Raw genomic sequence first — 111796 nt, 5'->3', positions numbered from 1 at the left:
CCGCGCTGGTGATGGCCACGAGGGCCGGGTTCTTCACGACCGCGTTGCCGAGCTTCACCTGGTCCTCGGCGGTGGAGACCGTGGTCTCCTTCAGCCCCGAGGGGTCGGTGTACGTGGTGTGCGTCATGCCGAGCTTCTTGGCGGTGGCGTTCATCTTCTTGACGAACGCCGCCTCGGAGCCCGCGTCCCAACGGGCCAGCAGGCGCGCGATGTTGTTGGCGGACGGAATCATGACGGCCGAGAGCGCCTGCTTCTCGGTGAGCTTGTTGCCCTCCTTCACCGTGTCGAGGGTGGACTCGCCCTGCTTGTTGTAGCCGCCCTCCTTCTCGGCGGTGGCGTCGACCCTGATGGAGGGGCCCTCGGCGCCCGGCTTCAGCGGGTGCTCCTTGAGGATGATGTACGAGGTCATCGTCTTGGCGACGGAGCCGATGGCGACGGGCGTCTGCTTGCCGAAGCCGCCCATCGTGCCGATGCCGTCGACGTCCATCCAGCCCTGTCCCTCGGACGGCCAGGGCAGGGCGAGCTTGCCGCCCTTGAACTGGTACGAGTCCTCGGCCGTCAGGGCCAGGGTGGGGGCGGGCAGCGGGCGCATGGCCTGTACGACCGCAAACACGATCGCCAGGAGCAGGACCAGCGGGGTCCAGATCTTGACCCGGCGCACGAGCGCGCGGACCGGGGTCTCCGGCGGCGGGGGCGTGTTCGTCAGCTCGGCCAGCAGGTCCAGCGGCGGCTTGGGCGGGAGCGGCTGCTGGGTGGTGCGCTCGGGGCCGAGCTGGGGGACGGGGGTGGTGGCGTCCGCGGGGGCCGTCTCGGCGGTGGGCTTGCCGGTGGGCTTGGCGGCGGGTTTGCCGGTGGGCTTCCGGGTGGACGGGTCGTCGAGGGGCTTGAGCGCGACGAACTTGCTGGTGCGCTCGGCCTCCGGCACGGGGGTCTCGGACGCGGTGGGCTTGCCGCCCAGCTTCAGCATGGTCGTGGGCTGGTCGACCCGCGGCTTGGGCTTGGGGGCCTTGAAGACGGCGGTGGGCTGGTCCACGGCCTCGGCTTCGCCTTCGGCCTTCTTGTTCCCACCCGCACCACCCGTGCGGCTTTCGTCGTCGGCTGCGGGTGGCCCATCCGGGGCTGAATCGCCGTCGGCGGCAGACGGCTCGGCCGTGGCGCCCGGCTCCGCCTTCGCGTCCGGCTTCGGCTTCGCGTCCGCGCTCGGCTTCGGCTCGGCGTCCGGCTTCGCGTCTGTGTCCGGCTTCGCGTCTGCGTTCGCGTCCGCGTCCGGTTTTGCGTCCGCGTCCGGCTTCGCCTCGGCTTCCGGCTTCGGCTTCGCGTCCGCTTTGTTCGCGTCCGCTTTGGCCGCTGCGTCAGTCTTCGTGCCGGTCTTCGTGTCGGCATCCGGGGTGGTCTCGTCGCCCGGCTTCGCGTCGGCCTTCGGGGCCGCCTCCGCCTTCCGCTCGGTGTCGGCGGCCTTCGGCTCCTTCGGGGCAGGGACGGCGTCCTGGGGCTCGTCGGCGGCCTTCGGCTCGTCCGCGTCCGTGGAGACGTCCTTGGGCTCGGCGTCGGGGCGCTTGTCGGCGGCCTCGGGCTCGTCCAGGGCTGGGACGGCGTCCTTGGGCTCCTCAGCGTCCGGGACGGCGTCCTGGGGCTCGTCGGCGGCCTCGGGCTCGTCCGGGGCAGGGACGGCGTCCCGGGGCTCGTCCGCGTCCGTGGAGACGTCCTTGGGCTCGGCGTCGGGGCGCTTGTCGGCGGCCTCGGGCTCGTCCAGGGCTGGGACGGCGTCCTTGGGCTCCTCAGCGTCCGGGACGGCGTCCTTGGGCTCCTCAGCGTCCGGGACGGCGTCCTTGGGCTCCTCGGTGTCCGGGACCGCGTCCTCCGGCTCCTCCGTCGCGTCGCTCGCGGCACCCTCGCTCGCGGTGCCCTCGGCCGCGGCGTCCGCCGGCGGGGTGTCGTCGGCGTTCTCCGCCTCCGGGGAGTCCCCGGTCGCCTGCTCCTTGCCGGACGAGTCTCCCGACCGTACCCACGCGGCCACGGCCTCACGCAGGCGGGAGTCGTCCTGGGGGGCGGAGTCCTTGGCGTCGTCCTCGGAGTCGTCCTTGGCGGAGCCCTCGGCGTCGGGAGTCAGGTCCCGGGTCGACAGGACCCTGGTGGCCGTGTCCACGCCGCCGCGCTCCTCGGACTTCCGGGACACCGCGAGCCGCGGATCGCGGGCCTCGGGAACCGGGCCCCCGCTCCCCGACGTCGATTCGACCGACGACTCGCGCTGCTTCGACCTGTCGGGGGACTCGCCCGCCACCGATGCCTCCTCATGTGCCGCACTTTCGTTGTGCGCCTTCATAACCGACCGCCGTACGACGATCGGCCACCGACCCGGACAACGCCTCCCCCGCCACTGTCCGAACCATGTACCAGTGTCCTGTGTGTGGGCTTGTCCCCTGCGGTAGACGAGAACGACATACCTACCGGTTCCCTCACGAACCGGTCACGCGCTCTCGACAGACCAATGTGAGAGGGGTCACCCTGTCATTCATCCACGCGGGGAGGCATGGATGGGCAGGAGCCGCAGAACACTTCCGGAGGAGCTTCTGTTGCTGGCACTGGACCCGACCACGGGTACCACTGCACAGCCGCAGTCGCTCGATCTCGGTCTGGCCGGAGCACAGCTAGTGGAGCTGGCGCTGGCCGGACGGATAGCCCCAGACGGGGATCGTATCGCCGTGGTGGTACCACGGCCGACAGGAGATCCAACACTGGACTGCGCGTTGGAGTTGCTGCGAAGGCGCGGCGCTCCGGTACGGGCCGTCCACTGGATCGGCGGACCCCGTCTGGGGCTCCGCCAGGTCTACCTCTCGCATCTGGAGCGGTGCGGCATGGTCGCCGCCGTGCCGGGTCAGATGTGCGGGGTGCTGCCGACGACTCGCTACCAGGCGACGGACAACGACATCAGCCGGGAGATCCGTGCCCGGCTGGACTCCGCGATCCGCACCGGCGTACCGCCGGACCCGCGGACCGCGGCGCTCGCCGCACTGGCGCACGCGGTCGGCCTCGGCAAGCACCTGTACCCGGGCAACGAGGGACGTTCCTCGAGGTCCCGGCTCAGGGATCTGATCAGGCACGACCCGATGGGCGGTCTCGTCGCGCACGCCGTGATGGACGTCCAGAACGGCGCCGTGGCACAGCCGCGCCGCAGCCCGGCCCCGGCCGGCCGCCAGGCCGGGCCAGGAGCCAGGTCCGCGCCGGAACCCGCCCGTGGCGTTCCGATGCAGCCGCACCGCGGATCCATGGCACGCGTCGTGGCCCACTGAGCCGCGGTCACGGCGCACACGCACCACAGCACAGCCACAGCACAGCCGCACCGCCGTCCCCAGACCCGGTTCGGGAGCCGCTGGTTCGAGCGGGGTGGTGAGACCTCTGGAGGCCTCACCACCCCGCTCGACCGCTTGTCCGCCCGTTTCTTTGCCCGAACTGACGCGTACGCGCCGCATATCCACCGTTTCCCAGCGGTAGGAAGCCCCTTGGTGGCAATCTGCTCAACAGCAGATACGCAAAGTGGTAGGTAAAGGCAGTCAGCCGGAGGTGCACGTCTCGTGGCGTCCAATGTCAATCCCACCGTCAGGCGGCGCCGGCTGGGCCAGGAGCTGCGCAGGCTCCGCGAGCTCAAGGGCATGACGGCCGAGGAGGTGGCGGAGAGACTGCTGGTGTCGCAGTCGAAGATCAGCCGCCTGGAGAACGGCCGGCGCAGCATCAGCCAGCGCGACGTCCGTGACCTGTGCGGGGTGTACGAGGTCGAGGACCAGCGGATCGTCGACTCCCTGATGGAGATGGCCCGCGACTCCCGGCAGCAGGGCTGGTGGCACGCGTTCGGTGACATCCCGTACAGCGTCTACATCGGTCTGGAGACCGACGCCGAGTCGCTGCGCGTGTACGAACCCCAGTTGGTGACCGGTCTGTTGCAGACCCGGGCGTACGCCGAGGCGCTGGTGCAGGGGGCGTTGCCGGAGACCTCGACGGCGGACATCGACAAACGCGTACAGGTGCGGCTGCGGCGACAGGAACGTATCACCGCCGAGAACAACCCGCTCCGGCTGTGGGTGGTGCTCGACGAGGCCGCGCTGCGCAGGGTCGTGGGCAGCAGGCTGGTGATGCGGGAGCAGTTGGAGTACCTCATCGAGATGTCCCAGCTGCCGCACGTCACCGTGCAGGTGCTGCCGTTCGAGGTGGGCGCGCATCCCGGGCTCAACGGGCAGTACGCGATCCTGGAGTTCGCCGACGCGGCCGACTCCAGCGTGGTGTATCTCGAGGGCGTCACCAGCGACCTGTATCTGGAGAAGGCGCAGGACGTGCAGAAGTACGCCGTGATGTACGAGCATTTGCGGGCGCAGTCCCTGAATGTGGAGCAATCCCGCCAGTTCATCGCCGATGCGGCGAAAGACTACGCTCGCTGACCCCCCGGACACAGAGGGCGCGGATTTTAGACCGATGTGACATCTCAATGTAAGTCTCTATTGCAATATGCCATCCGGATGAGTGAACGAGTACGCCGGGAGGACCTGTTGCCGAGTAGCGTCGATCACGCCAACCGGTCGACACGGTTGGCGTGAATCGCACTACAGAGCAATTGCAACAGGAGTGGACATGGCACTGCTTCAGGGCGCCACGGAGACGTGGACGAAGTCCTCCTATTCCGCAGGGAACGGGGCGTGCGTCGAGGTCAAGTCGCCCGCGACCGTGGAACTGGTCGTTCGCGACTCCAAGGTCCACGAGGGCCCCACCCTGGCCTTCCCCGCCCTCGCCTGGAACGCCTTCGTGGCCTCGGTCAAGGCGTAGGGGGATTCCCTGACCCACACCGCCCGCCAGGCCCCGACGACCACAACTCCACAAGCACGAACCCAGAGCCCTCTCGACCAGCCCGCCGTCCTTGCCGAGGGGGCTCTCCCTTGCCGAGGGGGCTCGCCCTCGCCGTCACCTCACCGGGAACGCCACATCACACACCGCGTCCCCCGGCCCCGCCGCGTCCCAGTCGGCGAAGTACACCTCACGGCAGGGGCCCGCGGGTTCGAGGCCCCGCCCCGCCATCCACTCCTCCACCGCCTCGAACGCGGCGAGGATCTGAGGGTGCGCCACCTGCGCCTTGGTGATCCGGGTGAACGCCAGCCGCCGGGCCGGCTCCACCCGTACCGCCGTCTCCCACGCCCGGCCCCGCCGCGCGGCCCACTCCCGGGCCGCCGCCGCGTCCGCCACGGGAACACAGGACTCCGCGGGACCGTCGCTCTCCATGGACACCTCGGAGTGGTACACCACGAACGGTGCCGCCACGACGCCCCCGCACTCCCGGGCCGCCTCCTCCAGCCGCCCCAGCGACGCCCCGATCCACGCCGGCAACTCGTCCGCCAGCGTGTGCCGCTTCTCGGTGATCACCACCTGCTCGGGCACGTCGACCGTCTCGACCACGAACCTGCCGTACATCTCGGAGCTCCTCCCCGACAGCCGTCCACGGAGGTACTCGGCGAGCGTCCGCTGCCCCGCCACCCGCGCCTCGACGCCCGCCCAGTACACGGCGAGCAGCCCGGCCGCCTCGGCCCGGTCCGCCTCGACCACCTCGGCGATCCGGGCGAGCGGCATGTCCAGCTGCCGCAACAGCGCCACCAGCCGGGCCCGCTCGGTCTGCTCGGCCCGGTAGTAGCGGTAGCCGCTGGCCTCGTCGACGTGCGCCGGGGACAGCAGCCCGAGGCGGTCGTAGAGCCGCAGCGCCTTGGCCGACAGCCGCGCCCGCGCCGCGAACGCGCCGATGGTGAGCAGTTCGTCGTCCACGCGAGCATCCTCCGTCACCGGGCGGGTCCTTTCCGCCCGGTGACAGGACGCTCACCCTTGCCCCAGGGGCAAGGTCAACCCGCGACCTGGGCCAGCTGGCCCTCGATCGCCGACACGACCTCGGCCGCCTCCGGCTCGGTCTGCGGCGAGAACCGGGCGACGACCCGGCCGTCCCGCCCGACGAGGAACTTCTCGAAGTTCCAGCGGATGTCCCCGCTGTGCCCCTCGGCGTCGGCGAAGCCGGTCAGACGGTCGTACAGCGGGTGCCGTCCCTCGCCGTTCACCTCGACCTTCTCGGTCAGCGGGAAGGTGACGCCGTACGTCGCGGAGCAGAACTCGGCGATCTCCTCGGCGCTGCCGGGCTCCTGCCCGAGGAACTGGTTGCACGGCACCCCGAGCACGGTGAAGCCCCGCTCGGCGTACCGCTCCTGGAGGCGCTCGAGCCCGGAGTACTGCGGGGTCAGCCCGCACTTGGAGGCCACGTTCACGATGAGCACGGCCTTGCCCGCGTACTGCGAGAGGTCCGCGGAACCGCCCTGGAGGGCGCCGATCTCGGTGTCCAGTACGGAACCGGTGTGGTCAGTAGTCGTCATGGGCGAAGGCTAGCCCCGCCGGCCTCCCGCGGATCCCGCGCCCCCGCGGCATCCATCAGCACCTCCCCGGCGGCCGTCCGCGCGTACAGCACCGAGCGTCCCGCCCGCCGCCGCCGCACCAGCCCCGCCTCCAGCAGCACCTTCAGATGCCGGCCCACCGACCCGAGCCCCTGCCCGGTCACGGCGGTGAGCTGGGTCGTCGACATGGGGGAGTCGAGCAGCACCAGCACCCCGGCCCGGGCGGCCCCCAGCAGGGCGCCCAGCGCCGTGGGCACGGCCCGGCCGTCCCGGTCGGCGAGCACACCGTCACACGGGTAGACCAGGGCGTACCGGTCGGGCTCCTCCCAGGACACCCAGCCGGCCCTCGGGGTCACCGGTACGAAGAACAGCGCCCCGGATATCTCTCGGGGCGGGTACTCGTGGAGGTTGATCTGGAGGCGGTTGGCACCCAGCCAGCGGGTCCGGCCCGGCCGCAGCGAGTCCAGCACCTCCGCCCAGCCGCCCCGGCTCACCCGGTCCGTGCGGGCGACCACGTCGGCCTCCAGCACCCGTCGGCGCCGCTCCCAGTACGGCCGTACGGTCTCGGTCCAGACGTACTCCAGCAGCCCGGCCGCGCGGGCGGGCAGGTCGTCGCGGTCCAGGGCGTCGGGCAGCGGCCCGGCGAGCGAGACCCGCAGATGGGCGCGGGCCTCCTCCGGCCGGACGGCCCCCACCCGGGCGATGCCCTCCTCGGCGCTCTCGCCGTCCCGGGGCGTGGGGGTGAGGAAGTCGGCGATCCAGTCCCGGCCGAGCCCGGCCCGCACCAGCAGCGCGGTCACCGGGTCGGCGGCCAGCCGCTCCCGGTAGCCGGGCAGGTGGTCGCACAGCCACCGCTGCTCGCCGGGGTGCCCGCCGGTCCCTGCGTGCAGCAGTTTCAGGCTCGCGAAGGTCTCGGCGAGCGGGGAGATGACGAACCGGCTGCGGGCGAGCGTGTCCGCGTTGACCTGCCACCAGCCCATGGCACCTCCAGAGGTTTCGCGCAGGCGCGAAACAATAACGCCCATCGGCAGGCCCTCGCAGACTCCCCGCATGACTTCCCGCAGCTATCGAGACCTCTTTCGCACGCCCGAGTTCACCCCGCTCTTCCTGTCCTGCGCCGCGCAGACGGCCGCCCAGACGGTGGGCGGTCTGGCGCTCGGGACGCTGGTGTTACGGAGCACGGGTTCGCCGCTGCTGTCCGCCGTCAGCATGTTCGGGCCCTCCCTGGCCCAGGTGCTCGGCGCGTCCCTCTTCCTGTCGGGCGCGGACCGGCTGCCCCCGCGGGCAGCGCTGACGGGTATCCCCCTGCTCTTCGCGGCCTGCACGGCGCTCCTGGCGCTGCCCGGGCTGCCGGTGGCGGCGGTCTTCGCCGTCCTCCTCGTGCAGGGGCTGGTCGCCTCGCCCGGCGGGGGAGTGCGCTGGGGCCTGCTGAACGAGATCCTGGCCAAGGACGGCTATCTGCTGGGGCGTTCGGTGTTCAACATGATGAGCGGCTTCGCGCAGATCACCGGGTACGCGAGCGGTGGCGTCCTCGTGGCCGCGCTGTCCCCGCGCGTGACCCTGCTGACGTCGGCGGCCCTGTACACGGCGGCGGCCCTCGGCGCCCGCCTGGGCCTGACCCGGCGCCCGCCGCGGACCGCCGGCCGCCCCTCCGTCGCGCAGACCTGGCGCACCAACGCCCTGCTGTGGTCGTCCCGTCCGCGCCGGCTGGTCTATCTGGGCCTGTGGATCCCGAACGGCCTGGTGGTTGGCTGCGAGTCCCTGTTCGTCTCCTACGATCCCGGTGCCGCCGGCACGCTGTTCGCCTGCGCCGCGCTGGGGATGCTGGTGGGGGACGTGACCGTGGGCCGGCTGCTGCCGCCCGGGGTGCGGGCGCGGCTGGCCGTACCGCTGCTCCTGCTGCTGGCGGCGCCGTACCTGGTCTTCTTCGGCCGGCCGCCCCTGCCGCTCGCCGCGCCCCTCGCCGCCGTCGCCTCCGTCGGCTTCGGGGCGGGCCTGGTGCAGCAGGAGCGACTGGTGGCCCTGACCCCGGACGAGCTCAGCGGGCACGCCCTCGGGCTGCACTCGGCGGGCATGCTGACCATGCAGGGCGTGAGCGCGTCGCTGGCGGGCTCGGTGGCGCAACTCACCTCACCCGCCACGGCGATGACGGTCATGGCCCTCGCCTCGACCGGGGTGACGCTGACCCTGGCTACGGCTGCTCGGCGGCCGGCACGGGAGCGGCTCCGGCCGGCGGGAGCACGGGCGTGACGGGAGCCGCGGCGACCTCGGCCGCGGGGGCCTGCGGAGCCTTGGGCGCCTCGGCTGCGGGGGCCTGCGGAGTCTCGGGAGCCGCCTGGCCGGCCGGGGCCGCCGGAGCCGCGAACTGCTGGGCCGCCTTGTCGAAGTAGCGCAGCAGCTCCACCGGGAAGGGCATCACCAGCGTCGAGTTCTTCTCGGCGGCGACCTCCACGACCGTCTGCAGCAGACGCAACTGCATGGCCTCCGGGGTGTCGGACATGATCCGGGACGCGTTGGCGAGCTGCTGCGCCGCCTGGAACTCACCGTCCGCGGTGATGACCCGCGCCCGCCGCTCCCGCTCGGCCTCGGCCTGCCGGGACATGGACCGCTTCAGCGACTCCGGCAGCTGTACGTCCTTGATCTCTACGCGGTCGATGTGGACGCCCCAGCCGGCGGCCGGGCTGTCGATCATGAGCGCGAGGCCCTCGTGCAGCCGCTCCCGGTCGGAGAGCAGGTCGTCCAGGTCGCTCTTGCCGATGATGGACCGCAGGGAGGACTGGGCGACCTGCCCGACGGCGAAGACGTAGTCCTGCACCTCGATGGCGGCCCGCAGCGGGTCCGCGACCCGGAAGTAGACGACGGCGTCCACCTTCACCGACACGTTGTCCTTGGTGATGCCCTCCTGCGTGGGCACCGGCATGGCCACCACCTGCGTGTTCACCTTGCGCATCCGGTCCACGAACGGGATCAGGAACGTGACGCCCGGCTGCCGGTACTCCGGCAGCGCCTTGCCCATGCGGAACACCACGCCGCGCTCCACCTGGTTGACCACCCGCATCCCACTGCGCAGCACGGTCAGGACCAGCAGGACCACGAACACGACTGCGACGACGGTGCCTTCCATGGCACTCCATTCCTTCTGCTGACTCGGTAGTACGAGACACGGATGAGGACATCCGCAGAAGGCCGGTGGATGCGGTGCGGGGCGTCAGAAATGCGTAAAGGAATCGCGGCGGCCCCACCGCCCGCACCGCAAGCGGCGCCGCACGCAAGGCGTTCGTGAACGGCCGGGCGCGGACGGCGGTCAGCCGAGGCACACCACCAGCAGGCAGAGCTGCGGCGAGGAGGGGGTCGCGGTCGTCGGGCTCGTCCGGGGGGACGTTCCCTGGTTCGTACCGTTCACGGGGGCGGGCGCGGGCGTCTGCGGCGGGGCCGGGTCGCTGGTGCCGGTGGTCGTTCCGCTCGAGGACGAGGAGTCGTTGCCCTGCGCCGGTGCCGGAGCCGGTGCCGCCGCCGTACGGCTCGTGCGAGCCGTGTGCACCGTATAGGCGGTGGCGGGCCGGTGCGCGGAGGGCGGCGCGGCGTCCACCTGCGTGCTCGGCGGAGTGGTGCCGGGCTGGGCGGGGACGGACCGGGTCCGCGGGAGGTCGGTCCGCGGCGTGGAGTGGTGGGTGCCGGGCCGGGGGGTGGCCGGGCGGATGTGCTGCGACGTCGGTTCCTCGACGGCCGGCGGGGTGGGGACCTCCGGCGCGGTCGAGGCCTGGGCCCGGTGGGCGGACTGCCGGTCCATCGCGGAGACGGTGAGGCCGCCTCCGACGAGGGCGACGGCGGTCGCGACCACGGCCCGGCGCTGGTTCTTCTTCCAGCGGGCCAGTTGGCGACGCCGTGCCGCCCGACCTCGCGGAGCGGGCGGTACGTCCTCAAGACCTTCGGACGGGCCGGACCGCGGCGCCTCGTCCACGGCTTCCCACGCCGCGGTGCCGGTCGCCGTCTGCGCGGCCAGGCCGGGGACCGGGTAGCCGTCGGTTGCCGTGGGCGGGATGACCGGGGCGATGTCCGGAGCGTAGGCGCCGCATCCGGGGCACATCAGGGCGCCGTTCAGATGCCGGCGGCACGACGAGCAGTAGTCCATCTGTCCACGGTCTTCCTGGGTTGACGTGCTGTCGTCCCACCGGGACGCGAATCGGTCACGTTCGCACGTGGGATCGGATGAAGAGCACGCTAACGAGTCATTCGAAAGACTGTGTGCAGTCTGTGTGATGCTCCTGCGAGGATCCCCCGGGGGTCGTCCGGCGCCTCCGCCGCCGCGGGTGAACGGTTCGGAAAGCGTTCCGGCGAGTTGCCGTGTCCTGGATCACACGCTGTGGGTTGAGTGTGGTTGCCCGTGGCTTTCCGTACCCCCGTGTGACGACCGGAGTCCGGATGCCAGGATGAGGCGCCATGACAGCTGGGTGGTGTGCCCGTACGCTACGCGCCGCGGTGTTCGCGGCGGTGTGCGTGCTGCTCGCCGCCCTGGGCCATGTGCTGATGTCCGGCCGTGACGTGCCCGTGTGGGCGCTGGTCGGCGGAGCCGCCGTGACCGGCGCCGCGGGCTGGTGTCTGGCGGGGCGTGAACGGGGGCTGCCGTCGGTCGTGGCGGTCGTGGTCGCCGCCCAGGCGGTGCTCCACGAGGCCTTCTCCCGCGCCGGGTCGGTGTCCGGCGGTTCGGGTGCCGTGGACATGAGCGGCATGGGCTCCATGGACATGGGCTCCATGGGCATGGGGTCCGCGGGCATGGGCTCCATGGACATGGCGCACATGGGCGCGAGCGGCATGGACGGGACCGGCTACTCCGACGGCGGCTCGCCGTCGCTCGGCATGCTCGCCGCCCACCTGCTCGCCGCGCTGCTGTGCGGACTGTGGTTGGCCCACGGGGAGAAGGCCGCCTTCCGGATCCTGCGGGCCGTGGCCGGACGGCTGGCGGCGCCGCTGCGTCTGCTGCTGGCGCTGCCCGCCACCCCGGACCGCCCGCGCGTCCCCCCGCGGCGCCGCCGCTCGGACCGGGCGCCGCGCGGCCTTCTCCTCGTCCATGCGATCACTTCTCGGGGGCCACCCGTGGGCCCGGCTGTCGTCTGAGACAGCTGGTTTCCCGGGGCCGTCCGTACGCGCCCCGGGCCACGGCCGTACGACCGCACCGGCGTCAGGGCGCCGCACCGGCGTAGGCCGCCTCCCCATCTCACCGGACCGTGCGCTGCGGCGCGCCCTCCGGATCACGGTCGACCCGAGAAGGACACCAGGTGATGACCTCTGCCCTGCCCGCCGCCCGCGCGAAAAGCGACAGAACGGCGGCACTCGACGAATCGATCACCGCATGGGCGCTGGCCGCCCGAGGCGGTGACGCCGACGCGGTCGAGCGGTTCGTGCGCGCCCTCGACCGGGACGTCCGGCGTTATGTCGCCCACCTCTGCGGCGACCCCCAGGCCGTGGACGATCTGGCCCAGGACACGTTCCTGCGGGCGCTCGGCAGCCTGCACCGCTTCGAGGGGCGTTCCTCGGCCCGGTCCTGGCTGCTGTCCATCGCGCGCCGCGCGGTCGTCGACAGCCACCGGCACGCCGCCGCCCGGCCGCGCCGGGCGGACACCCCCGACTGGCAACTGGCCGTCGAGCTGGCCCAGCCGTGTGACCTGCCGGGCTTCGACGACGGCATCGTCCTGCTGGACCTGCTGACCGCGCTCCCCGACGACCGGCGCAAGGCGTTCGTCCTCACCCAGCTGCTCGGCCTGCCCTACGTGGAGGCCGCCGAGGTCAGCGACTGCCCGGTCGGCACGGTCCGCTCCCGAGTGGCCCGGGCTCGCGCCACCCTGATGGACCTGCTGGACGACTCGGAGGAACCCGCCGCCCTGGCGGCCTGATCATCCGGCCGGCCCGTCCCGCGGGTGCCGCACCGAGCGACGTGCGGCACCCGCGGGGCCTGCATACGCTGAGGGCGTGAAGCGCGTCGTCGTCGATCGCTCGGCGGCCCCGAGATCGCTCGTGCCGTAGGACGCCCATGCCGTAGGACGCCCACGCCGTAAGCCGCCGCGCCGTAGGACGCGCGCGCCGTGGGCCGTTTGCCACTGGGAACGGAGGGCATTCACCGACCATGGAGTCCCGACCCGTGCCGGTCCGGACCATCCTCACGGCGATCGGCCTGGTACTGGCCACCTACCTCGCGCTCGAGCTGGTGGTGCAGGTCCGGCGGGTACTGGTGTGGACCGTGATCGCGCTGTTCTTCGCCGTCACCCTCCACCCCGCGGTCGGCAAGGTCGAGCGGCGCCTGCCCCGCTGCCGCCGGGCGGTGGCGACCCTGCTGGTGTTCCTCGTCACGGCCGTCGTCCTCGCGGGACTGGTCGCCCTGTTCGTGACCCCGCTCGCCCAGGAGGCCGGCCGGCTGGCGGCCCGACTGCCCGGCCTGATCGAGGACGCCCGCGCCGGCCGCGGACCGATCGGGGACCTGCTCGAACGCACCCACGCCCTGAAGTACGTCCGGGAACACCGCGGGCAGATCCGCAACTTCGCCACCGGCCTCGGCACTCCCGCCCTGGCCTTCGTCCGCGGCGCCGCGACCACCGCGGCGGGCTCCCTCACGATCTTCGTACTGGCCTACCTCATGGCGCTGGAAGGGCCCAAGATCATCGACGGCACCCTCGCCCTGGTGGACGAGCCCCGTGCGGCCCGCATCCGCCGGGTGGGCGCCGCCTGCGCCCGGTCGGTCACCGGCTATCTCACCGGCAACCTGCTGATCAGCCTCATCTGCGGGCTGCTGACCTACGCCGCGCTACGCGTGGCCGGGGTGCCGTTCGCCGGCCTGATCGCCCTCTTCGTCGCGATCACCGACCTCATCCCCATGGTCGGCGCCACCCTCGGCGCCGTCGTCTCCGGGCTCGCCGCCTTCGTCCACTCGGTGCCGGCCGGCATCGGCATCGTCGTCTTCTCCATCGTCTACCAGCAGGTCGAGAACCATCTCCTGCAGCCGGTCATCCTGTCCCGCACGGTGCAGCTCAACCCGCTCACCGTGCTGCTGTCCATCCTGATCGCCGCCGAACTCGCCGGCATCCTCGGCGCCCTCCTCGCCATTCCCGTCGCCGGCATGATCAAAGTGGTCCTCAAGGACATCTGGGAGCACCGCGGCGGCCGTCCCCTGGAAGTGCCCATGCGCGGCGACGACACCGCGTCCGGCCGCGCCGCCCACAAGGAGTGAGGACCGGGTCGTGCCGGAGGTGCCCGTCCGGACGTGCCCCTCATGCGGATTCCGCCTGACACGACCAGGATTGTCCTCGGGATGTATTTCTCTCGTGAAGGCGGAAGAACATGCCGACGTTCATCGCGTTGCTGAACTGGACCGACCAAGGGGTCCGGAACTACAAGGACACCGCGAAGCGCGCCGAGGCCTTCGGCGCGGCGGTGCAGAAGCTCGGTGCGGAGCTCGTGGACATCTACTGGACCGTCGGTGCCTACGACCTCGTCGCCGTCGTCGAGGCACCCGACGACGAGACCGCCACCGCGGCACTCCTGCAGCTCGGCGGTGTGGGCAACGTCCGCACCTCGACCCTGCGGGCCTTCGACCGGGAGGAAATGGAGGGCATCATCGCCAAGGCCGCCGGCTGACGGCCGCTCATGCTCCGGGCGCGCGGAAGTCCACCTGCCGGCGGGTGGCCTCGTCGATCTCGTCGACGCCGAGGAGGGGGGTGGCCCGCGTCTGGAGGCCTCCACTGGCCTTGACGGTGAGGCTGACAGCCGCCATGGACACCGCGTCGGGGAGGTCGATGATGAGCACGATGTCGTCCTGCCCGAAGGCGTAGTAGACGGCCTCGACCTTCCCGCCGAGACCGGTGACGACCTGCTCCACGGCGGCGCGGCGGCCACTCGCGCCTTCCCTGAGCAGCCCCTTGGTGCCCTCGGGCGTGTAGGTGGCCTGGATGAGGAACTTCGGCATGGGGACGCTCCCGCCCATCGCTGTCCGGTGTTCCGAATGGCCCTTCCCGCTCTCACCCCGGCCGCCACTCACCGCCCGCCTGGATTCACCCGTCCGGCCCGGAGACCGGACGCCGCTCACTCACGTGTGGCGGTCCCGCATCCGGCGTCGCCGTTCTCCCGCATCCGCGTGTCCATCGACTTGCTGCGGTCGTAGGGGTCGATCTCGGCGCCGTCTCCCGGGCTCGAGGTGGCGCGATCGGCGGCGAACTTGGGGGTGAGGTAGCCGGTGAACGTGTCGCAACCGCCGTTGGTGGTGTCCACCTTGTAGGAGACGAGCGAGAACGTCCCCGGCTCGGTGACGATCTTCCCCGGGTCGTCCCAGCTCATCACGACCTCGCGGCGCACGATGGTGCGCACGACCTCGTCGCTGCCCACCGCGGCGCGCACCACCGGATAGACGTAGGTGACATCCGTGGTCACTTCCAGCGCACCGCGCCGGCCTTCCCGGTACGTGACGCGTCCCCGGGTCTTGACCACGTCACCGACGAGCCGCACCTTCGCCTTCTCGAACCGGCTGAACAGCAGCAGGGGATCGTTCTTGCGGCTGGGTGTGCCGAACGCGGTCGCCAGGTAGTCCTGGACGTCCCGCTGATGCGGATTGATCAACGCGATCGCCTTCCGCGGCCGCTCCCCGCGCAGCACACCGCGATCCAGACTGGACTCGGCGAGGAAGTCCCGGGTCCGGTCGAGTGCCTGCGCGACCTGAGCCTTCGTCATCCAGCCGGTCGCCCGTGCCGCGGGCAGGCTGATGCCCGCCGTCCCGTCGGCCCATCGCGCCGCGGGAGAACCCCTGAACGGCTGGTCGAGTGTGGCCAGTTGGGTGGCCGCCTCGGTCGCCGGCGGCTTGTCCGGACGCTTCGACTCCGCGGCGAGCGGCGCGTTCCCGCCGTCCTCGCCCCCGACTCCGAACCAGCCGGCCACCCGCCCCGGCGCCAGTGCCGCGACCAGCAGTGCCACCGCGACCAGGACACCCGCCACGTACCAGCCCGTGCGCCGCGCCCGCCGGACCGGACGGTGAGTCCGCCACCCGTCCGTCGGGCCGGTCTCCTCCCGCAGTCGCCGCGCCACCGTCCGGGCCCTCGCGGACGGCTCCTTGGGCGCCCCCTCGATCCCGGCCTCGGCCTCCCTCAGGAAGCGCTCCCACTCCTCGTCCGGTATGGACGCCCCACCCTTGCCCATGCGCGCTGCCGCCCCTTCCCCACCTGACCCTCCCCAGGGCCGGCCGTTGTCCGTGCATCATCACACGGGGAAGGGGGGCGCGGCCGTGGCTCAGGCCTGTCGCAGACCCGGGAACAGCGCGCGGACGCGATCGAGGTCCGGGGCGACGAAGACCCCTTCGGCGGTGACGAGGTCCGTGCCGGGGGCCGCCCTGGCGGTGATCGAACCGCTCACGAAGACCTTGCGGTCGTCCGTGCCGGTGACGCGCGCGACGATCCGCAGCGGTGTCTCCAGCGGGACCGGGCGGTGATAGCCCATCCGCAGGGAGACCGTCAGCCCGGCGCCGACATGATCAGCCGGCGTGGCCTGAGCGCCACGAGCATCCGGGAGATGGCCAAGCACGCCAAGGCGCCGCTCGGTTCGACGTACCACTACTTCCCCGAGGGCAACCAGCAGTTGGCCACCGAAGCGGTCCGCTACACGGGTGAGTGGGTCGCCCGCACCCTGCGCAGGGAGCTGGAGGCGGGACCGGCCGAGGGGCTGCGGGCCTTTCTCGCGCTGTGGCGCACCATCGTCGTCGAGAGCGACTTCCACGCCGGTTGCCCCGTGCTGGCCGTGGCCATCGAGGAACCCCCGGCCGAGGAGATCCCGGCCGCCCTGGCCGCCGCCGAGGTGTTCGGCCAGTGGGAGAGCCTGCTGGCCGAGTCGCTGCGGACGCACGGCGCCGGCGCCGAGCAGGCCGAGCAGTTCGCGACGCTCGTCGTCGCGGCCGCCGAGGGCACGGTCGCCCTGTGCCGCGCCAAGCGGAGTACGCAGCCGCTCGACCGCACCGCCGAGCAGTTGCAGGCACTCATCGCCGGAGCGGTCGGGAGCTGACGCGAGGCCGGCGAGGTCCTCCTCGGTGACCGTGATCAGGCAACGGCGTCGCTCTGCACATCGCGCCGCACATCGCCCTGCGCATCGCGCTGTGAGACCGCCAGGAAGCCGACGAAGCCGATGATCGCGACCGTCCACGCGAGGGTGACGGGCCCCAGACCGAGGCCGAGCCCGCCACGGGTGTGGCCGACCGCCATCCAGTCGGCGAGGGAGGCGCCGAGCGGGCGGGTGATGACGTACGCGGTCCAGAAGGACGTCACCGCGTTCAGGGCACCGAAGCGGTGGGCCAGGGCGGGCACGCAGATGGCGGCCGCGAAGAGGACGACCGACCCCAGATAGCCGAAGCCGACCGTGGCGGTGAGGTCGCCCGCGGCCGTGCCGAGGGCGAAGGTGGCGAGGACGGCCGCCCAGTAGAACATCTCCCGGCGGCGGGTGCGGATGCTGTGGATGGACAGCGTCCCCTCGCTCACGTACCAGAGGACGAAGACCGCGGCCAGTACGACGAGGAAGGCCGGGGTCGACACGGCGTAGGGCACGCCGAGGCCGACGTGCAGCACGTCGGCGGCCATCGTGCCGAACACGCTGACCATGACGATGGCGGTCCAGTAGGCCCAGGCGACGTACCGGCGGAGCGTGAACTGCACGGCCAGGGAGGCCACGAGAGCGAGACCGCCGAGCGCGACCGCCGGCACCGGGCCGAGCAGACGGGCGAGCAGGTCCGACGCCGTCTCGCCCATGCCGGTGGTCAGCACCTTGATCATCCAGAAGTAGACGGTCACTTCCGGCACCTTGCTCGCCATCTGCCGTACGGAGACGAGGGGCCGGTCATCAAGGGCGTGCTTCGCGGTCATGATCCGCACGATGACACGGTGAACGCCGCGCGGCCCAGGCCCCTTTGCCATTGCTTTGGTGCTTCTGTGGCATCAGTTGCCGAAGTCGGCCCGAGCCTGAAAGCAACCTGAACAGCGCCGGGACGAGCCGCCCGTCCCCAGGCGGTCAGGAAGCTTTCAGGAAGTCGCTGGCACGGTCGGGCTCCATGACCCGCGAAATGGCCGAAACCCCCGAAGTCGCCCTGGCCGGCAGTGCCCCCGCGCGGCACGCCCGCCGCCCGTACTGGAACAAGGTGCCCGAGGTCACCGTCTACTTCTGGATCATCAAGGTGCTGTGCACCACGGTCGGCGAGACCGCGGCCGACCTGCTCAACGAGAAGGCAGGGCTGGGCCTGACCGGCGTGTCGGTGCTGATGAGCGTGCTGCTCGCCGTCGTCCTCGTCGTGCAGTTCAGGACGAGCACCTACCGGGCGGGCGTGTACTGGCTCGCCGTCGCCCTGATCAGTGTGGTCGGCACGCTGATCAGCGACAACCTCACCGACAACATGGGCGTCCCGCTGGAGACGACCACCACGGTCTTCGCGATCGTCCTCGCGGTCGTCTTCGTGGTCTGGTACCGGCGTGAGCGCACCCTGTCCATCCACAGCATCGACACCACGAGCCGGGAGACCTTCTACTGGCTCGCCGTGCTGTTCACCTTCGCCCTGGGAACGGCTGCAGGTGACCTGTTCTCCGAGCGCATGGACCTCGGCTACTGGCTCTCCGCGCTCCTGTTCGCACTCGCCATCGCGGCGGTGGCGGTGGCCCACTTCACCCTGGGGCTGGACGCCGTGGGGAGCTTCTGGATCGCCTACGTCCTCACCCGCCCCCTCGGCGCCTCGATCGGCGACTACCTCGCCCAGCCGGCGGGCGACGGCGGCCTGGGCTTCGGCACCGTCGTCACCAGCGTGCTGTTCCTGGCGGTCATCCTCGGCCTGGTGGTGTACCTGACGGTGACGCGCAAGGACGTGGCCGAGCCGGAGGGTGCCGCGGCCCTCTGACGGCCCTCTGACGCTCTGACCAGCGTCGAAGACGTTCAGGATGCGTTCAGGATCTGACTGGCAGAGTCAGTTGGCCATGGCCGTCGCTCACGGTCGGTTCATGTCACAGGGCGCCCGTTCCCCTCGGGGGGAACGGGCGCCCTGCCGTACCCCCCACGGAAACAGGAGTACCCAGCCTTGGAGAATCCGGAAATCGTCACCGATCTCGACGTCGCCAGTACGCACCGGTCGGCGCCGAGCGGAACGAAGTCGGTGATGAAGAAGCTGCCCGAGGTCACCCTGGCGTTCTGGATCATGAAGATCGCCGCGACCACCCTGGGAGAGACCGCGGGTGACCTGTTCGCGCAGACACTGAAGATCGGCTACTTCCTCACCACGATCGCCCTGTTCCTGGTCTTCGTGGTGACCCTGGTCGTCCAGCTCCGCTCCTCGCACTACAACCCGTTCTTCTACTGGACCGTGATCCTGTCGACCAGCATGGCCGGCACCACGATGTCCGACTTCATGAACCGCGACGCCAGCGCCAAGTTCCTGTCGAACGGCGCCAAGTCGCTCGGCTGGGGCCCGCAGGGACTGGGCCTGGGCTACCCGACCGGCGCCGCGATCCTGATCTCGATCCTGCTGGTCATCTTCGCGGTGTGGAAGGTGTCCGGGATGACGTTCCAGATCCGGGACATCGTCACCTTCCGCGGTGAGGCCCTGTTCTGGGCGGCGATCCTCGTCTCGAACACTCTCGGCACCTCCATGGGCGACTTCCTGTCCGACAGCTCCGGACTCGGCTACCTGGGGGGCGCGGCCCTGGTGACCGGCGTGCTGCTGGTGCTCCTCGCCCTGATGAAGGTGCCCGCGGTCCCCAACGTGCTGCTGTTCTGGATCGCCTTCGTCCTCACCCGCCCGCTCGGCGCCACCGCCGGCGACTTCCTCACCAAGCCGGTCGCCAAGGGCGGCCTGGACCTCGGCACCGCGGGCTCGTCCGCCGTCCTGCTCGCCGTCCTGTTCGGCCTGATGGCCTACGCCCAGGTGCGGGAACGCCGGACCACCGTCCCGCGGGCCGCCGCGGAGGAGACGGTCACCCGGCAGGCAGGCTGACCGTGAACCGGGCCCCTGGCGTGTGCCCGGGGTCGTACGACACATCACCGCCGACGGCGCGGGCCAGGCGTCGCGCGAGTGGCAGCCCGAGGCCCGCGCCGTCGTGTCCGTCGTCCGGTTCGGCCCGCCGGCCCGGCTGGAACAGCTCGCCGGTGAACGACTTGGGCACCCCGGGCCCGTCGTCGACGACGTCGATCAGCACGGCGCCCGACCCGCGCCGCGCCGACACGGTCACACGGGAGCGGGCGTAGCGGGCGGCGTTGGCGAGCAGGGGGCTGACGATGCGTTCGAGGAGCGCGGGGGCGACCCCCGCCTCCAGCACCGGGGCCCCGGCCTCCACGCGGGCCCTCACCCGGTCCGCCGCGTCGACGTGCCGGACCAGGCGGCTCAGCACGGGGACGATGTCGGTCGTCCCGGGGGCCGTGGGCGCGTTCAGGGCGTTCTCGCGGGCGTCGTCCAGGAGCGTGTCGCATATCGTGCGCATGGACTGGGCGGCGTCGGCGATCGTCTCGTGGGTGGCGCGGGTCTCGGCGGCCGTCCGGGGGCGGGCACGCCACCAGTCGAGTTCCATGATGATCCGGGTGAGCGGGGTGCGCAGTTCGTGGGACAGCTCACCGGTCAGTTGCTGCTCGTGGCGCAGCACGGTGCGGATGCGGTCCAGAAGCGCGTCCAGTGACGCCCCCAGGCGGGCCAGTTCGGCCGGGTGCTCGGCCGCGCCGAAGCGGTCGTCGGAGCCCACGGCGCTCCACTGGGTGGCCTGGTCGGTCATCGTCCGCACGGGGCGAAGCGCCCGGCCGACGGCCAGCCGGGTCAGCGCGTAGGTGCAGGCGAGCATGATCGCGTCCAGGACCAGTGACCCCAGCAGCAGGGTGTCGGCCGAACTGCGGTAGGGGCCGAGGTCCAGGGCGGTGACGACCGTCGCGGTGGCACGGGGGCCGGGCACGGGCCGGGAACACAGCCGGACGGGCCGCAGACCGTGGGGGCGGACGGTCTCGCAGACCGGCGCGCGCTGTACGGCCAGCCGGTCGACGGCTGGGGTCAACGGGCTGTCGGCCATGGTCGACGGAGGCTTCTCGAGCAGTCGCCGTCCGGCGTAGATCCACACGTTGGCGTCGAGGAGGCGGTCGTTGACGGTCTCCAGGACGCGCACCCGGGGGCCGCTGGTGTCGACGGTCGTGGCCACGGCGGCGGCCCGGCTGCGCAGTTCGTCGTCCGCCTGGTGCTGCAGGTGACGGTCCATCACGGCGTTGAACACCACGGTCAGGACGGTCATCAGCAGAGCGGCGGTGGTCAGTGCCACGAGAGACAGCCGGCCGCGCAGCGTGCGGGGCGCCAGGCGGCGCAGGGCACGGTCGGGATTCATGACAGGTGGTGTCCGACCCCGCGGGCCGTACGGAGCGTCAGCGTGCTGCCCGCCTCGCGCAGCTTGCGGCGCAGCCGGGTCAGATACTGGTCCAGCGTGTTGTCACTCACCTGTGCGCCCTCGGGCCAGCCGGCCCGGACCAGCTCTCGACGGCGTACGGTGCTGCCGGCCGCGGCGACGAGCGTGGCGAGCAGCCGGAACTCCGTCGGGGTCAGGGCGACGCGCACACCGTGCACGGTGACGCTGTGCCCGACCGCGTCCAGGACCAGGTCCCCGGTGGTGGCCGCCGGGGCCGGTGCGGTCCGTCTGAGGGCCGCGCGCAGCCGGGCGGCGAGCTCGGCGAGGTGGAAGGGCTTGGGCAGGTAGTCGTCGCCGCCGGCGGAGAAGCCGGACAGCCGGTCGGTGAGCTGGTGCCGTGCGGTCAGGAAGAGCACGGGGGCGAGGAATCCGTTGGCCCGCATCGCCTGGCAGACGTCCCGCCCGTCGGCGTCGGGCAGCCCGACGTCCAGGACGGCCGCCGCGACGTCGGCGGTGGCCAGCCGCAGGGCGGTCGCGCCGTCGGAGGCGAGGACGGAGTCGTACCCTTCGTCGTCCAGGCCGCGGCGCAGCACGTCCCGCAGTGCGTGATCGTCCTCGACGACCAGGATCTTGTGGCGCATGGCTCTCCAACGGCTCTTCCGGATTCGATCACCCGCGCTCCTCCCGCGCCCCGGCAGCCCGGCGGGAACGCAGAACCTCGGCCGCCAGAGGGAGCACCGAAACGACGACGATCAAGGCGACCAGCGGCAGCAGGTAATGGTCCACGTTCGGGATCGAGGAACCCAGTGCATACCCCGCCAGGGTGAGGCCGACGCTCCACACCAGACCGCCGGCCACCTGCCACACGGTGAAGGTCCGCACCGGCACGCCCAGCGCGCCCGCCAGCGGATTGAGCACCGTCCGCACCACCGGCACGAAGCGGGCCAGCACCACCGCCTTGGCGTACCCGTACCGCTCCAGCAGCTCCTCGGCCCGCCGCGCTCCTTCCCGCAGCCGCTGCGAGCGGTTGCGGGCGAGCAGGGCCCCGCCGGCCTTCCGGCCGATGAGATAGCCGCACTGCGCGCCGGCCAGCGCGCCGGTGGCCGCCGCGAGAAGCAGCGGCCCCAGGGTGAACTGCACGGTCCGGTCGGCCGTACCGGTGCACAGCAGGCCCGCGGTGAACAGCAGTGAGTCCCCGGGGAGGAAGAAGCCGACCAGCAGCCCCGTCTCGGCGAACATCACCACGCCGACGCCCAGGACGCCGAAAGCGGCCAGCAGCGACCGCGCGTCCAGCAGGTTGACGGCCGACTGCGAGGCGAGGAGCAGCGGTGTGGTCATCGGCCTGGAGCCTCCCTTCGAATGACTACAGTCGTGTAGACGTTCCGTTCACTGTAGACGAGCGGTGGGCGGGGAACGTTCCCGCCGACGATGAAGCCGTCACAAGTGATATGAATGCGTAAAAATGCAAATAACCAAGAGCATTCAATTGCATTTTCGGACTCGACCGCCTGTGTGTGCCTCTGGATTGGTATTTTTCCGACAGGGAGGGTGGATGGGTGGGAGTGAAATGACCGCGTCTTCGGAGGGCGATACCGATCCCGGAGGCCGAGTCGACGGAAGCGGCGGCCGTGTCTCGGCATGGGTGCAGGATCATACGCCGCTGGCCATTGCCATCGCGGGACTGCTGTCCGCCCTCTTCACGCTGCTCGCCGCCAACCCGGCGATCACCAAAGCCATCGGCTTCGGAGAGGACGCGAAAGAAGCGTCCTACCCTCAGAAAGTGACGGCAGAGGTGGTGACACCCGCCGACGGTGAGATCTCGCAGGACCCGACCTTGGCCGTCTCGGGGAGGTACGACGGCGCTCTGCAGGGAAGATCTATCTGGGCTTTCGTGAGGAACGTGAAAGACGACACGCTGTGGCCGTCGCACGAGCCCTGTTCTGTCGCCAAAGAAGGGCAGTGGAGCTGCAGGATCACCCCACTGCCCGATGTCTCCGAGCTCCAGTTGCGCCTGGTGGATTCTCGCGGCGTGAATGAGATCCTGCAATGGGTCGTCGAAGAAAACGCCGGCAGTGCCCCGGCCTTGAGCAAGGTAAACGGTTCTGAACTCCTGGCCCAGAAAACCTTGTCCCGGCAGGGTGCGCGAGGCGGTGCCGCAGCGGCGAGCGGTGAAGACCGGCCGGGCTGAGGACATGTACGTGCCTCCCGCCGAGGAGCCGGCGCCGATGTCCTTCGCCGAACTGAACGAGCTGGCCCACGACCGGATGAGGCATCTGATCCTCACCTACGACAAGAGCAAGGCAGCCGACCTCGACGACGACATGAAGAGCTCCGCTTGGGCGCCGAAGGCATGGGACGCGCTGCTGGCGCTGGATTCCTACGGCGCCTGCAGCGCGGGCGGCGAAAGGTTCGGCGGGACCTTCCGGGACTTCTGCGAGGCCGCCCCCCACGGTATGCGCACCTATCCGGTGACCCGTGTGGCCATGGTGGAGTCCGACTCCGTGCGCAACGACAAGAAGTTCCGGCAGCACAGAATGTTCTCCGTGCCACCGGAAGTCGACGCCTCGCGCAAGGTGTTCATGGAAGCGCACATAAAGATCGACAACAAGGGGCGGATCGCGCCGCGCATACACTTCTACGACGACACGTCCGGCGCCACCGGTAAAGTGATCGTCGGCTATATCGGGCCGCACCTGCCGAACACCCGAACGAACTGACCCCGTGGGCACCAGGCGCGCAATTCCCGCGTCGGCCTCACGGACGCCGTGGCACGTCCGCGCCGGGAGGATCACCCGTTCGTCCGTCGTGCCGCCACAGCGACACGCTGAGCGCGACGAACCGGACGAAGCCGAGGAAGCGGCCGATCGGGATGAACACCGAGCCGCCGGCCGCAACGAGCGAGCTCACCGCCTTCCGGACCTGGGCCCTGGCGAACCCCCAGGGCTTCCGGCTCATCTACGGCGACCCCGTCCCCGGATACCGCGCCCCCGAAGGCGGCCCCGCCCCGGATGCCGCACGCCGGGTCTGTACCGGGCTCACCGCACTCGCGACAGCCGCATGGCCGCACGCCCGGCACCGTTACGAGGACAGCGCATTCGACTGGTCCGACTTCGACCCGGGGCTCCTCGAGAAGGTGCGCCCCGCCTTCCCCGACGTGCCGCCCGCAGCGGTCGCCCTCGCCCTGCGTATCCGGGGACACCTGCACGGCCTGGTCTCACTGGAGGTCTACGGCCACATGCACTCCCAGACCACCAGCCCGGACAAGCTCTTCCAGGAGGAACTCGCCCAGCTCGTACAAACGCTGGGCGTCCCGCGCCAGAGCTGAACCCACTACGGAACCGGTCCTGCCCCGCCGTGCGCACGGGACAGGACCTACGGAGGCCTACGGAGGCCTACGGAGGCGTCATTTCTTGCCGCTGTCGACGATGACCGGCGTGCCGCCCGAGTCCGTACCGCACGGCACCGCGTACACCGGGTTGGCCTTCGCTGCTTCCTTGTAGGCATCGAGGCACTGGTTGTACAGCACCTTGTCACTCAGCGACCGTTCGATGATCTTGTTGGCGCGGGCGATGCCCTCCGCCTCGATCCGCTTGCGCTCCGCCTGCGCTTTGGCCGTACGCGCCGCCTCGGTGGCCCGCTCGGTGGCCTGCTCCTGCTGGATCTTCTTGTCGATCTGGTCCTGCAGCTTCTCCGACGGCCTCACATTGCGCAGGTTGACGGAGGTGACGTCGATGCCGCGCGGTGCCAGGCGCTTCCTGACCAGGTCGGCGATCTCCGACCCGATCTGCTCGCGGGCGGACGCGTAACCTTCCTCGCTGGTGTGCTTCGCGAAGACGTTGCGGATGATCTCGCGGCTGTCCGGCACCACCAGCCGTTCCTGGACGGCTTCCTCGCTGCCCGCGAGCCGGTACAGCGCGACCGCCTTGGCCGGCACCACGGCCCACTTGATGGTGACGTCCGCGTAGAGCACGCCGCCCTGCGAGGAGCGGACCTCGACCACGTCCTTGTCGTTGAGGTCGAGGTCCACCGGGCGGGTGGAGAAGGACGTGACGTCGGTGAACGGTGACTTGAAGTGGATACCCGAGGTCAGCGGCGTTCCGATCCTGCCGAAGGTCACCGGCACGCCGACCTCGTAGGCGCTCACGACATGGACACAGGCGAAGGCGGCTGCCAGCACGCCCGCCACGGCGCTGAGCGCCGCCCCGAGCTTCCAGCGGCCCGCGGCGGTGCGGCCGCGGCCGACGAGAAGGAGCACCACCGCGGCTATGAACAGCAGGATGGACAGCACGAACACAGGAATCCCCCTCCGGAAACGATTCCGCGCCCCCCGGGCGCGGCCCGGCGCATCGTAGCGATCCGAGGTGTCGGGCTGTACACATCCCGGATCCAGGGCCAACAGGGCTCCTGTGCCGGTGGGTTGGGACCTCGGGCACCTCCGCCGACGGCGGGGGAGCCCTGCGCGTCGAAGCTCAGTGATCCGCAGGCCTCAATGATCCGCGGCGCTTGGCCGCCTCCAGCCGCATCCGCTCCCGCAACTGCGTGCCCGGATGGGCGTCAGCTCCCCTCCCCCCTTGCACGTACTGCGCACGGTCGTACCCTGAAAAAACACCGTGGTTTTCTTTTCCGGCGGCCACTGTTCAGGCTGCCGCTGCGGTCCGGGGAAGTGTTGCGCGCAAGCAATATTGTCGATCTAGTCGGCCGGATCAGACCGTTGAGCAAGGCCAGTCAAATCCGCCACGGTCAAGGTGGGTGATCACTTGACTCTGTTCCGGCACCGGCTCCCATAGCAGTCCGTGCAAGCGCGTGGACCCTGTCCATTCAGTTCAGCGCGCCTGCATCGACAACTCTCATTATGCAAGGGACCCAGCTAATGGGAAACTCTCACGAAGTCCTTACCGCTGACCCGGCCGGCGATCTGATCACGCAGGCCAAATGCGAGCAACGCTTCGCCGAGGTGCTGGCGGATATCCTGGGCACCGGGCAGGTGTCGGTTGACAGCAACTTCTTCGATGACCTCGGTGCCGATTCGATGCTGATGGCCCGTTTTTGTGCGCGGGTGCGCAAGCAGGCTGACCTGCCGTCGGTGTCGATGCCGGACGTGTACAAGCATCCGACGGTTCGAAGGCTTGCGGCCGCCCTCGCCGACGATGTCTCGGCCGTTGCTCCGGCCGGCAATGGGATCGCTTTGGCCACGTGTGAGCAGCGTTTCGCGGAGGTGCTGGCCGATGTCGTGGGTGACGGGCAGGTGTCGGTTGACAGCAACTTCTTCGATGACCTCGGTGCCGATTCGATGCTGATGGCCCGTTTTTGTGCGCGGGTGCGCAAGCAGGCCGATCTGCCGTCGGTGTCGATGCCGGACGTGTACAAGCATCCGACGGTTCGAAGGCTTGCAGCCGCCCTCGCCGACGATGTCTCGGCCGTTGCTCCGGTCGGCAATGGGATCGCTTTGGCCACGTGTGAGCAGCGTTTCGCGGAGGTGCTGGCCGATGTCGTGGGTGACGGGCAGGTGTCGGTTGACAGCAACTTCTTCGATGACCTCGGTGCCGATTCGATGTTGATGGCCCGTTTTTGTGCGCGGGTGCGCAAGCAGGCCGATCTGCCGTCGGTGTCGATGCCGGACGTGTACAAGCATCCGACGGTTCGAAGGCTTGCAGCCGCTCTCACCAAAACCGACACCCAAGCCAGGCCCGTCGCGCAGCCGGCACCTCCGCCGACTCCCGGTGAGCCGCCGAGGCGGGCGCGCAATGGTGAGTACGTCCTCTGCGGGGCCTTGCAGCTCCTGTTCCTCCTCGGCTACCCCGCCCTTACGGTGATCGTCGCGGTGAAGGGCTACGAATGGGTCTCGGCCGGCCCGGCCCCGCTCGACATCTACCTGCGGGCGGTCGCGTACGGCGCCGCGATGTTCCTCGGTCTCTGCGCCCTCCCGATCCTGCTCAAGTGGCTGCTCATCGGCCGGTGGAAGCAGCAGCAGATCCGTGTCTGGAGCATGGCGTACTTCCGCTTCTGGCTCGTCAAGACCCTGGTCCAGCGGAACCCGATGGCGCTGTTCGTCGGTTCACCGCTCTACATGCTCTACCTGAGGGCACTGGGCGCAAAGGTCGGGCGCGGCGCCGTCATCTTCTCCAGGAACGTGCCCGTGTGCACCGACCTGCTCAGCATCGGCGACGGCGCGGTGATCCGGAAGGATTCGTTCTTCAACGGCTACCGGGCCTATGACGGCATCATCCAGACGGGCGCGGTCAGCCTCGGCAAGGACGCGCTCGTCGGCGAGATGACGGTGCTCGACATCTGTACCTCGCTGGGTGACGGGTCCCAACTGGGGCACTCCTCCTCGCTGCACGCCGGACAGACCGTGCCCGACGGGGAGCACTGGCGCGGCTCCCCCGCGCAGCGGACCGACGCCGACCGCCAGCGGATCCCCACGATGGACGTCAGCACCCGGCGACGGGTCCTCTTCGCGACCGTGCAGCTGATGAACCTGCTTCTGGTGGGCACGCCGCTGGCGTTCGTCATCGCCGTCCTCGCGCTCAGGAACATCCCGCAGCTCGTCACGCTGTCGGCCGCGGGGCCGGTCTCCTTCACGAGCTGGGCGTTCTACCGCGACGACGCGCTGGTCGTATCCGCCGTGCCCTTCTTCGGCGCCGTACTCGTCGGCCTCGTGTTCGTGGGAACCTTCCCGCGCGTGCTGAACCGATTCATCAAGCCGGACAAGGTCTACCCGCTGTACGGATTCCACTACTGGGTCCACCGCGCGATCGCCCGCACGAGCAACAGCAAGTTCTACCTCAACCTCTTCGGTGGCACCTCCTACGTCATCCACTACCTGCGTTGGCTGGGCTACGACCTTCGCGGGGTGCGGCAGACCGGTTCGAACTTCGGCGAAATGGTCAAGCACGACACTCCGTTCCTCAGCGCGGTCGGCAGCGGAACGATGGTCGCGGACGGGCTGTCCATCATCAATGCCGATTTCTCGAACACGTCGTTCCGGCTGTCCCGCGTGTCGATCGGGGCGGAGAACTTCCTTGGGAACCTGATCGCCTATACCGCGCACGGCAGGACGGGCGACAACTGTCTCCTCGCGACGAAGGTCATGGTCCCCGTCGAGGGACAGGTGCGGGAAGGCGTGGGCCTGCTGGGCGCGCCCAGCTTCGAGATCCCGCGGTCGGTCAGGCGTGACAAGCATCTCGACGTGGCGAGCAAGGACGAGGTGCGCCGGCGCCTGCGGGCCAAGAACGTCTACAACACCATGAGCATGGCGCTGTTCCTGCTGACGCGCTGGCTCCTCATCTTCCTCGTCACCGTGTTCTACCTGGCCGCCCTCGACCTCTGGGCCTCCCTGGGCGCGTTCGCGTTCGCACTGGCCACCACAGGGATCTTCGTCTTCACCGTCGTCTACAACGTCCTGGTCGACCGGATGATCATCCCATTGCAGGCCTTGCGGCCGCAGGGCTGCTCGATCTACGACCGCGCCTTCTGGCGGCACGAACGCTTCTGGAAGGTGACCACCATCGGCTATGCCTTCCTCTTCAACGGCACCCCGCTCAAGAACGTGATCTGGCGGATGCTGGGTGTGCGGATCGGCCACCGGGTCTTCGACGACGGCCTCCGCGTGCCCGAGCGGACGTTCACCACCATCGGGGACGACTGCACCTTCAATGTGGACACCGTCATCCAGTGCCACTCGCAGGAGGACGGAGGATTCAAGTCGGACCACATCGTGATCGGCGCCGGCTGCACGCTCGGTGTCGGCACACTCGTCCACTACGGCGTGACGATGGGCGACGGCGCGGTGCTCGCCACCGGATCCTTCCTCATGAAGGGCGAGGAAATGCCACCGCACGCCCTGTGGGGCGGGAACCCGGCCAAGAGGATGCGGGAGCAGCAGCCGGCTGACCTTCAGGTGCGCAGGGCCGGCCTCGACGACCGCGCCGCCGTGCTCGCCCGCGACGACTGACACGAGACGGCACCGGGCGTGCCGTGTGTCACCGCATCGGTGGCTCCTTCCCGAGTGGACATCGAGGAAGCAAGGAGAAACGAGATGTCGGCCTCTTCCCAGGCGGCGCTGCTCGCGGTGGACCTGCAACCCGGCAAACCGCCGATCCTGCACACCAGGCCTCCCGGCGACGCGGCGCGCTGGGCAGCCGAGCACCGCGTGGCGTTGCGCACGGTGGTAGCCGAGCACGGATCGGTCCTGGTCCGCGGCCTCGGGCCGCACGACACGGCCGAGACCGTCGCCGTCTTCCAGCAACTTGCCCGCACCGGCCTGATGACCGAGAGAGAGGCCTTCGCCTCCCGGCGGACCTACGCGGAGGGGGTGTACTCCTCCTCGAAGTGGCCGCCGAACCAGCCGATGTGCATGCACCACGAACTGAGCTACCGGCTCGAGTTCCCCGGCCTGATGCTCTTCTCGTGCCTGTCCGCGCCCACCAGGGGCGGGGAGACCGGTGTGGCGGACTCGACGGCCGTGCTCGACGCGGTGCCCGGTGACCTCGTCGAACGGTTCGAGCGGGAGGGCTGGATTCTCGTCCGTAACTACAACGAGGAGATCGGCACGTCGGTCGCCGAGGCGTTCGGCACCGAGGACCGTGGCGCGGTCGAGGAATACTGCCACGCCAACGCCATCGAGTTCGAGTGGCGACCCGATGGAGGGCTGTGCACCCGGCAGCGCCGCAGCGCGGTGGTGCGGCACCCGGTCACCGGGCGGCGCTGCTGGTTCAACCAGATCGCCTTCCTCAACGAGTGGACGCTCGACCCCGAGGTGCACGAGTTCCTGGTCGACACCTACGGCGCCGAGGGGCTGCCGTTCACCACCCGCTTCGGGGGCGGCGACCCGATAGGCGAGGACGTCGTGCGGCTGCTCAACGAGGTGTACAAGGCCAAGACCCGGTGGGAGCCCTGGCAGGCGGGCGATCTGATGCTCGTCGACAACATCCGCAGTGCACACAGCAGGGAGCCCTTCACCGGACCGCGTGAAGTCCTGGTCGGGATGGCCGACCCGGTGCGCCTGGCCGACTGCTCGCCGACCGTCGAGGTGAACGGACCGGCGAGGTGAACGCCGGATGACCACGTCCCTCGTGCGACCGTTCCCGGGCATCTCCGGTGCCCGGGGCCGCCGCGCGAGACCCCGCGTGCAGTGCCCGGGCGATCCCGGCCCCGCGCTCGGAGACGAGCCGGCGCAGGGCAGAGCGCCGGGATGCGCCGGCTGCCAGGCGAAAGCGGCAGAAAGGAATCCGCCGAAATGATCATCGGATTGCCGGACCTCGTTGCGAGGTCCGCCCAGCGCAACCCCGGCGCGCCCGCTCTGACCGCACGGACGACCACGATCTCCTACGCCGATCTGCACGAGCGGACGGAGCGCGCGGCCGCCGGCCTGCGCGACCTCGGCCTCGACGGTGGCGAGCGCGTCGCGGTCTACCTCGACAAGAGGATCGAGACCGTCGTGGCGCTGTTCGCCTGCTCGCGGGCCGGTGGCGTGTTCGTCCCGGTGAATCCCGTGCTGCGGGCCGGGCAAGTGAGGCACATCATCGACGACTGCGCCGTGCGGGTACTGGTGACCTCCCCGGACCGGCTGCGGACCCTGCGCGCCGAGCTCGCCGCCTGCAAGTCACTCTCCCACGTCCTCGTGCTGGGCGACTCGCCCGTGCAGGGCGAGGAAGCCCCTTACCGCGTGCTCCCCTGGTCGAAGGTCGCCGAGCCCGCGTGCCAGGCCGTGTGCCCTCCGACGGGCGCCGTCGACACCGATGTGGCCGCGATCCTCTACACGTCGGGGAGCACCGGGGCCCCGAAGGGCGTCGTGCTGTCGCACCGCAACCTCGTCGTCGGCGCGGAGAGCGTCAGCACGTACCTGAACAACACGGCAGAGGACCGAATCCTGGCCGTTCTCCCGCTGAGCTTCGACGCCGGACTGAGCCAACTGACGACCGGCTTCTGCGTCGGCGCCCATGTGGTGCTCGCCAACTACCTGCTGCCGGGGGACGTCGTCCGGCTGTGCGCCGAGCACCGCATCACCGGGATGGTCGGCGTACCGCCGCTGTGGATCCAGCTCGCGGCCCAGACGTGGCCGTCCGAGGCCGTGGCGGAGGTGCGCTACTTCGCGAACACCGGGGGGCGACTCCCGCGCGTCACTCTGCAACAACTGCGAGCGATCTTCCCGACCGCAACGCCCTACCTGATGTACGGCCTCACAGAGGCGTTCCGCTCCACCTACCTCGATCCCCGTGAGGTCGACCGGCGGCCCGATTCCATCGGCAAGGCCATCCCGAACGCCGAGATCCTCGTGGTCCGGGAGGACGGCGGCCTGTGCGGTCCGGGGGAGCCGGGTGAGCTGGTGCACCGGGGTCCGCTGGTCGCCCTGGGCTATTGGAACGACGCGGAGCGCACCGCCGAGCGGTTCCGGCCGCCGCCGAACCGTCCGGTCGAGCTGTGCGCGCCCGAGCTGGCGGTCTGGTCCGGCGATGTCGTCGTCAGCGACGAGGAGGGCTTCCTGTACTTCGTCGGACGGCGTGACGACATGATCAAGACATCGGGATACCGGGTCAGCCCGCAGGAGATCGAGGAAGTGGCGTACGAGACCGGCCTGGTCCACGACGCCGTCGCGCTCGGCCTCGAGGACGAGGCACTCGGCCAACGGATCGTCCTCGTGGTGACACCCGGCGATCCCGCCGGCTTCGACCCGGCCGCGGTGACCGCACACCTGCGGCAGGAACTGCCCGGTTACATGGTGCCCGCCGAGGTGGTGGTCCTCGGTGTCCTGCCCCGATCGCCGAACGGCAAGTTCGACCGGGCATTCCTTGGCCACGAGCTCACCGCCTCCCGCCCTCAGGAGCCCGCATGACCGAGAGGCGCCTCCGCGCACCCCACGATCAGCCGGTCCGCGATCGCCGACGGCAGTGCTCGCTGAGCGCGCCGGTGCCACCCCGTTCTTCACCTACCGATGAGGAGAAGCCGTTGACTCGCTCGCCAGAGATCTCGCAGGCGATTTTCGAGGATGTCAAGGCCGTCGTGGTGGTCACGCTGGACATCGCGGACCGGGCCGACGACCTCGGGCCGGAGACGGCACTGTACGGCAACCTTCCCGAGCTCGACTCGCTCACCGTCGTCAAGCTCATCGTCGCACTGCAGAAACGGTTCGGGATCGAGATCGGGATCGGGATCGTCGGTGACACCTTCGACACCCTCGGGCGGCTGGCGGCCTTCGTGGAGTCCAAGGTGCGCTGAGAACCGCTCCGCGGGGTCGAGTACGCCGAATGTGGAACGGCGGTTCGGTCTCCTGGGAGGTTGAACCCGTACCCTTCGTGGTGTCCTACGGCGTCACATAGCGGGCGCCAAACACTGGAGGTACCACCTCGTGCTGATTGCTCAGCGTCCGTCCCTGACCGAAGAGGTCGTCGACGAGTTCCGCTCCCGGTTCGTGATCGAGCCGCTGGAGCCGGGCTTCGGCTACACCCTCGGCAACTCCCTCCGCCGCACGCTCCTCTCCTCGATCCCGGGTGCGGCGGTCACGTCCATCCGTATCGACGGTGTCCTGCACGAGTTCACCACCGTGCCGGGCGTCAAGGAGGACGTCACCGACCTGATCCTCAACATCAAGCAGCTGGTCGTCTCCTCGGAGCACGACGAGCCGGTCGTGATGTACCTGCGCAAGCAGGGCCCGGGTCTGGTCACCGCCGCCGACATCGCGCCCCCGGCCGGTGTCGAGGTGCACAACCCCGACCTGGTCCTCGCCACGCTCAACGGCAAGGGCAAGCTGGAGATGGAACTCACGGTCGAGCGTGGCCGCGGTTACGTCTCCGCCGTGCAGAACAAGCAGGTGGGTCAGGAGATCGGCCGTGTCCCGGTCGACTCGATCTACTCGCCGGTGCTGAAGGTCACGTACAAGGTCGAGGCCACGCGTGTCGAGCAGCGCACCGACTTCGACAAGCTGATCGTCGACGTCGAGACCAAGCAGGCGATGCGTCCGCGTGACGCCATGGCGTCGGCCGGTAAGACCCTGGTCGAGCTGTTCGGTCTCGCCCGCGAGCTGAACATCGACGCCGAGGGCATCGACATGGGTCCGTCCCCGACGGACGCCGCCCTCGCCGCCGATCTGGCGCTGCCGATCGAGGAGCTGGAGCTCACCGTCCGTTCGTACAACTGCCTCAAGCGCGAGGGCGTCCATTCCGTGGGTGAGCTCTTGGCGCGCTCCGAGGCCGACCTGCTCGACATCCGCAACTTCGGTGCGAAGTCCATCGACGAGGTCAAGGCGAAGCTGGCCGGCATGGGCCTGGCCCTCAAGGACAGCCCGCCCGGATTCGACCCGACCGCCGCCGCCTTCGACGCGGATGACAACGCGGACGCCGGGTTCGTGGAGACCGAGCAGTACTGAACGCTGCGCGGGGTTGCGGGGTTGCAGGGGAGCCGGGATGGCAGAGCAGTCGGCGATGAACACCGCCCGACTGCACCCGGCTCACCGGCGGAACGCCTCCGGCGGCGCGGCATGCGGACAGGGCCGCTGCGTGAGCCGTTACTCCGGGGCGTCTGCAGGGGGTTGTAGGTCGGCGGCGGTTGCTGGGGCGGCTGTATCCGGTTGCCATACAGCTGCTGCGGCTGCCACAGCGTCAAGGGCACGGGCGAGGTTGGCACGGGCGGTGCGCGTGTCGGGGTGCTCGTCGCCCAGCAGCCGCTCCAGGTCGGCCACCACTTGCTCCAGCAGCTCGATCGCCTCGCCGATCCGACCCGCCTGCCAGTAGGAGGAGGCGAGGTTGCCGCGCGCGGTGAGGGTGGAGGGGTGCTCGTCGCCCAGCAGCCGTTCCCGGTCGGTCACCACCCGCTCCAGCAGCTCGATCGCCTCGCTGATTCGACCCGCCTGCTGGTAGGAGGTGGCGAGGTTGGCACGGGCGGTGAGGGTGGAGGGGTGCTCGTCGCCCAGCAGCCGTTCCCGGTCGGTCACCACCCGCTTCAGCAGCTCGATCGCCTCGTCGGTTCGACCCGCCTGCTGGTAGGAGGTGGCGAGGTTGGCACGGGCGGTGAGGGTGTCGGGGTGCTCGTCGCCCAGCAGCCGCTCCAGGCCGGCCACCGCCCCCTTCAGCAGCTCGATCGCCTCGTCGATCCGACCCGCGTGCCAGTAGGAGGTGGCGAGGTTGGCACGGGCGGTGAGGCTGTCGGGGTGTTCCCCGCCGTGCAGGCGCTCCCGGTCGGTCACCGCTTGCTCCAGCAGCTCGATCGCCTCGCCGGTCCGACCCGCCTGCCGGTAGGAGGTGGCGAGGTTGGCACGGGCGGTGAGGGTGTCGGGGTGCTCGCCGCCCTGCAGCCGTTCCAGGTCGGCCACCAGCCCCTCCTCGATCGCGATAGCCTCGCCGGTCCGACCCGCGTGCCAGTAGGAGGAGGCGAGGTTGCCGCGCGCGGTGAGGGTGGAGGGGTGCTCGTCGCCCTGCAACCGTTCCCGGTCTGCCACCACCCGCTCCAGCAGCTCGATCGCCTCGTCGGTCCGACCCGCCTGCCGGTAGGAGGTGGCGAGGTTGGCACGGGCGGTGAGGGTGGAGGGGTGTTCGCCGCCCTGCAGCCGCTCCAGGTCGGCCGCCACCCCCTCCTCGATCGCGATAGCCTCGCCGGTCCGACCTGCCTGCCGGTAGGAGGTGGCGAGGTTGGCACGGGCGGTGAGTGTGTCGGGGTGTTCGCCGCCCTGCAGTCGCTCCAGGTCTGCCACCACCCGCTCCAGCAGCTCGATCGCCTCGCCGGTCCGACCCGCTTGCCAGTAGGAGGAGGCGAGGTTGCCGCGCGCGGTGAGGGTGTAGGGGTGCTCGCCGCCCTGCAGCCGTTCCCGGTCCGCCACTACCCCCTCCTCGATCGCGATAGCCTCGCCGGTCCGACCCGCCTGCCGGTAGGAGCCGGCGAGGTTGGCACGGGCGGTGAGGGTGTCGGGGTGCTCGCCGCCGTGCAGTCGCTCCCGGTCGGCCACCACTTGCTCCAGCAGCTCGATCGCCTCGCGGGTGTGACCCGCCTGCTGGTACGAGGCGGCGAGATTGGCGCGCGCGGTGAGGGTGTCGGGGTGCTCGCCGCCGTGCAGCCGCTCCAGGTCGGCCACCACTCGCTCCAGCAGCTCGACCGCCTCGCCGGTCCGACCCGCGTGCCAGTAGGAGTTGGCGAGGTTGGCGCGCGCGGTGAGCGTGTCGGGGTGCTGGCCGCCCAGCAGCCGCTCGCTCTTCGTCGTCATGGACTGCCAGTAGGCGGTGGCGGAGGCGGCCAGCCCGGCGTTGATAAGGCTGTTGCCCGCGCGGTAGAGGACCGGGTGCCCGTCCGGGCTCCAGAGGCAGTCGTTGGTGTGGTCGGAGAGCGCACTGGTGTTGGCACGTAGGACGGCGGCGTGCTCGGCGTGGTGCTGGTCGAGGTCGGGCCAGAGCTTGAGGATGCCGTCGGCCGCCGCGGTCGCGAGGGCCGGTATTTCGTCGGCAGGGATGGTTTCGCGGGTGGCGCGGGCGGTGAGGGCGTGGATGCTGACAGCGCGGGGTTCGGCCCGGGTGTCGCAGGTAAGTAGTGCGTAGCGGTGCAGAAGGCGGAGGGCCGAGTGCGCCTGCTCGGCTGTGGCCGGCGCGTGTGACGTGGAGGGGTCCCCGTGTGGGGCTGGGGTGTGGTGGGCGGTGAGGTGGTCAAGGAGGGCGGGGGTGTTCCACAAGGCGTGGGGGTGGCCGGCGGGGTCGAGAAGGGCGGTCAGGCGCAGGGCTGTGGTGGCCAGGCCGGTGGTGTCGTTGGCCTGTACAGCGTCGAGGGAGAGCAGGAGGGCGGCGGTGACCTGCGTGGGCTGTTTCGGCTTGTGGTAGCCCTCCGTGTCCGCGGTCGGCGGCATGAGCTCCTCAAGCAGGGCATGCCGATCGTTGTACCGGTTGAGGTACTGGGTGGAGGTGAGCTCTTCGTTGATCATATGGGCGGCGGCCATGCTCAGGCCGAGGGGATGGTGCCCCAGGGCGTGGGTGAGCTGCGTGGCGTGGTCGCCGAGAAGGTGGCCCATTTCCTCGACATCGAGGCGTTGGCGCAGGTAGGTGTCGGATTCGGCGGGCGTGTACACGTCGATGTCGATGCGGATGCGGCCGTTGCCGGTCAGGGAGGCGTCCCTGCTGCGCGTGGTGGCCAGCACACGGCCGCTGCCGGTCTGGCTGGCGGGCCACAGGGGTTGGATGCTGTGCGGATCGGTGATGTCGTCCAGAACGACGAGCCATCGACGGTGCGTGGTGCGCAGCCAGTCCAGCAGCAGGCGGGCGTCCGCTTCCGGGTCCTCGCCGCCGGCGCCGGGCAGCTCCAGGCCGACGGCGGTCTGCGCGTACCGGGTGATCACCTGTTGCACGTCGGCGGCGGCCACCCACAGGACCAGGTAGGTGCGATTTTTGACGGCGTTCATGGCGTAGGCGGCGGCGAGTTGGGTCTTTCCGACCCCGCCCCCGCCGGACAGCACGCGCGGCCGTTCCTGCGTCAGCACGACCGACCGGTTGTCAGACCACGCCGCGTCGATCCGGTCCCGCAGAACGCTGCGGGGTTGGAACGCCGTCGCCAGCGGGGGGATCGGCACGGGCACCACCGGCCGTGTCCCGACGTCTTCGCCCCGCTCCGTGTCCGCCTGGGCGGCGGTGACCTCCTCCAGGGACACGGTGGTGCCGGGATGGCCGTGCCTGGTGACCAGGTCGGCGAAGCCGGGCAGGCTGAGCGCTTCATGGACGGGTGCGGCCTGCAGGCGACGACCGCCCATCGGCCGGTTGTCCTCCACCGCCACTCCGACCAGCCGGTCACGGCAGAAGATCGCTGTCCCCGACGCGCCCGCCCACGGGCGTTCGCCGCCGTGTTCGAGGTTCGGCCATACCCGGCAGTCCAGGACCCAGTCGGACGACGACGTGGACACCACCGGCAGTTCGCCCCGCAGGTGCTCGACGTCCCCGCGGGCGGCTTCGTCAGCGAAGGCGGGGAAACCGGCTCCTTCGAACGGCAGCGGAACGCCCCCTCCGGGCCGCCCCCACCTCACCGGACCACCCTCCACAGGGACAGGCTCCTCCAGCCACAACAGCGCCATGTCCAAAGCGTCCTTGGCCGGAACACCCTCAAGCGGATCCGGCCAGCACACCTCGGCCTGCCGATGCACGACACCACCGAAACGAGGATGCCCCACCCGCGCCTGCACCCGCAGCGCCCACCGCCGGCCGGACAGCACCACATGCAGAGCCGTCAGCACGAGTTGTGGCCCGATCAGATAGCCGGAGCCAAAACCCTTCGGATCCCCGGTACGCACCCACACGAGGCGCCGTGCGTCCATCTCACCGCTCCCACGGCCGCTTCGACCCGACCCCGGAACCTGACGCACCGGTTTCCGCACTGCCGGCTGGCCCGGATACTTGACCATCGCTGGGCTGCGAGGCGCCGGCGCCGTCCTCCGCGGACAGCCGACGGATTCTGGCACGGCTGCCGCCCAGGGCCTCGTCATGAACCTGCAGGCTGAGCGTCAGTGTCTGACGGCGCGTGACCTCGAACCCGCCGCCCGCCTCCGCACCGGCCTTGACACCGGGAAACCCGACCTCGACCTTCACCTTGCCGTCAGCATCGCGGCGGAACTCCACATCCAACGTCAGCTGTGCCTGCTCCACCTCGAACCGCAACTGCTGGCCGGCCCCGTCGTCCTGCGCGGCATACAACTCACGCCGCAGCTCCTTCAACGCTTCCGCCAACGTGACCTTTGCGTCCACGGCAACCCCCACGTACCGCGCCGAAACGGCGCCCCCGAAAACAATCAGCATGTCCCATTCGCGGTGCTGCCCGCAGCACTTTCCCACGGATCCACGGACGCCCCGGGAGGGGCAGTTGGCCTGCTGCCCCCGGCAGGATTCGAACCTGCGACACCCGCTTCAGGAGTTCGATCAACTGTGCGTCACTGCATGCCGCGGTAGGGGATGCGAGGGCAGGACGATCTGCAGGAGACCGTGGGCGTTCACCGTCGTTGATGTCAGATGTGGATGTCAGGCCGGCCGGGGCACGATGCTCACCGCACGGTAGTCGTACCCGTCCTGCTTGAAGCCGGGTGCCTCCCACGCGAGGTCCACCTGTTGCCCGGGTGACAGCGTGCGGAAGCCGGTCGCTTGGATGTGGGAGTAGTGGCCGAAACAGCCGCCAGGGGTCTCGGGGCAGTCGAGCACGCCCCACCCTTCCTCGTCGTTCCACTCACGGACAGTCGCAGTCACCATGGACGGCACCCTACGGGCATGGCCTACGCCGGGGCACTTGGTGTCTCAGCTTGGAAAGCTCATGGCGCGGGTTCGATTCCCGCCATCCGCTCTTCGGACGAAGCCTCAGGTCGAAAACCTGAGGCTTCGTCGTTCGCGTGCCGCCGACCCGAGCGCACGCGTACGGCACGTCCCTGCGGCTCAGCTCACCGCCTGCTTCACGAGTGCGGCGATTCGCTCCTCCGCCTCGGGTGTCACCTCGGTCAGCGCGAAGCCGGCCGCCCACATCGTGCCCTCGTCCAGCTGCGCCTGGTCGCTGAACCCGAGCGTCGCGTACCGCGCCTTGAACTTCTCCGCGCTCTGGAAGAAGCAGACCACCTTGCCGTTCAACGCGTAGGAGGGCATCCCGTACCAGAGCTTCGGTGCGAGGGCCGGGGCGTTGGCCGTGACGACGGCATGGACGCGTTCGGCCATGACGCGGTCCGAGTCCTGCATTTCGGCGATCTTCGCAAGCACGTCCCGCTCCGCCTCCGCCGCCTTCTCCGCAGCCGTGGCGCGGCGCGCGGCCTTCTTGAGCTCCTGTGCGTGGTCCTTCATCGCGGCCCGCTCCTCGGCCGAGAACCCCTCGTGCCTGCCGCTTTCGGTGTTGCTCATGGTCACCCCCTGCTGTTATCGGCACGGTCCGTGCCGATCGAGACGGAATCCTGCGCCAAACCCTCGACCCTGTCAACGGCACGCTGCGTGCCGATATGCTGGGACCATGTCCAACACTCCCGTCTCACCGCGACGCCGAGGCGCCGCCCGCACCGAGGAGCTGCTGCGGGTGACCCTCGATCTGGCCGCGGAGTCCGGCTACGCGGGCCTGAGCATCGAGGCGGTCAGCCGACGGGCAGGGGTGGGAAAACACACGATCTACCGGCGCTGGCCGTCCAAGGCGGCGCTGCTGCTCGACGCGCTCAACCATGTGTGGGCCAACGACCTGGACTACCGCGACACCGGGGACATCCGCGCGGATCTGCGCGAACAGTTCATCCGTTCCGGCTCGGCCCTCTCCCAACCGCCGATCGGCCCCATCTATCGCGCCGTCATCGCCGAGGCCCAAGCCGATTCCGCGCTGCGGGCGACCCTGCACGAGCGCTTCCTCGCCACCGTCGAGCGGAGCACCCTCGACCGGATCACCCGCGCCCAGGTGACCGGTGAACTGGTCGCGGACGCGAACCTGGAATTCGCCGCCGAGGTGCTGTGCGGCACCTTGTACTACCGCAGTCTGCTGTCGACCCGCCCCATCGACGAGACCGCGATCGACAGCTTGCTGGGCATGTTCATGGCCGCCTACGGAACCACCGGCAGGTGACCGGTCAGGATTCGAGAAGCGCCGACCGCCGCACCGTCCCTAGCGTGAGGGCATGGCATCCATCGCATCCCTGACCCTCGAGGTGGCCGACGTCGAGGCCGCCGAACGCTTCTACACGGCCTTCGGCCTGCACGGTCGGCTCCGCCTGCGGGCCTCCGAGGCACCCACCACCGGCTTCCGCGGCTACACACTGGCGCTCACGGTGTCCCAGCCCGCCGACGTCGACCAGCTGGTCGACGCCGCTCTCGACGCCGGCGCCACGCCGCTCAAGCGTCCGGCGAAGTCCCTGTGGGGCTACGGCGGCGTCGTCCAGGCGCCGGACGGGACGATCTGGAAGATCGCGACCTCGGCGAAGAAGAACACCGGCCCGGCCACCAGCCGGATCGACGAACTCGTACTGCTGCTCGGAGTCGCCGACATGGCCGAGAGCAAGCGGTTCTACGTCGACCACGGCCTGACCGTGACGAAGAGCTTCGGCCGCATGTACGCCGAGTTCGCCTCCGGGCCGGGCCCCGTCAAGCTGGCCCTGTACCGGCGCCGCGCCCTCGCCAAGGACCTGGGTGTCGCCCCCGCCGGCACCGGATCGCACCGCCTCGTCATCGGCGGCAGCACCACCGGAGACCTCACCGACCCGGACGGATTCACCTGGGAAGCCGCCGTGGCGGCACCCGCACGCTGAACCGACCGACACCCGTGCCGACTTACCGAAGGAACCATGATGACCGCGCCCTCGCGTGAGCTCGACGGGAGACTGCGGGTCACCCGCTGACCCCTGGAAGACGACATCGACCGGTGGCTCGCGACCTCGGCACGCCGGACGGCGCCCACCTCGTCTCCCTGTCGTTACTGTGGGGCGTACAGGCCTCCTGCGTACCCACGAGCCAGCACGGCCCCGGGGCCGTGCCACTCTCGTACGCGGTGAGCAGTGCCGACCGGAACACCATGGGCCGGGGCGATGTCGCCGACGGTGGGGACGTCGTCCTCGCCGGGCAGCATCGTGCCGTCCTTGGTGGCGTTGGCGAGGTCCTTCGTGATCGCTTATCAGCGAGCGAGCTCGCGTGGTTGGGTCGCTTCCACCTTGATGGTTCGGATGATGGGGCCCACGGCTGTGCCCGCCGGGCCTGTGGCCTCGCATTGACCGCACAGGGCCTCCGCTCCGGCCTCGGTGGCCACGAGGACCGCCCGCTCGCGCAGTTCATCGGCTTCACTGGTCGTGCGGCTCAGCCCTGCACGTGCCGACGCGTCCGTTCGAAGGGCCTGACCTTTCACGGCTGCGGCTGCAGTTGCTGGCCACGCAGCCGACGATTCCGCCCACCCATAGCTTGATCATTTATCAGACGAGCTCTTGTCGGGATCTTGTTGCAGCATCCTGGTCGGAGACGACTCATGCGACTGTGCGGTGGGGACGTTGCACCTGTGCCGCATCACAGCCTTCCATGAATTCCCCTACTGAGGCCTGCAGTTGGGTGCTGGATCGGTTGTTCCGCGCCCGCGTTCGGCCTCGGCACCTCCCACCGCTTCTCGACCAGCCTGCGCGCCCCCGGACCGGGTCCCGCATCAGATCGGGCGCCTTGCTTTCGGGCCTCGCAGCCTGAGCGGTGTGCGGCTGAGCGGCTGCCATGTCCACCGAGTCCTCGTGCGGTCACCGCCCCGGTGACCTGTACGACGACTGTGACGTGTCTCACCGGAACTCACCCGCACCGCACGTCAGTTCAAGACGTGACCACAGATATGCGAACCCGGGTGCGAAACGGAGATCCGGAGGCCTTCGCGGAACTCTTCGACGAGTGCGCCCGCGCGGTGTACAACCACGCCTTCCGGCTGACCGCCGACTGGTCGCTGGCCGAGGACGTGATGTCGACGACCTTCATGGAGGCGTGGCGGCGCCGGGCCTCGGTCGAGGCCGAAGGTGGCTCCCTGCGGCCGTGGCTGCTGGGTATCGCCACCAACGTCGCCCGCTCCCACCACCGCAGCAACCGCCGCTACCGCAACGCGGCGAGCGCCGCGGCCGCCGCGCACGCCGCCGAGGAACGGGTCGAGGACCACGCCGAGGAGACCGCCGGACGCCTGGACGACCGGCGCCGTATCAACGCCACGGTTACCGCCCTCAGCCTGCTCAAGCGCCCCGAGCGTGAGGTCCTGACGCTGTGCCTGTGGGAGGGGATGGAGTACGCCGAGGCGGCCCGCGCCCTCGGTATTGCGGTCGGCACCGTCCGCTCCCGCCTCTCCCGCGCCCGCACCAAGCTGCGCAAGCTCGCCGATGCGCAACTGCTCGGAGAAAAACGGGAACCCACCCGCACGAACCGGCAGATAACAGGTGATCGCGGATACGCGGTCCGGTCCGCACAGGAAGGAAACCGATGAACGCCAGCCCCTCCCACCGGCCCCACCCGGCCGAGTGGACGGAGACGCAGAGTCTGCTGCCCTCCGCCGAGCGGGATCTGCCGGCGGGCCGCCACCAGTTCCACAAGGAGCAGATGATGGCCCGGATCCACGAAGACCTCCGCACCTCCTCCCGTACGTCCGCCACCTCTCCGGTCGCGCCCGTGCAGCGCTCCAACCCGTTCCTGCGCCGTACGATCCTCCTGCCCGCCGCGGCCTTCGCCCTGGCCGGCGCGGTCGCGGGCGGCCTCGTCCTCACCGGCGGCGGAACCGACGGCGGCAGGACCGCCCTGGCCACCGGCCCCGCACTGACCACCAGGATCGGAGTCGCCGACGCCAAGGGCGCCCCCCAGCTCCTCGACCGCATCTCCCTGGCCGCCGCCGACACCTCCGCACCCACCCCGCGCAAGGGCCAGTACATCTACATCGCCTCGAAGGTGGCCGACAGCTACATCAAGACCGACGGCGACAAGAGCAAGGCGGTCAGCGACGAGCTGCACTCCCGCCAGGTCTGGAACTCCCTCGACGGCAGGGACGGCTGGCTGATCGAGGCCGGCAAGACGGGCGACAAGGGCATCACCCTGAAGAGCGACACCCCGTTCAGCGGCGCCTACGACGCCCTGGCCGGGCTGCCGACCGACCCCGAGGCGCTGCTGCGGCGGATCTACCGCGCGTCGGACGCCGTCCGGGACCCCGAAGTCCCGCGCGACCAGGCCGCCTTCGTCGCGATCGGCGATCTGCTGTTCGAGAGCTACCCGCCCGCCGAGGTCGGCGCCGCCCTCTACAAGGCAGCGGCCAAGATTCCCGGCGTCGTCGCGGTGAACGACGCGGTCGACGCCACGGGCCGGCACGGGGTCGCGATCGCGCGGGAGAACGCCGGCGAGCGCACCGAGTGGATCTTCGACAAGAAGACGCTGCGGTTCCTCGGCGAGCGCGTCGTGGTGGTCAAGGCCACGGCGGGCAATCCCCTCAAGGTCGGTACCGTCACGCACACCAGCGCGATCACCGAGCGCGCGGTCGTCGACGGCAGCAAGCAGGTCCCCGGGCAGGCGAGCTGAATGCGCGACAGAACCACAAGCGCCTCGCTGGCCGCCCTGCTGGTGGCGGGGCTGATGACGGGCGTCTCGGTGGCGGCCACGGGCTCCGGCCTCGGCCTACGGACGCAGGACACCGCCACGGTCGCGGCGCCCGGCGGCTCCGCCCTCGGCGCGCGGACCGCGGGCTCCGCCTCCGCGGCCGGCCGGTACGTCACCCTCCTCACCGGCGACCGGGTCCGGCTGGACGCCCGGGGCCGGGTGACGGGCGTACGGCGGGCACCGGGCCGTGAGCACGTCCCGGTGTCCGTGCGCGGCGTCGGGGGCGATCAGTACGTCGTTCCCGCCGACGCCGCCGCCCTGATCGGCCAAGGCCGCCTGGACAAACGGCTGTTCGATGTCAGCGGCCTGATACGCGCCGGCTACGACGACACCCGGCGCGGCACGCTCCCGCTGATCGTGTCGTACGAGGGCAAGTCCGCCCAGCGCAGGAGCACCCAGAGGTCGCTGGTCGCGGACGCGGACGCCACAGTGCGCCGGGAGCTGCCCAGCGTGGCGGGCGCCGCGCTCACCGTGCCCAAGGCCGGGGCCGACGACATGTGGCAGGCCCTCACCGAGGGGAAGGGAGTCGCGCGGGTCTGGCTGGACGGCCGGTTCAAGGCGCCGGCGGACGAAGACGGCGCGAAGGCCGGGGAGGCGGGCGGCGGCGTCGCGCAGATCGGCGCCCCGGCCGCCTGGGCGGCCGGATACGACGGCAAGGGCGTCAAGGTCGCCGTCCTGGACACCGGCGTCGACACCACACACCCGGACCTCGCCTCGGCGGTGAAGGCGTCGAAGGACTTCACCGACACCGGCAGCACCGACGACATGGCCGGCCACGGCACCCATGTGGCCGCGACGCTGGCGGGCTCGGGCGCACGGTCCGGCGGCCGGTACAAGGGTGTCGCGCCCGGTGCCGGGATCCTCAACGCCAAGGTGCTGGACGACAGCGGCGAGGGCAGCGACTCCAGCGTCATCGCCGGCCTGGAGTGGGCCGCCGGGCAGGGCGCCAAGGTGGCCAACCTCAGCCTGGGCCAGGAGGACACCCCGGGGGAGGACCCGGTCGAGGCGGCGGTGAACGCCCTCTCGAAGAGCACCGGCATGCTCACCGTCGCCGCGGCCGGCAACGAGGGCCCCGACGCGGGAACCGTCGACTCCCCGGGGGCCGCGGAGTCGGCGCTCACCGTGGGCGCCGTCGACGGCGAGGACCGGCTCGCCGACTTCTCCAGCACCGGCCCGACCGCCGACAGCGCGCTGAAACCGGACCTCACGGCGCCGGGCGTGGACATCGTCTCGGCGAGGGCGGCGCACGGCCACATGGGCGACCCGGCCGCCGACGGCTATGTCTCCATGTCCGGTACGTCGATGGCGACGCCGCATGTCGCGGGGGCGGCCGCGATCCTCGCCCAGCGGCACCTCGACTGGACCGGCGCACGGATCAAGCAGGCGCTCACCGCGTCCACCACCCCGACCACCGGCGCGACCGGCTACCAGCAGGGGACGGGCCGGGTCGACGTGTCCCGGGCACTGAAGGGGGCGGTGGCGAGCGAACAGACCTCCGTGTCCTTCGGCAAGCAGCTGTGGCCCCACACCGACGACCGGCCGGTCACCCAGCACATCACCTACCGCAACGACGGCGACCAGCCCGTCACCCTGGACCTGACGGCCACCGCGACCGGCCCCGGAGGCAGCACGGCCCCGGAAGGCATGTTCACGCTGAGCACCCCACAGCTCACCGTCCCGGCGGGCGGCACCGCCGGCGTCGACCTCACCGCGGACACCCGCGTCGAGGCGGCGGACGGCGCCTACTCGGGCACGCTGGTCGCCACCGCGCGGAACGGCGCAGACCCCGTGGCCGTACGGACCGCCTTCGGCGTCGTACGGGAGGCCGAGGCACACGACCTCACCCTGAAGTTCCTCGACCGCGGCGGCAAGCCCGTGAGCGCGCCGCTGACCGAGATCCTCGGGTACTCGGGCACGTACTGGACCACGAACCTCGAGGACTCCGAGCAGATCTCCAAGGGCGTGTACCGGGTGCGGGTCCCGCGCGGCGACTACGTCGTGGACACCCTGATGGAAGACGCCAGGGGCACCTCCGCGCTGGTCCGGCCGCGGCTCTCGCTGACCGGGGACACCACGGTCGTCTTCGACGCACGCAAGGCGAAGCCGGTCCAGATCACCGCGCCGCAGGGCGCGAAGATGTCCGACGGCCAGCTCAACCTCGCCGTGGGCACAGGGGACACCGGGAGCGAGCCGCACAACACCACCCTTTTCCTGGGGGCGTTCAAGAACCTGCGCACCGCGACCCTGGGTCCGGCCTCCCCGGCCGGGAGGCTCAGTACGCAGCTCGGCGGCCTGTGGCAGAAGGGCAGCACCACCTACCACCTGCTCTACAACCTGCCCGACCGCTTCCCCACCGGCTATCGACACACCACGCGCATGAACGAACTGGCCCTGCTGAAGCGGAACTTCGGCTCGTCCGTCGCACACCGCAAGGGCATCGTCAACGTCCTGTGGAGCGGCCCCACCCTGTCACTCGGCACGGTGAGCGCCCCCTTCCCGCTGCCGACGACCGCGAAGATCTACGTCACCACGCCCAAGGGCTTCAAGTGGACGGCCAACCTGGGCCAGCGAAACGCCTCCGGAGACGACGATGACGTCTTCTACGGCACGGAGAGCGCGAAGTCGTACCAAGCGGGCCGGACCTACGCGGCCACGTACAACGTCGGTGTCTTCAGCCCGATCACCGGCGGCCCGTACGGCGCACGGCGCGACGGCGACACCCTCGACCTGTGCGTCCCCGACCTGGCCGACGGGACCGGACACCCCGCCTACTCCACAGCGAAACGCCACACCACGGTCACCGCGGACGGCAGCACCCTGCTCGACAACGACGGCGACCTCTGCCAGACCGTGGAGAAGCTCCCGTCCGCCCCGGCCCAATACACGATCCGAACGAACCTCACCCGCCCGACGAGCGTGGCCACGACCACGAGCCGCCTGACAGCGGCCTGGACCTTCACCTCCAGCCCGTCCGACTCCGGCTCCCTGCCCCTCTCCACGGTCCGCTTCCACCCGAAGCTGACCCCGACCGGCACGGCCCCCGCAAACCGCCGCATCACGATCCCCCTCTCCCTCCAGGGCCCGGCGGCCACCGACCTGAAATCCCTGACGGTGAAGGTCTCCTACGACGCCGGCAAGACCTGGTCCCCCGCCCCGGTGACCACCACCCACGGCAAAAGGACCCTCACCCTGACCCACCCGGAAAACGCCCGCTCGGTCTCCCTCGAATCCACCCTGACCGACACCGCCGGCAACACCTACGCGGTGACGATCCTGAAGGCATACCTCCTGACTTGACATGGTTTAGACAAAAATGGGGGATTGGCCTCCGAGTCCACCGAGAAGGACCCGGCGGGCCGGCAGTGGCACGCGTGTGGCAAGGTGCCCGAAACGGCCAAGGGCCAGCCTGGGAGGGAAACCCTCCTGAGCTGGCCCTTCTGTCTGTGCCCCGGCAGGATTCGAACCTGCGACACCCGCTTTAGGAGTTCGATCCGAGCGCGCTCTGTACGCAGCCGTCGGCTGGTGCGACGGCCGGACAGAGACGCTGGTGTACGCCTCCGTCCGGCGGCGTTGGCTCAGAGATCGTCCGGCCACAGACGGAACGCCGTGTGGCCGGTCAATGGGCGCACCATGCGGAAGTGTCGGCGATCCAGGGTCAGGATCGAATCCGTGAGGTACTCGGACGCCATGATCACGTTCATGGTGTCGGTGATGCCGATCTGCGGATACCGCAGCATGGTCACCAAAGCGGTGGAAAGGTGCGGCTCGATCTCGGGCACCGCATACCGCCGTGCGGCGACGCGGTCGCGAATGTGGGCCAGTGCCCCGTGCGCGGCCTCAGGCCCGATCCGCGAACTCAGCAGATAGTCGAGCTCCGCCAGCACCAGCGGCGACACCACCACATGGGCGGCGGCGGCCACTGCTTCGCGGCACCGCCGATGCTCCGAGTCGCTTCCGTCGTAGTACGCGTACAACCCCGATGTGTCGGCGATCAGAACGGTCACGCGCCGAAACCCTTCAGGTAGTCGCCGCGTCCCGCATCCCAGTCCACGGCCGAACCGCTGTGGAACACCGGAGCCTCATCGTCCGGGCCCATGGGGTCCGTCGGGTACGGGGCGACACCCTGGTCCCCCACCGGAGCCAGTATGGCCACAGGCCGCCCGTTCTTGGTGACCGTGATGCGCTCGCCGCGTTCGGCGGCGGCGAGGATCCTTGAGGCGTTCTGATTGAACTCACGCGCGGTCGTCTCCATGTAGTACACGGTACTACTTCTCAGTGGTGAGCGCTGCGGCGAAGCCCGGGGTGGGTGACGGGTGGGAGGGTGCGGCGGCCGGTCGGCCTTTCGTCGGCAGGACGTACTCCGCCCAGACCGTCTTGCCGGGGCCGCCCTGGCGCGGGTGTCAGTCCCAGCGGTCGGCGAGGTGCTCCACCAGAAGCAGGCCGCGGCCGGTGTCGTGGAGATCCGGGCGCGTTGCTACGACTGGTACGCCTTCGGTGCGGGTGTCGGTGACCTCGTTCCGTACGGTCGCGGCGTCGTGGGTCATCGAGAGGTGGAAGTCGCGGCCGGGGACCCGGCCGTGCCGGATGGCGTTGGCGGCGAGCTCGGCGACGATCAGCGTCAGCGCGTGGTGCGTGTCGCAGTCGTAGGGGATGCCCCAGGCGTCGAGCCGCTGCCCGGCGAGACGCCGGGCGAGCCGCGCACCGCGCGGGGTGGAGCTGAAACGCATCTCGAAGTGGCCGGCGGGGCTGGTCGGCCTGGCGCTGCGGCCGTGGGGAGCGGTCTCGCTGTTCATGGCACAACGGTCTCGACGGTGGCGTAGCGTGACCAGTGGTGACTCGCCGTCGCGTAGCGGTTGTACGCGACGGAGCGGAAGGCGTACGCGGCTCGCTGCGTGACCGGTTCCGGGCGGGCGAGTTGGGCCGCGGAACGGGGCCAGGGAGGCGGTGGAGCCGGTGGAGCGGGGCGAGGGCGAGCGGGAGGACGTCGGTCCGAGGCCGGAGGACGAGCCGGGATCGGGCGTGGTCACGGCGTTCGGTCGGCAGTTGCAACTGCTGCGGGTACGGGCGGGCCTGGAAAGGCCGGAGCCCCGGCAAGCTGGTGGGTTACGCGGGGCAGTCGATCGCCTCCTTCGAGCAGGGGTGGCGGATTCCCCCGCCGCGGTTCATCGACCGCGCGGACGAGGTGCTGGACGCCGGGGGCGTTCTGAAGGCGCTGAAGGCTCTGCGCCGGCCACTCCACCTACGCCGATCTCCGCGTGGGAGCCACCCGCCTCCTGGAGATCAACCGCACCCTGCCCGCTCCTGCCGACCGCCTCTATCTGGTGCTCTGCGAACCGCCCACCGAGGACTGGTCGGCCGACACCTTGTACGGCGTCTTCGGGGTTCACGTCCTGTGGCGCACGCCCGACAGCTGGGGCGGCCAGGAGGCGGAAACGGCCCTGGGCTCCGGCCAGGCGTAGCACAACGAGTACCAACGGCGTCAAAGATCGCTGGGTCGTGAGTTGCGGACGGTGGCGCGCGTGACGCGGGCAGGCCGTTGGAGGAGTCAGGGACAGCAGCCTGCAGGGCTCATGCGCCTGTGGACCGTCGGTCTGTGGCAGACGCTTGCGAAGTCCCTGATGGCGGAAGGGGACGGTCAGTAGTTGCTCGGCGGCTTCGTTCGTTACCTGGTGGGCGTACGGCCGACTGTCTTCCCACTGGTCTCGAAGTGCCGGCCCGGCCCCGGGTATAAGTAGATCGTCCAACGGCCCGACGTAGTGATTGCGTCGGGCTTCGCCCACGGCAGGACGGATGGCGCCGGGGGAGTTCTCGCCATGGTCTGCTCCTGCAGTCGTTCGAAGCTGACCAGGTGGGGCATCGCCAGGTACGCGTCCTCTCTCACCGGCAGGTGCCTGCGTATGTCAGTTCCGACGGGCACTTCACGTGCGTCCGCCACACCGCAGCCCCCCCCAGGGGGCCTCACTTGCTCAGAGGTGACAAGGGTCACGGCCATCCTCGGGTCTTTACTCGGCCTTTGCGAAGCCTGCGGTCGCGAACTGGTGACTGCTAACTAGGCTCGGACGTCCGGGCAGTCAACGGAGGGGGAAACGCCAAGTCATGAGTGACAGCGGCGAGATACTCGACATCAAGATCGCCGATCTCAAGGCGACAGCACCTCACTTCAACCATCAGAGCGTTGCTCTCGCACACGCCCTCACCAAGCTGAAGCAGGGGCTGGCTGCGGCGGGGTCGCCGTGGGGTGATGACGAGCAGGGCGAGAAGTTCCACAAGGTGTACGGCCCGCACGTCCAGCAGATCGAGCACTCCACCCAGATCTTGGTGAGCGGCTTGGCCAGCATTCACGAAGCCATGGTCGACATGGCGGACGGCCATATCGACAATGAGGAACTGGTCCGCGGCATGTTCAGCCGGATCCATGTCGGTCATGACACCAAGGGCGACGCCAAGTGAGCGTGGCCGACAAGGCCCGCAAGGTCGTCCAGGACCTGACGGGCATGTGGTGGCCGGACGCCGACGAGGACGGGTTGCGGGACGCCGCGAAGGTATGGAGAGACTTCGCCGACGACGTCGACGATGTCACCTCCGGTGCCAACAAGGCGGCTCGCTCGATCATCGAGCACAACAACGGCGAGGCCATCTCCGCCTTCGACGACCCCTTCTGGCGTCGCTACTACTACGACGGGCACGGCTGGCTGAAGGATCTGGCCGATGCCGCCCGTGACATGGCCAAGGCCCTGGACGCGTATGCGGACGCCGTGCACGGGGCGAAGAAGAAGCTCGAGCACGAGTTGGAGATCGTTGGTGCCACCCTGGTCGCGGGTACGGCTCTGGCCATCTTCACCGCGGGTATCTCGGAGGGCGCGGCAGCCGCGGCCGCGGCCACGGTCGCGGACTTGGCCGCCGGCCTGGGTGTCGCGGTGACCGAGGAGGTCGCCACCATCGCGGGCACCACGCTGGCCACGGCAGCCTTCGCCGGTGTCGAGTCCATCACCGTGGATCTCGCCGTCACCCAGCCCGCCTCCATCATCTTGGGTGAGCAGAAGGGCGGGCTCAGCCTCGACGAGGCACGTGAGGCCGGACTTTACGGGGCCTTCCTGGGCGGTGCCTTCGGCGGTGGTGGTGCAACTGTCCGGACCGCGCGTAACGCAGGTGGCTTCACGGAACTGCTCGGTGGCGTCCGACTGCCCGCGCTCAGCCCCGCGTTGGCCATGCCCGATGGTGCGGGCCCCGCTCTCGACGACCTCGGCCTGCTGATCAAGGGGGACGGTGAACCGAACGCCTGGCCGCGCAGCAAGCGTAGGGGGGCGGTCAATCCGAAGTACCGGTCCGACCTGGCGGGCGACGAAGGTAAGGGCACGGCAAAGTCGAAGCCCCACACGCTGGCGAAGCATGTCGACGTGACCACTCAAGATCTACGGGCCCGACTTCGTGCCAACCCCAGGCTCAAAACGGCCTCCCGCTACATCGACGACTGCGGTCGTGGGTGCACAGCTGATCTACATCGTTGGCGACCACGGATTGCCCGCGCTCGTGACCGAGGTGTGGGAGCCGTGCGGCGCCGCGGGCGCCTCGCTGTTCGTCCTGGCGCGCTGGCTTCGCCGCGTGCGTGGCGTTGAACTGGCTCCGCCGGAAGCTGAACAGTCGGACGAGTAGCCCCACAGGGAAGGTGACGTCCGAGCGACTGCCGTCAAATAGTGCCGTCAAAACGGCCCGGACCATGATCGGTCCGGGCCATTTCGCCTGGTGCCCCCGGCAGGATTCGAACCTGCGACACCCGCTTTAGGAGTTCGATCCGAACCCGCTCCCGAGGCCGTCGTTGACGGGTGCGACAGCCGGACAGGGGTGCTGGTGTACACCGTCGCCCGGCGTCGTTGATGTCAGCCGTGGATGTCAGAAGCCTTCTGATCCGTAGCTCTGTGCACAGCGCTTGTTGCTGGTCATACCGGTCCTGATACGGCTGTTCGAGGGTGCTACCGGTCGGGCTCGGTTGCTGGGGTTGCTGTACAACACTGCTGTACTCGCTACAGTTGATCAGTCTCGGGTGGGCGCCTGGACACTCGTACGCCTACGAACGATCTGGACGCCAGGGGCAGCGTCTGCTCGGCTCCGGACACCGATCGAGCCGGGGAATCTCACCCGCATGTTCGCCCTGGGGGCGGCGGCTAGCAGGCTGCCGAGGACGACGGCGGACATGACACCACCGTCCGGGGGCGACGAATCTCTTGTGGAGCACGGAAACCTTGCGCGCTGCACGGGCGGAACGTACGGCCTGGAGACCAGTGTGCTGGGAGGAAGGTTGTAGCCGTCGGCCGTCGCCGCCCGCTCCGTGCCACGGCCCGTCGCCATACGGGCTCGAGGAAAAAGCCGAGGCCCTGCGGGTCACTCCACAGGGCCTCTGGTCTGCCGTGCGCTCGGCTACTGCGGATCGAGCCGTGCGCTCAGTTCCGTCACGAGGTGGTAGCCCCCGGCGAGATCGACGTCGGTTCGCTCTCTGAGCAGCTTGATCGCGGAGTCGCGGTTGCCGCTGGTGAGCAGGTCTGTCATCTCAGCGACCAGGGGGGCGTCGAGTTGCCGCAGGGCATCCAGCGCCTCCCCGTACGTGGTGGGCAGGGACCGGCCCTGGGTCAGCAGCTCCAGTGCCACGGAAGCCGTGGCCAGGCCAAGGCCGGAGTCCTTGCGCAACCGGCGGACGGCCTTGGCCGTGCGCCCTTCACCGGCCAGCGCCATCGCCTCGTCCTGGGCCGCGCGCTCCACTGGTGTGATCAACGCGGTTGTGCGTGCCTTGGGGCTCGCCATGATGTGTCGCCCTCCCTCAGCGGCAGTTCTTCATGATCCCGTCGATGCCGAGTATCACCGAAGCGAGACCGCCAAGAGTGGCGCCCAGTTCGCTGATCTTCTCCTCGCCCTTCGCAATGCGGATGAGGAGATAGGCGGCTTCCTTGACGGAGCCGGCCTTCTTGATGAACGCCTTGAGCTTGAGGATCTTCGCCACCGGCACCGCGCCTCCTGCGACTGCGGCCGTGATGGACGCCACGCACTTGGCGGTCTGCCACCAACCGAAGGCCCTCACCCCGGTCTTCGCATCGGCAAGGTGTGCGTCGAGATACGCCTGCACCGCGGCGTCGCCCTGCTGCGCCACACTGTCGGGCATCTCGTCGATCACCTTCAGCACGTCGAGGAACTTCTGCCCGTCAGCGGTGTTCAGTTCCTCAGCGGCGGTCATGGACCGATCCGCGGCCACCACCGCCGGGCGGGTCGTGGCGCCCTTGTCGGCGGCGACAGCAGCTTGGCTGAGCCCGGTACCGAGGATGGCGGCTGCGGTCAGCACGGCGGTGGCAGCGGTCAGCTTCGTGATCTTCACGCGTTTCCCCTCTTGTTGCCTGCATCCAGCTGGTCAGGCCGGATCGATCGCGGCGTCTCCCCTGGTCGGGTGGGAGGCGCACACTGAACGCGATGATCATCGAATGGGCCGTCGCGTCCCCGCAACGGATCTGAGCAGTTACTGAGGGAAGGGAGCCCGGGCTACGGTTGTCGGCCCTCGCCGTCGTGAACGCGCCACTGCTGTTGCCGTGAGCGGCGCAGGGTGATGCCGTCGCTGTACTCCGCGGCCGTACGGTCCCGCAACGCCGGAGGCCCCGGAGCCGAGTGCGCACAGGTTGAAGGCCCCGGATCACCCGGGTCGACGGCGGACGGGATGGGAGCTCCCCGCGCACGCCACTACGGACCCGCAGTCGCAAACGGCGCCCCACCCGTGCCGACCCGTTCGGCCAAGCTCTCCGAGTGGCTGCCGTACTGGCTGGACAACGTCATCAAGCCCCGGCGGAAGCTGAGCACGTACGACAAGTACGAGGCGCACGTCCGGCTCTACCTGGTGCCGCTCCTCGGAGCGAAGCGGCTTGAATCGCTGGGCGTCGCCGACGTGCGCCGCTTCCTCGTCCGCCTGGAGAACGAGGCGACCGCAGCCACGGCCAAGGAGGCTCACCGCGTACTGCGGTCGGCGTTGTCCTCGGCTTGCCGAGAGGAACTGATCACCCGCAACGTCGCGAAGCTCGTCGCGCCGCCCCGGATCAGGGAGCGGGAGCTGAGCCCCTGGACCCTGGACGAATGAGATGTCAAAGGCCCCGGACCATGATCGGTCCGGGGCCTTTGCGCTGGTGCCCCCGGCAGGATTCGAACCTGCGACACCCGCTGGGAGTTCGATCACTGGCCGGCGTTGTGAGGGAGCCGCAAGGCCACACCGGCTATCCCGGACCGTGCAAGGACGCTGGCGTCCGGCGCTGTTGATGTCACCCATGGATGTCAGTTTGGGAGTGGCGCACAAGGCTTCTCCTGTCTCGGGGCCCTGCCGCATGCCCTCTCAAGCCGACCTGTCAGCTCCTGCGCCCGACAGCCTTCGCTTTGCTGTGGGCCCAGCCCGCGACAACCGCGCCGATGGCGACGGCGACAACGTAGGCGGTGATGCTGACCGCGAATCCGCCTGGCAGCCAGTTGAGTAGGCCGGCGTTGCTGTGGTCGACGAGCTGGCGGATCGCTCCCTGTCCTCCAAGGACGAGGAGAGCCACACCGAGGATCTGTAAAGCGTCGTACTTCATGTGATGCCCTCCGGAGTTCAAGACGTCGCTGCCGTTGCAGAGGCATCGCGAAGGGCGGTGGTGAACCAGGTGTAAACGGGAGCGAGTGTTGGTGATGCAGGCCATCCGTTGATCGTCGCCAGGAGCTGCCAGTAGCGCTCGGCTTGGGGGTCGGCGGTTGTCCGCAGGCGGGCGAGGATCCAGCGGCGCAGGTCGCCGTCGCCGGCACTCTCGAATGCGTAGCCGTAGAGGCCGCCCAGTGAGTCGGCAAGGGGCGCGGCTGTGGCGGAGGCCGGGAGGATGCCAGCGGATACGGCTTCGTCGATTCGATCACGCATCGCTTGGTTGAGACCGGCGTGCAGACCGTTGACGTCCTGCTGGGAAGGCTCTTCCGCCTGGTCCTCGGCTATGCGGCGTACTGCGGTACGGAAGTCCGCGTTCTGGCAGAGTTCGGCGAGATCCACCCAGGCCCCGACTTGTTCGGGCGTCGGATCGTCGGGGAACTCCGGCAGAACGGATCGCATTAGGGTCACGAACTCGGGGTTGGTGTCAAAGCCCCTAAAGGCGTCGTCGATGAAGTCGGTCACCAGTCTGCGTTGTTCGGTCTGGGACAGCGTGGCAAGTCGGTGCATGAGATCCATCTCCATGGTGGTGGGGCAGTTCCTGGCGACCGCTCGTAGCACTGCCCGGCGCAGGCGGAGGGTCCGGATCTGTACGTCCAGGGCGTCGGCGTGTGCATCGGCGACTTCCGGTATGGACGCCTCCTGGGCCAGCACCTTCCGCACGGTCGCCAGGTCGAGCCCGAGATCGCGCAGCGTGCGGGCCAGGCTCAGGCGTGCGAGTGCGTCGAGGCCGTACAGCCTGTAGCCCGCTGGGCTACGGCCGGTTGGCGGGACGATGCCCTGGTCGGAGTAGTACCGGATGGTCTTCACCGTCAGTCCGGTCCGGCGGGATAGTTCTCCGATGGAGTAGAGCGTGTCGCTGTCCATGCCCCCAGCTTGCTGTCTCCCCCCAGGGGAGACTCAATCTCTGACCCGGGCCTTCTTCGTGGAGCGGGTGACGTGAATCGAACTCGCGCTCTCAGCTTGGGAAGCTGCGGGCATTTACGGCCAGTTCACACTCTGACCTGGGCGAACGGCAGGGGCTCGGCCCCGTCGGGCTCGGCTGCATTCACCGTGAGTCCCCGCTGTTCTCCGCTCGACCTGGTGCGGTTGTGGTGCGGCCGTTAAGGCATGGCGACTACGTCACCTGCCGCCAAACACCGTAACCACGGTGACCGACTGGAACTCAACGCGGCTGCTTCATGGCATGTGGCCTTCGTCGGCACCCTGTGGCGGCATCGACCGAAAGTCACCATGTTGAGAGACCGTTGTACTGATCACCACTTACGCGTAACTTTGGAGTGCTTCACCCCGTCGGGGGGTGGGCTGGCCGTCCGATCGGAGGACAACATGGCCCTGAGCAAGCTTGCTCAACAGTTCGCTGACGAGATCAGTCTGCAAGACTGGTCCGATGCTCACATTCGGCTCGATCGTGCAGGTCATGACCGCGCGAGTGACACCAAGAGCCACCCCAACGACCCTGTTCTGAGTGCCGAACAAGCACAGAAGGTCAAGATCAACGTCATGTGGGTCACCGCTCAGGTACTCGGCTACAACGACCCGAACTTTGATGTCTACGAGTTCGCTGAGGCATGCGGCATCAACGTCCTCACCAGCCGCGGAGCCAAGAACGGCATGATCGATGCGGGTCTTCGTAGCTGGCGCGGCCAGTATCAGCGGCCCGGCACATGGAAGTTCGACCCGCTGACCGAGGTCGTGACCACGGACACCAGCGACGCCTACCACACCAGCACTAGCTGCTCACTGTTCCGCCGCGGCTACCAGAACACGCCGATCCGGAAGTTTTCTCCCGACGCCGTGCCTAGCAAGTGGAAGCCGTGCGAGTGTGTCACCGTCCTACAGGACTGACTCGCACGCCCCGCCCTCACCTGATGGCGGGGCCCGGCCCTGCTCGGCCTCTTCGACACGGTTTTGGCACGAACCTCAGCCGACGACAGTCAGCCACGATGGCGGGTACGCCGACCGACCAGGCGCGCGTGTGTCTCGCTGCACCCCCACTCGCCCGCACCACCCTGCCAGCGCCGTCAACTAGAGCAAGTCACGATGGCCGGCACGTCCTGCTGGCGCCCGAGCTCTCCTCTCGGGAAGCTGAACTTCCGCACAACAGACCATTGCTGACGTCGTATCACCTATGCTAACCTGGTCCAGGGACCGGGTATCCGACACGCAATGGTGGCAGAACGCTTCCGTTGGTGATGTCAGAGGCTCTAGGGCGTGAACATTGTCAATCTAATATCTGAGTTCGAAATCGCAGCCTGATTTCTTTTTGCGCAATATTTTTTCGCGCAAATTGAGGTCGGGCTTTTTTATTTCCCGCTACCAGGAAGGGTAGAGGCTCCGTCCGGTGTCTCTACAGATTGGAGGCAATCAAAAATATGAGAGACATGTTCAAGGAGATGGGGCAGACGGTTCGGTTTGCCATTGCCGATGAGCGCCGAACCACCCGCCTTAAGTCCCTGGTCGTGACGACGGCAATCGTCGTGACCGGGTGCTACCACATCCTCTCCGTCAAGTAACAGCGACCGGAGGACCTGGCAACAGTACGGTGGGCTGTGGCTTCCGCGCTACAGCCCACCGTGTGTGTCTGGAGACAACCAAGCCAGACAGCGGCGGGCTAACCTACGAGCCGATGGGCAACTCCCGTGCTCGCTGGCGGGCTTGGGCCCGCAACTCCTTCAGACGGCCGTGGAACGCGTTGTGACGGTTCTGATCGAGGTTCAGTGGGAGGTCGAGTTGGGAGATGAGCTGTGACTCCAAGGTCCACGGTTCGTCATGCTCGATCCAGCAGACTCGCGCGTTGTCCGCCATCCACTGGCTCAGTGTGGCTTCGCCGGCCTTGCCGAAGGTCATCCGCTTGCCGCTGCCCACGCGGCGCAGCTCAAGCCTGAGCAAGCAACCGAGGGTGAACCGCAGCGTCGAGCCGGCAGCGTTGCCTCGATAGTGATAGCGGACCCGCTTACGGAGGTTCTGGGTGCTGGTCCGGTTCGCCATGTACCGCGGGGCTATGCCCACATAGAGAAGTCGGTTGGAAGGGAGGTCAGGGTGGGGTGCTTCCTTGAAGTGCCAACCGTAGACCCCCGCTGCCGAGGGCACTGGGCCGTACCGGACCAAGACTTCTCGGGCCGTCCACAACCGCTCAGGACGGGTAAGGGTGCTAGCGTCCACGAGTACCTCCATAGCTGGCAAGCGAGCGGGGGAGGGGCAGGCTACTTGGCTCCACTGACAGGAGCTATGCCAGAGCTGCCAAGCACAGGTCCATGACTGACGCCGTGTACAGGCACTTTGTTACTCCTCGCCCAGTAGTCGTTTCCTGGATGCCTCTCAAACGTTGAAGATGAGAGACAATAAGGAGCAAGCCCAGGCACTAGGGGAGTGGAGCCAATGGCAGATCGAAGCACCATCGAGTGGACAGAAGCCACCTGGAACCCCACTACGGGTTGCGATCGAATCTCCAAGGGGTGTGACAATTGTTACGCCCTTGTGCTGGCGAAGCGCCTGAAGGCAATGGGCTCGCCGAAGTACCAAAATGACGGAGATCCACGCACATCTGGACCTGGGTTCGACCTTACGATTCACCGCCAGGCACTGGGGCTTCCATACGCATGGAAAGCGCCGAGGACTGTTTTCGTTAACTCGATGTCTGATCTATTCCATGCCAGGGTCCCTATTTCCTATGTCAAGGATATATTCGATGTGATGCGGGAGACTCCGCAGCACACCTACCAAATCCTGACCAAGCGCTCTCGGCGAATGCGCAATTTGGGGGAACAACTTGACTGGCCTCAGAACGTTTGGATGGGCGTGACAGTTGAGAGTGTCGACTTCAAATCGCGTGTCAAAGATCTTCGTGACACCCCCGCGCACCTCCGATTTCTATCCTGCGAGCCCTTGCTGGGCCCTCTTGGCGTTATAGATCTGGAGGGGATTGGATGGGTCATCGCCGGGGGGGAGTCTGGAAAGGGGCATCGGCCAATCGATGAGCGTTGGGTCACGGATCTACGTGATCAATGTATTGATGCCCACGTTCCATTCTTCTTCAAGCAGTGGGGCGGGGTAACGCCCAAGTCTGGGGGTCGAGTCCTGCAAGGACGAACCTGGGACGAGTACCCGGACGTTAAGCCTCGCGTCACTGTGTGAGGGTCAGGGGAACGTCACCCAGGTGCCGGCGGGGAAGCCACTCCGGCCTGGACGTTCGACCTGGATGATCCCCTCCCTCTCTAGGGGAGTTAGCACAGGTTTACGAAGATGCGTTTTCCTGTATGGTGTGTTGATCAGTGTGAATTGCTCAAGCGCCGCTATAGATACGCGCCTGCCTTTGTAGCGTTCCAGCAAAGCTTGACGCAGTGGCTCAGTGTCGATGGCTTCCTCGGTGAAAAGCACGTCCTGACCAGCCAGCCTGTCCGAGAATTGGAACCCGCCGCCAGGATCTACCTTCCACATGGCGTCTTTCATCAGCTCGACGCCCTTGACGTCCCGCGTGCCGTGAAACAAGTAGTACGCAATATGGCCTGTTTTGTTGATCATTGCGAATGGCTGGACGAAGCGGAACTTGCAAACCTCGGAAAGCTGCCGCTCGTACAGGTCGTGCAAGAACTGCTGCCGACTCTGTCCGGCTGCCGCTCTGACGTTCTTGTACTCGGAGGTGCCGAAAAGGTCATCCAAGTGATGGTCCACGTTTCCGGCGGTAGCGAATCGGTTCACGTGGTCAACCATGTAGTTCACGAACAGTTCACAGCTCGCGAACGACAGTAGGTCTGCCAGTAGTCGCATGGGTAGACCCGAAAAGCCGAATGGGTCCACGAAGGCGAAAGTGGGGGCCAGTCGCTTCTTTTGTCCACGCAAGTGCTCAATGAGGCTCGTAGCCGTATCTGAAAACTCCGAGTGAACTAGCTGTATCTTTACGTTCTCCGGCCAAGGCTGATGGGCTTCTTTAAATCCGGCAATCTGTTCGGTAAGGCTTTCGAAGCGATCCTTCTTTGCCTCACAGAAAAAGAAGAGGAATTCGCACTTCATCTTGCTGAAATAGCTGTGACTCAAAAGGGTTTCCAGGGCGATCAAAGGGGAACCCGGCTCTCCCGATTGATAGCGTCCCGGCCCGGCGAAGCCGTCCAGGAATACGATCCTGCCGTTGTAAGAGGACAGGACGGGGAACCATCCACCCAAGTAGTGCTTCAGCAGGTCGTGCTTCGCCTTAGTGTGCGGGTCAAGCTTCCATACAGTAGTCCTTGGCGCTGCCACGTATCCCCCCTCGGTACAGGCGTCAGCTCGGCAGCATTATGGTTCCCAGTCGTGTTCAATTGCACGCCTCGTGCCAAAAAAAGAGTGATCGGTTGCAAAACCGGCCGAGTGTTCGAGTCGAGGTCGGCGGAGTGGCTTTGGCCGGTGGCCTGCCCGGTCCGGGGTCGAGCATGACCAAGGGGCCGTACGCTGGTTGGCAACTCGGGCAGGCTTTGGGCCTGACCGCAATGTGTACGAGTGGTCCCCTGGTCTTGCTCGACCCGGGAAGGTGGCTAAAGCCGGGGAGCCGACCGCCCCAGCCACGACGTACCTCTTCTCTGGCGTCAGGTGGCTGATTGCTGTGCGCGCGGCGCGGGCGCCGGCCGGGCTGGAGCGGGGCGGAGACAGGAGCGCAGGCCCGGCCGGGGGCCGGGCCGCGTGCGGTGAGCGGAGCGAGCCGCCTTGAATCAGTAGAGAAAGTTGTAACTCACTCTGCCGGGCCAGGCTGTGTCTTGTCTCGGTAGATGCTTGACGTTGTGGCCTCACCTGATGCTTGACACCGCTTCTCCTCGGCTCTGCTGTCCGTCAGATCGGCGCCAGCGCAGGAAGGCAGCTTGCGGTGGAAGGGGGAGGTCTTTCGTCGTGCTCGGCCTAGCTCGGCTTCTCGCCCAGGGCGGTGCGCAGCCAGTCCAGAGAGCCTGTCGCCAGGACTGCGTCGGCGAGTGCTTGGCCGCTCTTGGTGACGATCCGGCCGCGGCTGTTGTCGATCCACCGCTGGGCGTTCTCATGGCCCTGTGCCTTGTATTCGATGCCCTGGATCATGCATTCCAGTTTGTCGGCGTCTCGGGCGCAGAGGGCTTCTGGGGTCTCTTTTGCCTCGTACTCCGCCACCAGCTCCCGTACGGCCTGGGCGAGCCCTTCGGGGAAGTTCGCGATCTGGTCGGCCGTGACGTCGCGGGGGTCGGTCTCGCCGGTGACGTACTTCTTGCCGAGGTGGTTGACGTCGCCGGTGCGGGATTCCTGCGAGTCGTGCCAGACCGCGAGGTAGGCGGCCTGGGCCGGGTCGGCGCCTTCGAGCTTGGCGATGATCGATGCGATGAGCGCGGTGCGCCAGGAGTGTTCGGCGACCGTCTCGGGGGTGCGTACGCCTGCCATCCACCATCCGGTGCGCGCGGTGTGCTTCAGCGTGCCCGCCTCGTACAGGAAGTTCGCTACGGGGGTCAGGTCGTCGGACACCGTCGGGCTCCTCTCACGCCTCGGCGAGGCGGATCGCGTACCGGATGCTCTCCAGTTCCCGCCGCGCGCGCGACGAGAGTTCACCGCTATCCAACATGATCGGGAGCTGCTCTCGCAGGGCGTGTGCGGCCGTGTGCGATCGCAGTAGGCCGGGGCGTACCTGGAGCAGTGACCACACGCTGTGGATGTTGAGTTCCGCATAGCCGTGGTGGGGTGCGAGTCCGTCGACAAGGTGGTTGAGGAGCTTGTGGCCGGGCCATGGACCGAGGGAGCCGTCGGCGATGAAGTCGTCCGAGAGCTGGGGGACGGGTGTCTCACCGATCCAGTAGGCCCAGTACGCGAGGTTGGCCGCCTCGCCTGCATCCTGGTCCAGGAGCTCGGACTCGATGAAGTGGGACATGCGGTCCCGGTCCCACTGTCGGGCGGCGACGGCGGCCACGGAGCGGTTGTTGAGCCAGCCGGCAAGCCAGTCGTCAGGCCGTTCGGTGCGCTGCTGGTGGGCCAGCCAGTCCGCTGTATCGGCCTGGCGGTCGTACCCGCACAGGTAGAGGGCCTGGCGGCGGAGGAGGAACTGTCCTCGGCCTCGCGCCTGCTCAGCGGTGCGGCGCATCTTCCCGAAGAACGAGCGCCGTTCGGTGGCGGACAGCTCGGGTCCGGCAGGGGCGGGTCCACGACGTGGCCGAGGCGGTGCCGGTAGGTGCCGGACCGGCCCAGGCGGGACGCTGTTGAGCGGCCACGCCAGGACCTCCGCGAACTCTCGCTGCATCACCATGGCGCCGAGCGGGCTGCCCTCGATCGTGGTCTCCGCATCGAGGGCGCTCGCGAGCAGGACGTCCGCCTCCAACGCCCGATGGAGTACTTGGAGAAGGGCGGGTGGGGTGCCGATCTGCATCAGGCGGTGCCGCTGCGCGAGCATCTGCCCGACGGGTACCGCTGTGAGCGGACGGCGTCCGGACTCCCACCCTGCGATCGTGTCCGGCGACACCTGTAGCCGCTCGGCGAAGGTCTCCTGTGTGTGCCCCAGTTGTTCGCGGAGGACCCGGAAGACGTAGCCCGAGATGATCCCGCCCCGCGGCCTCGGAGGCCGTCCCTGACGACTGGTCAGGGTTGGTCCTGGATCTGACGGCATGCAACCCCACTTCCCGCTCAGTACGTGGCGACTACCTGTACTGACAGTCACTTCAGCCGGTGAACGCGGCTATCTACCGTTCTTGTAGTCACTTGGATACATAGCGTATAGGGAAGGTGTTGTAGTGGACGCCGAGATGCAGACCAGTGCCCGCGCGGCCGACGGAACACTGTTCACGACCGGCGAGCTCCGCCCTGTGGACGGAGGTCCAGGAGTGCTCGTCCACTCCCGGGCCGACCACCGCTTGACCGTTGAGCACTGGTTGTTGTCGGCTCTCCCGGAGAGTTCCCGGCGTCGGGCCATCGAGGACTGGGAGCGGGACAAGCTCGCCGTGCTGCCCTTGGGGACGCTGTTCTCGGCCGTACGGCTTCCTGGGCGCCTCGTGCTCGCCTTGTCCGGCGGAACGATGCTCTCGGGAGAGGCCGACCAGTTCCTCAGCGAGGCACTCGGCGGTGGTCCCGTCATCTGCGACCCGCGAGGTCACCGCTACTACGCGCTCGTACCCGCCGGCATGCCCCGGACCTGGCACCAGGCAGCTGAGGAGTGGCGGACGCAGGAAGTCGACTGCCTGGGGCGTTGCGCATACCTAGGTGTGCCGAGAGTGGACGTCGAACAGCCCGCGGTAACCGCGGTCTCGTACTGGTCGGTTCCCATGGCCCCGGCAGCCAAGCTGTGTGCCCCGCTCACCGTTGCGCGGCTGATCGCCGCCGGATGGCACGAGCTCAACAAGAGGACCGACGCTGAGGCGGAGGACGACCGTTGACCGCCACAGTGGCGCCCTCAAGCCAGGCGTTCAACGACCTCGCCGAGCACTGCATGCGATGCCCGAGCTGCCGCCCCGACCCTGATCACCCGCAGGATGACCGCCCCGACTGCCCGACGGCCTGGCAGCTGTACGCGGTTTGGCGGCAAATGTGGATCGAGACACGTCGCCGCGCAGGTACTTGAGGACGGGAGTGCCCCCGCAAGCTCCCTCAGAGCGGCGCACGTTCCGATGACTCCCGCCCCCGCGCGTTCCCTGGTTCCTCCAGCGCGGGGCGGGTCCACATATGACCGCTGAAGCACACCCGCCGCTCTGCGGCGCAGTCCTGCCCACCTATCGAGGAGAAGACGCGGTGACCACCTACCCCGTATCGCCGAACACCGTGCTCGCCAACGCGCTCACCGGTGCGGAAGACGTGCTCAGGCCGCACATCGTCAACGCGGAACCCGAGCGGATCGTGTTCGTGGTGGGAACGCAGATCAACGGAGCCCCGCACATCGGAACGTCCCTGGTCCAGTCGCTCACCTTCGCCACGGCGGCCCGCATCCGGGACCGGTTCGGCCTCCCGGCCGTCGTGCAGTTCGGCGCTCTCGACAACGCTCCGTACGCCATCGTCACCGACAAGGAGAGCGGTCACCGCTACCAACGGGCCTACGCTCACGCCCTCGGCGCGGCCGGCATCGCCGAGCAGATCGACAAGCTCTACCGACCGCTGTTCACTGCGCTCTCCGAGCGGCTGAAGGTGCCGTTCTCGGTCGAGACGTACACCCAGCAGCAAGCGTCCCAGCATTTCCGGCGCACCTGGCTGCGCGTGCTGCCCCGCATGGACGCTGCCCGCTGGCACCTGTCCCCGTCGTCAGGCGTGCCGCATGTCCGACTCCCCTGTCCGCGTCCCGGCTGCGGGTGGGCGGAGAAACACGCCGAGCGCACCCGCGTGCGTGACGACGGCTTCGAGCGGGCGACGGTTTCGGCTGTGTGTCTGCACCATGGCGAGTACCAGGTCGTCATCGAACCCGCCGATGGCGGATACCTGGACCTGGCCACGCTGTACCGGAACCTGGTCAAGGAACTCATGACCAGCGGGGCAATCGGCACGCTGCATGTCATGGTGAAGGGCAGCGACTGGATGCCGGGCTGCATCCTCGTCGACGGGGCCCTACAGGCGGTCGGCCTCACCCGCGGGCAGTTGCCCGCCCGCCTGTTCTGTCCCCAGGTGGTCACGGACACGGGCGCGAAGCTGTCCAAGTCCCTCATCCGCGAGGGCCACGCACCCTTGCCCGAGGGTGCGGCCCCGTGGATGCTCGACACCCGAGAGTGGCCCGGCTCGTTGGATGAGTACGTTGACCGCTTGCTCGGTCTGACGGACGTGTTACTCGCCGACCCCCGCCACTTCTTCCGCTCGTACTCGGCCGGTGAACTCGGTCGGCTCATGTCCACTGCAACTGCTAGGAGCATTCCCGCCCGATGACGGAAACTGCCGCCGCACGCATCCACGAACTGAACCTCTACCGCCGGTACTTCGACCTCGTCGCCGCTGGTCAGAAGACGATCGAGGTACGGGTGAAGTACCCCCACCTCGAAGACCTTGCCGCCGGAGACGTCATCCGCTTCCGCATCAAGGGCACGGACGAGACCTGTGACGTCCTGGTGAAGCGGGTCACGGAATACAAGACGTTCGAGGAACTGCTCGACCAGGAGGGGCAGGTGAACGTCAACCCGGCCTCCTCCCGCGAGCAGCAACTCGCCAATATCCGTGAAATCTACCCGGCGGAGAAGGAAGCGCTCGGCGTGCTCGCCATCGAAATCGAGCTCCTGCGGCAGTAAGCCCTGCCCCGCCGCCCTCGCTCCCCCCGAGAGGGCGTACGGCTTCCCCGCCGCCCGCCGCCCGCCGCCCGCCGCCCATGCCGTGATCGACGAGCGCCACAACAAAGAGACCGGAGCACCTCTCAGCCTGAACAGCGATCGTGGGTGATCCGGTCGGGGGATCCCTGCTCAGGGCCCCAGGGCCGATAGTGCCGGGGGCGCTGGGAGTGGTCTCCGAGCACTCTGAGAAGAACCCGACGGATCCGTAGTGGGACGCGTGTGGCACGACCCCTGAAACGGCCAAGGGCCAGCCTGGGAGGAAACCCCTCCTGAGCTGGCCCTTCTGTCTGTGCCCCCGGCAGGATTCGAACCTGCGACACCCGCTTTAGGAGAGCGGTGCTCTATCCCCTGAGCTACGAAGGCGGGGCGTGGTCGTGTTGGCCACTGGCGTCAGCGTACCGGATCTCGTCGGTGGGGGTGGGGAGTCAGGTCGGGGGGACGTGGGTGAAGCGGGAGGCGGTGTGGAGGTCGGTCTGGATGTGGGTGGCTGTGGCGGTCAGGGCGGGGAGGAGGTGGGTGACGCAGTCGTCCAGCGTGCGGCGGGCCGCGTGGGTGGAGATGTTGATGGCGGCCACGACCTGGCCTGTGCGGTCTCGGATGGGGACCGCGATGGAGCGCAGGCCCGATTCGAGTTCCTCGTCGGCCAGGGCGTAGGGGCGGGAGGGGCCCGGGGCCAGGAGTGCGCGGCCGAGGGAGGTCGCCCGGGCCGGGAAGCGGGCGCCCACCGTGATGTCGGGGGAGAGGACTCGGGGCGTGGTGGCTCTGGCCGTTAGTTGGATCATGGGTTCCCTCGTGCCCGCTGACGGTTCCGGGGGCACCAGTACCGCCATGGCCGTCGACTCGCCCACCTGGTTCGCCAGCGCTCTGAGGTGCCAAGTGGCCAGCTGGGGCAGGGTCGTGCGGGAGAGGGGCGGGAAGCCGAGGGAGAGGACGCGGGGGGTGAGGGTGAAGGTGCGGTGGTCGGGGGACGTGGTCATCAGGCCGAGGTGTTCGTAGGTGATCAGGGCCCGCCGGGCCGTTGCCCGTGCCAGGCCCGTCGCCTTCGCCACTTCCGCCAGGGTCAGGTGGGCGCGGCCCTCGCCGAAGGCGGTCAGGACCGTGAGGCCGCGGGCCAGCGATTCGACGAAGCCGCGGCCGAGTTCGGTCTTGGACGCCGTCGTCCAGGTGGCCAGGCCGGACGGGGGTGGGCCGGGAGACGCCGGCTGCGCGTCGCGCAGGTCCGCTTCCATCGCCGTCACCGCGTCGCGCAGGCGGGGGAGCAGGGTGTCGCGCAGGCCGGTCGCGGTGTGGCGGCTGGTGTGGCTGACCACGTTCGCGGCGCAGGAAATTCGGCCCGTCGCCGGGTCCCGTACCGGTACGGAGACGGCCACCAGGCCCGGTTCGATCAGTTGGTCGTCCAGGGCGTAGCCGTCGGTTGCCGCCTGTGCGGAGCGCTGGGGGAAGTCCCCGTCGGCAACGGGGGCGGCGCCTGACGCGTGCCTTGTCCTGGGGACCGCCGGGAAGCCGGTGTCCTCCGGGTCCGCTGCCCTGCGCGCGTGCCACCGCGTCCAGTCCGCCTCCGTCCATTCCGCCGCGAACAGCGGGCCCGGCGCGGTGCGTTCGGCGGGGAGGAGGTCGCCGATGCGGAAGCTGAGGGACATCGCGCGGCGGCGGGTGGCCTGGTGGATGAAGCGGATGCCGTCGCCGTCGGCGACCGCCAGGGACACCGACTCGTCGAGCTCGTCGGCCAGGGCGTCGGCGCGGGCGTCCAGCAGCGCGGGCAGGCGGAGGGCGGCGAGATAGGCGTTGCCGAGTTCCATCACGGGGGGCGCCAGTACGACTTCCCGGCCGTCGAGACGTACGTACCCCATGTGCTCGAGCGTCGCCGTGATCCGGTCCACCGTGGAACGGGCGAGGCCGGTGGCCCTCTCCAGCGCGCTCGGGCTGAGGGTGCCGCCGGCCTCGGTGAGCTCGCGCAGTACGGCGATCCCGCGGATCAGCGGGGTGACCGCCTCGGCCGGTGGCTCGCCGGTGCCCGCGGCGCCCACGGCTCCTGCGGACCCTGCGGACCCTGCGGCTTCCGCAGTGCCCCGCGGGGCGTCGGCGTCCAGTGCGGTGTTCGCGGGCATCGGCTCCGGCTCTCCGGTACGGCGGTCTCCGTGCGACCGTCGCGGTACGGCGGCCACGTTGCGACCGTCGCGGTACGGCGGTCTCGGCACGCCTACCGTAATCCCCAGCAGTCCGGCGACCACGTGGCGTGGCTAGCTCCGTGTCACCCGCACCCGGTAGTCCCCGGCCGAGTTCCCCTCGGTCACCTTCACGGTGATCCCCCGCAGCGGGTCCTTGAAGGTCTCCCCGGGACCGAAGGGGGCGTCGGAGAGTTCGGCGTGGACGTTGGGGCTGCTGGTGCAGCCGCCGGAGTGGCGGTGGGCGTCGTAGACCTTGATGGGGCCGCTGCCGGTGTCGACGTTCGCGTCCACCTTGTAGACGAGGATGCCGGGGCTGCACACGGTCTCGTCGTTGCCGCCCTGGGCGCGTAGCTCCAGGGCGTAGCCGCTGTGGCCGCTGACCGGTATGAAGACGAGCTTCCGTCCGCCGGCGCGGTACAGCGGGGTCAGTTCGTACTCGGTGGTGCCGCGGGCCGCCGCGCAGCTCACCTGGGCGGGGTCCAGCCAGCCCAGCTTCCACTTGTGCCAGGCGAGCAGGTCGTTCCCGGCGCCCCAGTCCTCGCTCATGATGTCCCAGTGGCCGACCGCGCCGCCGCCCTCCTGGGTGTAGAGGTCGGGCAGACCGAAGACGTGGCCGTTCTCGTGCGGGAGCACGCGGTAGCCGGTGAGGGCGTAGGAGCCGGATCCGTCGTCCTGGCGGGAGTAGACGAAGGAGGCGTTGGCGACCGGTGTTCCGTCGGCGACCGGCGCCTCGGCGTTGCCGGCGAACGTCACCGACAGCACCGTGTCCAGGGCGGGCGGGCCCGCGTTGGGGGTGATCAGTACGTTCAGCAGGTCGTACGAGTGGAAGTCCACTGCGGGGTCGGCGGCGGCCACGATGTCCTGGACCAGCCGGCGGTAGCCGGGGTCGAAGGGGGCGCCGCGCTCTATGCCGTAGGCCTTGAACGGTTTCGGCATGCGCAGCCAGTCGGTGACCGGTGTCTCGGGGCGGTAGTCGAGACGGCCGTAGGAGGCGGTGCGGAACCACTCCTGGGTCTGCGGGAAGAACTCGCGGAAGCGGTCGAGGGCGCTGCCCTGACCGGGTGCGTCGGAGAAGTCGACCATGAGGGTCAGGGCGCGGACGGTGCCGGTGGAGCGGGCGTAGCCGCCGGGCGTCGGTATGCCCTCGGTCATCTGGATGTCCGGCCCGCCGCTGATCATGCAGCGAGCCAGGGCGGGGGAGCGGGCCAGGGCGACCGGTCCGGCTCCGGCGGCGGTGGACGCATCCGTGAGGTGTCCCGGGCCGGCCGAGGTGCTGACCGCGAGGGTCAGCGTGGTCACGGACGCGAGGGCGGCCACACGGCGCGGGCGTATCCGGTGTGCGCCCGGCGCACGCCGGCCGCTGGACGACTGCGGCTGCATGCAGGGACCTTCCGCTCCAGGCAGCCGCCGGTCGCCGACTGCACCCTTTCGATCACCCTGTGTCAGAGGGGTGCGGGGCGCGCGTTGGAGGAGACCGATCGTGGGTTTCCGGCCGGTACGCGGACGGGGGAGGGTAGGCGGAGGGGGAGTGATCCAGGTCACAGGAATATTCCTGCCGAGCCTGAAATAACCGGGGACCGTTTCCCCGTTTAGACCTGTGTCCGAGCGAAACGGGGACTCGTTCCCCGGATCGCCCCGCCCGACAAAACCACCCGACGAGTGCACGCGTTCGAGTCCACTCGACGAGTTCACCAAACGAGTCAGGAGTACGCCGTGCCCACCGCGACCCCCGCGCAGCGCAAGGTGACCCGGCCGCGCGCCGACGCCCTGCGCAACCGGGAGCGGATCGTCACCGCCGCCCGGGAGATGTTCGTCGAGTACGGCCCCGGTGTGCCGCTCGACGAGATCGCCCGCCGGGCCGGTGTCGGCAACGCCACGGTGTACCGCAACTTCCCGGACCGCGACGCCCTGGTCCGGGAGGTCGTCTGCTTCGTCATCGACCGTACGGCGCGGGCGGCGGAGGAGGCTCTCGCGGAGACGGGGGACGCCTTCGCGGCTCTGGAGCGCTTCGTGCACACCGCCGCCGACGAGCGGATCAGCGCGCTGTGCCCGATGGTCTCCACCACGTTCGACCAGAACCATCCCGACCTCGAAGCGGCCCGCAAGAGGGCCGAGCAGACCGTCGAGGAGGTCATGGACCGCGCCAAGGCGGCCGGCCGGCTCCGCCCCGACGTCTGTGTCGGCGACCTGATGCTCGCCGTGAACCAGCTCAGCCGGCCCCCGGCCGGTGCGGGCTGCATCAGCATGGACCGCTTCGCCCACCGACTCCTGCAGCTGTTCCTGGACGGGCTGCGGGCCCCGGCCCGCTCCGTGCTCCCGGGCACGGCCGCGACCATGGAGGACTTCCGGCAGACCTGACCGATGAGTTCCGGGCCGTACACCGGTCGAACCCCGTAACAGCCGACCTCATAGCAGCCGACCTCCGGCCGCCCTGCGCGCACGGCGAGCCGCTGATGCCCTCATGCCTTTTCCGTTACGGCGTCCAGGACGTTCCTTACGACGTCCACGACGTGCTTCACGACGTCTTGAAGTGAGTATCCCCATGTCAGAAACAGCCCCGGCCACCGTCGGCACCGCCGACCCCAATCGCTGGAAAGCGCTCGTCTTCATCGCGCTCGCCCAGCTCATGGTCGTCCTCGACGCGACCATCGTGAACATCGCCCTGCCCTCCGCCCAGCAGGACCTGGGCATCTCCGACGGCAACCGCCAGTGGGTCGTGACGGCGTACGCCCTGGCCTTCGGCGGTCTGCTCCTCTTCGGTGGCCGGATCGCCGACCTGTGGGGCCGCAAGCGGGCCTTCGTCATAGGCCTGGCCGGCTTCGCCGCGGCCTCCTCGCTCGGCGGTGCCGCGACCAACGGCGCGATGATGTTCGGCGCCCGCGCCCTCCAGGGCGTCTTCGGCGCCATGCTCGCCCCGGCCGCGCTCTCGCTGCTCGCCGTGATGTTCACGGACGCCAAGGAGCGTGCCAAGGCGTTCGGCATCTACGGTGCCATCGCCGGTGGCGGCGGCGCCGTCGGCCTGATCCTCGGCGGCTTCCTCACCGAGTACCTGGACTGGCGCTGGACCTTCTTCGTGAACGTCCCCTTCGCGGTGGTCGCCGCGGCCGGTGCCTACTTCGTCATCCGTGAGCCGGAGGGCGGCCGCAACCGCTCCGCGCTCGACATCCCGGGTGTGGTCCTGTCCACGCTGGGTCTGGTGTCCCTGGTGTACGGCTTCACCCGCGCCGAGTCCGACGGCTGGGGCGACTCCCTGACGGTCGGCATGTTCGTCGCGTCCGCCGTGCTGCTGCTCGCCTTCGTGGTCGTCGAGTCCAGGGTCGCGGCCCCGCTGCTGCCGCTGCGCGTGGTCACCGACCGCAACCGCGGTGGCATCTACCTCTCGCTGGGTCTCGCGATCATCGCGATGTTCGGCCTGTTCCTCTTCCTGACCTACTACCTGCAGGTCGTCAAGGGCTACTCCCCGGTGAAGACCGGCTTCGCGTTCCTGCCGATGATCGCGGGCATGATCACCGGTTCCACCCAGATCGGCGCCCGTCTGATGACCCGGGTCCCGGCCCGGCTGCTGATGGGTCCCGGCTTCCTGATCGCCTCGCTCGGCATGCTGCTGCTGACCCGGCTGGAGATCGGCTCGTCGTACGCGACCCTGCTGCTGCCCGCGATGCTGCTGCTCGGCCTCGGCATGGGTACGGCGTTCATGCCGGCCATGTCCCTGGCGACCACGGGCGTCGAGCCGCGGGACGCCGGTGTGGCCTCGGCGATGGTCAACACCTCGCAGCAGGTGGGCGGTGCGATCGGTACGGCCCTGCTTAACACGATCGCGTCCTCCGCGACCACCTCGTACATCAAGGACCACATGGCGACCGCGGCCACCAAGCCGCAGCAGCAGCTGGTCCAGCTCCAGGGCATGGTGCACGGTTACACCAACGCCATCTGGTTCGCGGTCGGCATCCTGGTGCTCTCCGCCGTGATCGTGGTGACCTTCGTCAACGCCGGCAGCCCGGGCTCCGGCGCGGTCGTCTCCGGTGACGGGGTCGAGGACGAGGCCGCGGTGCCGGTGATCGCCCACTAGGACGGGTGCGGGGGCTCCCTCAGCGGAGCCACGGCAGGTCGGCACCCGCTTCGTCCGGTTGAAGACCCTCGGCGACGATCTCCATGATCTCGCCGAGGGTCTTCTGCTGTTCCGGGGTCAGGCGTTCGAAGAGGGCCTGGCGTACGGCGGTGACATGGCCCGGCGCGGTGCGCCGCAGCACCTCGTACCCCTCCTCGGTCAGCACCGCGAACTGGCCGCGCTTGTCGGAGGGGCAGTCCTCGCGGCGGACCCAGCCGTTCTTCTCCAGGCGTGCGATGGCGTGCGAGAGACGGGAGCGGGTGATCTTGGCCTTCATGGCCAGCTCGGTCATCCGCAGCCGACGGCGCGGGGCTTCGGCGAGTCCGACGAGCAGGCCGTAGTAGACGTGCGGCATTCCGGCGTCGCGCTGCAGCTGACGGTCGAGGAAGTCCTCCAGCAGCGTGGTGGCGTGCAGGTACGAGCGCCAGACGCGCTGCTCCTCGTCGGTGAGCCAGCGGTGCTCGTCGGCGGATTCGGATGCCGTGTTCATGCGTCCCACTGTACGGGGTGCCTTCTTGAAGTTTAAACAAGTGCAGCCTACACTGTTCGGTAGAGCTTGAGAGTTAAAACAACCGTCGACGAGAGGGAGCCGCCTCATGTCCGTCACCGCGCAGGAGCGCATGCCCGCCCTCTACCTCAGCCACGGTGCCCCGCCGCTCGCCGACGACCCCGTCTGGCCGGGGCAGCTCGCCGCATGGTCCGCCGACCTGCCCCGCCCCAAGGCGATCCTCATGGTCTCCGCCCACTGGGAGGAGGCCCCCCTCGCCCTCGGCGCGACGACGACCGTCCCGCTCGTCTACGACTTCTGGGGGTTCCCCGAGCACTACTACCGGGTGAAGTACGAGGCCCCCGGCGCACCGGAGCTCGCCGAGTCCGTCCGCAAGCTGCTGCGCGCCCCCGGTATGCCCGTGCAGGACATCCCGGACCGCGGCCTCGACCACGGTGCCTACGTCCCCCTGGTGGAGATGTTCCCCGCCGCCGACATCCCGGTCCTGCAGATCTCCATGCCGACCCTCGACCCGGTCCGCCTGATGGAGATCGGCCGCAGGCTCGCCCCGCTGCGCGACGAGGGCGTGCTGATCGTCGGCTCCGGCTTCTTCACCCACAACCTGGCCGCGCTGCGGCACGCCGGCAACGGGGTGCCCAGCTGGTCCTCCGAGTTCGACGACTGGGGGCGGCGCGCGCTGGAGACCCGCGACTGGGACGCCCTGCTGGACTTCCTCGACAAGGCCCCCGCGGGCCGCTACGCCCACCCGCGCACCGAGCACTTCGCCCCGCTCTTCGTCACCATGGGCGCGGCGGAGGCCGGCGACGAACTCGACGCGCAGAAGTCCGTGATCGACGGCTTCTGGATGGGCATGGCGAAGCGGTCGGTGCAGTTCGGCTGAGCGGCGGACCGGGGTCGGCCGGGCGGTTGGGCATGCCGGCCACGGGCCGGGTTTGTCGGCCGCCGGTTGGCCGGCTGGGCGGGCCGCGGAGTCAGAGCTCCTTCTCGTACCAGGCGACGTCCCAGTACCGGCCGAACTTGCGGCCGATCTCCCGGTAGGTGCCGATGTGACGGAAGCCGAAGCGCTCGTGCAGCCGCGTGGACGCCTCGTTCGGCTGTGCGATGCCGGCGTAGGCGCGATGCAGGTCCTGGCCGGACAGGGCCTCGAAGAGGGCCTTGTACAGCAGTGTGCCGACGCCGCGGCGGGCGGCGTGCGGCGCGAGGTAGACGGTCGTCTCGACGGACGTGCTGTACGCGGGCTTCGGCCGGTGGGGGCTGGATGTGGCGTAGCCCAGGATCTCCTGTGACTCCGCGGCCACGGCAACCATCAGGCGGTACGGGCCGTCTTCCGGGTGGGAGAGCAGCCAGGGACGACGTTCCTCGGGTGTGAACGGCTCGATGTCGAATGTGATGGGCGTCTCACGTACGTAGTGGTTGTAGATGTCCGTGAGGGCTTCGAGGTCACCCTCGGCACCCGGCCTGACCTGCACCTCTGCACGCTCTGAGAGCATCGCACCTCCCTGTGTGGCCGGACAGGGTACTGCATGATCAGAAAAAACGAGGGGTGGGTTGGGAATTCTGTCCGGATTCCAGTCGTTGTTTCCTTCGGATGCCGGGCACCCGAGGAGAGTCCCAACCGTTCAACCCGCGGAGTGCCGAGTGTCCGCCTGGACCACCCGCTGACCCACCATCGCAAGGGAGCACGCATGGCAACCCGTGCCGTCGCCCGTCGTCAGTCCGCCACCGGCGAGACGGCCGACGCGGCAAGCAGTGTTCGCGCCCATGGCGGCGAGATCGCCGACCGCGACCTGGTCGGCATGTACCTCGACGAGATCGCACGGACACCGCTGCTCGACGCCGCCAAGGAAGTCGACCTGTCCCAGACCATAGAAGCGGGCGTGTTCGCACGGCAGATCCTCGACGGGTACGAGGAGTCCAAGACGGACGCCACCCGTGAGGAGCTCGAGGCCCTGGTCGCCGAGGGGGAGCGCGCCAAGGACGTGTTCATCCGCTCCAACCTGCGCCTGGTCGTCGCCGTCGCACGCCGCTACCCCCGCAGCGGCCTGCCCCTGCTCGATCTGATCCAGGAGGGCAACGCGGGTCTGGTGCGCGCCGTCGAGAAGTTCGACTACCGCAAGGGCTTCAAGTTCTCGACCTACGCGACCTGGTGGATCCGGCAGGCGATCACCCGCTCGATCGCGGACCAGTCCCGCACCATCCGGCTGCCCGTCCACCTCGTGGAGGAGCTGGGCCGCATCCGGCGTGTGCAGCGCGACTTCAACCGGGAGAACGGCCGTGAGCCGGAGCCCGCGGAGATCGCCGCCGAGCTCGGCTCGACGCCGGAGCGCGTGACCGACGTGCTCGACTGGGCCCGTGACCCGGTCTCGCTGAACATGTCGGTGGACGACGAGGGCGAGACCCAGTTCGGCGACCTGCTCGAGGACACCTCCGCGGTGTCGCCCGAGCAGTCGGTGCTGACGCTGCTGCGCAGCGAGGAGCTGGACGATCTGATCGGCCGCCTCGACCAGCGCACCGCCTCCATCATCAAGATGCGCTACGGCATCGAGGACGGCCGCGAGCGCACGCTGACGGAGGTCGGCAAGGAGCACGGTCTGACCCGCGAACGCATCCGCCAGATCGAGAAGCACGCACTGCTGGAGCTGAAGAAGCTGGCCCGGAGCACCGGCTTCGACGCGGCCGCGTAAGGCGGCGGCGCAGGTCGGCGGCGCAGGGCCTGCCCGGAGTGCCGATCGCCCCGGCGACCGCGTACGCCGGGTGGCGGAAGACCGCGCAAACATGGCTCTGGAGCGCCGCTTCAACTCGTGGGGCCCCGGGAAAAACCCCTCGGGGCCCAGCAGTCCGCAGTCCTGGCCCGCACTCCCGTGGAGGGGTGCCCCCCGCCGCCGTGAAGAGAGACGTGAGCGGAAACGTTCTCTCACCCTGATGCCATGTCCCGACGCACATCCCCCCCGGCGCCGGGACCTTCCCAGAGCCGGGCTTCGGTGCCTGTCCCCCCGGGCGCCGGAGCCCGGCTCCTCGGCGTCCTGCGGGCACGCCGAGGCGGCGGTCGTACGGGGCGGCGGTCGTACGGGGCGGCGGTCGTACGGGGCGGCGGTCGTACGGGGCGGCGGTCCACCCCGTACCTGAACCCCGGGGTGAACCGTCGGACCGTAGATTTTGCCACACGGGGCCGGCGCACCGCCGGTGGCACGGCCTCCTCACCGGCCTGCCGCCCTGCTCAGACGACCGCCCAACTCCCGCACGCAGATACGGAGTTCCTCGGGCCGCCGGACGACGAAGTCGCAGCCCACCATCGCCAGCCGCGCCGCCAGCCACTCGGTGGGGCCCCCGGACGTCCCGCGCACCACGCAGCCCCCCGAGCCCACCGGCTCCGGCCGGCCCACCCAGGCCGGCACCCGGGACGCGACGAAGTCCACCGACTCCGCGAACTCGACCTCGTACTCGTACCCGTCCTGCCGCCCATGAATGGACCGGCGCAGATACTCCGCCGCGCTCCCCGTCGGCAGCTCGCGCGGGGTGAACCGCGCCCCGGTCGCGAACGGATCGCTCACCCGGTCCACCCGGAACGTGCGCCAGTCGTCCCGGTTCAGGTCGTACGCCACGAGGTACCACCGCCGCCCGGTCGACACCAGCCGGTAGGGCTCGGTCAGCCGCCGCGACTCGCTGCCGTCCTTGGCCCGGTACGCGAACCGCAACCGCTCCCGGCCGGCCACCGTCGACGCCATCACGGTGAGCGTCTCCGGCGCGATGCTCGCCCCGTCCCCGCTGGTCAGCAGGGTGGTAGCGGCCTGCAGTGTGGAGACGCGGTGGCGCAGCCGGGCCGGCAGCACCTGCTCCAGTTTCGCCAGGGCCCGCACCGACGCCTCGTCGACTCCCGCCACCGCGTGCCCGGCGCCCGCCCGCAGCCCCACGGCGATGGCCACCGCCTCCTCGTCGTCGAGCACCAGCGGCGGCATCGCCTTGCCCGCGACCAGCCGGTACCCGCCGTCGGCGCCCATCGTCGCCTGCACGGGATAGCCGAGCTCGCGCAACCGGTCGACGTCCCGGCGGACCGTGCGGCGGGACACCCCGAGCCGCTCGGCGAGCTCGCCGCCCGGCCATTCGCGGGGCGTCTGGAGGAGGGAGAGGAGCTGCAGGAGCCGGGCCGGGGTGTCCGTCGTCATACGTCAGAGGATGCCGCAGAAGTAGGACACGATCTGACCTACTCGGCCCCTACCTTCGATGCATGACCTCCACCGAGACCCGTAAGCCCACCCCGCACGAGGCGGCCGACCGCCGCCGATGGTTCGCCCTGGCGATCGTGATGACCGCCGCCTTCATGGACCTGGTCGACGTCACGATCGTCAACATCGCGATCCCGTCGATCCGGCAGGACGCGGGCGCCTCCTTCAGCCAGATCCAGTGGATCACCGCCGGTTACGCCCTGGCCTTCGCCGCCGGCCTGATCACCGGCGGACGGCTCGGCGACATCCACGGACGCAAGCGGCTGTTCCTCGTCGGCGTCGGCGGCTTCACCCTCGCCTCGGCGCTGTGCGGCTTCGCCGCGAACCCGGAGATGCTGGTCGCCTCCCGCATCCTGCAGGGCGCGATGGCGGCGATGATGGTGCCGCAGGTGCTGTCGATCGTGCACGCCACGTTCCCGGCGCACGAGCGCGGCAAGGTGTTCGGGCTCTTCGGCGCGATCGTCGGCCTGGGCGCGGTCTCGGGCCCGCTGCTGGGCGCGCTGCTGACCGAGTGGAACCTGTTCGGCCTCGAGTGGCGGCCCATCTTCCTGATCAACCTGCCGGTCGGTGTCGTCGCCCTCCTCCTCGGCCGCCGCTTCATCACCGAGTCCAAGGCCCCGAAGGCGCTGAAGCTGGACCTCGTCGGCGTCGCGCTGGTGACGCTGGGCCTGCTGATGCTGCTCTACCCGCTCACCCGGGGGCGTGAGCTGGGCTGGCCGCTGTGGGGGTACGTGTCGATGGCCGGCTCGGTGGGCGTCTTCGCGGCGCTGGTGGCGTACGAGCGGCGCAAGAGCGCGCGGGACGGGTCCCCGCTGGTCGAGCTGTCGCTGTTCCGGGTGAAGAGCTTCGCGGCGGGCATCGCGGTGCAGACCGTCTTCGGGGTCGCGCTCGGCGTCTTCTTCCTGGTGTGGACGCTGTACATGCAGATGGGTCTCGGCTGGAGGCCGCTGCGGGCCGGGCTGACCGGCGTGCCGTTCTCGCTCGCGGTCTCCACGGCGGCCGGGCTCTCGGTACAGAAGCTGGTGCCGCGCTTCGGCCGCAAGGTGCTCCAGGCGGGCGCCCTGCTCATGGCCCTCGGTGTGCTGGTCTACATGGCGGAGGCCCACCGGTACGGCCTCGCGATCGCCTCCTGGCAGATGGCGCTGCCGCTGGTCGTCATGGGCACCGGCATGGGCCTGATCGTCGCCCCGCTGACGGACGCGGTGCTCTCCGAGGTGCCGCGGGAGCACGCCGGTTCGGCGTCCGGCCTGATCAACACCGTGCAGCAGATGGGCAACGCGCTCGGGCTCGGCCTGGTGTCGGTGGTCTTCTTCGGTGTGATCGGCGACCACCTGACCCGCCCGGAGGTCGGCCCCGCCTTCGTGAACGCGTTCCAGCACGCGCTGGGCTGGGTGGCCGCGGTGATGGGCGTGATCTTCCTGTTGATGTTCGCCCTGCCGAAGCGTCCGGCGCAGCATGTGGAGGGCGGCGGGGCCGAGCTGCCGGAGCAGGACCGGGAGCGGGAACTCGTGTCCTGAGCGCGGACGGGGTGCGGAGGCGGAGTTCCGTCTGCGGGAAGAAAGGGCCCGGCGCCATCAGCCATCAGGTGCCGGGCCCTTCGGTCTGCCCAGATCGTGAGCCGTAAGTCCGTTCATGCCCGAATCGGGTCCGAACCCGTTTACTTTTCGGACATCCGGGCGTAGCCTCCGAGTGAAACCACACGTTCGGGCATGAGTCGGAGGCGAACGGACATGTACGCACCGGAGCGGCAGCAGGCGATCCTCCGGCTCGCCCGCGACGGCGGCCGGGTGGACGTGCTCTCGCTCGCCGAGGAGTTCCAGGTGACGGCGGAGACGATTCGCCGGGACCTGAAGGCCCTCGACCGCGCCGGCCTGGTCCGCCGGGTGCACGGCGGTGCCATTCCGGCCGGACGCCTCGACTTCGAGCCGGACCTCGCCGAGCGTGAGGGCACCGCCGCCGACGAGAAGGACCGGATCGCCAAGGCGGCCCTCGCCGAACTGCCGACCGAGGGCACGATGATCCTCGACGCCGGCACCACGGTCGCCCGCCTGGCCGGAGCCATCCCGCTGGAGGCGCGACTCACCGTGGTCACGCACTCCCTGCCCATCGCGGCCCGCCTCGCCGACCACCCGGGCATCCAGCTCCACCTGGTCGGAGGACGCGTACGGCACCGTACGCGGGCCGCCGTGGACGCCTGGGCGCTGCGCGCCTACGGCGAGATCCGCGCCGACGTCCTGGTCCTGGCCGCCAACGGCTTCTCCGCCGAGCACGGTCTGACCACCCCCGACCTCGCCGAGGCCGCGGTCAAGCACGCGGCGATCGCCGCCGCCCGCCGCGTGCTGCTGCTCGCCGACGCCACCAAGCACGGCCAGGAGCACTTCGCCCGCTTCGGCGACCTGAGCGACGTGGACCTGCTGATCACCGACAGTGGGCTGAGCCCCGAAGACGCCGTCGCCATCGAGCGCGGCGGCACGGAAGTAGTGCGCGCATGATCCTCACCGTCACCCCCAACCCGTCCCTCGACCGCACCTACGAGGTCCAGGCCCTGAAGCGCGGCGAGGTCATCCGCGCCGAGACCGAGCGCATGGATCCCGGCGGCAAGGGCGTCAACGTCTCGCGCGCGGTGACCGCCGCCGGGCAGCGCACGGTCGCCGTCCTGCCCCTGGGCGGTGCGCCCGGCGCGCTCGTCGCCGAGCTGCTCGACGCGCAGGGCATCGAGGTCGCACCGGTCCCGGTCGCCGGGGCCACCCGCTCCAACATCGCCCTCGCGGAGGCGGACGGCGTCCTGACGAAGATCAACGCCCCCGGCCCGGAGCTGTCCCGTCAGGAGCAGGAGCTGCTGCTGGAGACGGTCCGCGCGCAGTCGGGCGACGCCGACTGGATCGCGTGCTGCGGCAGCCTGCCGCGCGGCCTCGCCCCGGCCTGGTACGCCGACCTCGTCGCACGGGCGCACGCCGCCGGCAAGCGCATCGCCCTGGACACCTCCGGACCCGCGCTGCTGGAGGCGCTGCGGGAGCGGCCCGACGTCGTGAAGCCGAACGCGGAGGAGCTGGCGGAGGCCGTCGGGCGTCCCCTGGCGACCGTGGGCGACGCGGTGAAGGCGGCCGAGGAACTGCGCGAGATGGGCGCGCGGGCCGTGCTCGCGAGCCTGGGCGCCGACGGCCAGCTGCTGGTGGACGGCACGGGTGCCTGGTTCGGCAGCGCGCGGGTAGACGCGGTACGCAGCAACGTGGGCGCCGGCGACTCCTCGCTCGCCGGTTTCCTGATCGCCGGCGGCAGCGGCCCGGAGGCCCTTGCCTCGGCCATTGCACACGGCGCCGCCGCCGTCCAGCTGCCCGGCAGTGTCATGCCGACCCCCGCCGACCTGGACCCGGCGGCGGTGACGGTCACAAGGGAGGTCCCGGTGAACCGCGATCTGACGGAGCCGGTGTCATGAACGCACGTACGACCCTGCTCGCCGCCCCGCCCCGGCTCCTCGCCGCCCCCTCCCGGCATCCCGACGAGCTGAAACGGTTCGCCATGAAGCGGCGAGGCGCCCCGTTACTCGTCGCGACCGCCGGCCGGCAGGGCAACCTGAGCCGCTCTGCCGGCCCGCGGAGGCGGGGCTTCCCCGGCCCCGCCTCCGCACCCACCGCCGCCCCCCACCCGGCTTTCCCCCACCCCGCTTCCCCCCACAGCACCCCCGTCCCCACCCCCGCCCACTCCACCCCCCGGGCGATACGCGTGCGAAGGAGCCCGCGATGAGCGAGATGATCACCGCGGACCTGGTCGACCTCGACCTGTCCGCCGACACCAAAGAGGCGGCGGCGCGCGCCCTCGCCGAGCGCATGGTGACCCTGGGCCGGGTGACCGACCTGGACGGCTTCCTCGCGGACGTGGCCGCCCGCGAGGCGCAGATGCCTACCGGCCTCGACGGCGGCATCGGCATCCCGCACTGCCGCAGCGAGCACGTCACCGAGCCGACCCTGGCCTTCGGGCGCAGCGCCGCCGGGATCGACTTCGGCGCGCCCGACGGACCCGCCGACCTGATCTTCCTGATCGCCGCGCCGGCCGGTGCCGACGACGCCCATCTGACGATCCTGTCCTCGCTGGCCCGGCAGCTGATGAACGCCGAGTTCACCTCCGCGCTGCGCTCGGTGGGCGACGCCGCCGCGGCGGCCGCGCTCATCCGGGGCGAGGAAGCGGCCGACGAGGCCGGCGCGTCCGAAGACTCCGCTGCGGCGTCGGCGGCGGCCTCCGCCGACGCCGCAGCGGGTGACGCGGCCCCCGCCAAGACTCCCGCCGGGGAGCGGCGGCCGTTCCGGGTCGTCGCCGTCACCTCCTGCCCGACCGGCATCGCCCACACCTACATGGCGGCCGAGTCGCTGGAGACCGCCGGCCGGGAGGCGGGCGTCGAGGTCGTCGTCGAGACGCAGGGCTCGGCCGGGTTCACCCGGCTCGACCCGGCGGTGATCGCGGCGGCGGACGGCGTGATCTTCGCCCACGACGTGCCGGTGCGCGACAAGGACCGCTTCGCCGGGAAGCCGACCGTCGACGTCGGCGTGAAGGCCGGCATCAACCGGCCCGGCGAGCTGATCACCGAGGTCCGTCAGAAGGCGGAGCGCGGCGAGGTCACGGCCGCCGCCGCGCCCGGCACACCGGTCGAGCGGGCCGGGGACGCCGGCGAGGGCTACGGCACCAAGCTGCGCAAGTGGCTGATGTCCGGCGTCAGCTACATGGTCCCGTTCGTCGCGGCCGGCGGTCTGCTGATCGCCCTGGGCTTCGCGATCGGCGGCTACCAGATCAAGTCGGCGCCCTCCGTGATGGACCACTTCGTGTGGACCCAGTCGCACAGCTGGGCGGCCCTGATGTTCCAGATCGGCGCGGTGGCGTTCGGCTTCCTCGTGCCGGTCCTGGCGGGCTACATCGCCTACGGCATGGCGGACCGGCCCGGTCTGGTCCCCGGCTTCGTGGGCGGCATGATCGCGTCCACGATCAACGCGGGCTTCCTCGGCGGTCTGGCGGCCGGTCTGATCGCCGGTGGCGTGGTGATGGCCATCCAGAAGGTCCACATCCCGGCGGCGTTGCGCGGCATCATGCCGGTGGTGGTGATCCCGCTGATCTCCTCGGCGATCGTCGGGTTCCTGATGTTCGTGGTCATCGGCAAGCCCATCGCGTCCGCGCAGAAGGGCATGACCGACTGGCTGAACGGTCTCTCCGGCGCCAACGCCCTGCTGCTCGGCGCGCTGCTCGGCCTGATGATGTGCTTCGACCTCGGCGGCCCGGTCAACAAGGTCGCGTACACCTTCGCCACCGCCGGTATCGCGGTCTCCAACCCCAGTGACTCCGCGATGAAGATCATGGCGGCGGTCATGGCCGCCGGTATGGTCCCGCCGCTGGCGATGGCCCTGGCCACCACCGTCCGGGGCAAGCTCTTCACCCAGACCGAGCGGGAGAACGGCAAGGCCGCCTGGGTCCTCGGCGCCTCCTTCATCTCCGAGGGCGCCATCCCGTTCGCCGCGGCCGACCCGCTGCGGGTCATCCCGTCCTCGATGGTCGGCGGCGCGATCACCGGCGCCCTGTCGATGACCTTCGGCGCCACCCTGCGCGCCCCCCACGGCGGCATCTTCGTGGTCCCGCTGATCGGCAACGCCTTCCTCTACCTGATCGCGATCGCGGCCGGTGTGTGCGTCACCACGGCGATGGTGGTCCTCCTCAAGGGCATGCGCAAGCGGGCCGGTGAGGCCGCGGGCACCGGGGCCGCGGCCGACGCGGCCACGGGGACGGCGGAGCGGAAGCAGCCCGTCGCGGCGTAACCACCGCCGCTTCCTCGCCCTTTGGGATGCTGTGAGTCCTTCACGGCACCTGCGAGATACGTCACGGTCCGGGACAGAAGTCCCGGACCGTGGTGTGTACTGGGGCTTATGCCTGCGCACGTCTCGATCCACCAGCTCGTGGTGGCGACCCTCCTCGCCCTGGCGACCGCCGCCTGGGTGACCGTCGTGACGGGTGTCCTGCGCCGCCGCCGCTACGAGGCCGCCGCACGGCGCTCCGCCCGATCAGCTCGGGGACCGGGCGCCCTCCCGACCCTTCCCGCGCTCCCGGAGCAGCATCCGCACGCCCCCGAGCGGGAGTCCGTGGAACTGACCCCGGCGGAGCAGGACGCCTTCGCCGGTCTGGTGCGCAGGCTGGACAGGCCGTAGGGCGAGGGCTCGGCGGGCCCGGGCGGCCTCCGCTCAGGCCTGCTGGGCCGCCCGCCGCTCCATGGCGTCGCGGGCCGCGTCCTCCGAGGCATACACCTCGCACATGTGCCGTCCGTCGGGCGTCGCCGTGTGCTCGACCTCCCAGAGGGAGAGCTCCTTGCCGTCGTGCAGCAGGAAGGCGTGCTCGTAGAGCGAGAAGCTGGGCGTGCCCCGGCCGGTCCGGCTCGGCCGTCCGAAGGCCTGGGTGATCTGGTGGGCGTACGCCGTCGACAGCAGCGCCGCCGTCTCCTCGTCCGGCCGGTCCGCGTTCTCCGCGCGGCGCAGCAGCCTGCGCGCGTGGTCCGCCGAGTCGTCCGGGACGTACAGGTGCCGCGGCTCGGGGATCGCCGACAGCTGGGTCAGGACCGGCAGCTCGAAGTCCGGCGTGTCCGGCGGCAGCGGTAGCCGGGACGTGGCGGCGCGCAGCTCCTCCTCGTCCACGTACACCTCGTGCTGGGGCTCGCTGCCGGGCGCGGTGTTGTGCACCAGCTCCCAGAGGGTGACCGCCGAACCGTCGGCGAGCAGCCAGCTGTGCCGATACGTCTCGCGGTGCAGCCCGGCGCTGTGGTGGGCGGAGTGCAGCGAACTGTCGTACGCCAGCGGGCAGTCCAGCTGCCGCAGGCACTCGTCGGGCAGCTCGAAGGAGTTCAGGGCACGGCCGAGAAGCCGCGCGAGGTGCTCCTCTGGAGACTCGGGCGACTCGGCTGGTTCGTACGCTGCCGTCTCGTACGGAACGCTCAAGGCTTCTCCCGGCGTTGCTGCATGTCACCTTGTGGGTGCATACCGTAGCCCCTCGGCCGGACATCATGTCCGGGAACCGAGAAAACGTATGCCCGGAAAACGCGCGGGCCGCGCGGAAAATTCCCGCACGGCCTCAGTTCTGGTCAAAGACCGCCGGTCAGGCGTCACTTGGTTTGCTGCCAGGAGGCCCGGCGTTCACGCCGGGGAGTGTCGCCGCTTCCGGCCTGCCCGGGCGCGGAGCGCCCGTACGGCTTGCCCGGCGGGGCCGGGTGAAGGCGAACGTGTGTGCCTCGGGCCGCTGGTTGGGGTGATCGTGACCGGAGAGAGGCGCAGGTGTGCGGATGTCGCGCGTACGGGCGCTGCTGGAGATGGGCCGCAAGCACGGCCGGGACGTACGCCTGGTGCATCCCGCGCACACCACCATGGACTGCGCACGGTGCGGAGCGAGAACCAAGCACGCACTGCCGCTGTCGGAACGTACCTACACCTGCACCACCTGCAAAGCGGTGTCCCCTCGGGACAAGAACTCCGCGCAGGTGATGCTCGTCCGGGCTGGTCTGGCCCCGGCTGGTGTCGAGGGCACAAGACCTCCTGGAGCGCCGCTCCAGGAGGCAGCCTGAGCCAGGAATCCCCCTCCCTTGAGTAAGGGGAGCAGTCAATTCCCGCGGTCCACTTCCAGCCGGTGAACCTGAAGGGGTTATTGGGGGATTCCGCCCGTTCCTGCTGAAGTCCACTACCTGACAGAACCAGGACAATCGAAGCCGCCCGCGGACCTGGAGCCCCGGAACGGGGCCTCACCGCGCGCCGTACAGCTCCTCGTACGACGGCCACGACCCGCCCGGTCCGGACACCGGCTCGGCGGCGCGTACGGCGCGGGCGATCGCCCGGGTGACCAGGTCCGGGCAGGCCGCGAGGAGGGGGTTGAGTGCGAGCGGGTCCTCGCCGGCGAGCGGGCGGGCCCCCGTGGCCAGGGCGAACACGGTGTCGCCGTCGTTGAGGAGATGGACCGGCCGGACGGCGCGCGCGATGCCGTCGTGGGCGGTGCCGGCCAGCTTCTGCGCCTGCGCCTTCGACAGGTCAGCGTCGGTGGCGACCACCGCGAGCGTGGTGTTGAGCGGCGGCAGCGCGTTGCGTGCGGCGGACTCGGCGATGCGCCGGCGCGCGGCCTCATGGACGTGCGCCTCCGGGTACTCCACCCGCCCCTGGAAGAACTCCCCGTACAGCACCCCCGTTTCCGGATCCACCGCCGACCCGACGGCGTTGACCACCACCAGCGCGGCCACCGTGACCCCCGAGCCGAGCACCGTGCTCGCGGTCCCGATCCCGCCCTTGAGCGCGCCCACGACGGCGCCCGTGCCGGCGCCCACGCACCCCTGGGGCACCGGAGCGCCGGGCGTACTCGCCGCGGCCGCCTCGACCGCCGCCCGCCCCGTGGCCGCGTCCGGCCGGGCGCGGAAGTCCCCGCCCCGACCGAGGTCGAAGACGCAGGCGGCGGGCACCACCGGCACGACGTGCGCCGGGTCCGCCCCGACCCGCACCCCGCGCCCGCGCTCCTCGAGCCAGGCCATCACTCCGGCCGCCGCGTCGAGCCCGTACGCGCTGCCGCCGGTCAGCACCACCGCCTCGACCTTCTGCACCATGTTGCGGGGGTCGAGCGCGTCGGTCTCCTTGGTGCCGGGGCCGCCACCGCGCACGTCCACGGCGGCGACCGCCCCGCCCTCCGGCGCCAGCACGACCGTGGTGCCGGTGAGCCGGCCGTCGCCGATCCTGGTCGCGTGCCCCACCCGGAGTCCCGTGACGTCCGTCAATGCGTCAACTGTCATACGGGCCAGTCTGGCCCGGCCCGGGACACCGGGGGCCCGTACCCTGGAGGTATGAGCAGCGCCCCCGCCCCCGAGCCCCGCGAGCCGAAGCCCCGGCTGGTCTTCGACGACCCGCTGGACCAGCAGTCCTCGGACGACACCGACCGCGGATGGGGCGAGCGGTCGGAACCGGACACCGCCGGCGACCTCAGGCGCTTCCTCGACGAGAAGCCGCCCCACCACCTCTGAACCGCCCGGCCGCCCGCGCGGGCCGCCGCTACCGCTCGCCGCGGCCCGAGACCCGCTGGGCGACCAGCTCGTCGCGGATCTCCTTGAGCACCTCCAGCTCGGTCACCGTGACGACCTCCTTCGTGCCCTCCCGTGCCTTCCTGCGGGCTTCCACCCGGGCCAGGTACCTGGACATCGGCAGGACCATCAGGAAGTACACCACCGCACCGGTGATCACGAAGCTCAGGGTGGCACCGAGGACGGATCCCCACATCAGCCGGATGCCGTGCGTGCCCTCGCACGACGTGCTCAGACACGAGCTGTAGTTGTCCAGGTTCTGCGTGCCGACCGCTCCGACCAGCGGGTTGATTATCCCCTTCACCACCGAGTTGACGATGTTCGTGAAGGCGGCGCCGATGACCACCGCGACTGCCAGATCGACGACGTTGCCGCGCATCAGGAACGTCTTGAAACCCTGCCAGACGCTCGGTTCGTTCTTCTCGATCACCTAGGGGCCTCTCTTCGCATGCACAGGGTGTGGAACAAAGCGCTCCGCAACCTACGGCACGCCCCGGTGCCCCTGTCCACCGCGGTGACCCCGGCCGACGGCTCAGCACAGTGTCACCGCCAGCCGTGCCGTCGCGCTCGCGCCGACGAGCCGTGCCGCGGTGCGACGCGGCACCGCGAGGACCACCAGCGCCCCGCCGTCGGTGGCACCGTCCAGAGCCTGCGGCACTCGCGTGACCCGGGCCCCGCGGGCGACCACGTGGGCGTCACCGCCCGCGGCGGGGTCCTCGGCGGCGATGACGTCGACCCGGTCACCGGGCCGCAGCAGCCGCACGGTGGCCGCGTCCGCGATCCGGACCGGCGCCGTCACCAGGCCGTCCGCGGGACGTCGTGGCACCGGGGCCGCCACCGGATGCCCACGGGCCCGCCCGGCGCGGTCCGGCTCCGGCCCCGTACGCGGTCCCGCCGCCACCAGCGCGGCAGCGGTCACGGCGAGCCCGGCCGCCAGCGCCCGCCGGCGCTGCCGTACCAGCCGCTGCAGCTGATACCGCCCGCCGCGCACCCGCACCGGTGCGAAGTGCGGCACTTCAGACGTGGCGGGGGCGTCGGGGCCGGGCGGATGCGGGAAGGGAAGGGCCCAGGAAGGAGGGGAGGGACGGGAGGGAGAGGAAGGAGTGGAGGGAGGGGACGGCGAAGGGGACACCTGCACGGGGACCACCACCTGTGGCGAGGAGACGAGGAATCGGCCTGCGATGCCACGATGACGCCTCGCGCCGAAACTCGTCGGAGCCGGTGGACGACCGGCGGATTGTGGAAAACCCGCCCACCCGAACGTGCACTTCCGCCACCGCGGCACACATGGCCCCGTCGCCCCGCCACCCCGCCGCCGCTGCACCGGGGCAGCACGGCACTACGGCAGCGCGAACCCCGGATCCATCCCGCCCAGCGCGTTCCCGCACAGGCAGTCCCGGCCCGCGGTGTCGGGCAGTGCCGCCACCGCGTCGAACAGCACGCCCCGCATCCGGTCCACGTTGGCCGCGAACACCCGCAGCACCTCCTCGTGGGAGACGCCCTCGCCGGTCTCCGCGCCCGCGTCGAGGTCGGTGACCAGGGTCAGCGAGGTGTAGCAGAGCTCGAGCTCACGGGCGAGCGCGGCCTCGGGGTGGCCGGTCATGCCGACCACGGACCAGCCCTGCGCCTGGTGCCACAGCGATTCCGCCCGGGTCGAGAAGCGCGGGCCCTCGACCACGACGAGCGTGCCGCCGTCCACGGGCTCCCAGTCCCGGCCGCGGGCCGCCTTCAGCGCGGCGGACCGTCCGGTGGGGCAGTAGGGGTCGGCGAGCGACACGTGCACGACGTTCGGAATGGTGCCGTCCGGCAGCGGCAGCCCGTCGAAGTAGGTGTTCGCCCGGGACTTCGTGCGGTCCACCAGCTGATCCGGGACCAGGAGTGTGCCGGGCCCGTACTCGGGGCGCAGGCCGCCCACCGCACACGGACCGAGGACCTGGCGGACACCGACGGACCGCAGGGCCCAGAGGTTGGCCCGGTAGTTGATGCGGTGCGGCGGCAGATGGTGCCCGCGGCCGTGCCGGGGCAGGAACGCGATCCGCCGGCCGGCGACCTCACCGAGGAAGAGGGAGTCGCTGGGCGCCCCGTAGGGGGTGTCCACCTGAACCTCGGTCACGTCGTCGAGGAACGAGTAGAAGCCGGAGCCGCCGATTACACCGATCTCTGCGTTCGCCATGCGCAGCACATTAGTCGTAACGGCGGACGCCGAAGACCCTGCCGTCCATGACGGCAGGGTCCCGTAAGAGAAAGGTCAGGCGGCCGAGCTGCCGGCGGAGCTCGAGGCCGACGAGCCCGAGCCGGACGACGAGGACGACGACGCCGAGGAGGACGCCGAGGACGACGAGCCGGAAGCGGTCGACGAACCCGACGACTTCGAGGCCGGGCTGCTGCTCGACGAGGAGCCGCGGCTGTCGTTGCGGTAGAAACCGGAGCCCTTGAAGACGATGCCGACCGCGGAGAACACCTTCTTCAGGCGGCCACCGCAGTTGGGGCACTCGGTCAGGGCGTCGTCGGTGAACTTCTGCACCGCCTCGAGGCCCTCGCCGCACTCGGTGCACTGGTACTGGTAGGTCGGCACTGTCTTCCTCCTGGCACTCTCACTCGATGAGTGCTAACGACGATCCATAGTGACGTATTCCTGGGGATCAGTCCACCGTGACCGCCGCGCGGTGACCCACGCCACGTGCGACCGTACGGTTGACGGGCCGGGCGGCCAGCAGTGACCGCAGCGCCACCAGGGTCGCCAGGGCCAGCAGGGTGCCGGCCGCCGGCACCAGGAAACCGGCGCCGTGCCACAGACGGTCCTCCAACTGCCCGGCGGCGGTGACGGCGGCCGCCTGGCCGAGTGCGACCGCGCCGGTCAGCCAGGTGAAGGCCTCGGTGCGGGCCGCCGCCGGGACCAGGCTCTCGACCAGGGTGTAGCCGGTGATCAGGGCGGGTGCGATGCACATGCCGACCAGCAGGCCGAGCCCGGCGAGGAGGAGCACCGAGTGAGCCGTCCACAGGGCGGACGCGGTCAGCGCGAGCGCCGCGTAGCCGACGACCAGGCGGTGCTGCGGGGCGGTCTTCCACGCGATCGCGCCGCAGACGAGGCCGGAGAGCATGTTGCCCGCGGCGAAGGTGCCGTACAGGACGCCGTTCAGGCCCGGCTCGCCGATCGACTCGGTGAACGCGGCGAGCCCGACCTGCATGCCGCCGAAGACGGTCCCGATGCCGAGGAACGTCACGACCAGGACACGCACTCCGGGGACGCGCAGTGCGGAGACGTGCTGCACGCGCGCGTGCCCGGCGTCCGCGCCCACGGCGGGCTGGGTGCTCTTGCTCGCGGCGAACAGCAGACCACCGACCAGCGTCAGCCCCGCCTCGGTGACCAGGCCCGCCGCCGGGGTCACGGTGGTGCACAGGGCGGTCGCCAGCAGCGGGCCGACGACGAAGGTCAGCTCGTCCGTGACGGACTCGAAGGCCGCCGCCGTGGACATCAGAGGCGAGTCCTGCAGCTTCACGCCCCAGCGGGCGCGCACCATCGGCCCGATCTGCGGTACCGAGGCACCGGTCGGAACGGCCGCGGCGAACAGTGCCCACAAGGGCGCGTGGGTCAGGGCGAGCGAGGTCAGGGCCAGGGCCGACAGGGCGTGCACGAGGACCCCGGGGACCAGTACCGCGCGCTGGCCGTAGCGGTCGGCGAGGCGGCCGCTGTAGGGCGCGAACAGCGCCATGGACACACCGGTGGCGGCAGCGGCGGCGCCCGCCGCCCCGTACGAGCCCGTGGTGTGCTGCACGAGGAGCACGATGGAGAGGGTGAGCATCGCGAACGGCTGGCGTGCCGCGAAGCCGGGGAGCAGGAACGTCCAGGCGCCGCGGGTGCGCAGCAACTGCCCGTATCCAGGGCGGGAGGAAGCCGGCGAGGTGTTCGACGGCTCGGTGGTGACCGTGGACTCCACGGCCCGTGCCTTTCTGCCGCCTGGTAGCGCTGCCCCTCATCCCGTCGGGGGGCGCCGAGAGCTGTCCTCTTGCGCGGAACTGCGGTAGATACCGGCACCCGTGATCAGGGTGTCCCGGCCGCCATACGGTCGCGCCAGCTCTGCATCAGGCAGAGTTGGTTCGATCAAGGTTGTATACAGCTTTCGCTGTATACAGTCTTCATCGTACAGGGATCAAGCGGCGCTCGGCTGTGAAGAAGAGCACCCTGCCCCCTCTCACCTGGGATTCGCGCCGTTCATCCCCAGCCAGCCGGCGAGCTTGCCGCCCCTCGCGACCGCGCGCAGGCGCCGTTCCGCAGCGTCGCGGACCGGGTCGGTGGCGACCACGAGCAGTTCGTCCCCGTGCCGCAGCACCGTGGTGGGCAGCGGAACAAACGATTTTCCTTCGCGGACGACGAGGGTGACGGCGGCTCCGGCCGGCATGCGCAACTCGTGCACCTCGACACCGTGCATCCGCGACCCCTCGGGGACCGCCACCGACAACAGGTGACCGCGCAGCCGCTCCAGGGGCGCCGACTCGATGCCGAGGTCGGCGGCCTCGGCGCCGTCGCCGAGCCGCAGCGCGCGTGCCAGCCAGGGCAGCGTCGGGCCCTGGACGAGGGTGTAGACGACCACCAGGACGAAGACGATGTTGAAGATGCGGCGGCTGCCCTCCACGCCGTTCACCATGGGGATGGTCGCCAGGATGATGGGCACCGCGCCGCGCAGCCCGGCCCAGGACATAAGGGCCTGCTCCGGCCAGGGCACCCGGAACGGGGTCAGACTGAGCACCACGCTCAGCGGACGCGCCACCATGGTGAGCACCAGGCCGATGACGAGCGCGGGCACGACGTCGTCGCCCAGCTCGTGCGGGGTGACCAGCAGGCCGAGCAGGACGAACATGCCGATCTGGGCGATCCAGCCGAGCCCCTCGGCGAAGCCGCGCGTGGCCGGCCAGTGCGGCAGCCTGGCGTTGCCCAGGGTCATGGCGGCCAGGTAGACGGCGAGGAAGCCGCTGCCGTGGGCCAGGGCGCCTGCCGCGTAAGCGGTGACGGCGATGGCCATCACGGCGATCGGATAGAGGCCCGAGGCGGGCAGCGCCACGTGCCTGAGGCCCCAGGCGCCGAGCCAGCCCACCGCGAGACCGATGGCCGCGCCGATGGCCAGTTCCAGGGCTATCTCGCCCACCAGCACGTACCAGTGCTCGATCGGGCCGGCCGTGGAGAAGGCGACCACCAGGATGACGACCGGGGCGTCGTTGAAGCCGGACTCCGCCTCCAGCGTGCCCGTCACGCGCGCGGGCAGGGGGATCCGCCGCAGCACGGAGAAGACCGCGGCGGCGTCCGTGGAGGACACCACCGCCCCGATGATGAGCGCCTGCCGCCACTCCAGCCCGACCAGGTAGTGCGCGCCCGCCGCCGTGACGCCGACGCTCACCGCGACCCCCGCCGTCGCGAGGGTGGCGGCGGCCGGCAGGGCCGGTCTGATCTCCTTCCACTTCGTGCCCAGACCGCCCTCGGCGAGGATCACGACCAGGGCCGCGTAGCCGATGACCTGGGTCAGCTGGGCGTTGTTGAAGTGGATGTTCCCGATGCCGTCCTGACCCATGAGGACGCCGATCGCCAGGTACACGAGCAGGCTGGGGAGCCCGCTGCGCGAGGAGATCCGGACCGCCGCGACGGCGACGAGCAGGACGAGGGAGCAGACGAGCAGGAGCTGGTCGAGGTGGTGGACGGACAGCGGCGGTTCCTCCCTTGGGCCCGGAAGGCGGGTTCCCGGCCAGTTTTCCGGTCGACTTCTGCGGTTACTTCGTTAGCTTACCTAATTCTTGACGGTTTCTTGACGATCCACAAGGCAAGATCGAACGTCCGTCCGTGCCTGGACCCGACACCGCGTCAAGAGGCACCGGGCCCTGCGCCTATGGTTGCTCCAGCACTCCAGTACCGCCTGCCGCTCGCGTTAGGACAGCAAGGACAGCGATGCCCCCCAATACCACCGCCTCATCGGGTGACAAGCCCGGCAAGTCCGGCAGGAAGAAGGGGCGCAAAGCCCGTCTTATCGTGCTCGTTCTGGTGTTGGCCATCATCGGAGGCATCGCCTACGGGGCCTACTGGTCCATCAGCACCGTGCGCGCCTCCTTCCCGCAGACCAAGGGATCCATCACACTCGACGGTCTCTCCGGACCCGTCGACGTGAAGCGGGACGGCTACGGCATCCCGCAGATCTACGCCTCGTCCGACGAGGACCTGTTCATGGCGCAGGGCTTCGTCCAGGCGCAGGACCGGTTCTACGAGATGGACGTGCGCCGCCACATGACCTCCGGCCGCCTGTCCGAGATGTTCGGCAAGGGCCAGGTCAAGAACGACGCGTTCCTGCGCACCATGGGCTGGGACCGCGTCGCCGAGCAGGAGTACGCCACCAAGCTGTCGGCCGCAACGAAGAAGTACCTCCAGGCCTACGCCAAGGGGGTCAACGCCTACCTCCAGGGCAAGGACGGCAAGGACATCTCCCTGGAGTACGCGGCCCTGGGCTTCACCAACGACTACAAGCCGCAGAAGTGGACCCCGGTCGACTCGATCTCCTGGCTCAAGGCGATGGCCTGGGACCTGCGCGGCAACATGCAGGACGAGATCGACCGCGCCCTGATGACGAGCCGCCTCGGCCCCCGGCAGATCGCCGACCTGTACCCGGACTATCCGTACAAGCGGAACAAGACGATCGTCCAGGAGGGTCAGTACAACGAGTTCGCCAAGGCGTTCGAGCAGGGCAGCGGGGCGACGGGCAGCGGTACGACGGGCAGCGGTACGACCGGCAGTGGTACGACGGGAACGACCGGCACCACCGGCTCCACCGCGTCCGGCACCTCGTCGGGCACCCCGTCCGGCACCTCGTCCGGTTCGGGCGTCACGAGCCAGCTCGAGGGCCTGTACAACGTCCTCGACGACGTCCCCACGGCCGTCGGCGTGAACGGTCAGGGCATCGGCTCGAACTCCTGGGTGGTCGGCGGGGAGCACACCATCAGCGGCAAGCCGCTGCTCGCCAACGACCCGCACCTTTCGGCCTCGCTGCCCTCCGTCTGGTACCAGATGGGCCTGCACTGCCGGACCGTCTCCAGCAAGTGCCAGTACGACGTCAGCGGCTACACCTTCGCGGGCATGCCCGGCGTGATAATCGGCCACAACGCCGACATCGCGTGGGGGATGACCAACTCCGGGGTCGACGTCACCGACCTCTACCTCGAGAAGCTCAGCGGCGACGGCTACCTGTACGACGGCAAGGTCCGGCCCTTCACGACCCGTGAGGAGACCATCAAGGTCGCCGGCGGCTCGTCCAAGAAGATCGTCGTCCGCCGGACCGAGGACGGCATGCCCCTGCTGTCCGACCGCGACGACGAACTCGTCCAGGTCGGCAAGAAGGCCACCGTCGACACCGCCGCACCCGACCGCGGCGACGGCTACGGCATCGCCCTGAAGTGGACCGCGCTGCAGCCGGGCACCTCCATGGACGCCGTCTTCGCCATGGACCGGGCGGCGAACTGGAACGACTTCCGCTCTGCGGCCGCGCTGTTCGACGTGCCCTCGCAGAACCTGGTCTACGCCGACACCAAGAACCACATCGGCTACACGCTGCCCGGAAAGATCCCCACGCGCGCGAAGGGCGACGACGGCTCCATCCCGGCGCCCGGCTGGAACTCCAAGTACAGGTGGACCGGCTACATCAAGCAGGACGAGCTGCCCTACGAGTTCGACCCGAAGCGCGGCTACATCGTCACCGCCAACCAGGCCGTCGTCGACAAGGACAAGTACCCCTACACGCTCACCACGGACTGGGGCTACGGCACCCGGAGCCAGCGGATCACCGATCTGATCGAGTCGAAGATCAAGGGCGGCGGCAAGATCTCGACCGACGACATGCGCCAGATGCAGATGGACGACAGCAGCGAGATCGCCAAGCTGCTGGTGCCCTACCTGCTGAAGATCAACCTGAAGGACAAGGACGTCCGCGAGGCGCAGAAACTCCTGGAGGGCTGGGACTACACCCAGGACGCCGACTCCGCGGCGGCCGCCTACTTCAACGCGGTCTGGCGCAACATCCTCAAGCTGGCCTTCGGCAACAAGCTGCCCAAGGAACTGCGGGTCGAAGGCCAGTGCCTGTGGGTGGACAAGGCCGACTCGACCGGGCCGGTGGACGACGAGACCAAGGTGCGCGAGTGCGGCGAGCGTGCCGCCGACCAGGCGCAACCGGACGGCGGGGACCGCTGGTTCGAGGTGGTGCGCAGGCTCATCGGCAAGCCGGACAGCGACTGGTGGAAGACGCCCAAGTCGGGCATCCGCGAGGGGGCGACCAACCGGGACAAGCTGTTCGAGTACGCCATGGACGACGCCCGCTGGGAGCTGACCGCCAAGCTCGGCAAGGACATCGACAGCTGGAGCTGGGGCAGGCTGCACCGCCTGTTCCTGAAGAACCAGACCCTGGGCACCGACGGCCCCGGCATCATCAAGTACGTCCTCAACCGCGGCCCGTGGAAGCTCAGCGGCGGCGAGGCGACGGTCGACGCGACCGGCTGGAACGCGGCCGGCGGCTACGGTGTGGTGTGGGTGCCGTCGATGCGGATGGTGGTCAACCTGGGCGACCTCGACAAGTCGAAGTGGATCAACCTCACCGGCGCCTCGGGCCACGCCTACAGCGCCCACTACATCGACCAGACCGGCAAGTGGGTCAAGGGTGAGCTGCTGCCGTGGTCGTTCTCGGACAAGGCGGTCGACGGCAGAACCAGCGACACGCTCGTGCTGAAGCCCTGAGCACAGGGATGAGGCCTTGAGCACCGGGACCGGACAGTGAAACGGCCCTCCACGCACGCGTGGAGGGCCGTTTCTCATACGGCTCGGCCGAAGCGCCGCACCCCCGACGGCGTCACCACCGCGTGCACCGGCCGGTCGTGCGGCTCCTCGGGGACGCGCTCGACGACCTCCCGGTCGTACAGCAGCACCACCAGCGCCGGGTCCGCACCCGAACGTTCCAGCCGTTCCAGGACGCGGTCGTACGACCCCCCGCCCCGCCCCAGCCGCATCCCGCGCGCGTCCACCGCCAGCCCGGGCAGCAGGACGGCGTCGGCGGCCGTCACCGCGTCCGGGCCGAGGCGTTCGCCGACGGGCTCAAGGAGCGCCATCCGCCCGCCGTGCCGGACGCTCACGAGGGAGTCCGGCCCGGTGTACACGCCCCAGTCGAGGTCGTTGTCCGGCAGCAGCACGGGCAGCAGCACGCGCACGTCCCGCGCCCGCAGCGCGTCGAGCAGGGCGAGGGTGCCGGGTTCGCCGCCCACGGAGACGTACGCGGCCACCACGCGCGCGTGCGCCAGTTCCGCCAGCTCCAGGGCGTGCCCGGCCAACGCGGCGGCGGCCTCCCGTACGTCACCGGGCGTCAACCTGCTTCTCACCGTGAGGAGCTCTCGCCGCAACGTTCGCTTGTCAGCCTCGGGCTGGCGTTTCGCGTCGTCCACAAGTGGTTTCCGCGCCTTTCTCATTGCGCTCATATGAGAGTCAACCGGCCGGAGCCACAGTTTTCCCACAAAGGCACCGGATAAGGTTCGGGCATGACTCAGTCGCACCCCAGGATCAGCAAGGCTGTCATCCCCGCAGCAGGCCTCGGCACCCGGTTCCTGCCGGCCACCAAAGCCACTCCCAAGGAGATGCTGCCGGTCGTGGACAAGCCGGCGATCCAGTATGTGGTCGAGGAGGCGGTGTCGGCGGGGCTCGACGACGTCCTCATGATCACCGGACGCAACAAGCGTCCCCTGGAGGACCACTTCGACCGCAACTACGAGCTCGAGTCGGCGCTGGAGAAGAAGGGCGACGGCAAACGGCTCGCCAAGGTCCAGGAGTCCAGCGACCTCGCGACCATGCACTACGTGCGCCAGGGCGACCCCAGGGGCCTCGGCCACGCGGTCCTGTGCGCCGCCCCGCACGTCGGGCACGAGCCCTTCGCCGTCCTGCTCGGCGACGACCTCATCGACCCGCGTGACCCGCTGCTGCAGCGCATGATCGACGTCCAGGAGCGGAACGGCGGCAGCGTGATCGCGCTCATGGAGGTCGCGCCCGAGCAGATCCACCTCTACGGCTGCGCGGCCGTCGAGGCCACCGAGGACGGCGACGTGGTGAAGGTGACCGGCCTGGTGGAGAAGCCGGACGCCGCGGACGCCCCGTCCACCTACGCGGTCATCGGCCGGTACGTCCTCGACCCGCACGTCTTCGACATCCTGCGCAAGACCGAGCCCGGCCGCGGTGGCGAGATCCAGCTCACCGACGCGCTCCAGCAGATGGCCAACGACGAGAAGGCCGGCGGCCCCGTGCACGGCGTCGTCTTCAAGGGCCGCCGCTACGACACCGGCGACCGCGGCGACTATCTGCGTGCCATTGTCAGGCTCGCGTGCGAACGTGAAGACCTGGGCCCGGACTTCCGGACCTGGCTTCGCAGCTTCGTAGCCGAGGAGATGCAGCAGAGTTGAGCAGCCCCGCGACCCGCCCCGCCGCCCCCGACCGCCTGTGGTCGGTGGACGAGCACCTGGAGGACATCCTCGCCACCGTCCGTCCTCTGGAACCCATCGAGCTGCAACTGCTCGACGCCCAGGGCTGTGTCCTGGTCGACGACGTCACGGTGCCGGTCTCGCTGCCGCCGTTCGACAACAGTTCCATGGACGGGTACGCGGTGCGGGTCGCGGACGTCGCGGGCGCGGGCGAGGAGTTCCCGGCCGTCCTGGAGGTCGTCGGGGACGTCGCGGCCGGTGCCGCCGAGCTGACCCCCGTCGGCCCGGGACAGGCCGCCCGGATCATGACCGGCGCCCCGCTGCCGCCCGGCGCCGAGACCGTCGTCCCCGTCGAGTGGACCGACGGCGGGCTCGGCGAGGGCCCGGTCGGCGGGATGCGGGCCCGCAGTCTGGCCCCCGAGGGCGCCCGCGGGCACGTGCGCGTGTACCGCCCGGCCGGGGCACGCGCGCACGTGCGCGCGCAAGGCAGCGACGTGAAGGCCGGCGACCGCGCGCTGGAGGCCGGCACCGTCCTCGGCCCGCCGCAGATCGCGCTGCTCGCCGCGATCGGCCGCGGCACGGTCCGGGTGCGCCCCCGCCCGCGCGTGGTGGTGCTGTCCACCGGCAGCGAACTCGTCCAGCCGGGCGAGTCGCTGGGCAGCGGCCAGATCTACGACTCCAACAGCTTCGCCCTCACCGCGGCCGCCCGGGACGCGGGCGCCATCGCCTACCGGGTGGGCGCCGTCGTGGACGACGCCGAGACCCTCCGGACCACCATCGAGGACCAGCTCGTCCGCGCCGACCTCATGGTCACCACGGGCGGGGTCAGCGTCGGGGCGTACGACGTGGTCAAGGAGGCGCTGCAGCACGTCGGCGACGCCGAGGAGCCGGGCAGCGGGGTGGAGTTCCGCAAGCTCGCCATGCAGCCGGGCAAGCCCCAGGGCTTCGGCTCCATCGGCCCCGACCACACGCCGCTGCTGGCCCTGCCCGGCAACCCGGTGTCGTCGTACGTGTCCTTCGAGCTGTTCGTCCGCCCCGCCATCCGCACCCTGATGGGGCTGGAGGACGTGCACCGGCCCACGACCAGGGCGGTGCTGAAGGCCGGGGAGGCGCTGAGCTCGCCGAAGGGGCGCCGCCAGTTCCTGCGCGGGGCGTACGCCGAGGGCGAGGTGACCCCCGTGGGCGGTGCCGGATCACACCTGATCGCGGCCCTGGCCCAGGCGGACGCGCTGATCGTCGTCCCCGAGGACACGGAGAGCGTGGAGCCCGGCACCGAGGTCGAGGTGGTCCTGCTCGGCTGACCGGGGCCGGCCCACGGTACCGTGTCGCGCACAACAGGCCCGGACCGAAAGCGTCGCACCCACCATGACTGTGCCTTCCCGGGGGGAGACCCCCGGACCCCCTGAGCAGGACCGACTGACGCACATCGACGACGCGGGCGCCGCACGCATGGTCGACGTGTCGGACAAGGACGTGACCGCGCGCACCGCCCGCGCCAGCGGCCGGGTCCTCGTCTCCCCGCGCGTGGTCGAGCTGTTGCGCGGCGAGGGAATGCCCAAGGGCGACGCCCTCGCCACCGCGCGCATCGCGGGGATCATGGGGGCCAAGCGCACCCCGGACCTGATTCCGCTGTGCCACCCGTTGTCGGTGTCGGGTGTGAAACTGGACTTGTCGGTCGCGGACGACGCCGTCGAGATCCGGGCCACCGTGAAGACCACGGACCGCACGGGCGTCGAGATGGAGGCCCTCACCGCCGTGTCGGTCGCCGCCCTCACGGTGATCGACATGGTCAAGGCGGTCGACAAGGGAGCGGTCATCACGGACGTACGGGTGGAGGAGAAGACGGGCGGCAAGTCGGGCGACTGGAGCAGGTCATGACGTACCGGGCCCTCGTGGTCACGGCGTCCAACCGGGCCGCGGCCGGGGTGTACGAGGACAGGGGCGGCCCGCTGGTCGCCGACGGCCTGAAGCGGTTCGGGTTCGACGTCGACGGGCCGCGGGTCGTCCCGGACGGCGATCCGGTGGAGGCCGCCCTGCGCGCCGCGGTGGAGGCGGGGTACGAGGTCGTCGTGACCACCGGCGGCACCGGTGTCTCGCCCACGGACCGCACGCCCGAGGCGACGCGCCGGGTGATCGACCACGAGGTGCCGGGCATCGCGGAGGCGATCCGGGCGTTCGGCCGGGACAAGGTGCCGACGGCGGCGCTGTCGCGGGGCCTGGCGGGAGTGGCGGGCGGCACGCTGATCGTCAACCTGCCGGGGTCCACGGGCGGGGTGAAGGACGGCCTGGCCGTCCTGGAACCCCTCCTGGCGCACGCCGTCGACCAGATCCGGGGCGGCGACCACACCAGACCCGGCACCGGCAGTGGGGGTGCGAGCTGAACAGCCCATCCTGGCCCGCCGTGCTGACGGACGGCGACATCGTCCTCAGGCCGATAAAGCTGCGCGACCAACGGGCGTGGCGCGAGGTGAACCGGCGCAACCGGGAGTGGCTGCGCCCCTGGGAGGCGACGATTCCGCCGCCCACGCCCACCGGTCCGGTCGCACACCGGCCGACCTACCGGCAGATGGTCCGTCATCTCAGGTCGGAGGCGAACGCGGGCCGGATGCTGCCGTTCGTCATCGAGTACCAGGGGCGTCTGGTCGGCCAGTTGACGGTGGCCGGGATCACCTGGGGCTCGATGTGTTCGGGGCACGTGGGCTACTGGGTGGACGAGGCGGTGGCCGGTCGCGGGGTGATGCCGACGGCCGTGGCGCTCGTCGTCGACCACTGTTTCCGCACGGTCGGACTGCACCGTATCGAGGTCTGCATTCGCCCCGAGAACGGGCCCAGTCGCCGGGTCGTGGAGAAACTCGGATTCCGCGAGGAGGGCCTCAGACCCCGTTATCTTCACATCGACGGGGCCTGGCGGGACCACCTGGTCTTCGCGCTGACCGCGGAAGAGGTGCCCGAGGGGCTGCTCGCGCGCTGGCGGCGCGCACGCTCGCGGAACGCCTCCAATTGAATAGGCCCGCTGTAAGAGCGGCGATGTAATCGAATAATCGTTCGAAATTGATCAGTTGATCGCAACGGGCGCAAAAAAAGCTGGAAATATCAGCCAGATCGTGCGACACACCGGCCGAATTGGCAGATGGCCTCATGCAAACCCCTCTACCGTGTGAGCGTGAGCAGCAGCGGCCTCATCTACGCAGTCATCGTCGGGGCCTGGGCCGCCTACTTGGTGCCCATGTGGCTCCGTAGGCAGGACGAGCTGAATGAGGCCCGTCCGACGGAACGCTTCAGCACTGCCATCCGGCTGCTGTCCGGACGGGCGGGGATGGAGCGTCGGTACGCCAGGGACCTGCGGGCGCGCTCCGCCCAAGAGGGGGAGCGTGACGTCGACGCACCGGACGCCGTCACCGACTCGGTGGACGTCCGGGCCTTCGCCGTGCCCCCGACCCGCCGGGAGGTGCGGGCGGAGACCGGCCCGGAGACTCCGGAACACGCGGAACCGACGCGCGACCGGAAGGGCGGCACACCCGCACCCGAGTCCACCGCGGACCCCACGGCCACGCCCAAGCGGGTGCCGGCCGCACGGCGTGCCCCCTCCAAGGAGGCCGCCGCGGCGCGCGCCAGGCGCACGAAGGTACTCGCACGGCGCCGGCGTACCACCGTGTTGCTCTTCGTGGCCTTCACCTGCGGCGCGGTCGTCGCCGCCGTCGGCGGACTCGCCTTCCTGTGGGCCCCCGCCGTGCCCGCCGCCATGCTCAGCGCGTACATCGTCTACCTGCGGGCCCAGGAGCGCCGCCGCTTCGCCTACCAGATGGACCGGCGGCAGGCCGAGGCCGCGGCGCAGCGGCTGCGTGAGCGCCAGCCCCGCCGTCGCTCGCCCCTGGAAGCGGGTGTGGGCGCCCCCGAGCCGGACGAGGCCCCCGAGTCGGAGACCGACCCCGGGGAGTCCGCGCTCGCCGCCGACCGCCGCGCCCTCGTCGAGCAGACCGACCACGCCGAGTGGGTCGACCAGCAGCGCGAGCGCCGCCGCCGGCCCGGGCACGGGGACAGCTGGGACCCGGTGCCGGTACCGCTGCCGACCTACGTGACCGCGCCGGTCGCGCCCCGGGCCACGTCCGACGTGGACCTCACGGCGCCCGACACCTGGAGCTCCGCCCGGTCCGGCCCGGCGACCCCGGAGCACGAGGCGCAGGCCGCCGCGCACGAGCCGGAGCCGGGCGAGCCGGAGGCCACCGCCGAGGACAGGCCGACCGACGACGGCCGCACCGACGCCCGCCGCGCCGCCTCCGCCCGCCGCGCCCGCGAGCGCGGACGCACCCCGCTCTTCGACCAGTACGAGGACGGCGACCGCCCACGCGCGGCCAACGAGTGAAGCCCGGCCCTGACCAGTCAGGGAACGGATTTCCAAGCACCCCGACGGGGATGCTAGAGTTTCACTCGTTGCAAGGGCCTGTGGCGCAGTCCGGTAGCGCACCTCGTTCGCATCGAGGGGGCCAGGGGTTCAAATCCCCTCAGGTCCACGCATCACCTTCCTTGGGTTAGCTCGAGGGCGGTTGACAAGACCCCGCCGATCTTCTTGATCGGTCGGGGTCTTTGTCGTTTCTGAGGCTTGGTCATGCCATCAGGCCGAGGGCTTCTGGTGCCGGCGGTTCGGGGGGCGGAGGAGACCTCGACGCTGTGCTGCCAGGCGATGCCGACGACTGCCTGTGCCCTGCACCGACACCGGGGAGTAGCCCCCGGGGCAGGATTGGCGGCCGATGTCCTCGGCCGCCAACCACATCCTCCAGCGCGGGGAATCACCGTCCGGCGCGTCCCTCACCGCAGCGCTTTCGCGAAGCAGCGGCTGTCCTCGTGGTGGCGGTAGTAGCCGAACTTGGCGCACGGTTCGTAGCCGCTGGAGGTGTACAGGGCGATGGCCTCCGGCTGCTTGGTGCCGGTTTCCAGGACCATGCGGAGGCGGCCGGCCTCGCGGGCGTCGTCCTCCAGGGCGGCCAGCATGCGGCGGGCGAGGCCCCGGCCGCGCAGCTCCTCGATCACGTACATGCGCTTGAGCTCGGCGTCGCCGTCCTCGTTGCCCTCGTCGTTGGCGTCCTGGCTGCGCCAGCCGCCGGTGGCCACGGGCCGGTCGCTCTCGTCGTAGGCGATCAGGTACACGCCTCTCGGCGGCCGGAAGTCCGACGCGTCGAGGACCGTGGCGTCACCGCCGTCGCCGTAACGCAGGTGGTACTCGGCCTGGACCTCGTCGTTGAGCTTCACGGCGTCGGGGTGGTCGAAGGGGACGCGACGTATATTCATGCTGGGCATCGTACAATCATGCATAGTTGCGGACTGGTGGAACAGGGCCCGTCCAGTGTGCCGGTATCGTGCCCGGGTGCTGACAGTGACCTCGGTGAACGTGAACGGACTGCGGGCCGCCGCGAAGAAGGGCTTCGTGGAGTGGCTCGCGGACACCTCGGCGGACGTGGTGTGCCTGCAGGAGGTGCGGGCCGAGCCGCAGCAACTGCCCGAGGCCGTACGGCAGCCCGACGGCTGGCATGTCGTCCACGCCCCCGCCGCCGCCAAGGGCCGCGCGGGCGTCTCCCTGTACACGCGGCGTGAACCCGATCGCGTCCGGGTCGGGTTCGGCTCCGCCGAGTTCGATGCCGGCGGCCGGTACGTCGAGGCCGACCTGCCCGGTGTCACCGTCGCCTCCCTCTATCTCCCCTCCGGCGAGGTCGGCACCGAGCGGCAGGAGGAGAAGGTGCGGTTCATGGGCGATTTCCTCGCGTATCTGAAGGGTCTGCGTGAGCGTTCCGCCGCCGAAGGGCGCGAGGTCCTCGTCGTCGGGGACTGGAACATCGCCCATCAGCAGGCCGACCTCAAGAACTGGCGGTCCAACACCAAGAACTCCGGGTTCCTGCCGGAGGAGCGGGAGTGGCTGGGCCGGGTCCTCGACGAGACGGACGGCGGGTACGTCGATGTCGTACGGGCGCTGCATCCGGACGTCGCGGGGCCGTACTCGTGGTGGTCGTACCGGGGGCGGGCCTTCGACAACGACTCAGGTTGGCGCATCGACCTCCATGTGGCCACCCCCGGGCTCGCCGCGCGGGCCGTCAAGGGCTTCGTGGAGCGGGCGGCCACCCACGCCGAACGCTGGTCGGACCACGCGCCGGTGACGGTGGTCTACGACCTTCAGGGGGCGTCAGCTCCCCTTGCGCTGCCGTCGGTCCAAGGCCAGTGACAGTTCCGCCTCCACCACGCTGCGGGCCAGCGGGCGCAGGCGGCCGAGGTCGTCCTCGCCGGTGTGGCGCAGGACGAGGTCGGTGAAGAGCGCGGCGAGGGCGTCGGCGTGTTCGCGGACGTGCTTGCCGACCGCGAGGACCTCCGCCAGCGGGATGCCCTCGCGGACCAGGGCGGAGGAGACGTCCAGCAGACGGCGGCTGATGTGCACGATCTCGTCGCCGTCGGTGCCCAGGTAGCCCAGTTCGAGGGCGGCGGCGAGGTTCTCCGGGGTGACCTCGCCCTCGAAGCGGGCGGCGAGCTCCTCGGGGGTGAGGCGGACCGGTTCCTCCTCGGTGGGGGCGCCGACGCCCAGCAGGTCGGCGACGTCGCGGCCCTGGTCGAGGGCCTCGGCGAGTTCCGCGATGCCGTTCAGGGTGTGGCCGCGTTCCAGCAGGGCCGAGATCGTGCGCAGCCGGGCCAGGTGGTGGTCGTCGTACCAGGCGATGCGGCCTTCGCGGCGGGGCGGCGGGATCAGCTTGCGTTCCCGGTAGAAGCGCAGCGTGCGCACCGTGATCCCGGCCAGCCGGGCCAGTTCCTCCATGCGGTACTCGCGCTTGTCCGTCACGCCCGCACCTTATGTCGTACCCCGGGTAACTTCCTCGTCCCGCCCCCTACCGGTCGGTACGGAGCTGCTCTACAGTCCCATTGCGCCAGTGTTCACTGGCAGGGTCCGGCGTGATGCCAGGAGGCTTCGGAATGGCCGAACACGAGCACGTACGGGTGGCGGTGATCGGGTCCGGATTCGGCGGGCTGGGTGCGGCCGTGCGGCTGCGCCGTGAGGGGATCACCGACTTCGTGGTCCTGGAGCGGGCCGGCAGCGTCGGTGGGACCTGGCGGGACAACAGCTATCCGGGCTGTGCCTGCGACGTGCCGTCGCATCTGTACTCGTTCTCCTTCGCGCCGAACCCCGACTGGCCGCGCGCCTTCTCCGGGCAGGAGCACATCCGCGCGTATCTGGAGCATGTGGCCGACGTCTTCTGCTTGCGCCCCCACATCCGCTTCGGCTCGGAAGTGAAGCTGATGACCTGGGACGCCGAGAGGCTGCGGTGGGACATCGAGACGAGCAGCGGCTCGCTGTCCGCGGACGTCGTGGTCTCCGCCACCGGGCCGCTGTCCGACCCGAGGATCCCGGACATCCCCGGTCTGGACTCCTTCCCCGGCAAGGTCTTCCACTCGGCCCGCTGGGACCACGACTACGACCTCACCGGCAAGCGGGTCGCGATGGTGGGGACGGGGGCCTCGGCCATCCAGATCGTGCCCGCCGTCCAGCCCCGCGTCTCCCGGCTGACCCTCTTCCAGCGCACCCCGCCGTGGGTGCTGCCCCGGGTGGACCGGGCGATCGGCGGAGTGGAGCGGCGGTTGCACCGGGCGCTGCCGTTCACCGCGCAGCTCAGGCGCGGACTGCTGTGGGGCATCCGGGAGTTGCAGGTCCAGGCGTTCACCAGGCATCCGGAGGAGCTCGGCCTGGTCGAGCGGTTCGCCAGGCTCAACATGGCCCGTGCCGTCAAGGATCCGGTCCTGCGGGCCAGGCTGACCCCGGACTACCGCATCGGCTGCAAGCGGATCCTGCTGTCCAGCGAGTACTACCCGGCCCTCGCCCGCCCCAATGTGGACGTCGTCGCGAGCGGGCTCGCCGAGGTGCGCGGGCCGACCGTCGTCGGCGCCGACGGAAGCGAGGCCGAGGTGGACGCGATCGTCTTCGGCACCGGCTTCCACGTCACCGACATGCCCATCGCCGAGCGGGTGGTCGGGGCGGAGGGCGTCACCCTCGCCGAGGCCTGGAAGAAGGACGGGATGCAGGCGCTGCGCGGGACGTCCGCCGCCGGGTTCCCGAACTGGCTGTCGATCATCGGGCCCAACTCCGGCCTGGCGAACTCCTCGATGATCCTCATCATCGAGTCCCAGCTCACCTACATGGCGGACTTCCTGCGTCAGCTCGACGTCCTCGGCGGCCGGGTCGCCCTCGACGCCCGCGCCGACGCCGTACGGGCCTGGAACCGCAAGGTGCAGGAGCGCATGCAGCCCACGGTGTGGAACACCGGAGGCTGCACGAGCTGGTACCTGGACGCCAGCGGCCGCAACACCACCATCTGGCCGGGCACCACCACGGAGTTCCGCCGGGCGACCCGGCGGGTGGAGCTGGCGGAGTACCGGGTCGTCCGGCCGCCCGCCACGAAGAAGACCACCTCCGCCGATCCGAGCGAGGTCACCGCATGAGCCGCCCCACCCATGTGACCTCCGGTCCGTACGCCCCGCCCACCCCCGGCCGCGTCCTGACCGCCGTCTCCGCCGACGGCGCCCGGCTGCACGTCGAGGTGCACGGGCCCGAGGACGCGCCCCCCGTCGTCCTGGCCCACGGCTGGACCTGTTCGACCGCGTTCTGGGCGGCGCAGATCCGGGAACTGGCCGTGGACCACCGGGTCATCGCCTACGACCAGCGAGGGCACGGGCGCAGTCCGGCGAGCCCCGCGTGCACCGCCGAGGCGCTCGCGGACGACCTGGAGGCGGTGCTCGCGAGGACGCTCGCGCCGGGGGAGAAGGCCGTGGTGGTGGGCCACTCCATGGGCGGGATGACGGTGCTGGCCGCCTCCGGGCGGGCCCTCTTCCGGGAGCACGCGGCGGCTGTTCTGCTGTGCAGCACGGGCAGTTCGCGGCTGGTCGCCGAATCGCTCGTGGTGCCGTTGCGCGCCGGCCGGGTGCGCGCCTGGCTGACGGGGCGCATCCTGGGCTCGCGTGCCCCGCTGGGGCCGGTCACGCCTCTCGCGCAGGCCGTCCTCAAGTACGCGACCATGGGCGCCGGTTCGGCCCCGCACATGGTGGAGGCGTGCGCGCGGATCGTGCACGCCTGCCCGCGCGCCGTGCGGCACTCCTGGGCGCGGATGCTGGACACGCTCGATCTCGACCACGGCGTACGGGAGTTGCGGGTACCGGCGGTGGTGGTCGTGGGCACGGCGGACCGGATGACCCCACCGGTGCACGCGCGCTCGCTGGTGGCGGCGCTGCCGCACTGCGTGGGCAGCGACGAGCTGGCAGGCGTCGGCCACATGACGCCGGTGGAGGCGCCGGAGCTGGTGACCGGCAGGATCCGGGAACTGGTCCGCGCGTACGTGACGGTGACGGACACGATCAGGGAGGGCGCATGAGCAGGGTCGGTCTCGAGGGTCAGGTCGCGGTGGTCACCGGAGCCGCGCGCGGCGTCGGTGAACTGCTCGCCCGCAAGCTCTCCGCGCGCGGTGCCACGGTGGCGCTGGTCGGACTGGAACCGGAGGCGCTGAAGGAGGTCTCGGCGCGGCTGCACGGCGACAGTGACCACTGGTACGCCGACGTCACCGACCACGAGGCCATGTCCCAGGTCGCCCGGGAGGTCAAGGAGCGGTTCGGCAAGGTCGACATCGTCGTCGCCAACGCCGGGGTGGCCACCGGGGGTCCGTTCGTGGACTCCGATCCGGAGGCCTGGCGGCGGGTGATCGAGGTCAATCTGATCGGTTCCGCCGTGACCGCGCGCGCCTTCCTGCCGGTGCTGACCGAGAGCCGGGGCTATCTGCTGCAGATCGCCTCGCTCGCCGCGATCACCCCGGCGCCGATGATGACGGCGTACTGCGCGTCCAAGGCGGGTGTGGAGGCGTACGCGCACAGTCTGCGCGCCGAGGTCGGGTACCGGGGTGTGCGCGTCGGCGTGGCCTATCTGTCGTGGACCGACACGGACATGGTGCGCGGCGCCGACCAGGACGAGGTGATGCGCGAGCTCAGGCAGCGGCTGCCGTGGCCGGCCGGCAAGACCTACCCGCTGGGCCCGGCGGTCGACCGGATCGTGGCCGGGATCGAGCGGCGCTCCGCTCACGTGTACGGGCAGTGGTGGCTGCGCGGGATGCAGGGGGTGCGCGGGTATCTGCCGGGGATCGTCGGCACGGTGGGGCGGCGGGAGATGCGCCGGTTCGCGCCCCGGCTGCGGGGCATGCGCACGGGTCTGGTCGGCGCGGGCGGGGCGGCCGACGAGCAGGAGCGGTCGGTGCGGCGAAACCAGCCCGGACCAGCGGACGTTACGCACCGTTAATGATCGAAATGCGCACCGTGTCCGCCCGTGTGAATCTGGTCGAGGCCCCACCGAGGGGCCAATTCCCCTCACCCACCACGGGAGTGAACCCACATGGGTATGAAGGACCAGTTCCAGGAGAAGGCCCGCGGCATGCAGGAGCAGGGCAAGCAGAAGGCCGGCGAGGCCCGTGAGAAGGCCGGGCAGCGCGGCCAGCAGTCCCCGCAGCGTGGCCAGCAGCATGGTCAGCAGCCGCGTGAGCGTGGGCGTCACGAGATGGACGACACCGAGCGCGAGATGGAGGACCGCTTCAGCCAGGACTACGACGCCTGACGCGGTCTCCTGACCGGAAGGGGCGCCCCCTTGGCGGGCGCCCCTTCCGCAATGCGGTTGTCATGCGTCCGGCTGCCGTCGCGGCGGCAGCTTGGGCCGCGACCGGTCGGGTATGTCCCGGTGGTCCGGCGGGGTCGCCGCGGGCTGGGTGGTCAGCAGGTCGATGGCCAGCACCACCGCGTCGTCCAGTTGCGCGTACCGGCCCTCCGCCCAGTCCAGCGGGGTGCGCAGGGCCTCCAGGTCGGGGGCGACGCCGTGGTTCTCCACGGACCAGCCGTACGCGTCGAACCAGGCCGCGTTCATGGGCACGGTGATCACCGTGCCGTCGCCCAGCCGGTGCCGTCCGGTCATGCCGACCACGCCGCCCCAGGTGCGCTGCCCGACCACAGGACCGATCCGCAGCAGCTTGAAGGCCGCCGTGATCATGTCGCCGTCGGAGGAGGTCGCCTCGTCGGCCAGCGCCACCACCGGTCCGCGGGGAGCGTTGGAGGTGTACGACACCGGCTGGGCGTTCCTGGTCAGGTCCCAGCCGATGATGCTCCGGCTCAGCTTCTCGACCACCAGCTCGCTGATGTGCCCGCCCGCGTTGCCGCGCACGTCCACGATGAGCGCGGGCCGGGACACCTCCATGCGCACATCCCGGTTGAACTGGGCCCAGCCGGAGCCGCCCATGTCGGGGATGTGCAGGTAGCCGCACTTGCCACCGCTCAAGTGCCGTACCACGGAGCGGCGTTTGGCGACCCAGTCCTGGTAGCGCAGGGGCCGCTCGTCGACGAGCGGGACGACGGCGACCCGGCGTGCGGGGCCCTGCTCGCCCTTTGCCGGGGAGAAGGTGAGCTCCACCGTCGTACCGCCCGCCCCCGCCAGCAGCGGGTACGGCCCCGTCACCGGATCCACCGGCCGGCCGTTGACGTGGGTGAGGACCGCGCCCTCCCGGATGCCGGTGCCGGCCAGCGGGGAGCGGGCCTTGGAGTCGGAGGAGTCGCCGGGCAGGACCCGCCTCACCGTCCAGCCGCCGTCCCGGCGCACGAGGTTGGCGCCGAGCAGGCCCTGCCGGCGCTGGTAGGAGGAGGGGCCCTCGTTGCGGCGTGCGGCGCCGACGTAGGCGTGCGAGGTGCCGAGCTCGCCCAGCACTTCGCGGAGCAGGTCGGCGAACTCGTCGGGGGAGGCGACGTGTTCGACGAGCGGCCGGTACTGGTCGAGGACCGCGTCCCAGTCGATGCCGCACATGTCCGGGTCCCAGAAGTACGCCCGGATCAGCCGGCCCGCCTCGGCGTAGGCCCCTCGCCATTCGGCGGCCGGGTCGACGGTGTGCAGGATCCGGCGGGCGTCGATCCAGGTTGTCGTGTCGGCGTCGCCGGACTCGGTGGACGGCACCGCCCGCAGGTCGCCCTCGTCGACCACGACCAGCCGGGTGCCGTCGCCGCTCACCGCGAACCAGTCGAGGTGGCCGACGAGTTCGGACTTCTTCGCCCGGCTGATGCTGAAGTGCTCCAGTGTCGGCCGGCCGGTGGTGTCGTCCGGGTTCGCGAACGTCTCGCCCAGCGCGCCGGAGATCGGCCAGCGCAGCCAGACCAGGCCGCCACCGGCGACCGGTTGCAGCGCGGAGTACTTGGAGGCGGTGACCGGGAACGGCGTCACCCGGTTCTCCAGCCCCTCGGCCTCCACGGTGACCGCGCCGGCCTCGCCGCCGTCCTCGTCGTCGAGCGGATCCAGCCCGCCGGCCGCCGGCCGGCCCTCGGGGTTCAGGGCGAAGGGGGAGGGGGTCGCCGAGGACAGGGGAACCAGGTAGGGCTTGCAGCCGAGCGGGAAGGACAGGTCCCCGGTCTGCACGTCGTACACCGGGTCGAAGCCCCGCCAGGACAGGAAGGCCAGGTAGCGGCCGTCCCAGGTGAACACCGGGTTCTCGTCCTCGAAGCGGCCGTCGGTGACGTCGACGACCAGCCGGTCCTTGATCCGGGCCAGTTTGATCTGGCGCAGGGTGCGGCCGATCCCCGGATGCGACCAGGTCAGCCACGCCCCGTCGGGGGAGAAGGCGAGATCGCGCACCGGCCCGTTGACCGACCGGATCAACTCGGTGACCTCACCCCCGGGGCCGCCGGGGGAGTCCCCCGCGGCGTTGTCCGCCTCGGTCACGTCGAGCAGCAGCAGCCGTCCGTCGTGCGCGGCGAGGGCCAGCCGTTCCCCGTCGGGGTCGGCCACCATCTCCAGGACGCGGCCCAGCCGGCCGGAGGCCAGTCGGCGCCGTGCCCCGGCACCCGTGGCCCGGGGGAGGTGGGCGATCTCGACGGCGTCCTCGCCCTCGGCGTCGGTGACGTAGGCGATCCGTCCGGTCGAGCCCAGCATCTCCGGGAGCCGGACACGCACCCCGGGCGTGTCCGTGATCGTGCGGGCGGGGCCGTCGCGGTGGGTGAGCCAGTAGAGGGAGCCGCGTACGACGACGGCGCTGGCCCGGCCCGTCTCGTCCACGGAGACACCGTCGACGTGCTGGGCGGCCGGGATCTGGTACGTACGGCGGCCCGCGCGCGGCCCGGACAGGCGCACGTCCAGTCTGTGCGGTTCCGAGTCCGGCGCCAGGTCGTCGACCATCCACAGGTCGCCCGCGCACTGGTAGACGATCCGGGTGCCGTCGCTGGAGGCGTGCCGGGCGTAGAAGGCGTCGTGGTCGGTGTGCCGGCGCAGGTCGGTGCCGTCGTACGCGCAGGAGTAGAGGTTGCCGACGCCCTCGTGATCGGAGAGGAAGGCGATCCGGCCGCCGACGAACATCGGCGAGTGCAGGTGTCCGCCGATGTCGGGCAGCAGCCGCTCGCCGTGCAGCCACAGCCGGCCCGTGGCGCCGCCCCGGTAGCGCTTCCAGGAGGCCGGTTCGTGCGGCGGGGTGCCGGTCAGCAGCAGGGTCCGGTGCACGCCGTCGACGTCGGCGACCTGGATGTCGGAGACCGGGCCCCAGGGCAGCTTGCGGCCCGGGTCGCCCTCCGGGGTGATCTTGTAGGCCCAGGTGAAGTGGGAGAACGGCTCGCCATGGGAGGCGACGGCGAGGATGTCGCTGTGGCCGTGGTCGTCGGGCGGGGTCCAGCCGCAGACCTGGGTGTCCGGGCTGCCCCAGTAGGTCAGCTGCCGGCCCGGTCCGCCGTCGACCCCGACCAGGTGGATCTCGGGGACGAGACTGCGCCAGGTCGTGCAGGCGATGTGGCGGCCGTCGGGCGAGAAGCGGGGGTGGCCGGCCTTGGTGCGGTCGACGGTGAGCCGCCAGGCGCGGCCCGGGGAGTCGAGGGGCGCCAGCCAGAGGTCGTCCTCGGCCACGAAGCACAGCAGATCGCCGCTGAGGTGCGGCAGGCGGAGATAGCTCACCTCCCCAGGCTTTCCCCGGGGACGGAGGGGGGCAACTCGTGAGGAAAGACCCCGCTGTGACCAGCCGTGATCCATGACACGTACGAAACGGTTTCGTTTCGTAGAGCGCTGCGCTACATTCGTCCTGTACGAAACCGAGTCGTTCTGAGCAGGAGGGTGAGGGAGATGACCGAGGTCGCCACCGGGCGTCGCAGTCGGATCACGCCCGAGCGCGAGGCCGAGCTGTACGAGGCCGTGCTCGACCTGCTCCGCGAAGTCGGCTACGACGCCCTCACCATGGACGCCGTGGCCGCCCGCACCCGGTCCAGCAAGGCCACCCTCTACCGCCAGTGGGGCGGCAAGGCCGAGCTGGTGGCGAAGGCCGTACGGCACGACAAGCCGGGCGCGCTCGGCCTCGGCGACATCGACACCGGGTCGCTCAAGGGGGACCTGCACGCCCTCACCATGAGCTCGGACGACTGCGAGATGGAGCAGAACTCCGCGCTGATGCGGGGCCTTGCCATGGCCGTGCACAGCAACCCGGACCTCCTGAAGGCGTTCCGCGAACATCTCATCGAGCCGGAGATGGCGGAGATCCGCCGCGTGGTGCAGCGGGCGGTCGACCGGGGCGAGGTCCGCGCGGACAACCCGGCGATCGACTACATGATGCACATGATGCTCGGCGGGTTCGCCGCCCGCACGATGCTCGACGAACTGCCGCCGACGCAGGCCTTCCTCATCTCGTACATCGACGCCGTCGTCCTCCCCGCCCTCGGCGTCACCACCGGCTGAAACCCTTCCCTGCAAGCACGCCCACCTGACGTCACCGCTCACGTCGTCGGGCAGATCGCCCCTGCCACCCACAGGGCTGATCACCCCTGCCCAGAAGAACGCAAAACGACCTGACCGGGAGTACGCCTCCGTGGCCACTTTCCTCTACAAACTCGGCCGACTCGCCTTCCGGCGACGGCACTTCGCCGCCCTGATATGGGTCACGCTGCTCACCCTCGCCGGGGTGGGCGCCGCCTCCGCGCCCGCCGCGGGCAACACGTCGTTCTCCATCCCCGGCACCGAGGCCCAGAAGGCCTTCGACCTGCTGGAGCAGCGCTTCCCCGGCACCACCGCCGACGGCGCGACCGCGCGGGTCGTCTTCAAGGCGCCGAGCGGCGAGAAGATGACGGACACCGTCAACAAGGCGACCGTGAAGAAGACGGTCAAGGAGCTGTCCCACGGCTCCGAGGTCACCTCCGTCGCCGACCCCTACAAGGCCCACGCCGTCAGCAAGGACGGCAGGATCGCCTACGCGTCGGTCAGGTACCAGGTCTCCGGCATGGAGCTCGAGGACTCCTCGCGCGACGCCCTCGAGCAGGCCGCGCAGCAGGCGCGGGACGCCGGACTCACCGTCGAGATCGGCGGCGACGCGCTCACCGCCACGCCCGAGACCGGCTCCAGCGAGGTCATCGGCATCGCCGTCGCCGCGGTCGTCCTCGTCATCACCTTCGGCTCGCTCCTGGCGGCCGGATTCCCGCTGCTGACCGCGATCACCGGCGTCGGCATCGGCGTCTCCACGATCACCGCGCTCGCCTCCACGCTCGACCTGGGCACGACCACCTCCACCCTGGCGTCGATGATCGGCCTCGCCGTCGGCATCGACTACGCCCTCTTCATCGTCTCCCGCTACCGCGCCGAACTGGCCGAGGGCCGCGAACGCGAGGACGCGGTCGGCCGCGCCGTCGGCACGGCGGGCTCGGCGGTGGTCTTCGCGGGCCTGACGGTCGTCATCGCCCTGGTCGGCCTGTCCGTGGTCAACATCCCGATGCTGACCAAGATGGGTGTCGCGGCCGCCGGCACGGTCGCCATCGCCGTACTGATCGCCCTGACCCTGATCCCGGCGCTGCTCGGCTACGCGGGCCGCAGGATCAAGCCCGCCGGTGAGAAGAGCAAGCTGCTCGGCGGCGGCCGCGCCAGGAGCGCCGGGAAGCAGGCCCGGCCCAACATGGGAACGCGCTGGGCGAGCTTCGTCGTACGCCGCCCGGTGGCGGTCCTCCTCCTCGGCGTGGTCGGACTCGGCGCGGCGGCGATCCCCGCCGCGTCGCTCGAACTGGGCCTGCCCGACGACGGCTCCCAGCCGACGTCCACCACCCAGCGCCGCGCCTACGACCTGCTCTCCGAGGGCTTCGGGCCCGGCTTCAACGGCCCGCTCATGATCGTCGTCGACGCTAAGGACAGCGCCCGTCCGAAGGCCGCCTTCACTGAGGTCGGCGACGAGATCAAGGGCCTGGGGGACGTCGTGACGGTGACCCCCGCCGCGCCCAACAAGACCGGCGACACCGCGACGATCACGGTGATCCCGAAGTCCAAGCCCTCCTCCGCCACCACCGAGGACCTGGTGCACGCCATCCGCGGCAAGGGCGCGGACATCACCGCCGACACCGACGCCAAGGTGCTGGTCACCGGCTCCACGGCGATGAACATCGACGTCTCGCAGAAGCTGAACGACGCGCTGCTGCCCTACCTCGCCGTCGTCGTCGGCCTGGCCTTCCTGCTGCTGATCGTGGTCTTCCGCTCGATCCTGGTCCCGCTGAAGGCGGCCCTCGGATTCCTGCTGTCGGTGACGGCCGCCCTCGGCGCGGTGGTCGCGGTCTTCCAGTGGGGCTGGCTGTCCGGCCTGTTCGGCGTGGAGCAGACCGGACCGGTCATGTCGATGATGCCGATCTTCATGGTCGGCGTGGTCTTCGGTCTCGCCATGGACTACGAGGTGTTCCTCGTAACCCGGATGCGGGAGGCGTACGTCCACGGCGAGAAGCCGAGCCAGGCCGTCGTGACCGGCTTCCGGTACGGCGCCCGGGTCGTCACGGCCGCGGCCGTGATCATGATGGCCGTCTTCTCCGGCTTCATCGGCTCCAGCGAGTCGATGATCAAGATGATCGGCTTCGGCCTGGCGGTCGCCGTCCTCTTCGACGCGTTCATCGTCCGTATGACGATCGTCCCGGCCGTGCTCGCCCTGCTCGGCAGGAAGGCCTGGTGGCTGCCCAAGTGGCTGGACCGCGTACTGCCCGACGTGGACGTCGAGGGCGAGGGCCTGCGCACGCGGGACGAACTCCGCGCCGACGCCGGGTCCCGGGGCGGGGACGAGGACCGGGAGCCGGTGCGCGTCTGACCCACCGCTCCTGACCGCGACCGCCGGTGAGGGCGCCGTGCGGGAGGGGGGCGAACTGTAGGCGCGGCAGTGGCTCGGGCGGTCACCCGTTCGGGTGGGTCCCGCTCGTGGTGATGCTTGCCCGGGCAGGTCTGAACCCGGCTGGTGCCGAAGGCGTAAGATCTCCGAGAGCGCCGCTCCCAGAGGCAGCCTGAGCCAGAAATCCCTCCCGTTCAGGGAGGGAGCAGTCAATTCGTGTACGTCGTCCAAGGGAAGTGACGCGTCATGACCGACAAGCTGACCGTGAGCGTCCTCGGCACCGGCATCATGGGTGCCGCGATGGCCCGCAACATCGCCAGGGCCGGACACTGTGTCCGCGTCTGGAACCGCACCCGGGCCAAGGCCGAACCGCTGACCGCGGACGGCGCGC

102 protein-coding genes, 2 tRNA genes and 5 pseudogenes (2 of these 109 running past the window's edge) are annotated in these 111796 nt (G+C 70.1%); 62 read left to right on the top strand and 47 right to left on the bottom strand.

Translation table 11 applies throughout. From position 1 onward, the window contains the following. Window positions 1-2281: the 5' portion of a D-alanyl-D-alanine carboxypeptidase gene (locus ACFY0F_RS33045; RefSeq protein WP_388802661.1), read on the bottom strand. The gene continues 542 nt to the left of window position 1, outside the view; the window shows 2281 of its 2823 coding nt (coding positions 1-2281); the start codon lies at window positions 2279-2281; its stop codon lies off the left edge, out of view. Window positions 2282-2534: 253 nt separating this feature from the next. Here ACFY0F_RS33045 and ACFY0F_RS33040 point away from each other — a divergent pair, with 253 nt between their 5' ends. From ACFY0F_RS33040 to ACFY0F_RS33030, 3 genes are all read left to right on the top strand, one after another. Further along, window positions 2535-3290, top strand: a complete 756-nt coding sequence (locus ACFY0F_RS33040; RefSeq protein WP_388802659.1) for a GPP34 family phosphoprotein — start codon at window positions 2535-2537, stop codon at window positions 3288-3290. Between the two features lie 282 nt (window positions 3291-3572). Beyond that, complete coding sequence (locus ACFY0F_RS33035) at window positions 3573-4430, top strand: helix-turn-helix domain-containing protein (RefSeq protein WP_388802656.1); 858 nt, start codon at window positions 3573-3575, stop codon at window positions 4428-4430. 190 nt (window positions 4431-4620) lie between these two features. After that, window positions 4621-4812, top strand: coding sequence for a DUF397 domain-containing protein (locus ACFY0F_RS33030; protein WP_388802653.1), 192 nt, complete (start codon window positions 4621-4623; stop codon window positions 4810-4812). Between the two features lie 135 nt (window positions 4813-4947). Here ACFY0F_RS33030 and ACFY0F_RS33025 read toward each other — a convergent pair whose 3' ends face one another. Genes ACFY0F_RS33025 through ACFY0F_RS33015 form a run of 3 tightly spaced genes read right to left on the bottom strand, consistent with a single transcriptional unit; the run spans window position 4948 to window position 7387 of the window. Further along, window positions 4948-5814: a MerR family transcriptional regulator gene (locus ACFY0F_RS33025; RefSeq protein WP_388802650.1), complete on the bottom strand. Its 867-nt coding sequence runs from the start codon at window positions 5812-5814 to the stop codon at window positions 4948-4950. A 56-nt stretch (window positions 5815-5870) separates the two neighbouring features. Beyond that, window positions 5871-6389 (bottom strand): glutathione peroxidase, encoded by a 519-nt coding sequence (locus ACFY0F_RS33020; RefSeq protein ID WP_388802647.1) that lies wholly within the window; start codon window positions 6387-6389, stop codon window positions 5871-5873. Then, entirely contained in the window at window positions 6386-7387 is a 1002-nt protein-coding gene (locus ACFY0F_RS33015) for an ArsR/SmtB family transcription factor (RefSeq protein WP_388802644.1), read from the bottom strand. Before ACFY0F_RS33015 ends, ACFY0F_RS33020 begins: the two co-directional genes overlap by 4 nt. 70 nt (window positions 7388-7457) lie before the next feature. Here ACFY0F_RS33015 and ACFY0F_RS33010 point away from each other — a divergent pair, with 70 nt between their 5' ends. Next, a complete protein-coding gene (locus ACFY0F_RS33010; RefSeq protein WP_388802641.1) occupies window positions 7458-8657 on the top strand; it encodes an MFS transporter in 1200 nt (399 codons plus the stop codon). Here ACFY0F_RS33010 and ACFY0F_RS33005 read toward each other — a convergent pair. Beyond that, on the bottom strand, window positions 8599-9531 hold the full coding sequence (locus ACFY0F_RS33005) for a slipin family protein (protein ID WP_388802638.1): 933 nt from the start codon (window positions 9529-9531) through the stop codon (window positions 8599-8601). The two genes, ACFY0F_RS33010 and ACFY0F_RS33005, sit on opposite strands and share 59 nt — an antisense overlap. A gap of 180 nt (window positions 9532-9711) precedes the next feature. Further along, on the bottom strand, window positions 9712-10539 hold the full coding sequence (locus tag ACFY0F_RS33000; protein WP_388802635.1) for a hypothetical protein: 828 nt from the start codon (window positions 10537-10539) through the stop codon (window positions 9712-9714). 308 nt (window positions 10540-10847) lie between these two features. On the opposite strand from ACFY0F_RS33000, the gene ACFY0F_RS32995 reads away from it, so the two are divergent. The 4 genes from ACFY0F_RS32995 (at window position 10848) to ACFY0F_RS32980 (ending at window position 14033) form a co-directional block, all read left to right on the top strand. Then, on the top strand, window positions 10848-11522 hold the full coding sequence (locus ACFY0F_RS32995) for a hypothetical protein (RefSeq protein WP_388802632.1): 675 nt from the start codon (window positions 10848-10850) through the stop codon (window positions 11520-11522). A gap of 161 nt (window positions 11523-11683) precedes the next feature. Then, window positions 11684-12298, top strand: a complete 615-nt coding sequence (locus ACFY0F_RS32990) for a sigma-70 family RNA polymerase sigma factor (protein ID WP_388802629.1) — start codon at window positions 11684-11686, stop codon at window positions 12296-12298. A gap of 230 nt (window positions 12299-12528) precedes the next feature. Continuing rightward, window positions 12529-13626: an AI-2E family transporter gene (locus tag ACFY0F_RS32985; protein WP_388802626.1), complete on the top strand. Its 1098-nt coding sequence runs from the start codon at window positions 12529-12531 to the stop codon at window positions 13624-13626. A gap of 110 nt (window positions 13627-13736) precedes the next feature. Further along, the gene (locus ACFY0F_RS32980) at window positions 13737-14033 is read left to right on the top strand and encodes a GYD domain-containing protein (protein WP_388802623.1); all 297 of its coding nucleotides are present in this window, start codon (window positions 13737-13739) and stop codon (window positions 14031-14033) included. Window positions 14034-14040: 7 nt separating this feature from the next. Here ACFY0F_RS32980 and ACFY0F_RS32975 read toward each other — a convergent pair whose 3' ends face one another. From ACFY0F_RS32975 to ACFY0F_RS32965, 3 genes are all read right to left on the bottom strand, one after another. Further along, window positions 14041-14361 (bottom strand): GYD domain-containing protein, encoded by a 321-nt coding sequence (locus ACFY0F_RS32975; RefSeq protein WP_388802620.1) that lies wholly within the window; start codon window positions 14359-14361, stop codon window positions 14041-14043. 116 nt (window positions 14362-14477) lie between these two features. Continuing rightward, window positions 14478-15581, bottom strand: coding sequence for a hypothetical protein (locus tag ACFY0F_RS32970; RefSeq protein ID WP_388802617.1), 1104 nt, complete (start codon window positions 15579-15581; stop codon window positions 14478-14480). A gap of 90 nt (window positions 15582-15671) precedes the next feature. After that, a complete protein-coding gene (locus ACFY0F_RS32965; protein ID WP_388802614.1) occupies window positions 15672-15878 on the bottom strand; it encodes a hypothetical protein in 207 nt (68 codons plus the stop codon). 72 nt (window positions 15879-15950) lie between these two features. On the opposite strand from ACFY0F_RS32965, the gene ACFY0F_RS32960 reads away from it, so the two are divergent. Continuing rightward, a complete protein-coding gene (locus ACFY0F_RS32960; RefSeq protein WP_388802611.1) occupies window positions 15951-16436 on the top strand; it encodes a TetR family transcriptional regulator C-terminal domain-containing protein in 486 nt (161 codons plus the stop codon). 35 nt (window positions 16437-16471) lie between these two features. On the opposite strand, the gene ACFY0F_RS32955 is transcribed toward ACFY0F_RS32960, so the two are convergent. Further along, on the bottom strand, window positions 16472-17287 hold the full coding sequence (locus tag ACFY0F_RS32955; protein ID WP_388802608.1) for a hypothetical protein: 816 nt from the start codon (window positions 17285-17287) through the stop codon (window positions 16472-16474). Window positions 17288-17472: 185 nt separating this feature from the next. Here ACFY0F_RS32955 and ACFY0F_RS32950 point away from each other — a divergent pair, with 185 nt between their 5' ends. Both ACFY0F_RS32950 and ACFY0F_RS32945 read left to right on the top strand, forming a co-directional pair. Further along, a complete protein-coding gene (locus ACFY0F_RS32950; RefSeq protein WP_388802605.1) occupies window positions 17473-18306 on the top strand; it encodes a hypothetical protein in 834 nt (277 codons plus the stop codon). Window positions 18307-18483: 177 nt separating this feature from the next. Beyond that, entirely contained in the window at window positions 18484-19395 is a 912-nt protein-coding gene (locus ACFY0F_RS32945; protein WP_388802602.1) for a hypothetical protein, read from the top strand. Here ACFY0F_RS32945 and ACFY0F_RS32940 read toward each other — a convergent pair. From ACFY0F_RS32940 to ACFY0F_RS32930, 3 genes are read right to left on the bottom strand one after another with little or no spacing between them, the layout of a single operon-like run. Then, entirely contained in the window at window positions 19376-20758 is a 1383-nt protein-coding gene (locus ACFY0F_RS32940; RefSeq protein WP_388802600.1) for a sensor histidine kinase, read from the bottom strand. The two genes, ACFY0F_RS32945 and ACFY0F_RS32940, sit on opposite strands and share 20 nt — an antisense overlap. Then, on the bottom strand, window positions 20755-21417 hold the full coding sequence (locus tag ACFY0F_RS32935; RefSeq protein WP_388802597.1) for a response regulator transcription factor: 663 nt from the start codon (window positions 21415-21417) through the stop codon (window positions 20755-20757). The genes ACFY0F_RS32940 and ACFY0F_RS32935 overlap by 4 nt, the downstream gene beginning before the upstream one ends. 28 nt (window positions 21418-21445) lie before the next feature. After that, the gene (locus tag ACFY0F_RS32930) at window positions 21446-22114 is read right to left on the bottom strand and encodes a DedA family protein (RefSeq protein ID WP_388802594.1); all 669 of its coding nucleotides are present in this window, start codon (window positions 22112-22114) and stop codon (window positions 21446-21448) included. Between the two features lie 229 nt (window positions 22115-22343). Here ACFY0F_RS32930 and ACFY0F_RS32925 point away from each other — a divergent pair, with 229 nt between their 5' ends. From ACFY0F_RS32925 to ACFY0F_RS32915, 3 genes are all read left to right on the top strand, one after another. Then, on the top strand, window positions 22344-22964 hold the full coding sequence (locus tag ACFY0F_RS32925) for a hypothetical protein (RefSeq protein ID WP_388802591.1): 621 nt from the start codon (window positions 22344-22346) through the stop codon (window positions 22962-22964). A gap of 37 nt (window positions 22965-23001) precedes the next feature. Beyond that, window positions 23002-23493, top strand: a complete 492-nt coding sequence (locus ACFY0F_RS32920) for a hypothetical protein (RefSeq protein WP_388802588.1) — start codon at window positions 23002-23004, stop codon at window positions 23491-23493. 152 nt (window positions 23494-23645) lie between these two features. After that, complete coding sequence (locus ACFY0F_RS32915; RefSeq protein WP_388802586.1) at window positions 23646-24101, top strand: TetR-like C-terminal domain-containing protein; 456 nt, start codon at window positions 23646-23648, stop codon at window positions 24099-24101. Window positions 24102-24179: 78 nt separating this feature from the next. Here ACFY0F_RS32915 and ACFY0F_RS32910 read toward each other — a convergent pair whose 3' ends face one another. Further along, complete coding sequence (locus tag ACFY0F_RS32910) at window positions 24180-25064, bottom strand: prohibitin family protein (RefSeq protein ID WP_388802583.1); 885 nt, start codon at window positions 25062-25064, stop codon at window positions 24180-24182. A 582-nt stretch (window positions 25065-25646) separates the two neighbouring features. Here ACFY0F_RS32910 and ACFY0F_RS32905 point away from each other — a divergent pair. The 5 genes from ACFY0F_RS32905 (at window position 25647) to ACFY0F_RS32885 (ending at window position 33140) form a co-directional block, all read left to right on the top strand. Next, window positions 25647-28730, top strand: coding sequence for a Pls/PosA family non-ribosomal peptide synthetase (locus tag ACFY0F_RS32905; RefSeq protein WP_388802580.1), 3084 nt, complete (start codon window positions 25647-25649; stop codon window positions 28728-28730). An 84-nt stretch (window positions 28731-28814) separates the two neighbouring features. Continuing rightward, window positions 28815-29828, top strand: coding sequence for a TauD/TfdA family dioxygenase (locus tag ACFY0F_RS32900; RefSeq protein WP_388802577.1), 1014 nt, complete (start codon window positions 28815-28817; stop codon window positions 29826-29828). A gap of 186 nt (window positions 29829-30014) precedes the next feature. Next, complete coding sequence (locus tag ACFY0F_RS32895; RefSeq protein WP_388802574.1) at window positions 30015-31610, top strand: acyl-CoA ligase (AMP-forming), exosortase A system-associated; 1596 nt, start codon at window positions 30015-30017, stop codon at window positions 31608-31610. Between the two features lie 113 nt (window positions 31611-31723). Then, the gene (locus tag ACFY0F_RS32890) at window positions 31724-31993 is read left to right on the top strand and encodes an acyl carrier protein (RefSeq protein ID WP_388802572.1); all 270 of its coding nucleotides are present in this window, start codon (window positions 31724-31726) and stop codon (window positions 31991-31993) included. Between the two features lie 130 nt (window positions 31994-32123). Beyond that, the gene (locus ACFY0F_RS32885; protein WP_388802569.1) at window positions 32124-33140 is read left to right on the top strand and encodes a DNA-directed RNA polymerase subunit alpha; all 1017 of its coding nucleotides are present in this window, start codon (window positions 32124-32126) and stop codon (window positions 33138-33140) included. Between the two features lie 138 nt (window positions 33141-33278). On the opposite strand, the gene fxsT is transcribed toward ACFY0F_RS32885, so the two are convergent. From fxsT to ACFY0F_RS32865, 4 genes are all read right to left on the bottom strand, one after another. Continuing rightward, a complete protein-coding gene (fxsT, locus tag ACFY0F_RS32880; RefSeq protein ID WP_388802566.1) occupies window positions 33279-37049 on the bottom strand; it encodes an FxSxx-COOH system tetratricopeptide repeat protein in 3771 nt (1256 codons plus the stop codon). Window position 37050: 1 nt separating this feature from the next. Next, a complete protein-coding gene (locus tag ACFY0F_RS32875; protein ID WP_388802564.1) occupies window positions 37051-37527 on the bottom strand; it encodes a trypco2 family protein in 477 nt (158 codons plus the stop codon). Between the two features lie 219 nt (window positions 37528-37746). Then, complete coding sequence (locus ACFY0F_RS32870) at window positions 37747-37971, bottom strand: cold-shock protein (RefSeq protein WP_388802561.1); 225 nt, start codon at window positions 37969-37971, stop codon at window positions 37747-37749. Window positions 37972-38151: 180 nt separating this feature from the next. After that, window positions 38152-38604 carry an iron chaperone gene (locus ACFY0F_RS32865; protein ID WP_388802558.1) on the bottom strand — a complete coding sequence of 151 codons (453 nt, stop codon included), beginning with the start codon at window positions 38602-38604 and terminating at the stop codon, window positions 38152-38154. A 106-nt stretch (window positions 38605-38710) separates the two neighbouring features. Between ACFY0F_RS32865 and ACFY0F_RS32860 the strand changes: the two genes are divergently transcribed. From ACFY0F_RS32860 to ACFY0F_RS32840, 5 genes are all read left to right on the top strand, one after another. Continuing rightward, window positions 38711-39304, top strand: coding sequence for a TetR/AcrR family transcriptional regulator (locus tag ACFY0F_RS32860; RefSeq protein WP_388802555.1), 594 nt, complete (start codon window positions 38711-38713; stop codon window positions 39302-39304). 52 nt (window positions 39305-39356) lie between these two features. Next, the gene (locus ACFY0F_RS32855) at window positions 39357-39983 is read left to right on the top strand and encodes a glyoxalase (protein ID WP_388802552.1); all 627 of its coding nucleotides are present in this window, start codon (window positions 39357-39359) and stop codon (window positions 39981-39983) included. Between the two features lie 1040 nt (window positions 39984-41023). Next, window positions 41024-41668 (top strand): RNA polymerase sigma factor, encoded by a 645-nt coding sequence (locus ACFY0F_RS32850; protein WP_388802550.1) that lies wholly within the window; start codon window positions 41024-41026, stop codon window positions 41666-41668. Then, a complete protein-coding gene (locus ACFY0F_RS32845; protein WP_388802547.1) occupies window positions 41665-42744 on the top strand; it encodes a CU044_5270 family protein in 1080 nt (359 codons plus the stop codon). The genes ACFY0F_RS32850 and ACFY0F_RS32845 overlap by 4 nt, the downstream gene beginning before the upstream one ends. After that, window positions 42745-46119: a S8 family peptidase gene (locus tag ACFY0F_RS32840; protein WP_388802545.1), complete on the top strand. Its 3375-nt coding sequence runs from the start codon at window positions 42745-42747 to the stop codon at window positions 46117-46119. It begins immediately after the preceding gene. A gap of 278 nt (window positions 46120-46397) precedes the next feature. On the opposite strand, the gene ACFY0F_RS32835 is transcribed toward ACFY0F_RS32840, so the two are convergent. The 3 genes and pseudogenes from ACFY0F_RS32835 to ACFY0F_RS32825 form a co-directional block, all read right to left on the bottom strand. Continuing rightward, on the bottom strand, window positions 46398-46826 hold the full coding sequence (locus tag ACFY0F_RS32835; protein ID WP_388802542.1) for a PIN domain-containing protein: 429 nt from the start codon (window positions 46824-46826) through the stop codon (window positions 46398-46400). Then, complete coding sequence (locus ACFY0F_RS32830; protein WP_388802539.1) at window positions 46823-47074, bottom strand: type II toxin-antitoxin system Phd/YefM family antitoxin; 252 nt, start codon at window positions 47072-47074, stop codon at window positions 46823-46825. Before ACFY0F_RS32830 ends, ACFY0F_RS32835 begins: the two co-directional genes overlap by 4 nt. Before the next feature lie 13 nt (window positions 47075-47087). Next, window positions 47088-47549 (bottom strand): annotated as a pseudogene (locus ACFY0F_RS32825) (ATP-binding protein). A 292-nt stretch (window positions 47550-47841) separates the two neighbouring features. Here ACFY0F_RS32825 and ACFY0F_RS32820 point away from each other — a divergent pair. The 4 genes and pseudogenes from ACFY0F_RS32820 to ACFY0F_RS32805 all read left to right on the top strand — a co-directional run. Beyond that, window positions 47842-48040, top strand: a pseudogene (locus tag ACFY0F_RS32820) (helix-turn-helix domain-containing protein); the annotation flags it as partial. 1 nt (window position 48041) lies between these two features. Continuing rightward, window positions 48042-48281 (top strand): annotated as a pseudogene (locus tag ACFY0F_RS32815) (hypothetical protein); the annotation flags it as partial. A gap of 637 nt (window positions 48282-48918) precedes the next feature. Next, on the top strand, window positions 48919-49272 hold the full coding sequence (locus tag ACFY0F_RS32810) for a hypothetical protein (RefSeq protein WP_388802537.1): 354 nt from the start codon (window positions 48919-48921) through the stop codon (window positions 49270-49272). Beyond that, window positions 49269-50438 carry a hypothetical protein gene (locus ACFY0F_RS32805; protein WP_388802534.1) on the top strand — a complete coding sequence of 390 codons (1170 nt, stop codon included), beginning with the start codon at window positions 49269-49271 and terminating at the stop codon, window positions 50436-50438. The genes ACFY0F_RS32810 and ACFY0F_RS32805 overlap by 4 nt, the downstream gene beginning before the upstream one ends. Window positions 50439-51237: 799 nt before the next feature. Here ACFY0F_RS32805 and ACFY0F_RS32800 read toward each other — a convergent pair. Together ACFY0F_RS32800 and ACFY0F_RS32795 are read right to left on the bottom strand one after the other, a co-directional pair. Continuing rightward, window positions 51238-51618: a hypothetical protein gene (locus ACFY0F_RS32800; RefSeq protein WP_388802531.1), complete on the bottom strand. Its 381-nt coding sequence runs from the start codon at window positions 51616-51618 to the stop codon at window positions 51238-51240. Between the two features lie 16 nt (window positions 51619-51634). Continuing rightward, window positions 51635-52183: a hypothetical protein gene (locus tag ACFY0F_RS32795; RefSeq protein ID WP_388802528.1), complete on the bottom strand. Its 549-nt coding sequence runs from the start codon at window positions 52181-52183 to the stop codon at window positions 51635-51637. Window positions 52184-52570: 387 nt separating this feature from the next. Between ACFY0F_RS32795 and ACFY0F_RS32790 the strand changes: the two are divergent. After that, window positions 52571-52927, top strand: a pseudogene (locus ACFY0F_RS32790) (site-specific integrase); the annotation flags it as partial. 265 nt (window positions 52928-53192) lie between these two features. On the opposite strand, the gene ACFY0F_RS32785 reads toward ACFY0F_RS32790, so the two are convergent. Both ACFY0F_RS32785 and ACFY0F_RS32780 read right to left on the bottom strand, forming a co-directional pair. Continuing rightward, window positions 53193-53414 (bottom strand): hypothetical protein, encoded by a 222-nt coding sequence (locus ACFY0F_RS32785; protein WP_388802525.1) that lies wholly within the window; start codon window positions 53412-53414, stop codon window positions 53193-53195. Between the two features lie 17 nt (window positions 53415-53431). After that, window positions 53432-54382 (bottom strand): MerR family transcriptional regulator, encoded by a 951-nt coding sequence (locus ACFY0F_RS32780; RefSeq protein ID WP_388802522.1) that lies wholly within the window; start codon window positions 54380-54382, stop codon window positions 53432-53434. Window positions 54383-54844: 462 nt separating this feature from the next. Between ACFY0F_RS32780 and ACFY0F_RS32775 the strand changes: the two genes are divergently transcribed. Further along, the gene (locus tag ACFY0F_RS32775; protein WP_388802519.1) at window positions 54845-55363 is read left to right on the top strand and encodes a hypothetical protein; all 519 of its coding nucleotides are present in this window, start codon (window positions 54845-54847) and stop codon (window positions 55361-55363) included. A gap of 771 nt (window positions 55364-56134) precedes the next feature. Here the strand turns inward: ACFY0F_RS32775 and ACFY0F_RS32770 are convergent. Then, window positions 56135-56692: a GIY-YIG nuclease family protein gene (locus ACFY0F_RS32770; RefSeq protein ID WP_388802517.1), complete on the bottom strand. Its 558-nt coding sequence runs from the start codon at window positions 56690-56692 to the stop codon at window positions 56135-56137. A gap of 204 nt (window positions 56693-56896) precedes the next feature. Between ACFY0F_RS32770 and ACFY0F_RS32765 the strand changes: the two genes are divergently transcribed. Next, a complete protein-coding gene (locus ACFY0F_RS32765; protein WP_388802514.1) occupies window positions 56897-57652 on the top strand; it encodes a DUF5131 family protein in 756 nt (251 codons plus the stop codon). A 3-nt stretch (window positions 57653-57655) separates the two neighbouring features. Here the strand turns inward: ACFY0F_RS32765 and ACFY0F_RS32760 are convergent, their stop codons facing one another. From ACFY0F_RS32760 to ACFY0F_RS32750, 3 genes are all read right to left on the bottom strand, one after another. Further along, window positions 57656-58753 carry a three-Cys-motif partner protein TcmP gene (locus ACFY0F_RS32760; RefSeq protein WP_388802511.1) on the bottom strand — a complete coding sequence of 366 codons (1098 nt, stop codon included), beginning with the start codon at window positions 58751-58753 and terminating at the stop codon, window positions 57656-57658. 630 nt (window positions 58754-59383) lie between these two features. After that, entirely contained in the window at window positions 59384-59968 is a 585-nt protein-coding gene (locus ACFY0F_RS32755; protein ID WP_388802509.1) for an HD family hydrolase, read from the bottom strand. 13 nt (window positions 59969-59981) lie between these two features. Then, window positions 59982-61097 (bottom strand): helix-turn-helix domain-containing protein, encoded by a 1116-nt coding sequence (locus tag ACFY0F_RS32750; RefSeq protein WP_388802506.1) that lies wholly within the window; start codon window positions 61095-61097, stop codon window positions 59982-59984. A 124-nt stretch (window positions 61098-61221) separates the two neighbouring features. Between ACFY0F_RS32750 and ACFY0F_RS32745 the strand changes: the two genes are divergently transcribed. The 3 genes from ACFY0F_RS32745 to ACFY0F_RS32735 all read left to right on the top strand — a co-directional run bounded on the left by ACFY0F_RS32745 (window position 61222) and on the right by ACFY0F_RS32735 (window position 63684). Then, on the top strand, window positions 61222-61860 hold the full coding sequence (locus tag ACFY0F_RS32745) for a hypothetical protein (protein ID WP_388802503.1): 639 nt from the start codon (window positions 61222-61224) through the stop codon (window positions 61858-61860). Window positions 61861-62212: 352 nt separating this feature from the next. Then, window positions 62213-63328: a hypothetical protein gene (locus ACFY0F_RS32740; RefSeq protein ID WP_388802500.1), complete on the top strand. Its 1116-nt coding sequence runs from the start codon at window positions 62213-62215 to the stop codon at window positions 63326-63328. Further along, a complete protein-coding gene (locus ACFY0F_RS32735) occupies window positions 63325-63684 on the top strand; it encodes an ASCH domain-containing protein (protein ID WP_388802497.1) in 360 nt (119 codons plus the stop codon). The genes ACFY0F_RS32740 and ACFY0F_RS32735 overlap by 4 nt, the downstream gene beginning before the upstream one ends. A 329-nt stretch (window positions 63685-64013) precedes the next feature. On the opposite strand, the gene ACFY0F_RS32730 is transcribed toward ACFY0F_RS32735, so the two are convergent. The 3 genes from ACFY0F_RS32730 to ACFY0F_RS32720 form a co-directional block, all read right to left on the bottom strand. Further along, window positions 64014-64086 (bottom strand) — tRNA-Arg (locus ACFY0F_RS32730). 62 nt (window positions 64087-64148) lie between these two features. Beyond that, window positions 64149-65831, bottom strand: a complete 1683-nt coding sequence (locus ACFY0F_RS32725; protein ID WP_388802494.1) for an IclR family transcriptional regulator C-terminal domain-containing protein — start codon at window positions 65829-65831, stop codon at window positions 64149-64151. A 132-nt stretch (window positions 65832-65963) separates the two neighbouring features. Next, a complete protein-coding gene (locus ACFY0F_RS32720) occupies window positions 65964-67271 on the bottom strand; it encodes a M6 family metalloprotease domain-containing protein (protein WP_388802491.1) in 1308 nt (435 codons plus the stop codon). A 333-nt stretch (window positions 67272-67604) separates the two neighbouring features. Here ACFY0F_RS32720 and ACFY0F_RS32715 point away from each other — a divergent pair, with 333 nt between their 5' ends. Next, window positions 67605-68249 (top strand): TetR/AcrR family transcriptional regulator, encoded by a 645-nt coding sequence (locus ACFY0F_RS32715; RefSeq protein WP_388802489.1) that lies wholly within the window; start codon window positions 67605-67607, stop codon window positions 68247-68249. 184 nt (window positions 68250-68433) lie between these two features. Then, complete coding sequence (locus ACFY0F_RS32710; RefSeq protein ID WP_388802486.1) at window positions 68434-69960, top strand: MFS transporter; 1527 nt, start codon at window positions 68434-68436, stop codon at window positions 69958-69960. Between the two features lie 19 nt (window positions 69961-69979). Here the strand turns inward: ACFY0F_RS32710 and ACFY0F_RS32705 are convergent, their stop codons facing one another. After that, a complete protein-coding gene (locus ACFY0F_RS32705; RefSeq protein WP_388802483.1) occupies window positions 69980-70489 on the bottom strand; it encodes a MarR family winged helix-turn-helix transcriptional regulator in 510 nt (169 codons plus the stop codon). A 106-nt stretch (window positions 70490-70595) separates the two neighbouring features. Between ACFY0F_RS32705 and ACFY0F_RS32700 the strand changes: the two genes are divergently transcribed. After that, a complete protein-coding gene (locus ACFY0F_RS32700) occupies window positions 70596-71387 on the top strand; it encodes a dioxygenase (protein ID WP_388802480.1) in 792 nt (263 codons plus the stop codon). A 91-nt stretch (window positions 71388-71478) separates the two neighbouring features. On the opposite strand, the gene ACFY0F_RS32695 is transcribed toward ACFY0F_RS32700, so the two are convergent. Continuing rightward, the gene (locus ACFY0F_RS32695) at window positions 71479-71997 is read right to left on the bottom strand and encodes a GNAT family N-acetyltransferase (RefSeq protein WP_388802477.1); all 519 of its coding nucleotides are present in this window, start codon (window positions 71995-71997) and stop codon (window positions 71479-71481) included. Window positions 71998-72192: 195 nt separating this feature from the next. Here ACFY0F_RS32695 and ACFY0F_RS32690 point away from each other — a divergent pair, with 195 nt between their 5' ends. Next, window positions 72193-73191: an RNA polymerase sigma factor RpoD/SigA gene (locus tag ACFY0F_RS32690; RefSeq protein ID WP_388802474.1), complete on the top strand. Its 999-nt coding sequence runs from the start codon at window positions 72193-72195 to the stop codon at window positions 73189-73191. Window positions 73192-73704: 513 nt separating this feature from the next. On the opposite strand, the gene ACFY0F_RS32685 is transcribed toward ACFY0F_RS32690, so the two are convergent. Beyond that, window positions 73705-74670 (bottom strand): helix-turn-helix transcriptional regulator, encoded by a 966-nt coding sequence (locus tag ACFY0F_RS32685; RefSeq protein ID WP_388802471.1) that lies wholly within the window; start codon window positions 74668-74670, stop codon window positions 73705-73707. Between the two features lie 62 nt (window positions 74671-74732). On the opposite strand from ACFY0F_RS32685, the gene ACFY0F_RS32680 reads away from it, so the two are divergent. The 6 genes from ACFY0F_RS32680 (at window position 74733) to ACFY0F_RS32655 (ending at window position 80912) form a co-directional block, all read left to right on the top strand. After that, entirely contained in the window at window positions 74733-76247 is a 1515-nt protein-coding gene (locus ACFY0F_RS32680; RefSeq protein ID WP_388802468.1) for an MFS transporter, read from the top strand. Window positions 76248-76460: 213 nt separating this feature from the next. Further along, window positions 76461-77222, top strand: coding sequence for a DeoR/GlpR family DNA-binding transcription regulator (locus tag ACFY0F_RS32675; protein WP_388802464.1), 762 nt, complete (start codon window positions 76461-76463; stop codon window positions 77220-77222). Beyond that, complete coding sequence (gene pfkB / locus ACFY0F_RS32670; protein ID WP_388802461.1) at window positions 77219-78166, top strand: 1-phosphofructokinase; 948 nt, start codon at window positions 77219-77221, stop codon at window positions 78164-78166. The genes ACFY0F_RS32675 and pfkB overlap by 4 nt, the downstream gene beginning before the upstream one ends. Beyond that, window positions 78163-78474: a hypothetical protein gene (locus ACFY0F_RS32665; protein ID WP_388802458.1), complete on the top strand. Its 312-nt coding sequence runs from the start codon at window positions 78163-78165 to the stop codon at window positions 78472-78474. The genes pfkB and ACFY0F_RS32665 overlap by 4 nt, the downstream gene beginning before the upstream one ends. Beyond that, the gene (locus ACFY0F_RS32660; protein WP_388802456.1) at window positions 78471-80525 is read left to right on the top strand and encodes a fructose-specific PTS transporter subunit EIIC; all 2055 of its coding nucleotides are present in this window, start codon (window positions 78471-78473) and stop codon (window positions 80523-80525) included. Before ACFY0F_RS32665 ends, ACFY0F_RS32660 begins: the two co-directional genes overlap by 4 nt. Before the next feature lie 108 nt (window positions 80526-80633). Continuing rightward, window positions 80634-80912 (top strand): hypothetical protein, encoded by a 279-nt coding sequence (locus ACFY0F_RS32655; protein WP_388802453.1) that lies wholly within the window; start codon window positions 80634-80636, stop codon window positions 80910-80912. A 33-nt stretch (window positions 80913-80945) separates the two neighbouring features. Here the strand turns inward: ACFY0F_RS32655 and ACFY0F_RS32650 are convergent, their stop codons facing one another. Next, window positions 80946-81692 (bottom strand): DUF6227 family protein, encoded by a 747-nt coding sequence (locus tag ACFY0F_RS32650; protein ID WP_388802450.1) that lies wholly within the window; start codon window positions 81690-81692, stop codon window positions 80946-80948. Window positions 81693-82048: 356 nt separating this feature from the next. Between ACFY0F_RS32650 and ACFY0F_RS32645 the strand changes: the two are divergent. Then, a pseudogene (locus tag ACFY0F_RS32645) lies at window positions 82049-82312 on the top strand (zinc ribbon domain-containing protein); the annotation flags it as partial. Between the two features lie 174 nt (window positions 82313-82486). On the opposite strand, the gene ACFY0F_RS32640 reads toward ACFY0F_RS32645, so the two are convergent. Further along, entirely contained in the window at window positions 82487-83515 is a 1029-nt protein-coding gene (locus tag ACFY0F_RS32640; RefSeq protein WP_388802447.1) for a P1 family peptidase, read from the bottom strand. 51 nt (window positions 83516-83566) lie between these two features. On the opposite strand from ACFY0F_RS32640, the gene ACFY0F_RS32635 reads away from it, so the two are divergent. Then, window positions 83567-83743, top strand: a complete 177-nt coding sequence (locus ACFY0F_RS32635; protein ID WP_388802444.1) for a hypothetical protein — start codon at window positions 83567-83569, stop codon at window positions 83741-83743. A gap of 28 nt (window positions 83744-83771) precedes the next feature. On the opposite strand, the gene mscL is transcribed toward ACFY0F_RS32635, so the two are convergent. The 6 genes from mscL to ACFY0F_RS32605 all read right to left on the bottom strand — a co-directional run bounded on the left by mscL (window position 83772) and on the right by ACFY0F_RS32605 (window position 89496). Continuing rightward, window positions 83772-84230 (bottom strand): large conductance mechanosensitive channel protein MscL, encoded by a 459-nt coding sequence (mscL, locus tag ACFY0F_RS32630; RefSeq protein ID WP_388802441.1) that lies wholly within the window; start codon window positions 84228-84230, stop codon window positions 83772-83774. Window positions 84231-84332: 102 nt separating this feature from the next. Then, on the bottom strand, window positions 84333-84815 hold the full coding sequence (locus tag ACFY0F_RS32625; RefSeq protein ID WP_388802438.1) for a hypothetical protein: 483 nt from the start codon (window positions 84813-84815) through the stop codon (window positions 84333-84335). A 324-nt stretch (window positions 84816-85139) separates the two neighbouring features. Then, window positions 85140-85973, bottom strand: coding sequence for an S-methyl-5'-thioadenosine phosphorylase (locus ACFY0F_RS32620; protein ID WP_388802435.1), 834 nt, complete (start codon window positions 85971-85973; stop codon window positions 85140-85142). A gap of 75 nt (window positions 85974-86048) precedes the next feature. Beyond that, window positions 86049-86375: an FmdB family zinc ribbon protein gene (locus ACFY0F_RS32615; protein WP_388802432.1), complete on the bottom strand. Its 327-nt coding sequence runs from the start codon at window positions 86373-86375 to the stop codon at window positions 86049-86051. Between the two features lie 67 nt (window positions 86376-86442). Further along, entirely contained in the window at window positions 86443-87738 is a 1296-nt protein-coding gene (locus ACFY0F_RS32610; RefSeq protein WP_388802429.1) for an MFS transporter, read from the bottom strand. A 255-nt stretch (window positions 87739-87993) separates the two neighbouring features. Further along, the gene (locus tag ACFY0F_RS32605; RefSeq protein ID WP_388802678.1) at window positions 87994-89496 is read right to left on the bottom strand and encodes a potassium/proton antiporter; all 1503 of its coding nucleotides are present in this window, start codon (window positions 89494-89496) and stop codon (window positions 87994-87996) included. Between the two features lie 239 nt (window positions 89497-89735). On the opposite strand from ACFY0F_RS32605, the gene ACFY0F_RS32600 reads away from it, so the two are divergent. Next, window positions 89736-92558, top strand: coding sequence for a penicillin acylase family protein (locus ACFY0F_RS32600; protein ID WP_388802426.1), 2823 nt, complete (start codon window positions 89736-89738; stop codon window positions 92556-92558). Window positions 92559-92632: 74 nt separating this feature from the next. On the opposite strand, the gene ACFY0F_RS32595 is transcribed toward ACFY0F_RS32600, so the two are convergent. Next, complete coding sequence (locus ACFY0F_RS32595; protein WP_388802423.1) at window positions 92633-93280, bottom strand: 5-formyltetrahydrofolate cyclo-ligase; 648 nt, start codon at window positions 93278-93280, stop codon at window positions 92633-92635. Between the two features lie 69 nt (window positions 93281-93349). Here ACFY0F_RS32595 and galU point away from each other — a divergent pair, with 69 nt between their 5' ends. From galU to ACFY0F_RS32560, 7 genes are all read left to right on the top strand, one after another. Continuing rightward, on the top strand, window positions 93350-94261 hold the full coding sequence (gene galU, locus ACFY0F_RS32590) for a UTP--glucose-1-phosphate uridylyltransferase GalU (protein WP_388802421.1): 912 nt from the start codon (window positions 93350-93352) through the stop codon (window positions 94259-94261). Continuing rightward, the gene (glp, locus tag ACFY0F_RS32585) at window positions 94258-95580 is read left to right on the top strand and encodes a gephyrin-like molybdotransferase Glp (protein WP_388802418.1); all 1323 of its coding nucleotides are present in this window, start codon (window positions 94258-94260) and stop codon (window positions 95578-95580) included. The genes galU and glp overlap by 4 nt, the downstream gene beginning before the upstream one ends. A 64-nt stretch (window positions 95581-95644) precedes the next feature. Next, window positions 95645-96157, top strand: coding sequence for a cyclic pyranopterin monophosphate synthase MoaC (moaC, locus tag ACFY0F_RS32580; RefSeq protein ID WP_388802415.1), 513 nt, complete (start codon window positions 95645-95647; stop codon window positions 96155-96157). Then, window positions 96154-96660: a molybdenum cofactor biosynthesis protein B gene (locus ACFY0F_RS32575; RefSeq protein WP_388802412.1), complete on the top strand. Its 507-nt coding sequence runs from the start codon at window positions 96154-96156 to the stop codon at window positions 96658-96660. Before moaC ends, ACFY0F_RS32575 begins: the two co-directional genes overlap by 4 nt. A 20-nt stretch (window positions 96661-96680) precedes the next feature. After that, the gene (locus ACFY0F_RS32570) at window positions 96681-97283 is read left to right on the top strand and encodes a GNAT family N-acetyltransferase (RefSeq protein WP_388802409.1); all 603 of its coding nucleotides are present in this window, start codon (window positions 96681-96683) and stop codon (window positions 97281-97283) included. A 159-nt stretch (window positions 97284-97442) separates the two neighbouring features. Then, entirely contained in the window at window positions 97443-98642 is a 1200-nt protein-coding gene (gene glpR, locus ACFY0F_RS32565) for a gephyrin-like molybdotransferase receptor GlpR (protein ID WP_388802405.1), read from the top strand. 74 nt (window positions 98643-98716) lie between these two features. Further along, a tRNA-Ala gene (locus tag ACFY0F_RS32560) sits at window positions 98717-98790 on the top strand. A gap of 295 nt (window positions 98791-99085) precedes the next feature. Here the strand turns inward: ACFY0F_RS32560 and ACFY0F_RS32555 are convergent. Beyond that, on the bottom strand, window positions 99086-99565 hold the full coding sequence (locus tag ACFY0F_RS32555; protein ID WP_388802402.1) for a GNAT family N-acetyltransferase: 480 nt from the start codon (window positions 99563-99565) through the stop codon (window positions 99086-99088). Between the two features lie 76 nt (window positions 99566-99641). On the opposite strand from ACFY0F_RS32555, the gene ACFY0F_RS32550 reads away from it, so the two are divergent. Further along, window positions 99642-100490, top strand: coding sequence for an exodeoxyribonuclease III (locus ACFY0F_RS32550; RefSeq protein WP_388802399.1), 849 nt, complete (start codon window positions 99642-99644; stop codon window positions 100488-100490). Here the strand turns inward: ACFY0F_RS32550 and ACFY0F_RS32545 are convergent. Beyond that, complete coding sequence (locus ACFY0F_RS32545) at window positions 100452-101096, bottom strand: MerR family transcriptional regulator (RefSeq protein ID WP_388802396.1); 645 nt, start codon at window positions 101094-101096, stop codon at window positions 100452-100454. The genes ACFY0F_RS32550 and ACFY0F_RS32545 overlap by 39 nt on opposite strands. 131 nt (window positions 101097-101227) lie before the next feature. Between ACFY0F_RS32545 and ACFY0F_RS32540 the strand changes: the two genes are divergently transcribed. From ACFY0F_RS32540 to ACFY0F_RS32525, 4 genes are all read left to right on the top strand, one after another. Further along, window positions 101228-102748 carry a flavin-containing monooxygenase gene (locus ACFY0F_RS32540; RefSeq protein WP_388802394.1) on the top strand — a complete coding sequence of 507 codons (1521 nt, stop codon included), beginning with the start codon at window positions 101228-101230 and terminating at the stop codon, window positions 102746-102748. After that, a complete protein-coding gene (locus ACFY0F_RS32535) occupies window positions 102745-103674 on the top strand; it encodes an alpha/beta fold hydrolase (protein WP_388802391.1) in 930 nt (309 codons plus the stop codon). Before ACFY0F_RS32540 ends, ACFY0F_RS32535 begins: the two co-directional genes overlap by 4 nt. Beyond that, window positions 103671-104585 (top strand): SDR family oxidoreductase, encoded by a 915-nt coding sequence (locus tag ACFY0F_RS32530; protein ID WP_388802388.1) that lies wholly within the window; start codon window positions 103671-103673, stop codon window positions 104583-104585. The genes ACFY0F_RS32535 and ACFY0F_RS32530 overlap by 4 nt, the downstream gene beginning before the upstream one ends. 93 nt (window positions 104586-104678) lie before the next feature. Further along, a complete protein-coding gene (locus ACFY0F_RS32525; protein ID WP_388802385.1) occupies window positions 104679-104897 on the top strand; it encodes a hypothetical protein in 219 nt (72 codons plus the stop codon). A 60-nt stretch (window positions 104898-104957) separates the two neighbouring features. Here the strand turns inward: ACFY0F_RS32525 and ACFY0F_RS32520 are convergent, their stop codons facing one another. Continuing rightward, complete coding sequence (locus tag ACFY0F_RS32520; RefSeq protein ID WP_388802382.1) at window positions 104958-108248, bottom strand: S41 family peptidase; 3291 nt, start codon at window positions 108246-108248, stop codon at window positions 104958-104960. Between the two features lie 165 nt (window positions 108249-108413). On the opposite strand from ACFY0F_RS32520, the gene ACFY0F_RS32515 reads away from it, so the two are divergent. The 3 genes from ACFY0F_RS32515 to ACFY0F_RS32505 form a co-directional block, all read left to right on the top strand. Beyond that, complete coding sequence (locus ACFY0F_RS32515; protein WP_388802380.1) at window positions 108414-109019, top strand: TetR/AcrR family transcriptional regulator; 606 nt, start codon at window positions 108414-108416, stop codon at window positions 109017-109019. Window positions 109020-109149: 130 nt separating this feature from the next. Continuing rightward, entirely contained in the window at window positions 109150-111387 is a 2238-nt protein-coding gene (locus ACFY0F_RS32510; RefSeq protein WP_388802377.1) for an MMPL family transporter, read from the top strand. Window positions 111388-111651: 264 nt separating this feature from the next. After that, window positions 111652-111796: the 5' portion of an NAD(P)-dependent oxidoreductase gene (locus tag ACFY0F_RS32505; RefSeq protein WP_388802373.1), read on the top strand. The gene runs 746 nt beyond the window's last position; only the first 145 of its 891 coding nucleotides appear in the window; it begins with the start codon at window positions 111652-111654; its stop codon lies beyond the right edge, outside the window.

The sequence above is a fragment of the Streptomyces sp. NPDC001544 genome (assembly GCF_042894285.1).
Classification (GTDB): Bacteria; Actinomycetota; Actinomycetes; order Streptomycetales; family Streptomycetaceae; genus Streptomyces.
Note: the sequence above shows the minus strand (reverse complement) of the source record. Positions and strands in the feature narration are given on the sequence as shown.

Coding starts and splice junctions, on each gene's coding strand:
- ACFY0F_RS33040 (WP_388802659.1), top strand. CDS start 2,535: ATGGGCAGGAGCCGCAGAACACTTCCGGAGGAGCTTCTGTTGCTGGCA.
- ACFY0F_RS33030 (WP_388802653.1), top strand. CDS start 4,621: ATGGCACTGCTTCAGGGCGCCACGGAGACGTGGACGAAGTCCTCCTAT.
- ACFY0F_RS33020 (WP_388802647.1), bottom strand. CDS start 6,389: ATGACGACTACTGACCACACCGGTTCCGTACTGGACACCGAGATCGGC.
- ACFY0F_RS33015 (WP_388802644.1), bottom strand. CDS start 7,387: ATGGGCTGGTGGCAGGTCAACGCGGACACGCTCGCCCGCAGCCGGTTC.
- ACFY0F_RS33010 (WP_388802641.1), top strand. CDS start 7,458: ATGACTTCCCGCAGCTATCGAGACCTCTTTCGCACGCCCGAGTTCACC.
- ACFY0F_RS33005 (WP_388802638.1), bottom strand. CDS start 9,531: ATGGAAGGCACCGTCGTCGCAGTCGTGTTCGTGGTCCTGCTGGTCCTG.
- ACFY0F_RS33000 (WP_388802635.1), bottom strand. CDS start 10,539: ATGGACTACTGCTCGTCGTGCCGCCGGCATCTGAACGGCGCCCTGATG.
- ACFY0F_RS32995 (WP_388802632.1), top strand. CDS start 10,848: ATGACAGCTGGGTGGTGTGCCCGTACGCTACGCGCCGCGGTGTTCGCG.
- ACFY0F_RS32985 (WP_388802626.1), top strand. CDS start 12,529: ATGGAGTCCCGACCCGTGCCGGTCCGGACCATCCTCACGGCGATCGGC.
- ACFY0F_RS32980 (WP_388802623.1), top strand. CDS start 13,737: ATGCCGACGTTCATCGCGTTGCTGAACTGGACCGACCAAGGGGTCCGG.
- ACFY0F_RS32975 (WP_388802620.1), bottom strand. CDS start 14,361: ATGCCGAAGTTCCTCATCCAGGCCACCTACACGCCCGAGGGCACCAAG.
- ACFY0F_RS32970 (WP_388802617.1), bottom strand. CDS start 15,581: ATGGGCAAGGGTGGGGCGTCCATACCGGACGAGGAGTGGGAGCGCTTC.
- ACFY0F_RS32965 (WP_388802614.1), bottom strand. CDS start 15,878: ATGGGCTATCACCGCCCGGTCCCGCTGGAGACACCGCTGCGGATCGTC.
- ACFY0F_RS32960 (WP_388802611.1), top strand. CDS start 15,951: ATGGCCAAGCACGCCAAGGCGCCGCTCGGTTCGACGTACCACTACTTC.
- ACFY0F_RS32955 (WP_388802608.1), bottom strand. CDS start 17,287: ATGACCGCGAAGCACGCCCTTGATGACCGGCCCCTCGTCTCCGTACGG.
- ACFY0F_RS32950 (WP_388802605.1), top strand. CDS start 17,473: ATGACCCGCGAAATGGCCGAAACCCCCGAAGTCGCCCTGGCCGGCAGT.
- ACFY0F_RS32940 (WP_388802600.1), bottom strand. CDS start 20,758: ATGAATCCCGACCGTGCCCTGCGCCGCCTGGCGCCCCGCACGCTGCGC.
- ACFY0F_RS32935 (WP_388802597.1), bottom strand. CDS start 21,417: ATGCGCCACAAGATCCTGGTCGTCGAGGACGATCACGCACTGCGGGAC.
- ACFY0F_RS32930 (WP_388802594.1), bottom strand. CDS start 22,114: ATGACCACACCGCTGCTCCTCGCCTCGCAGTCGGCCGTCAACCTGCTG.
- ACFY0F_RS32925 (WP_388802591.1), top strand. CDS start 22,344: ATGACCGCGTCTTCGGAGGGCGATACCGATCCCGGAGGCCGAGTCGAC.
- ACFY0F_RS32920 (WP_388802588.1), top strand. CDS start 23,002: ATGTCCTTCGCCGAACTGAACGAGCTGGCCCACGACCGGATGAGGCAT.
- ACFY0F_RS32915 (WP_388802586.1), top strand. CDS start 23,646: ATGAACACCGAGCCGCCGGCCGCAACGAGCGAGCTCACCGCCTTCCGG.
- ACFY0F_RS32905 (WP_388802580.1), top strand. CDS start 25,647: ATGGGAAACTCTCACGAAGTCCTTACCGCTGACCCGGCCGGCGATCTG.
- ACFY0F_RS32900 (WP_388802577.1), top strand. CDS start 28,815: ATGTCGGCCTCTTCCCAGGCGGCGCTGCTCGCGGTGGACCTGCAACCC.
- ACFY0F_RS32895 (WP_388802574.1), top strand. CDS start 30,015: ATGATCATCGGATTGCCGGACCTCGTTGCGAGGTCCGCCCAGCGCAAC.
- fxsT (WP_388802566.1), bottom strand. CDS start 37,049: ATGGACGCACGGCGCCTCGTGTGGGTGCGTACCGGGGATCCGAAGGGT.
- ACFY0F_RS32875 (WP_388802564.1), bottom strand. CDS start 37,527: ATGCTGATTGTTTTCGGGGGCGCCGTTTCGGCGCGGTACGTGGGGGTT.
- ACFY0F_RS32870 (WP_388802561.1), bottom strand. CDS start 37,971: ATGGTGACTGCGACTGTCCGTGAGTGGAACGACGAGGAAGGGTGGGGC.
- ACFY0F_RS32865 (WP_388802558.1), bottom strand. CDS start 38,604: ATGAGCAACACCGAAAGCGGCAGGCACGAGGGGTTCTCGGCCGAGGAG.
- ACFY0F_RS32860 (WP_388802555.1), top strand. CDS start 38,711: ATGTCCAACACTCCCGTCTCACCGCGACGCCGAGGCGCCGCCCGCACC.
- ACFY0F_RS32855 (WP_388802552.1), top strand. CDS start 39,357: ATGGCATCCATCGCATCCCTGACCCTCGAGGTGGCCGACGTCGAGGCC.
- ACFY0F_RS32845 (WP_388802547.1), top strand. CDS start 41,665: ATGAACGCCAGCCCCTCCCACCGGCCCCACCCGGCCGAGTGGACGGAG.
- ACFY0F_RS32840 (WP_388802545.1), top strand. CDS start 42,745: ATGCGCGACAGAACCACAAGCGCCTCGCTGGCCGCCCTGCTGGTGGCG.
- ACFY0F_RS32830 (WP_388802539.1), bottom strand. CDS start 47,074: ATGGAGACGACCGCGCGTGAGTTCAATCAGAACGCCTCAAGGATCCTC.
- ACFY0F_RS32810 (WP_388802537.1), top strand. CDS start 48,919: ATGAGTGACAGCGGCGAGATACTCGACATCAAGATCGCCGATCTCAAG.
- ACFY0F_RS32800 (WP_388802531.1), bottom strand. CDS start 51,618: ATGGCGAGCCCCAAGGCACGCACAACCGCGTTGATCACACCAGTGGAG.
- ACFY0F_RS32785 (WP_388802525.1), bottom strand. CDS start 53,414: ATGAAGTACGACGCTTTACAGATCCTCGGTGTGGCTCTCCTCGTCCTT.
- ACFY0F_RS32780 (WP_388802522.1), bottom strand. CDS start 54,382: ATGGACAGCGACACGCTCTACTCCATCGGAGAACTATCCCGCCGGACC.
- ACFY0F_RS32775 (WP_388802519.1), top strand. CDS start 54,845: ATGGCCCTGAGCAAGCTTGCTCAACAGTTCGCTGACGAGATCAGTCTG.
- ACFY0F_RS32770 (WP_388802517.1), bottom strand. CDS start 56,692: ATGGAGGTACTCGTGGACGCTAGCACCCTTACCCGTCCTGAGCGGTTG.
- ACFY0F_RS32765 (WP_388802514.1), top strand. CDS start 56,897: ATGGCAGATCGAAGCACCATCGAGTGGACAGAAGCCACCTGGAACCCC.
- ACFY0F_RS32750 (WP_388802506.1), bottom strand. CDS start 61,097: ATGCCGTCAGATCCAGGACCAACCCTGACCAGTCGTCAGGGACGGCCT.
- ACFY0F_RS32735 (WP_388802497.1), top strand. CDS start 63,325: ATGACGGAAACTGCCGCCGCACGCATCCACGAACTGAACCTCTACCGC.
- ACFY0F_RS32725 (WP_388802494.1), bottom strand. CDS start 65,831: ATGCCCGCGAACACCGCACTGGACGCCGACGCCCCGCGGGGCACTGCG.
- ACFY0F_RS32720 (WP_388802491.1), bottom strand. CDS start 67,271: ATGCAGCCGCAGTCGTCCAGCGGCCGGCGTGCGCCGGGCGCACACCGG.
- ACFY0F_RS32710 (WP_388802486.1), top strand. CDS start 68,434: ATGTCAGAAACAGCCCCGGCCACCGTCGGCACCGCCGACCCCAATCGC.
- ACFY0F_RS32705 (WP_388802483.1), bottom strand. CDS start 70,489: ATGAACACGGCATCCGAATCCGCCGACGAGCACCGCTGGCTCACCGAC.
- ACFY0F_RS32700 (WP_388802480.1), top strand. CDS start 70,596: ATGTCCGTCACCGCGCAGGAGCGCATGCCCGCCCTCTACCTCAGCCAC.
- ACFY0F_RS32695 (WP_388802477.1), bottom strand. CDS start 71,997: ATGCTCTCAGAGCGTGCAGAGGTGCAGGTCAGGCCGGGTGCCGAGGGT.
- ACFY0F_RS32690 (WP_388802474.1), top strand. CDS start 72,193: ATGGCAACCCGTGCCGTCGCCCGTCGTCAGTCCGCCACCGGCGAGACG.
- ACFY0F_RS32685 (WP_388802471.1), bottom strand. CDS start 74,670: ATGACGACGGACACCCCGGCCCGGCTCCTGCAGCTCCTCTCCCTCCTC.
- ACFY0F_RS32680 (WP_388802468.1), top strand. CDS start 74,733: ATGACCTCCACCGAGACCCGTAAGCCCACCCCGCACGAGGCGGCCGAC.
- ACFY0F_RS32675 (WP_388802464.1), top strand. CDS start 76,461: ATGTACGCACCGGAGCGGCAGCAGGCGATCCTCCGGCTCGCCCGCGAC.
- pfkB (WP_388802461.1), top strand. CDS start 77,219: ATGATCCTCACCGTCACCCCCAACCCGTCCCTCGACCGCACCTACGAG.
- ACFY0F_RS32665 (WP_388802458.1), top strand. CDS start 78,163: ATGAACGCACGTACGACCCTGCTCGCCGCCCCGCCCCGGCTCCTCGCC.
- ACFY0F_RS32660 (WP_388802456.1), top strand. CDS start 78,471: ATGAGCGAGATGATCACCGCGGACCTGGTCGACCTCGACCTGTCCGCC.
- ACFY0F_RS32655 (WP_388802453.1), top strand. CDS start 80,634: ATGCCTGCGCACGTCTCGATCCACCAGCTCGTGGTGGCGACCCTCCTC.
- ACFY0F_RS32640 (WP_388802447.1), bottom strand. CDS start 83,515: ATGACAGTTGACGCATTGACGGACGTCACGGGACTCCGGGTGGGGCAC.
- ACFY0F_RS32635 (WP_388802444.1), top strand. CDS start 83,567: ATGAGCAGCGCCCCCGCCCCCGAGCCCCGCGAGCCGAAGCCCCGGCTG.
- ACFY0F_RS32620 (WP_388802435.1), bottom strand. CDS start 85,973: ATGGCGAACGCAGAGATCGGTGTAATCGGCGGCTCCGGCTTCTACTCG.
- ACFY0F_RS32600 (WP_388802426.1), top strand. CDS start 89,736: ATGCCCCCCAATACCACCGCCTCATCGGGTGACAAGCCCGGCAAGTCC.
- ACFY0F_RS32595 (WP_388802423.1), bottom strand. CDS start 93,280: ATGAGAAAGGCGCGGAAACCACTTGTGGACGACGCGAAACGCCAGCCC.
- galU (WP_388802421.1), top strand. CDS start 93,350: ATGACTCAGTCGCACCCCAGGATCAGCAAGGCTGTCATCCCCGCAGCA.
- moaC (WP_388802415.1), top strand. CDS start 95,645: ATGACTGTGCCTTCCCGGGGGGAGACCCCCGGACCCCCTGAGCAGGAC.
- ACFY0F_RS32575 (WP_388802412.1), top strand. CDS start 96,154: ATGACGTACCGGGCCCTCGTGGTCACGGCGTCCAACCGGGCCGCGGCC.
- ACFY0F_RS32555 (WP_388802402.1), bottom strand. CDS start 99,565: ATGAATATACGTCGCGTCCCCTTCGACCACCCCGACGCCGTGAAGCTC.
- ACFY0F_RS32540 (WP_388802394.1), top strand. CDS start 101,228: ATGGCCGAACACGAGCACGTACGGGTGGCGGTGATCGGGTCCGGATTC.
- ACFY0F_RS32535 (WP_388802391.1), top strand. CDS start 102,745: ATGAGCCGCCCCACCCATGTGACCTCCGGTCCGTACGCCCCGCCCACC.
- ACFY0F_RS32530 (WP_388802388.1), top strand. CDS start 103,671: ATGAGCAGGGTCGGTCTCGAGGGTCAGGTCGCGGTGGTCACCGGAGCC.
- ACFY0F_RS32525 (WP_388802385.1), top strand. CDS start 104,679: ATGGGTATGAAGGACCAGTTCCAGGAGAAGGCCCGCGGCATGCAGGAG.
- ACFY0F_RS32515 (WP_388802380.1), top strand. CDS start 108,414: ATGACCGAGGTCGCCACCGGGCGTCGCAGTCGGATCACGCCCGAGCGC.